This is a genomic window from Serratia sp. BNK-17 (genome assembly GCF_048684935.1).
Classification (GTDB): Bacteria; Pseudomonadota; Gammaproteobacteria; order Enterobacterales; family Enterobacteriaceae; genus Serratia; species Serratia nematodiphila.
The window spans coordinates 1-115,343 of sequence record NZ_JBLQTR010000001.1; the positions used below are offsets into that span (position 1 = coordinate 1).

General features: G+C 56.1%; 103 protein-coding genes (1 of these 103 running past the window's edge). 35 read left to right on the top strand and 68 right to left on the bottom strand.

Annotation, left to right across the window (positions count from 1 at the left end; genetic code table 11):
* From rfbD (ACMGF7_RS00005) to galE, 10 genes are all read right to left on the bottom strand, one after another.
* Positions 1–833: dTDP-4-dehydrorhamnose reductase (gene rfbD / locus ACMGF7_RS00005; RefSeq protein ID WP_420286324.1), on the bottom strand; the 833-nt coding region annotated here is incomplete at its 3' end.
* Entirely contained in the window at positions 830–1,366 is a 537-nt protein-coding gene (gene rfbC / locus ACMGF7_RS00010) for a dTDP-4-dehydrorhamnose 3,5-epimerase (RefSeq protein WP_049240167.1), read from the bottom strand. The genes rfbC (ACMGF7_RS00010) and rfbD (ACMGF7_RS00005), both read right to left, overlap by 4 nt.
* A gap of 2 nt (positions 1,367–1,368) precedes the next feature.
* The gene (rfbA, locus tag ACMGF7_RS00015) at positions 1,369–2,238 is read right to left on the bottom strand and encodes a glucose-1-phosphate thymidylyltransferase RfbA (RefSeq protein WP_049240168.1); all 870 of its coding nucleotides are present in this window, start codon (positions 2,236–2,238) and stop codon (positions 1,369–1,371) included.
* A gap of 19 nt (positions 2,239–2,257) precedes the next feature.
* Positions 2,258–3,322: a dTDP-glucose 4,6-dehydratase gene (gene rffG / locus ACMGF7_RS00020; protein ID WP_049240169.1), complete on the bottom strand. Its 1,065-nt coding sequence runs from the start codon at positions 3,320–3,322 to the stop codon at positions 2,258–2,260.
* A 491-nt stretch (positions 3,323–3,813) separates the two neighbouring features.
* Positions 3,814–5,271 carry a lipopolysaccharide biosynthesis protein gene (locus ACMGF7_RS00025; RefSeq protein ID WP_197763625.1) on the bottom strand — a complete coding sequence of 486 codons (1,458 nt, stop codon included), beginning with the start codon at positions 5,269–5,271 and terminating at the stop codon, positions 3,814–3,816.
* 68 nt (positions 5,272–5,339) lie between these two features.
* Positions 5,340–6,200, bottom strand: coding sequence for a dTDP-4-dehydrorhamnose reductase (gene rfbD / locus ACMGF7_RS00030; RefSeq protein WP_049242083.1), 861 nt, complete (start codon positions 6,198–6,200; stop codon positions 5,340–5,342).
* The gene (rfbC, locus tag ACMGF7_RS00035; protein WP_049240167.1) at positions 6,197–6,733 is read right to left on the bottom strand and encodes a dTDP-4-dehydrorhamnose 3,5-epimerase; all 537 of its coding nucleotides are present in this window, start codon (positions 6,731–6,733) and stop codon (positions 6,197–6,199) included. The genes rfbD (ACMGF7_RS00030) and rfbC (ACMGF7_RS00035) overlap by 4 nt, the downstream gene beginning before the upstream one ends.
* A gap of 2 nt (positions 6,734–6,735) precedes the next feature.
* Positions 6,736–7,605 (bottom strand): glucose-1-phosphate thymidylyltransferase RfbA, encoded by an 870-nt coding sequence (gene rfbA, locus ACMGF7_RS00040; RefSeq protein ID WP_049240168.1) that lies wholly within the window; start codon positions 7,603–7,605, stop codon positions 6,736–6,738.
* Between the two features lie 19 nt (positions 7,606–7,624).
* Positions 7,625–8,689, bottom strand: coding sequence for a dTDP-glucose 4,6-dehydratase (gene rffG, locus ACMGF7_RS00045; RefSeq protein ID WP_049240169.1), 1,065 nt, complete (start codon positions 8,687–8,689; stop codon positions 7,625–7,627).
* 202 nt (positions 8,690–8,891) lie between these two features.
* Entirely contained in the window at positions 8,892–9,905 is a 1,014-nt protein-coding gene (gene galE, locus ACMGF7_RS00050; protein WP_420286325.1) for a UDP-glucose 4-epimerase GalE, read from the bottom strand.
* Between the two features lie 414 nt (positions 9,906–10,319).
* Here galE and ACMGF7_RS00055 point away from each other — a divergent pair, with 414 nt between their 5' ends.
* Complete coding sequence (locus tag ACMGF7_RS00055) at positions 10,320–12,695, top strand: phage tailspike protein (RefSeq protein WP_080356237.1); 2,376 nt, start codon at positions 10,320–10,322, stop codon at positions 12,693–12,695.
* A 50-nt stretch (positions 12,696–12,745) separates the two neighbouring features.
* Here the strand turns inward: ACMGF7_RS00055 and ACMGF7_RS00060 are convergent, their stop codons facing one another.
* The 21 genes from ACMGF7_RS00060 to galU form a co-directional block, all read right to left on the bottom strand.
* Positions 12,746–14,122, bottom strand: coding sequence for a TolC family outer membrane protein (locus tag ACMGF7_RS00060; protein ID WP_049241323.1), 1,377 nt, complete (start codon positions 14,120–14,122; stop codon positions 12,746–12,748).
* Between the two features lie 2 nt (positions 14,123–14,124).
* Positions 14,125–15,456: an HlyD family type I secretion periplasmic adaptor subunit gene (locus ACMGF7_RS00065; protein WP_049241320.1), complete on the bottom strand. Its 1,332-nt coding sequence runs from the start codon at positions 15,454–15,456 to the stop codon at positions 14,125–14,127.
* Between the two features lie 54 nt (positions 15,457–15,510).
* Positions 15,511–17,277, bottom strand: a complete 1,767-nt coding sequence (locus ACMGF7_RS00070; RefSeq protein ID WP_049241318.1) for a type I secretion system permease/ATPase — start codon at positions 17,275–17,277, stop codon at positions 15,511–15,513.
* A 312-nt stretch (positions 17,278–17,589) separates the two neighbouring features.
* Positions 17,590–20,595 carry a beta strand repeat-containing protein gene (locus ACMGF7_RS00075; protein ID WP_049241317.1) on the bottom strand — a complete coding sequence of 1,002 codons (3,006 nt, stop codon included), beginning with the start codon at positions 20,593–20,595 and terminating at the stop codon, positions 17,590–17,592.
* Between the two features lie 673 nt (positions 20,596–21,268).
* A complete protein-coding gene (locus ACMGF7_RS00080; RefSeq protein ID WP_049241315.1) occupies positions 21,269–22,150 on the bottom strand; it encodes a glycosyltransferase family 2 protein in 882 nt (293 codons plus the stop codon).
* A gap of 165 nt (positions 22,151–22,315) precedes the next feature.
* Entirely contained in the window at positions 22,316–23,476 is a 1,161-nt protein-coding gene (locus tag ACMGF7_RS00085) for a glycosyltransferase (RefSeq protein WP_164095334.1), read from the bottom strand.
* Complete coding sequence (locus ACMGF7_RS00090; protein WP_049241312.1) at positions 23,473–24,588, bottom strand: glycosyltransferase; 1,116 nt, start codon at positions 24,586–24,588, stop codon at positions 23,473–23,475. Before ACMGF7_RS00090 ends, ACMGF7_RS00085 begins: the two co-directional genes overlap by 4 nt.
* 106 nt (positions 24,589–24,694) lie before the next feature.
* Entirely contained in the window at positions 24,695–26,128 is a 1,434-nt protein-coding gene (gene wbaP / locus ACMGF7_RS00095) for an undecaprenyl-phosphate galactose phosphotransferase WbaP (RefSeq protein WP_049241310.1), read from the bottom strand.
* A 186-nt stretch (positions 26,129–26,314) separates the two neighbouring features.
* Entirely contained in the window at positions 26,315–27,472 is a 1,158-nt protein-coding gene (locus ACMGF7_RS00100) for a glycosyltransferase family 4 protein (protein WP_049241335.1), read from the bottom strand.
* Between the two features lie 60 nt (positions 27,473–27,532).
* Positions 27,533–28,597: a glycosyltransferase family 4 protein gene (locus ACMGF7_RS00105; protein ID WP_049241309.1), complete on the bottom strand. Its 1,065-nt coding sequence runs from the start codon at positions 28,595–28,597 to the stop codon at positions 27,533–27,535.
* Between the two features lie 47 nt (positions 28,598–28,644).
* Positions 28,645–29,517, bottom strand: coding sequence for an ATP-grasp fold amidoligase family protein (locus ACMGF7_RS00110; protein WP_319860849.1), 873 nt, complete (start codon positions 29,515–29,517; stop codon positions 28,645–28,647).
* 33 nt (positions 29,518–29,550) lie between these two features.
* The gene (locus ACMGF7_RS00115; protein WP_197763628.1) at positions 29,551–31,014 is read right to left on the bottom strand and encodes a hypothetical protein; all 1,464 of its coding nucleotides are present in this window, start codon (positions 31,012–31,014) and stop codon (positions 29,551–29,553) included.
* Positions 30,989–32,155 (bottom strand): glycosyltransferase family 4 protein, encoded by a 1,167-nt coding sequence (locus tag ACMGF7_RS00120; RefSeq protein ID WP_049241303.1) that lies wholly within the window; start codon positions 32,153–32,155, stop codon positions 30,989–30,991. The genes ACMGF7_RS00115 and ACMGF7_RS00120 overlap by 26 nt, the downstream gene beginning before the upstream one ends.
* A gap of 116 nt (positions 32,156–32,271) precedes the next feature.
* Positions 32,272–33,333: a glycosyltransferase gene (locus ACMGF7_RS00125; RefSeq protein ID WP_049241302.1), complete on the bottom strand. Its 1,062-nt coding sequence runs from the start codon at positions 33,331–33,333 to the stop codon at positions 32,272–32,274.
* Between the two features lie 16 nt (positions 33,334–33,349).
* On the bottom strand, positions 33,350–34,459 hold the full coding sequence (locus ACMGF7_RS00130) for a glycosyltransferase (protein WP_080356236.1): 1,110 nt from the start codon (positions 34,457–34,459) through the stop codon (positions 33,350–33,352).
* A 4-nt stretch (positions 34,460–34,463) separates the two neighbouring features.
* Positions 34,464–35,681 carry an EpsG family protein gene (locus ACMGF7_RS00135; RefSeq protein WP_049241299.1) on the bottom strand — a complete coding sequence of 406 codons (1,218 nt, stop codon included), beginning with the start codon at positions 35,679–35,681 and terminating at the stop codon, positions 34,464–34,466.
* 94 nt (positions 35,682–35,775) lie between these two features.
* Positions 35,776–37,950 (bottom strand): tyrosine-protein kinase Wzc, encoded by a 2,175-nt coding sequence (gene wzc / locus ACMGF7_RS00140; protein WP_049241298.1) that lies wholly within the window; start codon positions 37,948–37,950, stop codon positions 35,776–35,778.
* 16 nt (positions 37,951–37,966) lie between these two features.
* Positions 37,967–38,401: a protein-tyrosine-phosphatase gene (locus tag ACMGF7_RS00145; protein WP_049241297.1), complete on the bottom strand. Its 435-nt coding sequence runs from the start codon at positions 38,399–38,401 to the stop codon at positions 37,967–37,969.
* A 6-nt stretch (positions 38,402–38,407) separates the two neighbouring features.
* The gene (locus ACMGF7_RS00150; protein ID WP_049241296.1) at positions 38,408–39,541 is read right to left on the bottom strand and encodes a polysaccharide export protein; all 1,134 of its coding nucleotides are present in this window, start codon (positions 39,539–39,541) and stop codon (positions 38,408–38,410) included.
* Between the two features lie 284 nt (positions 39,542–39,825).
* Positions 39,826–40,719, bottom strand: a complete 894-nt coding sequence (locus ACMGF7_RS00155) for a sugar phosphate nucleotidyltransferase (RefSeq protein WP_049241295.1) — start codon at positions 40,717–40,719, stop codon at positions 39,826–39,828.
* Positions 40,720–40,761: 42 nt separating this feature from the next.
* The gene (gene galU, locus ACMGF7_RS00160) at positions 40,762–41,661 is read right to left on the bottom strand and encodes a UTP--glucose-1-phosphate uridylyltransferase GalU (protein ID WP_049241294.1); all 900 of its coding nucleotides are present in this window, start codon (positions 41,659–41,661) and stop codon (positions 40,762–40,764) included.
* 50 nt (positions 41,662–41,711) lie between these two features.
* Here galU and ACMGF7_RS00165 point away from each other — a divergent pair, with 50 nt between their 5' ends.
* Entirely contained in the window at positions 41,712–41,900 is a 189-nt protein-coding gene (locus ACMGF7_RS00165; protein ID WP_273890458.1) for a hypothetical protein, read from the top strand.
* Positions 41,901–42,293: 393 nt separating this feature from the next.
* Positions 42,294–43,877, top strand: a complete 1,584-nt coding sequence (locus tag ACMGF7_RS00170) for a TerC family protein (RefSeq protein ID WP_033633706.1) — start codon at positions 42,294–42,296, stop codon at positions 43,875–43,877.
* 30 nt (positions 43,878–43,907) lie between these two features.
* Here the strand turns inward: ACMGF7_RS00170 and dcuC are convergent, their stop codons facing one another.
* The 4 genes from dcuC to udk all read right to left on the bottom strand — a co-directional run bounded on the left by dcuC (position 43,908) and on the right by udk (position 48,661).
* Complete coding sequence (gene dcuC / locus ACMGF7_RS00175; protein WP_164095331.1) at positions 43,908–45,260, bottom strand: anaerobic C4-dicarboxylate transporter DcuC; 1,353 nt, start codon at positions 45,258–45,260, stop codon at positions 43,908–43,910.
* 175 nt (positions 45,261–45,435) lie between these two features.
* Positions 45,436–47,268 (bottom strand): outer membrane assembly protein AsmA, encoded by a 1,833-nt coding sequence (gene asmA / locus ACMGF7_RS00180; RefSeq protein WP_049241292.1) that lies wholly within the window; start codon positions 47,266–47,268, stop codon positions 45,436–45,438.
* A gap of 44 nt (positions 47,269–47,312) precedes the next feature.
* Complete coding sequence (gene dcd, locus ACMGF7_RS00185; RefSeq protein ID WP_004938917.1) at positions 47,313–47,894, bottom strand: dCTP deaminase; 582 nt, start codon at positions 47,892–47,894, stop codon at positions 47,313–47,315.
* 125 nt (positions 47,895–48,019) lie between these two features.
* Positions 48,020–48,661, bottom strand: a complete 642-nt coding sequence (gene udk, locus ACMGF7_RS00190) for a uridine kinase (protein WP_004938922.1) — start codon at positions 48,659–48,661, stop codon at positions 48,020–48,022.
* A 291-nt stretch (positions 48,662–48,952) separates the two neighbouring features.
* On the opposite strand from udk, the gene ACMGF7_RS00195 reads away from it, so the two are divergent.
* Positions 48,953–49,609, top strand: a complete 657-nt coding sequence (locus ACMGF7_RS00195; protein WP_049241291.1) for a phosphatase PAP2 family protein — start codon at positions 48,953–48,955, stop codon at positions 49,607–49,609.
* Between the two features lie 44 nt (positions 49,610–49,653).
* Here the strand turns inward: ACMGF7_RS00195 and apbC are convergent, their stop codons facing one another.
* Positions 49,654–50,766: an iron-sulfur cluster carrier protein ApbC gene (gene apbC / locus ACMGF7_RS00200; RefSeq protein ID WP_004938926.1), complete on the bottom strand. Its 1,113-nt coding sequence runs from the start codon at positions 50,764–50,766 to the stop codon at positions 49,654–49,656.
* A gap of 159 nt (positions 50,767–50,925) precedes the next feature.
* Between apbC and metG the strand changes: the two genes are divergently transcribed.
* The 8 genes from metG to sanA all read left to right on the top strand — a co-directional run bounded on the left by metG (position 50,926) and on the right by sanA (position 60,682).
* The gene (gene metG, locus ACMGF7_RS00205) at positions 50,926–52,953 is read left to right on the top strand and encodes a methionine--tRNA ligase (RefSeq protein ID WP_004938929.1); all 2,028 of its coding nucleotides are present in this window, start codon (positions 50,926–50,928) and stop codon (positions 52,951–52,953) included.
* A 223-nt stretch (positions 52,954–53,176) separates the two neighbouring features.
* Entirely contained in the window at positions 53,177–54,244 is a 1,068-nt protein-coding gene (locus tag ACMGF7_RS00210) for a sugar ABC transporter substrate-binding protein (RefSeq protein WP_015377218.1), read from the top strand.
* 131 nt (positions 54,245–54,375) lie between these two features.
* Positions 54,376–55,590, top strand: coding sequence for an MFS transporter (locus tag ACMGF7_RS00215; RefSeq protein WP_049241289.1), 1,215 nt, complete (start codon positions 54,376–54,378; stop codon positions 55,588–55,590).
* A 138-nt stretch (positions 55,591–55,728) separates the two neighbouring features.
* Complete coding sequence (locus ACMGF7_RS00220) at positions 55,729–56,136, top strand: CidA/LrgA family protein (RefSeq protein ID WP_004938939.1); 408 nt, start codon at positions 55,729–55,731, stop codon at positions 56,134–56,136.
* The gene (locus ACMGF7_RS00225) at positions 56,133–56,828 is read left to right on the top strand and encodes a CidB/LrgB family autolysis modulator (RefSeq protein WP_004938941.1); all 696 of its coding nucleotides are present in this window, start codon (positions 56,133–56,135) and stop codon (positions 56,826–56,828) included. The genes ACMGF7_RS00220 and ACMGF7_RS00225 overlap by 4 nt, the downstream gene beginning before the upstream one ends.
* A 137-nt stretch (positions 56,829–56,965) precedes the next feature.
* Positions 56,966–57,850: a cytidine deaminase gene (cdd, locus tag ACMGF7_RS00230; RefSeq protein ID WP_044031601.1), complete on the top strand. Its 885-nt coding sequence runs from the start codon at positions 56,966–56,968 to the stop codon at positions 57,848–57,850.
* A gap of 221 nt (positions 57,851–58,071) precedes the next feature.
* Complete coding sequence (locus ACMGF7_RS00235) at positions 58,072–59,769, top strand: NAD-dependent malic enzyme (protein WP_004938945.1); 1,698 nt, start codon at positions 58,072–58,074, stop codon at positions 59,767–59,769.
* Between the two features lie 169 nt (positions 59,770–59,938).
* Entirely contained in the window at positions 59,939–60,682 is a 744-nt protein-coding gene (gene sanA / locus ACMGF7_RS00240) for an outer membrane permeability protein SanA (protein WP_004938948.1), read from the top strand.
* Positions 60,683–60,748: 66 nt separating this feature from the next.
* Here sanA and mglC read toward each other — a convergent pair whose 3' ends face one another.
* The 7 genes from mglC to ACMGF7_RS00275 all read right to left on the bottom strand — a co-directional run bounded on the left by mglC (position 60,749) and on the right by ACMGF7_RS00275 (position 69,120).
* Positions 60,749–61,759, bottom strand: a complete 1,011-nt coding sequence (gene mglC, locus ACMGF7_RS00245; protein WP_004938953.1) for a galactose/methyl galactoside ABC transporter permease MglC — start codon at positions 61,757–61,759, stop codon at positions 60,749–60,751.
* Between the two features lie 11 nt (positions 61,760–61,770).
* Positions 61,771–63,279, bottom strand: coding sequence for a galactose/methyl galactoside ABC transporter ATP-binding protein MglA (mglA, locus tag ACMGF7_RS00250; protein WP_004938959.1), 1,509 nt, complete (start codon positions 63,277–63,279; stop codon positions 61,771–61,773).
* 99 nt (positions 63,280–63,378) lie between these two features.
* Positions 63,379–64,371 carry a galactose/glucose ABC transporter substrate-binding protein MglB gene (mglB, locus tag ACMGF7_RS00255; RefSeq protein WP_004938962.1) on the bottom strand — a complete coding sequence of 331 codons (993 nt, stop codon included), beginning with the start codon at positions 64,369–64,371 and terminating at the stop codon, positions 63,379–63,381.
* 264 nt (positions 64,372–64,635) lie between these two features.
* Positions 64,636–65,673 (bottom strand): HTH-type transcriptional regulator GalS, encoded by a 1,038-nt coding sequence (gene galS / locus ACMGF7_RS00260; protein WP_004938964.1) that lies wholly within the window; start codon positions 65,671–65,673, stop codon positions 64,636–64,638.
* Positions 65,674–65,800: 127 nt separating this feature from the next.
* Positions 65,801–66,973 (bottom strand): DUF418 domain-containing protein YeiB, encoded by a 1,173-nt coding sequence (yeiB, locus tag ACMGF7_RS00265; RefSeq protein WP_021504293.1) that lies wholly within the window; start codon positions 66,971–66,973, stop codon positions 65,801–65,803.
* A 79-nt stretch (positions 66,974–67,052) separates the two neighbouring features.
* A complete protein-coding gene (gene folE, locus ACMGF7_RS00270; RefSeq protein ID WP_004938969.1) occupies positions 67,053–67,718 on the bottom strand; it encodes a GTP cyclohydrolase I FolE in 666 nt (221 codons plus the stop codon).
* A gap of 244 nt (positions 67,719–67,962) precedes the next feature.
* A complete protein-coding gene (locus ACMGF7_RS00275; protein ID WP_031299819.1) occupies positions 67,963–69,120 on the bottom strand; it encodes a YbfB/YjiJ family MFS transporter in 1,158 nt (385 codons plus the stop codon).
* A 105-nt stretch (positions 69,121–69,225) separates the two neighbouring features.
* Here ACMGF7_RS00275 and ptrR point away from each other — a divergent pair, with 105 nt between their 5' ends.
* Genes ptrR through fghA form a run of 3 tightly spaced genes read left to right on the top strand, consistent with a single transcriptional unit; the run spans position 69,226 to position 72,157 of the window.
* On the top strand, positions 69,226–70,146 hold the full coding sequence (ptrR, locus tag ACMGF7_RS00280; protein WP_004938975.1) for a putrescine utilization regulator PtrR: 921 nt from the start codon (positions 69,226–69,228) through the stop codon (positions 70,144–70,146).
* Between the two features lie 29 nt (positions 70,147–70,175).
* Entirely contained in the window at positions 70,176–71,300 is a 1,125-nt protein-coding gene (locus ACMGF7_RS00285; protein ID WP_015377215.1) for an S-(hydroxymethyl)glutathione dehydrogenase/class III alcohol dehydrogenase, read from the top strand.
* A 14-nt stretch (positions 71,301–71,314) separates the two neighbouring features.
* Positions 71,315–72,157, top strand: coding sequence for an S-formylglutathione hydrolase (gene fghA / locus ACMGF7_RS00290; RefSeq protein WP_015377214.1), 843 nt, complete (start codon positions 71,315–71,317; stop codon positions 72,155–72,157).
* Between the two features lie 53 nt (positions 72,158–72,210).
* Here the strand turns inward: fghA and ACMGF7_RS00295 are convergent, their stop codons facing one another.
* The 8 genes from ACMGF7_RS00295 to ACMGF7_RS00330 all read right to left on the bottom strand — a co-directional run bounded on the left by ACMGF7_RS00295 (position 72,211) and on the right by ACMGF7_RS00330 (position 80,025).
* The gene (locus tag ACMGF7_RS00295) at positions 72,211–72,504 is read right to left on the bottom strand and encodes a CcdB family protein (RefSeq protein ID WP_405050894.1); all 294 of its coding nucleotides are present in this window, start codon (positions 72,502–72,504) and stop codon (positions 72,211–72,213) included.
* Positions 72,505–72,506: 2 nt separating this feature from the next.
* On the bottom strand, positions 72,507–72,749 hold the full coding sequence (locus ACMGF7_RS00300) for a type II toxin-antitoxin system CcdA family antitoxin (protein ID WP_078061989.1): 243 nt from the start codon (positions 72,747–72,749) through the stop codon (positions 72,507–72,509).
* An 80-nt stretch (positions 72,750–72,829) separates the two neighbouring features.
* Positions 72,830–73,738 (bottom strand): glutathione ABC transporter permease GsiD, encoded by a 909-nt coding sequence (gsiD, locus tag ACMGF7_RS00305; protein WP_019454428.1) that lies wholly within the window; start codon positions 73,736–73,738, stop codon positions 72,830–72,832.
* Between the two features lie 9 nt (positions 73,739–73,747).
* Complete coding sequence (gene gsiC, locus ACMGF7_RS00310) at positions 73,748–74,668, bottom strand: glutathione ABC transporter permease GsiC (RefSeq protein WP_420286326.1); 921 nt, start codon at positions 74,666–74,668, stop codon at positions 73,748–73,750.
* A gap of 52 nt (positions 74,669–74,720) precedes the next feature.
* Complete coding sequence (gene gsiB / locus ACMGF7_RS00315; protein ID WP_103085767.1) at positions 74,721–76,256, bottom strand: glutathione ABC transporter substrate-binding protein GsiB; 1,536 nt, start codon at positions 76,254–76,256, stop codon at positions 74,721–74,723.
* Between the two features lie 23 nt (positions 76,257–76,279).
* Positions 76,280–78,154, bottom strand: a complete 1,875-nt coding sequence (locus ACMGF7_RS00320; protein WP_049241277.1) for a dipeptide ABC transporter ATP-binding protein — start codon at positions 78,152–78,154, stop codon at positions 76,280–76,282.
* A gap of 19 nt (positions 78,155–78,173) precedes the next feature.
* Positions 78,174–79,130 (bottom strand): isoaspartyl peptidase/L-asparaginase family protein, encoded by a 957-nt coding sequence (locus ACMGF7_RS00325; protein ID WP_015377209.1) that lies wholly within the window; start codon positions 79,128–79,130, stop codon positions 78,174–78,176.
* Between the two features lie 358 nt (positions 79,131–79,488).
* Positions 79,489–80,025 carry a DUF924 family protein gene (locus tag ACMGF7_RS00330; RefSeq protein ID WP_164095342.1) on the bottom strand — a complete coding sequence of 179 codons (537 nt, stop codon included), beginning with the start codon at positions 80,023–80,025 and terminating at the stop codon, positions 79,489–79,491.
* Positions 80,026–80,182: 157 nt separating this feature from the next.
* On the opposite strand from ACMGF7_RS00330, the gene moeA reads away from it, so the two are divergent.
* Positions 80,183–81,421, top strand: a complete 1,239-nt coding sequence (gene moeA, locus ACMGF7_RS00335; RefSeq protein WP_164095325.1) for a molybdopterin molybdotransferase MoeA — start codon at positions 80,183–80,185, stop codon at positions 81,419–81,421.
* 2 nt (positions 81,422–81,423) lie between these two features.
* Positions 81,424–82,179 (top strand): molybdopterin-synthase adenylyltransferase MoeB, encoded by a 756-nt coding sequence (gene moeB, locus ACMGF7_RS00340; RefSeq protein WP_164095324.1) that lies wholly within the window; start codon positions 81,424–81,426, stop codon positions 82,177–82,179.
* A 51-nt stretch (positions 82,180–82,230) separates the two neighbouring features.
* Here moeB and ACMGF7_RS00345 read toward each other — a convergent pair whose 3' ends face one another.
* Together ACMGF7_RS00345 and ACMGF7_RS00350 are read right to left on the bottom strand one after the other, a co-directional pair.
* Positions 82,231–83,823: an ABC-F family ATPase gene (locus ACMGF7_RS00345; RefSeq protein ID WP_049241274.1), complete on the bottom strand. Its 1,593-nt coding sequence runs from the start codon at positions 83,821–83,823 to the stop codon at positions 82,231–82,233.
* A gap of 136 nt (positions 83,824–83,959) precedes the next feature.
* On the bottom strand, positions 83,960–84,187 hold the full coding sequence (locus ACMGF7_RS00350) for a tautomerase family protein (protein ID WP_015377198.1): 228 nt from the start codon (positions 84,185–84,187) through the stop codon (positions 83,960–83,962).
* Positions 84,188–84,250: 63 nt separating this feature from the next.
* Here ACMGF7_RS00350 and ACMGF7_RS00355 point away from each other — a divergent pair, with 63 nt between their 5' ends.
* Together ACMGF7_RS00355 and ACMGF7_RS00360 are read left to right on the top strand one after the other, a co-directional pair.
* A complete protein-coding gene (locus ACMGF7_RS00355; protein ID WP_420286327.1) occupies positions 84,251–84,742 on the top strand; it encodes a winged helix-turn-helix transcriptional regulator in 492 nt (163 codons plus the stop codon).
* Positions 84,743–84,775: 33 nt separating this feature from the next.
* Positions 84,776–85,207 (top strand): hypothetical protein, encoded by a 432-nt coding sequence (locus ACMGF7_RS00360; RefSeq protein WP_033640893.1) that lies wholly within the window; start codon positions 84,776–84,778, stop codon positions 85,205–85,207.
* Here the strand turns inward: ACMGF7_RS00360 and cynR are convergent.
* The gene (gene cynR / locus ACMGF7_RS00365; RefSeq protein WP_049241270.1) at positions 85,131–86,081 is read right to left on the bottom strand and encodes a transcriptional regulator CynR; all 951 of its coding nucleotides are present in this window, start codon (positions 86,079–86,081) and stop codon (positions 85,131–85,133) included. The genes ACMGF7_RS00360 and cynR overlap by 77 nt on opposite strands.
* 111 nt (positions 86,082–86,192) lie before the next feature.
* Between cynR and ACMGF7_RS00370 the strand changes: the two genes are divergently transcribed.
* The 4 genes from ACMGF7_RS00370 (at position 86,193) to ACMGF7_RS00385 (ending at position 88,396) form a co-directional block, all read left to right on the top strand.
* A complete protein-coding gene (locus tag ACMGF7_RS00370; RefSeq protein ID WP_004939026.1) occupies positions 86,193–86,846 on the top strand; it encodes a carbonic anhydrase in 654 nt (217 codons plus the stop codon).
* Positions 86,847–86,865: 19 nt separating this feature from the next.
* A complete protein-coding gene (gene cynS, locus ACMGF7_RS00375) occupies positions 86,866–87,336 on the top strand; it encodes a cyanase (RefSeq protein WP_004939029.1) in 471 nt (156 codons plus the stop codon).
* Between the two features lie 233 nt (positions 87,337–87,569).
* On the top strand, positions 87,570–87,827 hold the full coding sequence (locus ACMGF7_RS00380) for a YjhX family toxin (RefSeq protein WP_004939031.1): 258 nt from the start codon (positions 87,570–87,572) through the stop codon (positions 87,825–87,827).
* 62 nt (positions 87,828–87,889) lie between these two features.
* The gene (locus ACMGF7_RS00385) at positions 87,890–88,396 is read left to right on the top strand and encodes a GNAT family N-acetyltransferase (RefSeq protein ID WP_049241267.1); all 507 of its coding nucleotides are present in this window, start codon (positions 87,890–87,892) and stop codon (positions 88,394–88,396) included.
* Positions 88,397–88,719: 323 nt separating this feature from the next.
* Here the strand turns inward: ACMGF7_RS00385 and ACMGF7_RS00390 are convergent, their stop codons facing one another.
* Positions 88,720–89,616, bottom strand: a complete 897-nt coding sequence (locus ACMGF7_RS00390) for a LysR family transcriptional regulator (protein WP_049241266.1) — start codon at positions 89,614–89,616, stop codon at positions 88,720–88,722.
* Between the two features lie 132 nt (positions 89,617–89,748).
* Here ACMGF7_RS00390 and ACMGF7_RS00395 point away from each other — a divergent pair, with 132 nt between their 5' ends.
* Positions 89,749–90,480, top strand: coding sequence for an isochorismatase family protein (locus ACMGF7_RS00395; RefSeq protein ID WP_015377190.1), 732 nt, complete (start codon positions 89,749–89,751; stop codon positions 90,478–90,480).
* Positions 90,481–90,512: 32 nt separating this feature from the next.
* Here ACMGF7_RS00395 and ACMGF7_RS00400 read toward each other — a convergent pair whose 3' ends face one another.
* A complete protein-coding gene (locus ACMGF7_RS00400; protein WP_049241264.1) occupies positions 90,513–90,860 on the bottom strand; it encodes an antibiotic biosynthesis monooxygenase family protein in 348 nt (115 codons plus the stop codon).
* Between the two features lie 175 nt (positions 90,861–91,035).
* On the opposite strand from ACMGF7_RS00400, the gene ACMGF7_RS00405 reads away from it, so the two are divergent.
* From ACMGF7_RS00405 to ACMGF7_RS00425, 5 genes are all read left to right on the top strand, one after another.
* Positions 91,036–91,719, top strand: a complete 684-nt coding sequence (locus tag ACMGF7_RS00405; protein ID WP_033633731.1) for an ArsR/SmtB family transcription factor — start codon at positions 91,036–91,038, stop codon at positions 91,717–91,719.
* A 74-nt stretch (positions 91,720–91,793) separates the two neighbouring features.
* Positions 91,794–92,501, top strand: coding sequence for a glutathione S-transferase N-terminal domain-containing protein (locus ACMGF7_RS00410; RefSeq protein ID WP_004939065.1), 708 nt, complete (start codon positions 91,794–91,796; stop codon positions 92,499–92,501).
* A gap of 131 nt (positions 92,502–92,632) precedes the next feature.
* On the top strand, positions 92,633–94,060 hold the full coding sequence (gene phoA / locus ACMGF7_RS00415) for an alkaline phosphatase (protein ID WP_049241263.1): 1,428 nt from the start codon (positions 92,633–92,635) through the stop codon (positions 94,058–94,060).
* A 460-nt stretch (positions 94,061–94,520) separates the two neighbouring features.
* The gene (gene mqo, locus ACMGF7_RS00420) at positions 94,521–96,101 is read left to right on the top strand and encodes a malate dehydrogenase (quinone) (RefSeq protein ID WP_049241261.1); all 1,581 of its coding nucleotides are present in this window, start codon (positions 94,521–94,523) and stop codon (positions 96,099–96,101) included.
* Between the two features lie 205 nt (positions 96,102–96,306).
* Complete coding sequence (locus tag ACMGF7_RS00425) at positions 96,307–96,765, top strand: helix-turn-helix domain-containing protein (RefSeq protein ID WP_049241259.1); 459 nt, start codon at positions 96,307–96,309, stop codon at positions 96,763–96,765.
* 75 nt (positions 96,766–96,840) lie between these two features.
* On the opposite strand, the gene ACMGF7_RS00430 is transcribed toward ACMGF7_RS00425, so the two are convergent.
* The 4 genes from ACMGF7_RS00430 to ACMGF7_RS00445 are packed head-to-tail and all read right to left on the bottom strand — an operon-like array spanning position 96,841 to position 101,804.
* A complete protein-coding gene (locus ACMGF7_RS00430) occupies positions 96,841–97,908 on the bottom strand; it encodes a fimbrial protein (RefSeq protein ID WP_370531143.1) in 1,068 nt (355 codons plus the stop codon).
* A gap of 14 nt (positions 97,909–97,922) precedes the next feature.
* A complete protein-coding gene (locus ACMGF7_RS00435) occupies positions 97,923–100,517 on the bottom strand; it encodes a fimbria/pilus outer membrane usher protein (RefSeq protein WP_420286328.1) in 2,595 nt (864 codons plus the stop codon).
* A 12-nt stretch (positions 100,518–100,529) separates the two neighbouring features.
* Positions 100,530–101,216, bottom strand: a complete 687-nt coding sequence (locus ACMGF7_RS00440; RefSeq protein WP_049241254.1) for a molecular chaperone — start codon at positions 101,214–101,216, stop codon at positions 100,530–100,532.
* A 48-nt stretch (positions 101,217–101,264) separates the two neighbouring features.
* Positions 101,265–101,804, bottom strand: a complete 540-nt coding sequence (locus tag ACMGF7_RS00445; protein ID WP_049241252.1) for a fimbrial protein — start codon at positions 101,802–101,804, stop codon at positions 101,265–101,267.
* A 510-nt stretch (positions 101,805–102,314) separates the two neighbouring features.
* On the opposite strand from ACMGF7_RS00445, the gene ACMGF7_RS00450 reads away from it, so the two are divergent.
* The 3 genes from ACMGF7_RS00450 (at position 102,315) to ACMGF7_RS00460 (ending at position 105,454) form a co-directional block, all read left to right on the top strand.
* Positions 102,315–103,031 carry an EAL domain-containing protein gene (locus ACMGF7_RS00450; RefSeq protein WP_420286329.1) on the top strand — a complete coding sequence of 239 codons (717 nt, stop codon included), beginning with the start codon at positions 102,315–102,317 and terminating at the stop codon, positions 103,029–103,031.
* A gap of 21 nt (positions 103,032–103,052) precedes the next feature.
* Positions 103,053–103,643: a LuxR family transcriptional regulator gene (locus ACMGF7_RS00455; RefSeq protein WP_049241249.1), complete on the top strand. Its 591-nt coding sequence runs from the start codon at positions 103,053–103,055 to the stop codon at positions 103,641–103,643.
* 185 nt (positions 103,644–103,828) lie between these two features.
* Positions 103,829–105,454, top strand: a complete 1,626-nt coding sequence (locus ACMGF7_RS00460) for an FMN-binding glutamate synthase family protein (protein ID WP_015377182.1) — start codon at positions 103,829–103,831, stop codon at positions 105,452–105,454.
* Positions 105,455–105,562: 108 nt separating this feature from the next.
* Here ACMGF7_RS00460 and betA read toward each other — a convergent pair whose 3' ends face one another.
* The 4 genes from betA to ACMGF7_RS00480 all read right to left on the bottom strand — a co-directional run bounded on the left by betA (position 105,563) and on the right by ACMGF7_RS00480 (position 109,865).
* Positions 105,563–107,230, bottom strand: coding sequence for a choline dehydrogenase (gene betA / locus ACMGF7_RS00465; protein WP_049241247.1), 1,668 nt, complete (start codon positions 107,228–107,230; stop codon positions 105,563–105,565).
* 135 nt (positions 107,231–107,365) lie between these two features.
* Positions 107,366–108,838: a betaine-aldehyde dehydrogenase gene (gene betB, locus ACMGF7_RS00470; RefSeq protein ID WP_171403293.1), complete on the bottom strand. Its 1,473-nt coding sequence runs from the start codon at positions 108,836–108,838 to the stop codon at positions 107,366–107,368.
* Positions 108,839–108,852: 14 nt separating this feature from the next.
* Entirely contained in the window at positions 108,853–109,455 is a 603-nt protein-coding gene (betI, locus tag ACMGF7_RS00475) for a transcriptional regulator BetI (RefSeq protein WP_197798545.1), read from the bottom strand.
* 71 nt (positions 109,456–109,526) lie between these two features.
* The gene (locus tag ACMGF7_RS00480; RefSeq protein ID WP_126181001.1) at positions 109,527–109,865 is read right to left on the bottom strand and encodes a hypothetical protein; all 339 of its coding nucleotides are present in this window, start codon (positions 109,863–109,865) and stop codon (positions 109,527–109,529) included.
* On the opposite strand from ACMGF7_RS00480, the gene ACMGF7_RS00485 reads away from it, so the two are divergent.
* Positions 109,856–111,895 (top strand): choline transporter, encoded by a 2,040-nt coding sequence (locus tag ACMGF7_RS00485; protein WP_004939112.1) that lies wholly within the window; start codon positions 109,856–109,858, stop codon positions 111,893–111,895. The two genes, ACMGF7_RS00480 and ACMGF7_RS00485, sit on opposite strands and share 10 nt — an antisense overlap.
* Before the next feature lie 44 nt (positions 111,896–111,939).
* Here ACMGF7_RS00485 and ACMGF7_RS00490 read toward each other — a convergent pair whose 3' ends face one another.
* The 4 genes from ACMGF7_RS00490 to ACMGF7_RS00505 all read right to left on the bottom strand — a co-directional run bounded on the left by ACMGF7_RS00490 (position 111,940) and on the right by ACMGF7_RS00505 (position 114,209).
* On the bottom strand, positions 111,940–112,410 hold the full coding sequence (locus tag ACMGF7_RS00490) for a YkgB family protein (RefSeq protein WP_049187327.1): 471 nt from the start codon (positions 112,408–112,410) through the stop codon (positions 111,940–111,942).
* Positions 112,411–112,475: 65 nt separating this feature from the next.
* Entirely contained in the window at positions 112,476–112,751 is a 276-nt protein-coding gene (locus tag ACMGF7_RS00495) for a pentapeptide MXKDX repeat protein (protein WP_033633740.1), read from the bottom strand.
* Positions 112,752–112,810: 59 nt separating this feature from the next.
* Positions 112,811–113,587, bottom strand: coding sequence for a molybdopterin-dependent oxidoreductase (locus tag ACMGF7_RS00500; protein WP_044031628.1), 777 nt, complete (start codon positions 113,585–113,587; stop codon positions 112,811–112,813).
* Between the two features lie 10 nt (positions 113,588–113,597).
* On the bottom strand, positions 113,598–114,209 hold the full coding sequence (locus ACMGF7_RS00505) for a cytochrome b/b6 domain-containing protein (RefSeq protein ID WP_033633742.1): 612 nt from the start codon (positions 114,207–114,209) through the stop codon (positions 113,598–113,600).
* Positions 114,210–114,360: 151 nt separating this feature from the next.
* Between ACMGF7_RS00505 and ACMGF7_RS00510 the strand changes: the two genes are divergently transcribed.
* A complete protein-coding gene (locus ACMGF7_RS00510; protein ID WP_021504276.1) occupies positions 114,361–115,074 on the top strand; it encodes a response regulator transcription factor in 714 nt (237 codons plus the stop codon).
* Positions 115,075–115,077: 3 nt separating this feature from the next.
* Positions 115,078–115,343 carry the beginning of a sensor histidine kinase gene (locus ACMGF7_RS00515; RefSeq protein ID WP_049241241.1) on the top strand. The gene runs 1,243 nt beyond the window's last position, so 266 of the gene's 1,509 nt are visible here — the first part of the coding sequence; its start codon is at positions 115,078–115,080; the stop codon falls past the right edge of the window.

Here is a 115,343-nt window from a genome sequence, read left to right on the forward strand (position 1 = left end):
TTCAATGCATTCATCCAGTCTGAACGTGAGATACCTAAGCTTTCGATTTTCCCGCAGTTCAGGCTCGAGTAGGCAGGCCGTTTAGCCGGCGTCGGGTACTGTTCGGTCGTGATGCCGTTTACCCGCGGTGATTTCTCCAGCACGCCCTGCGCCATCCCCTCGCTGAAAATCGCTTCGGCAAATTCGCTCCAGCTCACTTCCCTGTCGCCGCAGTAATGGTAAACCCCGCCCTCTGCCCGGCACTGCAGCAACCCGATTATCGCCTGCGCGATATCGCCCGCGTACGTCGGGCAACCGCGCTGATCGCTGACTATCCCCAGCACATCGCGCTCTTTCGCCAGCCGCAACATCGTCTTGACGAAGTTATTGCCGTATTCGCTGAAGACCCATGCCGTGCGGATGACGATCGCCTCAGGATGCGCGCCGGCCACCGCAATTTCCCCGTCAAGCTTGGTCCTGCCGTAAACGCCCAGCGGGTTGGTCACATCCGCCTCGCGGTACGGCGCCTGCGCCTGTCCGTCGAAAACATAGTCGGTTGAGACGTGGATCAACCGGCAACCGCTCTCCGCCGCCGCCTGCGCCAGGTTTTTGGGGCCCTGCTCGTTGATCCGCGCCGCCAGTTCGCTGTCGCTTTCCGCCTTGTCCACCGCCGTATACGCCGCCGCGTTCACGATAGCATCCGGCCGGTAATCCGCCACAACCTGCTTCACCCTGGCCAGATCGGTTATATCCAGGCTGTCGCTGTCCGTCGCCAGCACCTCCCACCCGGCCGGCAGCCGATCGCGGAAACAGCTGCCCAGTTGCCCTTTCGAGCCGGTCAACAGTATTTTCATTGCGCCAGTTCCCCGAGCAGTTTGCCCACCTTGTCCTTCTCCGACAGCAGCGGCTGGGTGACCGGCCACTCGATGCCGACCTGCGGATCGTTCCACAGCAAGCACCCTTCGTGCGCCGGGTTGTAATAATCCGTGCACTTGTATTCAAAATCGGCGACGTCCGACAGCACCACAAAGCCATGGGCCAAGCCCGGCGGCACCCAGAACTGCGTTTTGTTTTCTTCCGACAGGATCACCCCTTCCCAGGCGCCGTAGGTCGGCGACTCCGGCCGAATGTCGACGGCGACATCGAAAACTTCGCCGCGCACCACCCGCACCAGCTTGCCCTGCGGATTAACCTTCTGGAAGTGCAAACCGCGCAGCACGCCGCGCGATGAACGCGAGTGGTTGTCCTGAACGAAGTCCAAATCAATGCCCAGCATGTCCTGGTAACGCTTTTTTTCAAACGTCTCCAGGAAGAAACCGCGGGCATCGCCAAACACCTTCGGCTGAATAATCTTCACGCCCGCAATTTTGGTATCCGTGACCTGCATGATTATTTCTCCACAATCAGCTGAGACAGATACTGGCCATACAGCGTCTTGCCGAGCAGCCGGGCCTCTTCCGCCACCTGCTCACGGCTCAGCCATCCCTTGCGGTAGGCGATTTCCTCCAGGCAGGCCACCTTGAATCCCTGACGCTTTTCGATGGTATGGATAAACTGCGACGCTTCAATCAGGCTGTCGTGCGTGCCGGTATCCAGCCAGGCGAAGCCACGCCCCAGCAGTTCAACGTTGAGCGCGCCCTTGTCCAGATACATCTGGTTCAGCGTGGTGATCTCCAGCTCGCCGCGCGCCGACGGTTTCACCTGTTTCGCCATCTCGACCACGTCGCGGTCGTAGAAGTACAGACCGGTCACCGCCCAGTTCGATTTCGGCGTCGCCGGCTTCTCTTCCAGCGACAGCGCGCGGAAGTTGTCGTCAAATTCCACCACCCCGAAACGCTCCGGGTCCATGACCTGATAACCGAAGACCGTCGCGCCCTGATTACGCTCCACCACGGACTCCAGCTTTTTGCCAAAGCTCTGGCCGAAATAGATATTGTCCCCCAGCACCAGCGCGCAGCTGTCGCCGTTGATAAACTCTTCGCCGATAATGAACGCCTGCGCCAGGCCGTCCGGGCTCGGCTGTACCGCGTAGCTCAACGACACGCCAAAACGGCTGCCGTCCCCCAGCAGGCGCTGGAACGCCGGCATATCTTCCGGGGTCGTGATGATCAGAATCTCGCGGATGCCGGCCAGCATCAGCACCGACAGCGGGTAATACACCATCGGTTTATCGTAAATCGGCAACAGTTGCTTGGACACACCGCGGGTGATCGGATACAGGCGCGTACCTGAACCGCCAGCTAAAACAATACCTTTCATTTTTGTCCCTTCGAAGTAATTAACGTGTCAGACCCAGGCGTTCGCCGGCATAGGAGCCGTCCTTCACGCGACTCCACCAGGCTTCGTTGGCCAGGTACCATTCGACGGTTTTACGAATGCCGCTCTCGAACGTTTCTTGCGGCTTCCAGCCCAGCTCCGCGTCAATTTTTGAGGCGTCGATCGCATAGCGCATATCATGTCCCGGGCGATCGGTCACGAACGTGATCAGCTCTTCATACCGGCTCAGGTTGCCCGGCTTGTTCGGCACCAGCTCGTCCAGCAGGCGGCAAATGGTCTGCACCACGTCGATGTTCTTGCGTTCGTTGTGGCCGCCGATATTGTAGGTCTCCCCCACTTTGCCTTCGGTCACCACTTTGTACAGCGCGCGGGCGTGATCTTCGACATACAGCCAGTCGCGCACCTGCGCGCCGTTGCCATATACCGGCAACGCCTTGCCGTCCAGCGCGTTCAGTATGGTCAGCGGGATCAGCTTCTCCGGGAAGTGATAAGGGCCGTAGTTATTGGAACAGTTGGTCACTATGGTCGGGAAACCATAGGTGCGCAGCCAGGCGCGCACCAGGTGATCGCTGGAGGCCTTGGAGGCGGAATACGGGCTGCTTGGCGCGTAAGGGGTCGTTTCGGTGAACAGATCGTCGGTGCCGTGCAGATCGCCGTACACTTCATCGGTGGAAATATGGTGGAAACGGAACGCCTGTTTTGGCGCTTCGTCCAGGGTCAGCCAATATTGGCGCGCCGCTTCCAGCAACGTATAGGTGCCGACGATGTTGGTCTCGATAAAGGCCGCAGGGCCGTCAATGGAACGGTCGACGTGGCTCTCCGCCGCCAGGTGCATCACGGCGTCCGGCCTGAAGGTGGCGAACACGCGATCCAACGCCGCGCGGTCGCAGATGTCCACCTGCTCAAACGCGTAGCGGTCGCTGTCGGCGATCGTCGCCAACGACTCCAGATTACCTGCGTAGGTCAGGCTATCCAGCACCAGAATGTGGTCATTGGTATCATTAATGATATGCCGGGCAACCGCCGACCCAATGAAGCCTGCACCACCGGTAACGATAATTTTCATAAAATCCTCTAAAACAACGCCTAGCTTCGTGAAACAATCTTTTGTATAAATTATGACTTGTCTGCAGAGTAATCTGTCGCCGAATGCTATAACGCACGAATCGGCAAGATAATAGTCTTTTTCTACAGTGAATGGTCAATGCCACACATCATACTAGGGATAAGCATCCCTAGCTACATTTGCCCCGCGAAAACGCACATCGTCCCTTAACTGTCGCAATGCGGTAAATCGGCTAAAGACGAGACCTCAGAGGCTTTTTCAAAGGCGCATTCTTCTCAATATGAAATGCCCAAACGCCCTCTTTCACGAGCTGCACACCGTGGCCCCGTCGCCGGTTAGAAAGCCTTGTATAGAGAGGCAGCACAATGCCAGGAATAGATCGATACGCACCAACACGGCCGAAAGATGAAACAAGGAAATGAACAGCGAGAAATAAAAAACGGGCCCTCACCTGAGCAGCCCGTTTTGTTAATATCCAGTCAAGAACAATGTTAAGCGATACCGATTTTTTTTGAAACCTTAACCGTGGTTGCTATCAGCGCTTTCCTGAACGTGGAGTCAATCAAAAACAGCGACACCGCGTACAGCACGGCGCCAAATACGGCCACGACGATAAGATCGACAAAGTTATCTATATGATTATATTGCTTAATATTCTTACAAAGCAGCATAATCCCCCCAGCCATAATTATGGTGGAAAGAGGAATGCGGTAAACTTTAAAGAGTACATCTTTTAAAGCACCGCCGATCAACCACATCAAGATCACCATTACCGGGAAGAAATTAATGACATTAGCGATAAAATACAGTTTAACAAACGTGTCAATATCAAACCTGACCCCAATAATAAATGCGCCGACCTGCAAGATCGCCCCCAAAATACCAAGGCGCATGAGGATATCGGTTCGTCCTTTGGCCATAAAAACGGATCCCGTCGTGCTTAATACAGCCTGAATAATTCCAGTCGGAGCAAGCCATAATAGTATTGCGGCGGTCATTGACCATTGAGCCCCGAATACCAACTGCACAAACGGCTCGCGCAGCACGGCTAATCCGGTCATCAGCGGAAAGACAACTAGCAGTATCACGTAAACGACATTCAAATAGGTAGCCCGTACCTTGTCGCTATTATCCTGATGCTGACTCAATATAGGGAACAGCGCCCGTGAAGCGACAGTGGTCATACTTTGCAACGGGAACAACATAATTCTGTATGCCAGTGAATAGGCCCCCAATATTGCTGCTGACATGTAATGCCCGATCATCATGCTATCAGCGTTTCTTGAGAAGTAATTGATAAAATTAAACAGTGTCAAGTTTCCGCTAAAACCAATCAGCCCTTTTATTTCCTTGGTATTTATCATGTTATTGAATGAAGGACGCCATTTTGACGCAAGCCAAAGCTGTACCGACGACATCAGCGACAGAACCAATATTTGCGCTACCAGACTATAAACACCGAATCCCTGATAGGCCATAATAATGGCGACAATGACAGCAACCACTGATGAGCTGATCTCAATAGAGGCCACTTTTTTGAATTTAGAGTCGCGTTCCAATAAGGCCATGTGCGCAGAGGCACTGCTTGCCAATGGGAAGCTTATTGCCAAAAGGCAGAGCACTGCAATCAGCCTCGGTTCATGGAATACATACGCTATAACCGGCGAAAATATGACAATAATGCCGGCAATGGTCAAACCCATCAATATGTTTAACCAGAATATCGCATTGATCGTCTCATTCTGAAGATCTTTCCTTTGGATGATCGCTGCTGCGGTTCCAAGATCCCTGACTAATAACGCAAAGTTTGTCACTACCAGCGCCATCGACATCAAGCCATATTCGCTGGGCGGCATGAGTCGCGCTAAGACAACAATATTAAGAACCTGGACACCAATTTTAAACAGCTGCGAAAAAGCAACCCACTTCGCATTAGAGACTAGTCCCATATGACTCCCATCAACCTGACTAAACTAACAAGGAACCTATAGAGATAGGCTCCTTGTTTAAATTTATTTTATGCAGTTTTTGCTTTTATCGTACTTTTCAATGCATTCATCCAGTCTGAACGTGAGATACCTAAGCTTTCGATTTTCCCGCAGTTCAGGCTCGAGTAGGCAGGCCGTTTAGCCGGCGTCGGGTACTGTTCGGTCGTGATGCCGTTTACCCGCGGTGATTTCTCCAGCACGCCCTGCGCCATCCCCTCGCTGAAAATCGCTTCGGCAAATTCGCTCCAGCTCACTTCCCTGTCGCCGCAGTAATGGTAAACCCCGCCCTCTGCCCGGCACTGCAGCAACCCGATTATCGCCTGCGCGATATCGCCCGCGTACGTCGGGCAACCGCGCTGATCGCTGACTATCCCCAGCACATCGCGCTCTTTCGCCAGCCGCAACATCGTCTTGACGAAGTTATTGCCGTATTCGCTGAAGACCCATGCCGTGCGGATGACGATCGCCTCAGGATGCGCGCCGGCCACCGCAATTTCCCCGTCAAGCTTGGTCCTGCCGTAAACGCCCAGCGGGTTGGTCACATCCGCCTCGCGGTACGGCGCCTGCGCCTGTCCGTCGAAAACATAGTCGGTTGAGACGTGGATCAACCGGCAACCGCTCTCCGCCGCCGCCTGCGCCAGGTTTTTGGGGCCCTGCTCGTTGATCCGCGCCGCCAGTTCGCTGTCGCTTTCCGCCTTGTCCACCGCCGTATACGCCGCCGCGTTCACGATAGCATCCGGCCGGTAATCCGCCACAACCTGCTTCACCCTGGCCAGATCGGTTATATCCAGGCTGTCGCTGTCCGTCGCCAGCACCTCCCACCCGGCCGGCAGCCGATCGCGGAAACAGCTGCCCAGTTGCCCTTTCGAGCCGGTCAACAGTATTTTCATTGCGCCAGTTCCCCGAGCAGTTTGCCCACCTTGTCTTTCTCCGACAGCAGCGGCTGGGTGACCGGCCACTCGATGCCGACCTGCGGATCGTTCCACAACAAGCACCCTTCGTGCGCCGGGTTGTAATAATCCGTGCACTTGTATTCAAAATCGGCGACGTCCGACAGCACCACAAAGCCATGGGCCAGGCCCGGCGGCACCCAGAACTGCGTTTTGTTTTCTTCCGACAGGATCACCCCTTCCCAGGCGCCGTAGGTCGGCGACTCCGGCCGAATGTCGACGGCGACATCGAAAACTTCGCCGCGCACCACCCGCACCAGCTTGCCCTGCGGATTAACCTTCTGGAAGTGCAAACCGCGCAGCACGCCGCGCGATGAACGCGAGTGGTTGTCCTGAACGAAGTCCAAATCAATGCCCAGCATGTCCTGGTAACGCTTTTTTTCAAACGTTTCCAGGAAGAAACCGCGGGCATCGCCAAACACCTTCGGCTGAATAATCTTCACGCCCGCAATTTTGGTATCCGTGACCTGCATGATTATTTCTCCACAATCAGCTGAGACAGATACTGGCCATACAGCGTCTTGCCGAGCAGCCGGGCCTCTTCCGCCACCTGCTCACGGCTCAGCCATCCCTTGCGGTAGGCGATTTCCTCCAGGCAGGCCACCTTGAATCCCTGACGCTTTTCGATGGTATGGATAAACTGCGACGCTTCAATCAGGCTGTCGTGCGTGCCGGTATCCAGCCAGGCGAAGCCACGCCCCAGCAGTTCAACGTTGAGCGCGCCCTTGTCCAGATACATCTGGTTCAGCGTGGTGATCTCCAGCTCGCCGCGCGCCGACGGTTTCACCTGTTTCGCCATCTCGACCACGTCGCGGTCGTAGAAGTACAGACCGGTCACCGCCCAGTTCGATTTCGGCGTCGCCGGCTTCTCTTCCAGCGACAGCGCGCGGAAGTTGTCGTCAAATTCCACCACCCCGAAACGCTCCGGGTCCATGACCTGATAACCGAAGACCGTCGCGCCCTGATTACGCTCCACCACGGACTCCAGCTTTTTGCCAAAGCTCTGGCCGAAATAGATATTGTCCCCCAGCACCAGCGCGCAGCTGTCGCCGTTGATAAACTCTTCGCCGATAATGAACGCCTGCGCCAGGCCGTCCGGGCTCGGCTGTACCGCGTAGCTCAACGACACGCCAAAACGGCTGCCGTCCCCCAGCAGGCGCTGGAACGCCGGCATATCTTCCGGGGTCGTGATGATCAGAATCTCGCGGATGCCGGCCAGCATCAGCACCGACAGCGGGTAGTACACCATCGGTTTATCGTAAATCGGCAACAGTTGCTTGGACACACCGCGGGTGATCGGATACAGGCGCGTACCTGAACCGCCAGCTAAAACAATACCTTTCATTTTTGTCCCTTCGAAGTAATTAACGTGTCAGACCCAGGCGTTCGCCGGCATAGGAGCCGTCCTTCACGCGACTCCACCAGGCTTCGTTGGCCAGGTACCATTCGACGGTTTTACGAATGCCGCTCTCGAACGTTTCTTGCGGCTTCCAGCCCAGCTCCGCGTCAATTTTTGAGGCGTCGATCGCATAGCGCATATCATGGCCCGGGCGATCGGTCACGAACGTGATCAGCTCTTCATACCGGCTCAGGTTGCCCGGCTTATTCGGCACCAGCTCGTCCAGCAGGCGGCAAATGGTCTGCACCACGTCGATGTTCTTGCGTTCGTTGTGGCCGCCGATATTGTAGGTCTCCCCCACTTTGCCTTCGGTCACCACTTTGTACAGCGCGCGGGCGTGATCTTCGACATACAGCCAGTCGCGCACCTGCGCGCCGTTGCCGTATACCGGCAACGCCTTGCCGTCCAGCGCGTTCAGTATGGTCAGCGGGATCAGCTTCTCCGGGAAGTGATAAGGGCCGTAGTTATTGGAACAGTTGGTCACTATGGTCGGGAAACCATAGGTGCGCAGCCAGGCGCGCACCAGGTGATCGCTGGAGGCCTTGGAGGCGGAATACGGGCTGCTTGGCGCGTAAGGGGTCGTTTCGGTGAACAGATCGTCGGTGCCGTGCAGATCGCCGTACACTTCATCGGTGGAAATATGGTGGAAACGGAACGCCTGTTTTGGCGCTTCGTCCAGGGTCAGCCAATATTGGCGCGCCGCTTCCAGCAACGTATAGGTGCCGACGATGTTGGTCTCGATAAAGGCCGCAGGGCCGTCAATGGAACGGTCGACGTGGCTCTCCGCCGCCAGGTGCATCACGGCGTCCGGCCTGAAGGTGGCGAACACGCGATCCAACGCCGCGCGGTCGCAGATGTCCACCTGCTCAAACGCGTAGCGGTCGCTGTCGGCGATCGTCGCCAACGACTCCAGATTACCTGCGTAGGTCAGGCTATCCAGCACCAGAATGTGGTCATTGGTATCATTAATGATATGCCGGGCAACCGCCGACCCAATGAAGCCTGCACCACCGGTAACGATAATTTTCATAAAATCCTCTAAAACAACGCCTAGCTTCGTGGGAAAATTCCCATCTCAATCATGTTGAACCGACATAAGAATTTGCCGCTAATCACAAAACCGCACCTTCCGTGAAAACAGCGGCAACGCACTCGGCAAATCTGCCGGTGCGCAGTAACGTTTTCTTATCCAATTCCCTTCCTTCACAAACGGGTTCCTGCCACATTGGCGATCAGCGGTACCCTTGCGGATTCTTTTGCTGCCAGTTCCAGGTGTCGCGCATCATGGCATCAATGCCGCGCTGAACTTCCCATCCCAACTCTTGTTTCGCCAGGCGCGCATCAGCCCAGAAGGCAGGAAGATCACCGTCGCGGCGCGGTAAAATTTGATAAGGAACGGTGACGCCGGAGGCTTTTTCAAAGGCTTGCACCATTTCTAATACGGAATACCCGACGCCGGCCCCCAGGTTGTACGCTTTGAACCCTTCAATCTTAGCCAGATGCCCCATCGCCATAAGGTGGCCTTCTGCCAAATCCATCACATGGATATAATCGCGTACGCCGGTCCCGTCTTTTGTCGGATAGTCTCCGCCGAACACGCCCAACTTCTCCAATTTACCGATCGCCACCTGAGAGATATAAGGCAAAAGATTGTTCGGAATACCGTTCGGATCTTCACCAATCATGCCGGACTCATGTGCGCCAACCGGATTGAAATAGCGTAAGGCAATAATGGAAAATTGCGGTTCCGCCTTGGCGAAATCCTGCAAAATTTGCTCAACCATCAGCTTGGAGGTGCCGTATGGACTCGTCGTGCCGCCAATAGGCGTCGTTTCAACATAAGGAACCGGTGAGTGGGCGCCATAAACCGTCGCCGAGGAGCTGAAGATAAATTGGTGTACGCCGGCTCGGCGCATTTCTTCCAACAGAACCAGCGTGCCCGCGACATTATTCTGATAATACTCAAGCGGCTTGCGCGTAGACTCACCCACGGCCTTCAAACCCGCAAAATGGATGACGGCGCTAATCTGCTGCTCGCCAAATATACGTTCAAGACATTCCTGATCCCGAATATCCCCGCGGTAGAATACTGCAGCCTTGCCGGTCAGCTGCTCAACGCGATGCAATGACTCTTCGGAAGCGTTACAAAGGTTGTCTAACACGACCACGTCTTCCCCGCGTTCCAGCAGACTCAGCACCGTGTGTGAGCCGATATACCCCGCACCGCCCGTAACCAAAATCGCCATAACCACTCCTCTCATGCTTCGCGTTATACATTAGTCATGCCCGCGGCGCGCCGCATTTGAACACTCGATATGAAGCAAACGCATCGGCTAAAAAACAACCTTTCAGCCAACAGGCCGATCTCAGGCGGGCAGTTCGGAGACATACGATAACGCATCTGAGGCAACAATACAGAAGTAAAGCCACATTTCAGAATTATTCTTAAGGCCGCGGCGAGCGGCGGCCGACATGCCCCCGTCAAGGGCTCACACACGCTCTCTCCCCGTAATGACTTCTCAAAAAAAACAAATAGTTATAGAAAAACTTCTTCCCGCTCGATTGATACTGAAAGTAAATAAATTTGCCGTGATTTTGACAAGTATGTACGATAAAAAACCAACTGAAGTCCAATTGATATTCGTGCTGAGGTAGGTTTAATGGAACGTCGTTCTCTACTTAAAAATAGTATGCTGGGACTTCTTGCTTTGTTTATCCCCGCCCGAAAAAGCGCGGCAGAAAATACCGTTATCAGCAATGCAATCGGTCAAAAAGATAAAATATCGATTACCAATGTTCTGATTGAAAACATAAAGCAAAGATCACGGGAGGAGAGCTATCTCTTGGTTGGGAATATCGGCTCGGACCCTAAAACCACACGGAACAGGATCCCTGTTTTCATTCAGCGGCAAGACGGCACATTAACCCCCATTCCTCAACCTATTCAGCTCGGTAGCGACGGATTGCCGGTACTTAACGGAAAGCCGATCGAGATATTCGCAAACAAACAGTTCTCGCTGGCGACTTACGATAAGGCCCAGAATCAACAACGCTACTACGCATCCATCACCGGCGAAAAGTTCGCGCGCTTAACCTCCGAAGCAAAAGCTTACACCATTGGCGATACGACGTTAGACCAATTATTGGCCATTGACGTCCAAATGTTCGGCGCGCATCCGATCACAGAACCGGGCTATGAAAACTTCGACAGCGCTCCCGCTTTTAGAGCCGCCATTGCTCACGCGGCGGCGGCCGGTGGAGGGACAATACACTTTACGGGAAAGTACAAATGCTTATCGGCCGGCGGCGAGTACGTTTTGCCCTACGATGACGGCAGCATATCACCAAAATTTTCTCGTCTTGCACTCGATAGCGATATGCAAGCAGAGGAAAAAATCACCATGCCGGTATGCCTGGATATCCCCTCAAACGTGCAACTGCGGGCCGATAATACGAAAAATAGCCACATTGACTTTGGCTGGAACAGGGAGTCGGGCGATATATCGACAAAACAAATGATCGGTATTGTTTTCCGCGTTTACGGGTACCCGCAAAAAACACGGATGAATACTTATGTCAGCAACGTTTCGATTGACAATTTTAGAATATTGAATGCTTTTATTGGATGGATATCCGACGGTGTGATGTTTGCGGAGTCACGTATCGGCAATATATTTTATTACAACTGCGGGATTCCCGCGATCGCTCAAGGGGTAGACTCCTGTAGCTGGGGAACTCAGACAATTGCCGGCAACTATGCAGGTATTGTCGTTGGTGGCATGTGGCTGCAAAGAAATAACGTTCAACTCGGCGGTGAATGGGTCCCACCATATCGTAACAATGATATTTACGCCCTAGGCTGGTGCGACATGCTCACCATCGATAGAATCGCCGTCGGTAATAATTTATCTTGGTCAGATCGACACCGCGCCATCGATAAGTTTTTCGACGATTATTTTTTCAAGTCTAAAAACTCAGCCACGACATCGGAAGGTGGGCGGCTCTCCAACGTCGGTATGGATCTTAAGACCAAGTCATCCTATGCCGAAAATAAATACCGCGGCATCGCCGGCCGTGCATTTATTAACTTCAGCCGCTACAATCGTGGAAACAATAACTTAATCATCAACGACCTGAAAGTTTACTTCCTGCAAAGAACGCCTATTTTATCGAGCTATGGGCAAGGCTCGATATATTACGGAGAGGTTAAGAACTCTTTTATCGAAAGAGTCGGGTTTTCTGACCACGCCAAACCTAACACTGAAGATAACCGCTTTTACGAGTCGGGTGTCGACGAGTTGAATAAAGATATGAAAACGCTCCCTGCACTGGTTTGTGAAGGTAGCCTCTCAGCAATCCGTGCTTCAATAGCAAGTTCGGTTTTTGCACCAATCAGCACAGTATCATTGCCAATCAATAATGTGATTTCTACTCTGCTTTACACCCACAATATCAGTACGGCGCTATCCTTACCCAAAGTGTCAAACAACGCATTGCGCTACCTGAGTTTATGGGATGGAAAAACCGGTGCGGTTATCGAGCGTGTTTGGCCGGGGAGATTTGAGTCGCAACCTATCGCCTTCGACGCCGAAGACAAAAACCCTGACCATCAGTTTAAGCATCGGGTGAAGAAATTTACGCCGGAGCTATACAACGGCAGTTCCGGCGATAAGCTATCTCTTGCACAGGCCAAAGGTTCCTGCGTCTTCATGGCGGGGATCACCAAAGTCTTTATAGAAATCACATTACCGCCCCAGACCGACGGGCTGCAAAACGCCTTGACCCTCGGCGCTTTACCTAAAAATACCGATTCTCACTATGAATTCGGTTCAACCATGCCGATTTTGCATGTGATAAATGCGGCGCTAAAAAACGAAAGCGCACAGATTATGACGGCGGCTCTCAACGCGGATCGCCTGACCCTGAGCTATACGCAAAACGCGCAAAGCGATAAGAAAGTGAATATCCATGATCTGATGGGGGGAAGCGTATTGTCCCTGTGCCTTGAATACAATACCAGCTGGCACATGCAGTAACCATGCTGGGGCTTCCGCTATCGGGCAACCCCAGCATCTGCATCAGAATTTCAACGCCCTTTGGCAAAATACTGCGCCACGCGTTGCACGTCTTTTTCATCCAACGTGCCAGAGTCGCTCAACAGGGTGATCCAGGATTTGATGTAGGTGTACTTGGCGGAAGCCAAATCGCGCTGGGCGCTATAAAGCTGCTGTTCGGCGTTGAGCACGTCGACGTTGACGCGCTGCCCCGCCAACACGCTCTTGCGCGTCGCTTCAACCTGCGTGGTGGCCGATTTCACCGCCAGCTCGTACGCCGCCAGCTTCGCCTTACTGCTGATACATAAATTGAACTGCTTGCGCAGATCGTTCAACGTAGTACCGACCTGCGCATCCATTTCATACATCGCCTGACCATAACGCGCCGCCGCCTGACGTGTGGAGGCGGAGACCCCGCCACCGGCGTAGATCGGCATGCTGAGCTGTACGCCGATGCTGTTGGTGCGATATTTCTGGTTTACGGTGTTGTCGCTGCTCGAATCATTTTCAGAATGCGATGCGTAGAGCTGAACCTGAGGCATATGACCGGCCCGGTTCCTCTCCACATCGTACTTAGCCGCCTCAACGCCGTGACGCGACGCCGCCAAGGTGGGATTGTTTGCTATCGCGATCTTCTGCCATTCTTCGAACTTCGACGGGATCAGCGGCGCAACCTGGAATTTTCCAGGCCGCAGCGTTTGCAACTCATCCAATTGGCTGAGCGGCATGCCGATAATCACCTCCAAATCCCGCTGTGCGGCGTCCATCGCATCTCGCGCTTCGATCACCTGGGCTTCCGCCAGGCTGTACCGGGCCTGCGTCTCCGAAACATCGGTGATGGTCCCTTCCCCGGCGCTCATCAAACGATCGTTCAGCGCCAGTTGCTCTTTGTAGGCGGCCTTTTGCGCTTCCGCCAGCGCAATCTGATCTTTGGAATACGCCACCTCGACATAGGCTGAAATCACCCGCACCGCAAGATCCAGATATTTGCCGCGATAGCGCTCGTCCGACATCAGCGTTTGCGCCACGCCGGCCTTATAACGCGCATATGCCTCGTAATCGAACAGCGGTTGCGTCAGCGTCACCGAACCGGAGTAACTGCGATACTGCTGCCGCTTGGTGACCTCCGAAACATTGCCGAAGAAATCACCTTGCGGATACTTCTGCGTTTGCCAGTTGCGCGGTGAGTTTTGGTAATTCAGCGATACCTTCGGCAGCAGCCCCGCCCTGCCGATATTCTCATTTTCATCCCCGGCTTCTTTTTCTTTAATCGCCGCCCGGAAGGTCGGGTCCTTTTCTAATGCCAGCGAATATGCGTCTAAAATCCCTATCGAATAAGCCGGCGCAGACATCGCAAACAAAAGGGTGCCGATAGCGAGGGCGGCAGCCTGTCGTTTTGATTGAATCAAAATTATTCCTCGGTTAATGAAGTATGAGCGCGATCCAGAATAGGTTTAAACAGATAGCTCAACAACGAGCGCGATCCCGTTTTCACGAACACTTCGACCGGCATCCCCGGCTTGATGTCCTCTCCGCTGAGCATTTTCATGCCCTCTGGAGATACCGTGACCTGCATCTGGTAGTAGGGTTCGCCATTGGTTTTATCGACCAAGCGGTCGGCTGAAACCAACGTTACCGTTCCCGGAATTTTCGGGGTCTTGTTTTGGTTGAAAGCGGTAAACATCAAATCCACCGGCAGCCCATTGTATACCTTGTCGATCAGATCGACTTTCAGACGAGAATCCACCACCAGCATCGCCTGGCTGGGCACAACATCCATCAGGTGGTCACCCGCTCCCACGACGCCCCCCAGAGTGAAAATATTCAGCCCGACGACGGTGCCGTCCACCGGTGAGGTGATCGCCGTATTGCCAAGATCGAAATTAGCCATATCCAGCTTGTTTTTATACTCACTGGCGTCCATTTGAGTTTGTGCCAGCTGCGTGCGGACTTCGCGTTGATAGTCGGCAAAACGCTGATCTATTCGCTGCTGAGACTCTTGCAGCTGCTTTTGCAATTGGCCGATGCGGCCAACAGTTTCATCAATACCGCCATTAACCTCTGCGAATTGGCGTTGGATTTCCAAATAACGGTTACGCGGCAAGTAGCCGTCGGCGGCCAGCTGTTTCATGCTGTTCATCTGTTCGCGCAGGCTGGCTAGCTGGATGCGCCTGTTGCCGTTGGAGTCCTGCAGCCCCTTCAACTGGAAACGCATGCCGTCCATCGATTGCTTGTAACCGTCGATCTCGCTTTGCAGCCCCTGGCGACGTGAAGTGAAAAGCTGCGTTTGCAGTGCAATAATCTCCGCCACCCGCGGCTGATCTTTAATCTGTTCAAACACAGGAGAAAACGCGATTTTGCTCAAACCATCGCGCTCCGCGAGCAGCCGCCCTTCGGTCGCCAGCGTGGTGTAGTACTGATCGCGCAACGATTCGACCTGCGCCTGCGCCTGCACCTGGCTGAGTTGAACCAATACTTCCCCGGCTTTAACCTTGTCGCCTTCCTTTACCGCGATGTTCTTGATGATGCCGCTGGCCGGCGCCTGCACCGTTTTCCGATTGCCGGAAACGGTAACGGAACCCGGCGACGCCACCCCTTTATCCAGCGGCGCGAACGCCGCCCAGATGAAGAAACCGAACAGCCCGATCCCAACGACCAACCATCCCATGCGGGTAAAACGCCGCTCGTCCTGCGGGATTTGCTCTGTGTACGAGTCTTGCGGCTCGCCAATATGCGTAGACATACCAACTCCTTTGATTGCAAGCGGCGCGACCGCGCCGCCAGGCAAGTTCACGGCTTAATTAATTTGAGTTTTTGGAATATTGCCGTCATTCGGCTCATTACTGACCGCCCGCACGGCCTGCGGCCCGCTCTGAGGGCGCTGCGCATTCGCCAATGCCTGAAGCACTTGCTGCGTAGGGCCAAACGCATTGACGTTCCCATTGACCAGCAGCAGCAGCTTGTTGGTCATCGACAGCAAATTGGTGCGATGGGTGATCAAGACCACCGTTTTATTGCGCTGCTTAAGGAACATAATGGCCTGATTAAGCGCTCTTTCGCCGGCGTCATCCAAATTGGAGTTGGGCTCATCCAACACGATCAACGCAGGGTCGCCGTACAGCGCCCGCGCCAGGCCGATACGCTGTTTTTGCCCGCCGGACAAGCCCGCGCCGCCGTTGCCGATAATGGAGTCATAGCCATGCGGGAAACGCAGAATCAGCTCATGCACGCCCGCCAGCTTGGCGGCCTCAATGACTTTCTCCGAATCCACCTCGTTAAAGCGCGCAATGTTCTCGGCGATCGACCCGGCGAACAGCTCGATGTCCTGCGGCAAATAACCGATATAAGGCCCAAGCTCATCTTTGTTCCACTGGTAAATATCGGCGTTGTCGAGCCGAACAATGCCGTCGCTCACCGGCCAAATGCCGACCAGCAAGCGCGCCAACGTCGACTTGCCTGAAGCGCTGGGGCCGATGATCCCCAGCACGTCGCCGGGCTCGACGGCGAAGCTGACGTTATGCAGCACCGCATCGCCCCGAGATCCCGGCGGCGTGGCGGACACGCCCTCAACCGAAACCAGCCCCTGCGGCCGCGGCAGCGACATGCCGGTTCCGCGTTCCGGATGTGTATCCAGCAATTTGACCAGGCGCCCGTACGAAAGCTTGGCGGCGCTGTAACTTTTCCAAACGTTAATCACCTGCTCGATCGGCGCCAGGGTGCGCCCCATCAGGATCGATCCGGCGATCATCATCCCCGGCGTGATATGCCCGTCGATAGCCAGCCAGCCGCCGAGGCCCAGCACCAGCGACTGCAAAGACAACCGCACGAATTTGGTGATCGACGTCACCGTCGATGCGCGTTCGCTGGCTACCCGCTGGCTGTTCAAAAAACGCTGATGCAAACCGAACCACCGGCGTTTAAGGTTAGGCAGCATCCCTAAGGCTTCGATCACCTCAGCGTTGCGCAAATTGGTGCTCGCCAAATTCGCCGACATAATCGACAGTTTGCTCGCTTCTGCCAGGGGTTGTTTGGAAACCATTTCGTTAATCACGGCCAGGGCAATCAGCAGCAATGAGCCGACCAGCGCAAACAACCCAAGCCATGGGTTGAACAGGAAAATCACCAGCAGATAAATCGGGAACCAAGGCGCATCGAAGAAGGCGAATAACGCGCTGCCGGTCAGGAACTGGCGCACCATGGTCAGATCGCCCAACATTTGCCCTGCGTCGGAAGACCCGTTTTTGAGATTAGATTCGTATGCAGCCGTATAAATGCGGTTATTCAAACGCATGTCCAGTTGGCTACCAATGCGGATCACCACCATGCTGCGCACATATTCCAACAGCGCCATCATACCGAACAGGCCCAGCATGATGAGCGTTAACATCAGTAAGGTAATTTCATTGCGCGAAGGCAGAACCCGATCATATACCTGGAGCATATAAACGGAGGGAACAAGCATTAATAAGTTAATAAAGGCGGTAAAAATGCCAACGGTCCAGAAGACTTTGGTGCGCGTTCGGATAACATCCGCAATTTCATTGCGCGGGATAAATTGGTTCACTTTCTTTCCTTACTTCACCTGCACTGTCAGCCAAATCGCATTGATTCGCATCGGTTTTTCGTATGCGACATCACCCCAAACATGCTCGAGACTGCAGCTGCTTTTTTTAAGCATAGATACAAAAAGCACATAACGGCAAGGCCGCCGCCAAAAAAACGCCGCCTATAGAAAATTTAGGAAAAACACCAGGATAGCTCCTTGTTAAATGCCGAAATGATCACACTCAGCTCATCGCGCCTCACTCGGTCCGTGACGGAAAAACGGGGGCGATACGTGCCCCCGTTTTATTTCACTTAACAGCAAGATTGATTATCAAGCGACTTCAGCCACAGGCGCATGAGCGATACCGTTCAGCGTCACCGTCGATGCGTAATGCAGCGTATCGACCAGGTTCAGGTGATCGGTATTTTTCAGGTAGATCACGCTATCGTTGGCATCCAATTTATGGTCATCATTGTTATCGATAATGATGTATGAATCGGTGCCGCCCGAACGTTCAACCCCAACTACGCCCACTTTGCTTCCCAGCGAGTCGTTGCCGCCGATGCCCAGCAAGGCCCCCAGAGCCCCAATCGCACCGGTAAGGATCCCGCCCAGCAGTGCGCTGACCGCGTTCGCCAGCACGCTTTCGGTACGGACGCCATAGTCGGCGATATTGTTGATGCCGGCGGTAGCGGAAATGGTCAACCCGGAGAGGCCATCGACAATGCTGTCCTGCGCACTGTTGAAGTCATTGATCGTCACGCCCGCCGCCGTGGTGCTGCTGACCAGGTGATAATCGTTGGCGCCCGTGCCGCCGGTGATGGTGGTGTTGCCCAGCACCGTGAAACTGTCGGCGGCGCTAGAACCGGTCAGCGCGAAGTTCGTGCCGCCCAGTCCCAGCAGGTTGGCCAGGGTGCTGCCCAGCGGCAGCAGCGCCAGCAGGTTATACAACACGCCCTGCCCGGTGCCGCCCTGGTTGAGCACCACATCAATGCCACCGGTATTGGCGGAAGCATCCAGCGTCAACAGGTTGTTGTAGCCCGACGCCACGGTCAGATCCAGATGATGATCGCCGGTAACGAAAATCGAACTGACCTGCGAGTTGGAACCAGCCAGATTCAAGATATTGCCGTGATCGCCGGTGCCGCCGGAGGCGATATTGATCGTGGACAGCGCAGTAGGGAACAGAACAGAGCTGCTGCTGTTCAGGCTCAATGAACCGGCATTAATATCGGTGGTGCCCGACGCGGTGAAGTTCACATTGAAGTGATCGGTGGCGTTTTGCCGGAAGGTGATGTCCACGCTGCTGGCTGCGGTGGCGTTTCCTGTCACCTCAAGCTGAGCAGAGTCGCCGCCGGCGGCGTTAATCACCTTGACTGCGCTGGCCAAACCGGACAACACAAAGCCTTGCGAACCGATATTGGAGGTTCCCGCCTGAACCAGAGTGCCGGCATTGACGCTGCTTTCCGTGGTCGCGTTGCCGGTCAGGATACCGAAGTCGAAAGTATGATCCGCAGTCGCGACGGCATTACCGCGGTCGGTCGCGGTTGCTTTGCCGATATAACCGCCCAGATCAATTTTCTCGAAGCTGGTGAAATTACTGGCATTGGTCGTGAAGGTTGTGGTGCGGCCCAGGCCGCCGATGCCGGATGCCACCGTAGTCACGTTTTTGGTGATGAAGTTGGCGGAGATGGTGTCGATGCCGTTGCCGCCGTTAGCCTGCACGCCGGAGTTGACAATGTTCGCGGCACCTGCCGCGGCATTGCCCACCCAGGTCAGGCTGTCATTGCCGTCGCCCAGGTTGAACTTCGCCGCGCCGGTCGCCAGATTGGCAGTCGAAGTGACCGCCGCCTTGTCGTTGCCGGAGCTGCCGTTCAGCACCACGTTGCCGTTATTGACGGTGATGCCGACCCCAGGGTTAACGCCATCGGTCGACAGCGACACGATGGAAGCGGCGGTGCCGTTGATCGTCAGGTTGGCCAGATGATCGGCAAACGCCAGATTCACCGTCGCCGCCGCGTTGGCGTTCAGTTGAATATTGGTCAGAACCGCCGTTTCGGCGTTGCTCAACACATGGCTGCTGTTGGTGTTGACGGTACCGGTGGCGTTGCCGCCCGCAGCAGTAGTGGTCAGAGTCGCCGCCGTTTTGTAAACCAGGCTGGTGCCGATGTCGTATTCAAACGCGTGCTGCTGAGCAACCGTGGTGTTGTCCGTCGCCGTCGAGTTGCGAAGATCGTTGATAATAGCGGTGGTAATCGCGGCCTTGTCGGTCAACCCGCTATAGAGCGCCAGTTGCGCCGGTGTCGCGGCAACGCCGTGAACGCCGGTATACACATGCTGGATGAAGTCAGTGCCGGTCAGTTGAGCGCCTTTTTTCTGGAACTCGACGGAGGTCAACAATTTGGTGGTCAGCGAACTGAAGGTATTACCGTGCTTGCCAAGATAGTTGCTCCAGTCGTCCAGACCCTGCGCATCGACATCGCGCTGTGGCACGGCGAGGAAGATCGATGCAACTTGTTCACGCGCGGCCAGCCCCGCCAATTGTCCTGCGTTGTCCGGTGCCGTCTCGTTCAAGAAGAACTGCTGCGCCGCCGTATCGCCGGCGCCAACCGTGCCGCGCAGCCCGGTGATGATATTGACCAACACATCGCCTTTGGTGCCGCCGCCGCTGAGGATCGCGTTCAGAGCGGAGAGTTCGGTGCTGTTTGGTGCGCGCTCATACGCTTCGGTGAACACTTTGTTGATGAAATCGGCGTTGGACAGCGAGTTCAGCGCCGCGCGATCGGTGACAAACTTATTGGCAACCTGCGCAAAAGTCTGTGCCGAGGTGTTGATTTGTGTCCCCAGAGTAATGACCGTGCTGGTAACCGGATCGATCCCCGCCAGGTAATACAGCGCCAAGGCGTCCGATACGCCAGGGCCGGAACCGGCGGCGCTGGTGCCCGGATACAACACGTTATTCAGCTGTGCGTCGAAGTTGTTTTGAGACGTCAACGTGCCCGAATCGAACCCGTTGTAGTTTAACAAGGACGTCACGGCATCGGAGATGGCGTTGGTCAACGAGCTGCCGCTCAGAATAGCCTGAAGTTCCGCGGTGCTCGGCGAGCTGCCATAGACTGACGTGTAAATGGTCTGCAGGATCTCCACGTCGGTTTTAGACGCGTACAGCGCCTGACCGGCGCTGGAGTTTAACAGACTTGTAATGTACGCCTGGGCGGTAGTCTGCCCCTTCTCTATTTGGTTGCCAACACTATCAAATACACTTGGCGAGGCATTTTGCCCAAGCACTGCTAAAAGAAGCGCCGCCGCCTCTTTTTGATACACGAGAGAAGCCATAATCGTATCCTTAAACAAAATGGTTTTAGCTAGGCAAAATCAAATCTGATTTTAAAACCTGGCGTTAGCGATAAAAACGTTACCGCACAATCGAATACCTCGCGAAAAAACCCCCTTTCTTCGCATATAAAGAAAAGTTCAAAAAACGCAAGCTGTCAAGGAAGTGGGATTTTTATTATCAACAGAAAAAGACAGGATTAAAACCCATTAATATCAAATAGTTAGCGAAATTGAAAAAATAATTAATGTTAATATTAGATAGCAAATAGTTCGTGATAATATTAATGCATCTACTTAATGAAAAATGTACGGCAAGAAAATCTAACGAGCAAGAAAATACAATAAAAGCAATAAGTTAAGAAATAAAATAAAAAAACACTGAGTTATCAACGCGTAACAAGCCTCAAAGCTTTGATTGCTTTAGTCATACAAAGAATAGCCAACAAAATAAAACCATTTAATTATCATTGAGTTGAATTTTCAGGCGAAGAAGGAACAACAGATGATGCGTTCCTATTTGTGAGGAACGCAATAAATATGAAGAAATAAATATAAGAGAGGCGAAAGGATCGGAGGTCGAGGTGGAATGCCGAAAAACGACAGGTCAGACAAGCAGAGGAGAGTGTGATGGCGCAGCGTTTCATACTGCGCGTTAAGAGATGATAGGGTCAGCTTACTTTTTCCCAGTGGTGATGTATTGCTTGCACCTTGGATGATAGCCTTTGAAAAAAGTAGAGATAATATGAAAAACCAAATAAAAATCAAGGCTAAGCACCGCACGAACGAGTGACTTTACAAGGCCTTTAATATAGGACTTATCGGGATAGTGCCGCGCAGACAGTATAATGTCATACAGGCGCTCCCTTTTCGTATGCTCGCTCAGCGTCCCTTTCTGCAAACGGGACAAAGAGTGGTTTATAGAAGAAAAACTTGTAAAGGTAAAAGGAACGCCTTTAGCTAAAAGCTTTCGCATATTTCTGAACAAGCTATAGTCCACGCCATACAACGCATAGTGATTATCAAAAATAGGCATGTGGGCAGTTCGGAATTTATCAATAAATTGGCGAGTCAAGATCAAGCCTGAACCGATAGAGGAAACGGTGCCAACATCAACAATTCTCATTTCCAGGACAGGAACGTCGTCTTCGACCGGATACTGAACAACCCCCGATTCCAGAGAGCCATCCGTTGCCACAATCTTAGGCACTTCAACGTCGTATGACACATCATCGTCAACAAGACGGGATATAAAACTTTCTGTCACTTCAGTGTCATCGTCGAGAAACACATATTTTTGCGCATTCGGATGCGCATCAATAAAGCCGTTATATGCAATGCTAAGCGGCATATTCTCGGTTTTGTTCATCAACTCGAAAGTGTGGAAACCCACTTCGAGCTGGTGATAAAAATCGCCACTATCACTCAGAACCGCTGGCCCATTATTTATTACGACCAAATCAAATAAAGAGCAATCAAACTTTAATAACGAAGATAACGTCGTTGAACTAGCCAGCTCCTTACCATAAAGAATCACTAAAATGCGAGCTTTTTCCATCGCAACACTCATTATTACCTCTCAAGATAGCGCCTGGTGTCATTATCTTCAATAAAAAATAAATTAATCTTCAGACAACTATAGTGCAATTAAGCACCGAACAATCGACGGGAGGAAAACCATTCCCTAACCTGTGAATAAAGAATGGAACTTATCCTCTTAAACTTATGCCTTATCAGAGTGAAGTACATCTTTTCCGAAGACTTTACTCAATTGAACTCGCCAGTCAAAGACTTTTTCAGCATATTCACGCAGTGTCCGGCTTTCAAATTTCGATTCATAAAACCAAGTGACAATGTCTGACATATCAATGGGAAGATCGTCAGCGGAGCACTGATAATAATAACCAGTGCCCAAAAAGGAGTCATCCAAATGGCTCTTAATAAATGGAATGCCGCGTGCACAATACTCTTTCGACTTAAGGGAGCAGTTGTAATCATTGCCACTCCGGTGGCGCCCCAATGAATCTACAGCGATATCCATGGAGTCAAAGAGAGCATCCAGCTTTTCACCGTGCATCGAGCCGTGAAATATAACCGAGTCCTTCACACCCAACTTCTGAGCTAACTCCTTCAGCCTTTGAAGTTCGCCGCCGTCACCCGATAGCGAATTACCCACAATATGGAAGGAAACAGGAACAGCGCCATTCATTTTCTGGTACTCAGCAATGCCCGTAATAACACGGTCATAACCATGCCAATAGGCCAGCTGCGCTACGCCAATGAAATTGATGCCTTCATGTGCGATATGCTCTTTCACGCGCACCTTATTGAGAGGAACAGAGTTGAAAATCCTGATGGCCTTGACCCCCCATATTTTGTCCCGCTGTGCCCCCATATAACTGATAACATCAATTTTCTTTCTAAAAATCAAAGAGAAGAAAAGCAAGTATAAATTATAGCAACGGGATTTAAAGGTTTTGCTTTCTTGAATAAATGGGAAAGTGGGTATCTCAACGATAAGATTGCTGGCAAATGTCTTTTTCAACGAAAAAACCAGCGGATAGGAGAATATTTTCAATGAAGGATATGGCAGCCTTACATAAGCATAATCATAATAATCCGCTTTCTTTCTAATGTATTTTATCACCGAAGAATAGAACAACATCCCCTTGTCTTTCTTCAGTGGAAAGCTGTCTCTCTGATTAGAATCAATATTCCAAACAGTCATCCCGGTCTCTGTCATATAAATAACGTCGACATCAAACCCTAGCGAATGCATTGCGTAACATTGGGCCATGATCTTCTTGGCAACGCCGGTCGCCATTTCACCAAGATCGATCAATGAAATATAAACTATTCTTTTACCGTTCATAGTTACGCTCACAACGCGCTCCCGCCAAAAATAGCCTCAAATCTCTTATTATAGTTATCAGCATAGAAAAACTCCATATTCTTACTGACGACCTGGGGATCAAAACCATATTCTTTATTAACAACTTTCTGCATGATTGATGAAAGAGTAGCAACATCTCCAACCGGGAAGATAAATCCATTTTCGCCATCATCGATAAAATCCCTGGGGCCAGTTTTACAATCTGAACTAATGCAAAACACCCCTCGAGACATTGCTTCACCAAGTACGGTTGGCAGCCCCTCGAATGCGGAAGATAACAATAATGCGTCAGGTTCTTTCACTACACTCCACGGATTATCATGCCAACCTTGGTGAATTTTAACCGTTTCCGTGAGGTTATGCTTCTCCACATAATCCCGTATAATTTGGCCGTCAGCACCGTCGCCTATCAAATGAACCTTGAAATTCCCTTTAACATGCAGACTGGCATCAATAATATCCTTAATTCTTTTCTGCCCTTCAAAGATAAGCCGGCCAACGTATACAAAATCGACATCATCTTCAATATGCTTTTCTTTCTTTATTATTTCTTGGCGCTCGAACGGATTAGGGAAATAAATAATCCTATCTTCTGCAACACCAATCTCACCAAGCTGGCTGCATATCTCTCTGCTAATGCCAAGACAATAGTCAGCATTTTTGCACAGTGTGAAATCACCGAAGTTAGATGTGAGCGAAAAGTGCGGCCACGCATAAATGCGGAATTTTAATTTAAAGATCTTCCGCAACTTGCTCAAGTAAAGCGCCTGTGCTGGCCCAGTGCAAATAACATAGTCGAAATGATTTCTAATCAAAAAATATGCCATGTATGTAACATGAAGAGAAAAATTAACTAACCGACTACCGACACTGAACGGAAATCGATGCGCTTTCATCGTGGATAGCCAATCTTCTTTCCCGCGATGGAATCCTATTTTCTTGTTATTCTCTCCAATATTCTTATCTCCTCCTGAGAGGGAGACAACGGTGAGCTCCATATCCTCCCTCTCTTCGACCAGGCTATTCACACGTTGAATAATCCGCTCGACACCACCATTCCCGGACATATAAGAGGTAACAATTAATAATTTTTTACGTTCCATTCCAACCCTCAATTCATATATTCATATGGCTTAAGAAAACTTAGGGCCATAAACTGGCGGTAACAGTAAGCCATATTTAGTAACTCATGATTTTGAGTCATAAAAGCTAGTAAGCGCCATCGCGTTTTAAAACAACGCCGATCGTTTTAAACAGAATCGCTATATCGTTCCACAATGCCCAATTCTTCACATACCAGGCATCGAAATATACTCGTGTATCATAATCAATATCATTACGACCACTCACCTGCCATAATCCCGTCATGCCGGGTTTAGCCATAAGGTAATAGTCGACATCGCCGGCATAACGCTCCAGCTCAGCCTCTATCACGGGTCTTGGGCCAACCAGGCTCATTTCACCTTTCAGCACATTCCATAATTGTGGCAGCTCATCCAGGCTGGTTTTGCGAATGAAATGACCAATTTTAGTGATGCGCGGATCGTTTTTCAGTTTAAAGTCTTTGTCCCATTCCTTTCTGGCTTCCGGATCGGTACTCAGCAAATTCTCAAGCACTTCCTGAGAATTCATGACCATCGAACGGAATTTCAGGCACTTGAATTTTTTGCCATTATGCCCTATGCGCTCATGCCCATAAATAGACTTACCGCCATCTCGCGAGACCTTATAAGCCAAAAATGCCAGCACGGGGGAAAGAAGAACAATAATCGATGCCGAGCCAATAATGTCGAACAGACGTTTAACGATGCGCGAGGAGCGCTTAGCCAAATTATTGCTGACCCGTAATATCATCACTTCATGGCTAAAAATAAACGACATATCGGTGCCGTACAATGGCACACCGCGCAACGTCGGAATGACGGATACTGAACGGCAGTTATGCTTGGCGAGATTTTTCAACCACCAATCACGCAGTGCATGTTCTTCAAACTCCAGCGCCACAATAAACTGGGTACTTTCAACGTTAGCGATTCTCCAAAGCTGTTCTTCAGAATCGATAACCGGAACGCCAGCAACCACCTCGTCACAAGGGCCCGTGCTGCAAACAAACGCAGAGACGCGGAACCCCAGCACTTCCTCACTCTGTAACGCCGCGTAGGCCTCAATCGCATTGCGGCCAGAACCAATGATGATAGTGTGTTTTTTCCACAGCCCTAATTTATTCAGCATCCGTTTAGTAATAATGCGTCCAAGCGGAACCAGCACCAAAACAAGGACCCACGTCATCATCCATACAAGCCGCGAAAAATTCCATTTTGAAAAAGCCACCAAGGATAAATCGAGAACGGCAAATATTAATAGCGTTCTGACCACCTCTTTCAACTCAAACCAGAATGGCTTTCTATATGTGTAATGCCGGAGACGGGTCCAAAACCAAACGACACAGATGAGTGATAGTATGAAGTGTGAAAGAATTCTTACATGATAACCGTCTGAAAGAAGGAATATACCTGGATCGTCGATAAGTTTGTAGACAAAGAAGTACGCCAAATAAATTGAAACATTGAAGAAAACTAGATCTGAAACCAACAGTGAAAATTTAGAAAAAAAACTTTTAAATATCCCGCTATTGTTAGACATTGGATCTTACCATCCGTAAAAAGATTCTTTATATGAAATATATTGAGCTCGTGCTTATATAAAAAGTACGCATCTGAACACTCAACACATATCCAGACAACGGGTAGAATATTACTACGATGTTAAAACACATAGTACTACACCGCCATCAGTGAAAAACGCAGAAATTTATAGAGTCAAATATCGTTAGTAGATGATTCTTTTATCATTATTGAACAAGCTCCATTTTTCATGCACATAAGCGCTTATTTCCCCCTGAAATCGCTCAACCGAAAAACGAGATGCATTATTACGGCAATCCTGGGCAACAAATTTATCGAAAACCTCTTCAAAGCGCGCGACCGCATCCACTACGGCAGAAACCGACTGTGACTCAAAGAAAATGCCCGTCGGGTTATCCACACCATACGGCCGCACGGTTTCCAAGACACCTCCCCGTCCGTATGCAATAACTGGAGTGCCGCATGCCTGCGCCTCAACCGGGGTTATGCCGAAGTCTTCTTCGGCGGCGAATACAAAAGCCTTCGCACGCTTCATATAATCATCGAGCACGTCATTATCTTGGTAACCCAAAATCTCAATATTACTTTTCGCCTTATTCTTTATTTTCCCCATTTCAGAACCGTCACCGATAACAACCAAGCGTTTATCCGGCATGGCCGAAAAGGCTTCAACGATAAGATCAATACGCTTGTAAGGCACCATCCTGGATGCCGTCAGGTAAAAGTCCTCCTTGAGCTCATGAACAGTGAATCTCTCCACATCTACAGGCGGATAGATAACATCCGCATCACGCCCATAAGCTTTTTTGATACGTCTAGCAATAAATTTGGAGTTCGCAATCATATGGTCAACACCATTTGCAGTTCGGTAATCCCAAAGGCGCATTTTGTGTAAAAACCACTTGGCAAACATTCCTTTAACGCCGCTATCTAGACCGGACGCTTTGAGATAGTGATGCTGCAGGTCCCAAATATAGCGCATTGGAGAATGAATATAGCTAATATGCAACTGATCGGGTCCGGTGAGAACGCCCTTAGATACCGCATGACTGCTTGAAATAACAATATCATGCTCTTTTAAATCAAGTTGCTCGACGGCATATGGCATCAATGGGAGATACAGCTGATAGTATTTTTTCGCCAATGGCAGCTGCTGTATGAAAGTGGTCTTAGCCTTTTTCCCTGAAAAATCGCGCCTATCCGTTTCGGACAAAAAGTCGATGACGGCGTATAAGTCGGCACATGGATAAAGATTTAAAATTTCCTTGAGAACACTTTCGGCACCGCCTTTAGTTACTAGCCAATCAGAAACAACCCCTATACTTAATTCACTGCAAAACATCATTATCCCCAAGCATGCTCTTCCCACATGCAGACTTTACCAGCATCAAAGGCAATCTCATCAAGAAAGCGCGTTTATTATGCTGTTTAAGCATGATGCAGAGCTCTCCCAAGAAAAACGCGCAGCATTTTTATAACCAGCCTCCACAAACCGATGACGTCCCGATTGATTTTCAATGGAGGATTTTAGCGCATTAACCAAAGAATTTCTGTCATACGGATCAAAATAAATGACGCTGTCTTGCAGAACCTCAGGCATCGCCGCCGCTGATGAGGCAATCACAGGGCACCCCGATGCCTGCGCTTCGAGCGGCGGTATGCCAAAACCTTCGTAAAAGGAAGGAAAGACAAACGCAAATGCGCGACGATATAGTTCAGATAAGGTGTCATCATCGACCCGCCCTAAAAACTCAACGTGATTGATCGACGTGGATGATGCAAGAATGCTTTCCACACCTTGATAGTTTTTGTGTTGGGCCCCGACTATTTTGAGCTTGAAGCCCAAACACTCAGGTAAACAAGCGAAGGCCGCGATCAATCCTTCGAAATTCTTGTGGTATTGCTGCGAAGCAACGGCCAAGAAATATTTTTCTGGTGCATGATTCTCTTTAGCCTGCATCTGCGGGTGAAAAAGGTCACTGGCCGCATTGTAAACGACATAGCAATGCTCTTTCGGTAAGTTAAAGAAATGTTCTAGCTCACTTTTGGCAAACTGACTAACCGTTAATACAGCCCTACTGCTGGCAATCAATCTCGGTATAATAAAGTTATACGCCCCCCTGAATTTGAAGCTATAACTTTGGGGGAAACGTTTATAAGCGACATCATGCAGCGTAATTACTTTGTTCTTATAAAATAGCGGGGCAGTATTACAAAAGTTAACCAACAGAGGGTTATCGATATCTCGCAAGTATGAAGGGAGATCATATTGCTCCCAAAAATGCCCGCTATTTTTTCCTATTACTTTGACATTAAGGTGCTTTGTAACTTCATTATGTTTAATTTTCGCTGGGGCCAAAAAAACAACATCATCCCTCTGCTCACATAATTTTTGGCTAAGTTCGATAGCAAAACGCTGAACGCCAGTCACCTCTTGGGAAAAAAATCTCGCGTTTACATATAGCATATGATTATTCCTGAGCACTCATGCATATCACAAACGGCAAGCAGAATTTAGCGCCATTCTCGCCACAATGTCCCCATGAAATGATCTAGCGACTTCCCATAACCTGTGCCAAATCCCGCTACTGGCGTGAAAGTTATCTCACCAAAATAAAGTTTTCCATGATAAATATACCAGTCAATTCGAACATAATTGAAATCCTGGGCAAGCTTTTTACTTAATGAAAGAGCCAATTCAAGATTTCTTAAATCGAGCGCCACACATGTATTTTGAGATTCAGACTGTTCGAACGTTTTCTCGAAATTATTGACGTAAAAATGTCTAGTCAGTGAGCCAGAAAATCTGTCATTAATAATCTGCAAGACAAAATCGAAATCACCATCATCTTTTTTGAAAAGATGAAACTTGTAGTCTGTTAATGCAACAATACCATCACCCAGCAACTTTTCAACAAGTATTAAGGGAGAGATATACCGATAATGTATTTCACGCTGAACATGGGAGAAATCAGTTTGCATCCAACGACGGCTAACAGCTAAGATATCGTTCAGTTCGGTTGCAGAAACCGGAGGATGAATAATTTTATACATCCCGGCGCCATGGTTGGGTTTAACAATGACACTGTTCGTTGTCCAATTGAATTTTTTTAGCTCTTCGGGATCTTCGGTTACAAACAATAACGGAATTAAGTATTCCCTGCCAATATTCTCTTCTATATAACGTCGAACTCGATATTTATCGGCCAACTCGATAAACAAAGGCACATTCATCTTGAAATTCTTTCGATAAAGTACCTTTTCATTGAAGGTCTTGGGGTTTTTTATATTTGGAAAGCGGCCAAATTTAAGCGTATAAACACAAAAATCCTGGACATACCAAGGCAGTGTTTTCGATATTTTCTTTATACAATCCCGAATGGACATTTAAATAGCTCACCAAAATTAATTTATTAACCCTCAGGAATCTGCTCCACTTTCTTTATCTGACTGCCTACTTTCCCGTTGTATAAGCAAAAGTCCCAATAACATCAGAAGTTTTACAAGAGTCAATACAGGCATTGGATAAGGCTGTACAACAACACAAACAAAGCCGATAATCCAAATCAAATTAAAACAAATTGGCGTCGCATACTGATAGTTCTTCAATTTTATATTGACAACAAATAGACGATAAGAAGCCAGCGCCGCAGTAATCAACATGACTATCAATCCGACAATGCCGCTATTTTTAATTTGCGTGAGCAATGGCGTTTGGATGCTGCGTTTATATTCAACTTCGCCATTTGCATCCATGTCTATTCTTTTTATCTCTCCCTTGTCTGCCACTCCCGTAGGGGACAGATAAAGGCCTCCATGCCCTATACCGATGAGATTTGCAGGGAGGTACCTTCCTGTATATTCCCAATAGTCGTGCAGTTGACTCGCTCGGGTATTCATTGCTTTACTGGTGAATATTTTAATCGCCGACGGAGTCAAAGCAGCCGTAATAATCAACAATAATATAATTCTTTTTCTTGGCAACTGCCGGGTCACAAGTCTGAAGAAAATCTCATACAACAAATAAAGTACAGAGATGGCAAAAAGAAATTTATACACATTGAGCAACATGCCAATGGCTATAACCACCATTATCATAAGGGATAAACTGAACCGCTTCTTATTAGCAAAAAACAAAGAAACAAGCACGAACAAATACAGAGTGAAGTAGTTATAGATATTATCTTGGTCTATTATACTGACCTTCACCCCATATCGTTCCCATACATAATCCGTGTAGATATAGGTTCCAATCAGCCCAGAAATAAAGTTGATAAAATCTATCGCACATAGAAATAATAATAAAGGACCAAACCTTAACTTACCAATGTCACTGCTCGCCCTGAAAAAAACAAGCATTAGAGCGATAAAATAAACGATCCCACGGGCATAGAGCAATTGATTCCTGACACTTCCCACCCCGTCCAGCGCCACATGAATAATGTAGCCAAGCAATGAAAAGGAAAATAAAATCGTCCCTTGGACGGCGGTCAACTTAATGAATGGAGAGACTCGCAAGAATAAGGGACTCGGCTTTATTCCTTTGTTCATCGCCCATTGGACGAGACATACAGATAACATGGCCAGAAAGAAAATATCAGCCGATGAAAACAGCCCAATAACTTTATAATGATAGATAAAGGTTCTGGCTATAGGGATGTTAAAATCATGGATAGGCATCACCATGATATTATATGAGGAATATGAAAATATAATATAAGTAAACAGCAAAAAGGCAAATGAACGGTTGAGTTCATATTTTTTGTAAAAAAAATAAAGAATAATAAGTGCAGCAATAAGAAAGCCGATAAAAAAAATAGAATCTAGCACCACCAGTGAATGAGGTATATATGAAGGATCAATATCCGTTTTTGACACGGTCATACTCTGCAATATACTCCTGGGTGATTGTCTCAGGTGAAAAAACTTCACGAACTGAAGGGCTGACTGCGCGGCTTTCCTTTTTCATAGCGAGTAACTTTTCGTATGTAGGAGTACCTGTTAACTCCGAAATTGTTGGTGCAATATCAAGCATTTCGGTAATTCCACCAACAGAGGAGACCAGTACAACCTTATTGGCAAGTGCACACTCAATAACCGTACGCCCGAAGGGTTCGCGCCATTTGGTTGGCAGTATGACGATGTCCACCTTCGCCAAAAAAGCTGGTAAATCAAGCCGCCCTAAAACCTTAACCTGTGCAGCGGAAGCCAATGCCGCCAGGTGACGCTTTTCTTCATCTGCGTAATCACCTGCCGCAATCGCCATGACATTCTCATTTTCCGCTTTTATTGCCTGAGCAAATTGACAAAATATATCAAAGCCCTTCGCAGCACTTAATTTCCCAATAAAACCAATGCGCAAAGGCTCTGTGCATTCAGTATCATCCGATACCGGATCGATAGCGACTGCATTATAAATTCGTCTTTTTAGGGCACGGGGAAAAAAACCATTGGCGAGATGAAACTCTTTTATAAAATCGCTGATACCGACAAAAGTATTTACTTTCTTGCTATGAAATCGCCTAAAAAGCGACCAAATCCAAACGCCATAGCTGCGTGGGTCCTGATTGCTCCCCTGCTTGAATAGCGTAGAATTCGGATGAAAAAGGTAATAGTCTCTTGCCGTATGAAGGATTTTTACTCCTCGCTTCTTTGCAGCCCCCCAAACGGCAACAGAGAAACCGGCCAGGTTATTGGTGTGAACAAGATCTGGCCTATACATATCTAATTCATTACAGAACTGAAGATATGAAGCCAGATTGTAACTATCAATAATGTGCCACAACCCACGCTGCAGTGACGATCGTTTCTTATTATCGAATGGCCAATAGATATTTTTCAGCGGCAGATAAACAACTTCAACACCGTTGATGATGCTGCACTTCCGATAGGGTTCGGCATGAAAAGTCAAAGCTCTCACCTGGTGCCCTAGGGCGACTAAACTCTCACACAAAATCTGAACCGAGATTTCAGCTCCGCCGACACGATGAGGCGCATATAACGTATTTGCCACCATGACTTTCATAGCCTATCTCACTGTTATCAGATTAAGTCAATACCACTAACTCGTCGTTTTTTACTAATCAAAGTCTTAACTAAGCATCGCTATTCTTTATCGCTAAGAAACATACCGAGCTGAATTTATCCTTTATAGAGATTGAATGTTTGCTCAATCATTTTTTTAGAAGTGAAATTATTTTTATAGAAATCAATCGCATTTTCTTTCATTTTCTGCAGATCTTCTTTGCTGAGACTACTTAATATCCTGCAAGCTTCATCCACATCGCCAACCGGGAACAAAAAGCCTGTGGTTCCTTCTAGCACAACCTCTGGCAATGAACTGCATCGTGATGCGACGACAGGCAATCCGTAGCTTTGCGCTTCGACGGCAACTAACCCGAATGATTCCCAACGACTGGGCATTAGCAAAACATCGGCTTCCAAATAATATTTTGCCATGTTTTCTTTACTTACCCAACCTGCGTAATCGATATTTTCAACCTGTGCAAGTTCTGGATTTGAATGAACTCCGCCGCCAACAACGGTAATTCTACATCCATTTCCAATCTTATTGGCAACCTGCTCAACGATATCAATTCCCTTTTGAAAATCTAGCCGACCGACAAAGAGAATATTCAGGCCATGATGTTCATCGTCCTGCTTAACATAGTTTTCGACGGTGGTACTGGGAGGTTCTACACCATTATAAATGACAGTGAGCTTATCTTTATTTACCCCCCACCTTACAGCTTCATCATATTCATACTGACTTACACAAACGATCACATCCGTCTTATGGGACAAAATTTTCTCTATTATCGCATAGACTTTCTTCTTCTTATCACTTGTATCCATCAAGAAGGAGAATGCATGCGGACAATATATTACTTTAGGGCGGCCGGGCAGGAAAAACAATAATCCCCGACATATAAAGCCAGCGAAGGAGCTATGGATATGCACGATATCAGGGCGCTCATTTCGATAAAGCCGGACAAATCCAGCCGCCAGGGAAAAGAAAGACCTCATGTTGCGTCCCGAACGCTTGAAAGTATAAATTTCTGCCTTTGAATCTTTGATTTCTTCGCGTTGTTCTTCAGGGACCAAGCAAGTTACATTGAAATTTTCCGTGTCTTTTGTCAGCTGCCTTAAAATTGTTGCCACTCCACCTTTAATGGTTTCAGCTACATGCAATATTTTTTTCATCCGGTTAACTCACGATTCATTGAAGTAGTTCTTCATAGAGGCCATGTATCTTTTCACCAGTACGCCCTGAAAAGAAAAATTCATTGCGTTTGGACTCGCTGATGTGAATCAGTTTTCTTTTGCCTAAGCTTATCTCTTCAAGAATGTCAGCCAGTTTGTCCGAATCCAGCTTATCAAACAAGTAACCGGTTTCACCATCAATTACCACGTCTTTCAACCCGTTAATGCTCGTGGTAATTACAGTTCTATTTCTTACCATTCCCTCAATGGCCACTAAACCGGCTTGCTCCCATAATGAAGGCATGACAATTATAGGTACATCTTTCAGCAATATCCAAGGAGATTCAGAGTACCCTTTAAAGATGACCTTTTCCGATAGTCCTAACGAGTTAGCCTGTTTTTCTACGTCCGGACGATCTTCCCCATCTCCAATCAACAGTAACTCAAAATCAATACCTCGTTGATTGATTTTCCCTAACGCATCAATCAACGTCGGCAGTCCTTTCTGTTTTGTAACCCTGCCGATAAATCCCAACTTTAATTTATCGTGGTTATTCAAGGAAAGCTCAGAGTAAACCTCACTCTCATCAGGGGCGGTGGTTCCGTTATAAATCAACCGTATATTCTTCTTTTTTCCATTCCTGGAAATCTTTCCGTATGATTCTTGCGATAGTGTTATATATCTATCGGCCATAAAGGAGAAGTGCTGAGAAACATCATCATAGTTAGCTGTTGGGCCACCGTGCCCTGTATGAACAATCTTGAAATGCCCACCCAACAGTTTGGCGCCAAAAGCCATGATTAACGAATAAATAGAATGTGTATGAACGATATCAGGCCTAAACTCCACCACAGCTTTTTTCAAGGCTTTTATATTGCCAAGCAAATCTTTTTTATTCTTCGCTGAAGGGTTGTCAAAAAGTGTTATGCCGGTGTCGATAAAGTTTTGTTTTCTGCGCCCCTCACTGCAATCGGCCAGGATAGACACCATCACGTTCTTCTCATTTATCAAGTAGTGACTTGTTTTAAGAATGACATCTTCTGTCCCTCCCGCATCCAATACAGGAAAAACATTCATTACCTTTTTCACTTTCATCTTTTCTTCAGTCTGAATGGCAATTGACATAAAATTATTTTATCCAAAAATAGAATGGATAATCCCCAATCCAATCATAGTTTGTCCAAAACTCGTATCCTGTTGCACCGCCTAAACCACCACTCAATGGCCCTACGGACATAAATTTATAGATAAAGTAGAGGATCAACAGCATTCTATATATTGTCGATATCTGTGAAAAAGACAAGAATAGCAAATACCCCATCAAGAATACGGACATCACCATGAAAAGGCGGTCCGATGCCATTGGAATCGGTAACAACAGAATATATGCAGCCCCGCCCCACAAAATAAAACTTCGCCATTTCTTTAGATTTTCATTTTTATCAAAATAAAAACTTCCCGCAGCAATCATTATCATAAGGGAGAAGAAAAACGCCAAAAGATTAATAGTGGTATCTTTATCCAAATAATACTGAAACTTGAAGCTAGCCACACCCAAAAGGTTTTGTGCAACAATCGCACCTACTAAGAACTGGAAGGATATAACCAATAACACAATAAAGCCCAGACCTATAACTTTAGGTCCGGTCTTACTTCCAGAAAAGATTCTTATTATAAAATAGATTGGGATAGAGGTTAAATGCGTAAATATCGCAAGTGCCGTGAAGAACGTTGATTTTATCTTACTTCTACTTAAATAGCCAATAGCAAGCAGCAATATGGAGGTGGCTAGCCCCTGTCTGATTTGAACTGACAATGCCAACAACCCCATAATACCAAGGGCAGAAGCAGCACAGAGGTTTTTCTTATTTTTACTAATATGTTCTAAGCCGAACTTCTCCAACCATATATAATATATAATGTACGGAAGAAAAACGAACACACTGGTGAATATATCTTTTTCAACAGGCTTTTCTGTAAAGAGGGCCAACAGTTTGAATAACCCTCCCAAGACAAACTCCCACCCTCCCGAATAAGAGCTGAAATAATCGGCCCCATAGAATATTCGTCTATATACAGGATAATAAACAAAAGTTATATCATCGCCCAATGCACCATTGAAGTTACGAGAGCCTATATATACAGTGCCTGAAAGGACAATCAGAACACCCAGCAATCTCCTTGTAAGATTTTTTACCTCTGGCGACATAGCCAACACAATGAGAGAAAGGTAATAAGAGATAAAAGGTGATATGGTAAAAACCAGCCATAGAAATATGGCTGTAATAAGTATGAAGTTGTTATATCTATACCCGCTATCAACAGGGCCGTATTTATATTCTCTCATATTTGATTAGCCATATCTTCCTAAAACTCTGCTCATGTCTTATCGCATGTATGTCAATACGGCTGATAACTCGCTATCAGCCGTATTTTTGCTATTACTTATACGTATAGTCGTAGCTATTGTAACCGTAAGTATAATAGCCGGAGGTTTTCTTAACGATGGCATTGATAATAACACCCTTCACATCAATACCATTCTGTTCGAGCCTCCGGATGGAAACATCCACCTCTTTTGGCGTATTCACGCCAAAACGAGCCACCATCAGTGTTGTTCCTGCATTTTTACCTATGATAGCCGCATCGGTCACTGCCAGAATTGGCGGTGTATCCACTAACACTAAATCATAGTTTTCGCTCGCCCACTTCAGAGTTTCATTGAAACGCGCATGCATTAACAATTCAGAAGGGTTCGGAGGTACCTTGCCGCGGCTGATAAAGTCGAAATTAGGAATCGGCGTCTGTTTTACGGCGCTGGCAACAGCGAGTTTGCCCGACAAAATATCAGACAAGCCATCAGTGCCACTGGCATTAATCAGTTCATGCGCATACCCCTTACGCATGTCACCGTCAATGAACAATACCTTAATTCCTGCCTGAGCAACTACCCCTGCCAGGTTGGCGCTAACGAAGGTTTTACCGATGCCAGGACTGGCGCCAGTAATGATCAAAATGTTGTTCTTCGCTTCCATCATGGCGAAATGCAGGCTGGTGCGAAGACTGCGGATCGCTTCAATCGCCAGATCGGCAGGGTTGCCGATAACCAGTAAATTATCGGCATTGGTATTCGCCGTTTTAAGCTTCTGACGTTTATTTCTGACCAGTAACTCCCCGTCTTTCTTCCTTTGCCATTCTGAAAGAGGAATGCTGGCATAAACGTTAATGCCATACTCTTCCAGCTGTTCAGGGCTTTCAATACGGCGCAGCAAAAATGACTTCAGCAATACATAGCCGCCAGAGAAGAAAAGTCCCGCCAGCATGCCTAATGCGAGTATAACTACCTTGCGAGGTGCAACTGGTTTTTCTTGCGTCACGGCCGAATCGACGATTCGAACATAACCGACAGTGCTGGCCTTAGAAATTTGCAGTTCCTGTTGTCGATTCAACAGCTGCATATAAACCTCTTGCCCAGACTGGACGTCGCGGCTGAGACGTACAATTTCCTGTTGAGTTTTAGGCATCAGATTGACTTTCTTATTCAACCGGCCTTTTTCCTCTTCCAGCGTCTTTCTTTTTTCCATCAACGCCCGATATGCCGGGTGCTCTTTGGTGTAAAGTTTGGAGATATCCGCTTCTTTGAATGTCAACTCATTCAGTTGGGAATCCACTGATACCAACGAATCCAGAACAGATTTTGCTTCCAATGGAAGGTCTACAGAATCATTTTTCTGTCGGAACTGATTCAGTTTATTCTCGGCGGCATCCAGTTCAGAACGTGTGGCTGGCAACTGAGTTTGCAGGAATGCCAGACTTTTAGCATCCTCTTCCGATTTACGGGCGATATTTTGCTGCAAATAATTGCCAATAACATTATTGAGAATGTCACTAATAACAACAGGGTCATCCCCCGTCAAGTTCAGTTCCAGAACCCCGGTGTTCTTACCGCGATCGGCAACGCTCAGACTGTTCAAAAGCGAATTCATCGCTTTTTGATCAGAACGATGTGCAACGGTAAATGTGGTGCCTGGCTCTGCACTCAAAGAGCTGACAAGGATGCTAACGCCGTCTTTAGCCGAAAGCTCGCCTACTTTGCCTTTAAAGAGCGTCTCATCGTCTTTAACCACACTGTAAGTTTGCTCGTCATTGACGACCAAGGTAATAGCCTGTTTTTCCCAAGTTTTTGGCAAAGTGAATTGGGAAACACTAACGACACCAGGCTTATTTCCAATAAGGCGGTTATAACCGCGGCCGAAAATCGGGAAGTAGTTCTGTTCGACCGAGGTGGTAAGATTCATGTCTTCAACGGTTTTTCCTAAAACCATTCTGGACTGAATCAGCTCAATCTCAGGAGCTGACTCCGGTTGACTGTCAGGCAACATCTTAGTGATATCACCCAGTATTGAATTAGCGCTTTTCTGCTCAACCTGGACCAAAGCATCAGCCTTGTAGATTGGTGTAGAAAAAATGGCGTAAATAATAGCGACGGTTAAACATGCGGCGGTAACGCCAATAACCAACCAGCGATGGTCGATCAGTTCACCGACAAAACGCCCTATGTCAATGTCATCAGAGCTTTGTTTCTCTGGAGTATTCACTCGGTTTCTTTCTAGCATTGGGAATCCTGACTTGCTATCGGCTTAAGACTTGTGCCCATTTTTGGGCTGAATTGTCGAGCAAGCTATAGACATGTTCAAATGCTTCATAGCTTTTTCGGTATGGATCGGGAATCTCATGTTGATTAAGCCAGTGGCCAAACAGCATGGTTTTTCCCCTAACCTCTGGTGCCAAACGCCCAACGGCATCAATGTGCTGCTTTTCCATCACAAGAATCAGATCGTATTCTCGACACATGGTTGCCGTCAGTTGCTGAGCTTTGTGTCCGTCCAAGGAAAGACCGTGCGCCCGAGCAGTATCGCTGGCATGAACATCGGCGGGCTTGCCCACCAAAGCGCCTAAACCCGCCGATGCTATCTTTTTATGAGGTAGGGCTTGCTTCAGCAGCCGCTCTCCTGTCGGAGAGCGGCAGATATTGCCCACGCAAACCACCAGTATCGAATCAAACATGATTGCTTACCACGTATGGATGTAGCGAACAGTTTCAGTCATATCATGTACGCCCGTGATCGTTGGGATCAGCTGGCCAATGACTCGATTCCAACGCACCAACGGCGCCGTGGTGACATAAACGATATCGTAAGGCTGAAGCTGGAACTCAGTTCCCATGACCAGGGCTGAAGCGTCTTTGGCATTCAGCTGATAAATATTGGCAATTTTCTTGCCTTCGGTGCCACGCAGAGGACGAATGACAAACACGCCGGTCGCATCAGAAGTGGTTTGATCCATCCCTTGCGCGTTGCCCAACGCCTCGGTCAGAGTCATGCCGCTACGATCCATTTTCAGGGTGTTTTGCTGCTTCACTTCACCCATCACGAAGACTTTCAGATCATCGTTGCGTGGTACGTAGAGAATGTCGCCAGGATAAAGCAGTTGGTTTTGGGTCAGATCGCCTTTCTGCATCAACGCCTGCAGGGAGATTTTTCTCTCTTTGCCGTTGTGCGTCAGCACCACGTTGCGCCAATCGGCATTTTCCGTCAGTCCGCCGGCGGCGTTAATCGCATCCATCACTGTCAACGGCACGTTGGTGATCGGCTGCTGGCCCGATTTGCTGACCTCGCCGGTGATATAAGCCTTCTGCGAACGGAATGCCGCAACGCTGACATCAACCTGCGGGCTCTCGATAAATTGAGCCAATCGCCCGGCAATGTCCGCGCGAACCTGGCTCAGCGTTTTACCTTCAACGCGAACTTTGCCGATATACGGATAGAAGATAGAACCGTCGGAATTGACCCAGTTGCCGGTGTCACTGGCACTGCGGTATTGGCCGGCAGGCGTCGTCAGTTCTGGGTGGTCCCATACCGTCACCATCAGAACATCGCCAACGCCGATGCGATATTCATAGTTCTTCAGCTCCCGCTCCAGCGGAAGGTTATTCTGCGCCACCACGTTTTTTGGTCGCATTTTTTCAATCAAGGAAGGGGTCATCGGATAAATATTGACCAACTCATCCAAGTCAAAGTCGCTATCTTCTTGCTTGACAACGTCTTTTCCCATAGTAGACAGATGAGTCCCAGGTACCATCGTACATCCACTGATCACGCTGATAGATACCAGAAGTGGTATCAGTTTCCATTGTCTTTTTGCCATCGAGTTATCATCACTTTCAAAGTAAATATATCTGCCGAGCTACGTTACCTGGCCAACCCTGGCGTCATCACGGCACTCGCTATATAAATGCGGTCAAATCTCGCACCTGTCGAACCGGCGGAGGAAAGATGCTCATATTGAGCCTGCGTTGAAGATTAGAACCGTACGATTATGGAATAATCCCTGCGCAGAGTCCAACGCCGAAAGGTTCATTAAACGCGGCTTAATCCAGAGAAACATAGAATAAAAAACGCGGAACGTCATTACCGGCCTAACAGGTCGCTTTACAACGACAGCTGCCTGGCCCAAGCGCTAAACGCCTCACCCTGCGTCGGATGACGCAATCCGTAGGTCACGAAAGCATGCAGGTAACCCATTTTCTCACCGCAGTTGAACGACTCGCCCACCAGCTCCGTCGCCTCAACGGTGTTGTGCTTCAATAATTCGGCGATGGCGTCGGTCAGCTGAATTCTGCCCCAGGCGCCGGGTTCGGTTTTCTCCAGGATAGGCCAAATATCCGCCGACAGCACATAGCGTCCCACGGCGGAATAATTGGATTTCAGCTGAAGCTCGCGGCTCGGCTTCTCGATGATCGATGTCATTCTGGCGCTTATGCCCGGATGCAAGACATCAGTCTCGCACTCGACCACCGAATAGTCATAAAGCACATTTTCATCTGCAGACTGCACCAGCACCTGGCTCAACCCGGTTTGCTCAAACCGGGAAATCATATGAGCCAGGTTGTCTTTCTTGAGATCGGCTTTGGCGTCGTCCAGCAGGATATCCGGCAGCAAAACAACGAAAGGTGACTCGCCAATCAAGGGCTTGGCGCACAGAATGGCATGCCCGAGCCCTTTCGGTTGCCCCTGACGAATATGCATCAGAGTCACCCCTTTCGGCGTGATGGACTTCACCTCATCGAGCAGTTGACGTTTGACGCGCGCTTCCAACATCGCTTCCAATTCGAACGAGGTGTCAAAATGGTTCTCGATCGCATTCTTGGAAGAGTGCGTCACCAGAATGATGTCTTTGATCCCGGCAGCTACGCATTCATTAACGATATATTGAATCAGCGGCTTATCGACAATCGGCAACATCTCTTTGGGAATCGCCTTCGTCGCCGGCAGCATATGCATACCCAAACCGGCAACAGGAATGACAGCCTTTAACTTAGTCATGGTAATCCTCTTCAACATTGCGATTGCACGAGCTCACCGCAGTTATTTATCGTTCAACGCCTGCTTCAGCCATTGGGTAAATCCTGCGCCTTCAGTCTGATGGCGCAACCCATATTGGACGAATGCCTTCATATAGCCTAATTTATCGCCGCAGTCATGCGACTTGCCGCTCATATGGAACGCTTCAACGGTTTGTTGCTCCATCAGCATGGCGATGGCATCCGTCAATTGAATTTCGTCACCGGCGCCCGGCGGCGTTTTTTCCAACAGCGCCCAAATATCGCCGGCCAGCACGTAGCGGCCGACCACGGCCAAGTTGGAAGGCGCTTCTTCGCGCGCGGGTTTTTCCACCACAGCCGTCATGGCGGTGCTTTCGCCCGCCGCCAACGACGCGCCGCCACAGTCCACGACGCCATATTTCGACACGTCTTGCTCAGGGACAGGTTCCACCATGATTTGGCTATAGCCGGTTTCATCAAAGCGCTGCAGCATTTTAGCCAGGTTATCTTTGCGCAGATCCGCAGTGGAATCGTCTAACAAAACGTCCGGCAACAACACGACGAAAGGCGCGTCGCCAACCATCGGCTTGGCGCACAGCACCGCGTGCCCCAACCCCTTTGCCTGCCCCTGACGCACTTGCATAACGGTAACGTCCGGCGGGCAAATCCCTTTGATCTCTTCCAGCAGTTGACGCTTAACGCGTGATTCCAGCACCGCTTCGAGTTCGAATGAGGTGTCAAAGTGGTTCTCAATCGCATTTTTCGATGAGTGCGTGACCAGCACGATATCCTTAATGCCCGCCGCCACACATTCGTTCACGATGTATTGAATTAGCGGTTTATCGACAACCGGCAGCATTTCTTTAGGAATGGCTTTCGTCGCAGGCAACATTCGAGTGCCCAGTCCCGCAACGGGGATTACAGCCTTAAGTTTCTTTTGCATGTTTTTTATCCACAATCAAATTATTCTGCGAAGTTAAGCTAATTCTTAGTTTGGAAGACAGTATCGATAAGCAGGCACGCTACCGCCCCTGGCTTTCAGCTACCAATGCACTGTTTTTAGTGGCTGCAAAAAAAATTCAACCACATGATTTTATTGATATTTTATCTTTCCACTTAGCATTTATAACGGATATCGCCTATGTTCATCCCGCCAAACCGTTAAAGCGGCGTTGTTTATAACCAAAAGGCGATGATTCCTGCTGCTTATATATGGCTAAGATTCTTATACTATTAATCTTTAGACACAAGTCTTAGATACCCGCGCCATAGCGTTTTCAGAATAAGACTACTAAGCCTCCCGGTCTCCTTGAATTGCAGGCGGGCAGACAGAGCACAATAGCCTGATCTGAAAAGATTATTTCACTCTGTCTCTTTTATGTTCAGGCGATAATAGGAATATTTGCTTAAGTGGTCTGCATAACCATTTAATTTATTACGGTTACTATTTTTCACTTGGGTGTTAATCCGAGCATCGTTTTGTACGACTTTTCGATTAAAGTTGAATTTTGCCGCCTCAACGCCCATCATTCCGGTGCGGCATAAGCCGTAGAACTTACAGGTGAAATTGGGCGTATGGAATGGATCGCTGATCCAACAATTTGGGCCGGCCTGGCCACTTTGGTCGTGCTGGAAATCGTGCTGGGTATAGACAACCTTGTCTTCATCGCCATTCTGGCGGACAAATTACCAAAACAACAAAGAGATAAGGCCCGTGTCGTCGGTTTGTTGCTGGCGCTGGTCATGCGTCTGGCGCTGCTCGCCTCCATCTCGTGGCTGGCGACGCTGACCAAACCGATGTTCATCGTCGCGGAGCACCCCTTCAGCGGCCGTGATCTGATCATGCTGGTCGGCGGGATATTCCTGCTGTTCAAAGCCACCATGGAGCTCAATGAGCGGCTGGAAGGCAAGGACGAAGAGCAGCACGGCGCGCGCAAAGGCGCACGTTTCTGGCCGGTCGTGGCGCAGATCGTGGTGCTGGACGCCGTTTTCTCGCTCGACTCGGTGATCACCGCGGTGGGGATGGTCGATCACCTGGCGGTGATGATGATCGCGGTCTGTATCGCCATCGGCCTGATGCTGCTGGCCAGCAAACCGCTGACGCGCTTCGTCAACGCGCACCCGACTATCGTTATCCTGTGCCTGAGCTTCCTGCTGATGATTGGCTTTAGCCTGGTGGCGGAGGGCTTCGGCTATCACATTCCTAAAGGCTACCTCTACGCGGCGATCGGCTTCTCGGTCATGATCGAGGCGCTGAACCAGCTGGCGCAGTTCAACCGCCGTCGCTTCCTGTCGAAGGTCCGGCCACTACGTGAACGCACCGCCGAAGCGGTGCTGCGCATGCTGAGCGGCAAACATGAAGAAGCGGAAGTCGACAGCCATTCCGCCAACCTGCTGGCGGACAGCGACAGCGAAAACGGCGAGATCTTCAATCAGCAAGAGCGGCGCATGATCGAACGCGTACTCGGCATGGCGCAGCGCACGGTCAGTAGCATCATGACCTCGCGTCACGACGTCGAATACCTTGAGCTGAACGATCCGCAGGAAAAGCTGACGCAGTTGCTGGAACGTAATCAGCACACGCGCATCGTGGTGGTGGAAAGCAGCGCCAGCGACGAACCGCTGGGCGTGATCCACACCATCGACGTTCTCAAACAGCAACTGGCGCAGGCGCCGCTGGATCTGCGTGCGCTGATACGCCAACCGTTGATCTTCCCGGAGCAGCTCACGCTGTTAAGCGCCCTGGAGCAATTCCGCCAGGCGCAGACGCATTTTGCCTTTGTGGTCGATGAGTTCGGCTCCGTCGAAGGCGTCGTCACCCTGACGGACGTGATGGAAACCATCGCCGGCAACCTGCCGGAGGCCGGTGAAGAGGTGGACGCACGCCACGACATTCAGCAAAACGAGGACGGCAGCTGGATCGCCAACGGCTATATGCCGCTGGAAGATCTGGTGTTGTACCTGCCGATGCCGTTGGAAGAAAAGCGCGAATACCATACGCTGGCGGGGCTGTTGATGGAACACAGCCAGCGCGTGCCACAAGAAGGAGAACAAATCAAGATCGGTGACTACCTGTTCGAACCATTGGAGGTAAACAGCCACCGCATCCTGAAAGTGAAGATCACCCCGCCTCCCCCACCGGAGGAGTACGAGGTTTAACATCGAGGCCGGGCATCGCCCGGCCTTCCTTTACTGGGGAACCAGCAGCTCCGTCGCCACGATCACCACCACCAACCCGACAATTACCGGCACTGAAGTACGCTTCACCACATCAAACGGCGAGATTTTCGCCATGCCGGAGACCGCCACCACCACGCCGGAAACCGGCGACAGCGTACGGCCGAGATTCGAGGCCTGCAGCATAGGGATCACCAGATAGGCAGGATTCACGCCCATCTGTGCCGCCAGTTTCGGGATCAGTTCGACAAACGCATAGAACGGCGCATTGCCGGAGCCGGTTGTCATGGCCGCCAGCATGGTGATCACCACCAACACCAGCATCATAATCAAACCGCCGGTACCGAACGACTGCGCCAACCCGATCAACCCGCTGATAAAGCCGACGGTGCTCAACCCTTGCGCGAAGACACCCGCGGCCACCAACAGCATCACCACGCTGGCGAAAGCGTCCGCCATACCGCGATACGCCACTTCCAGGCCGCTGAATACCTGTTTGGCGCTGAAGCTGCGCACGAACTCGATCGCTGCCGCCAACAGTATGCACCCTACCAGCACGGTAATAATGTGCAGTTCTGGTCCCCATTTGCCGTCGAAGATCAGCACGCCGAGGATCGGCGTAAACGGCAATATCGCGTAGAACCCCGGCGCATGCGTTTTTATTTCACTGACGTCCATGATGTGGTGCTGTTCATCACTCTTCTTATCGAGATAACGCTGCCAGAAAAAGTGCGCCACGGCCATGCAGACGATGGCGGCAATCGAGATAGGCAGCGTGGTTTTGAACGCGAAGTCCACCAGCGGCATTTCCGCCGCCTTGGCTGCCAGTACCACGTCGCCGGAAGTCGGCGCCAGGATAATCGCCGCCGGCGAAGCGCAAATGGCCGCCGCGGCGCCGCGGCTAATGCCAACGTTCACCATCAATGGGAACAGCGTCGCCATCAGCAATACGCCGAGCCCGGTAGCGGAAGAGACCGCCAATGACATCAGGCAAGCGACAAAATAGGCCGCCACCATCAGCAGATAAGGCGAATTGATCATCTGCAATGGGCGCGAGGCCAGCTTGACGACCACGTCGTTGGCGCCGATATGCGTCATATAGGCGGCGAAACCGCACAGCATCATGATCATCATGCCCAGATCGCCGCCGCGGCTCATCAGCAAAATCTTGACGTATTCGATCATATCGGTCGCGCGCCAGCCGGTAGATGTGGCGCCGGACGGCAACAGCGTTTTCCCCATCAGGGCGCTGATGCCAAGCAACAGCAGCCCTCCCACCATCAAGACGCCCGTGGCGGAATACCCTTTGATGATGTAACGGCCCACGCCCGCCGCCACCGCCGCGCCAATAAGAAGCTCTATCATGTTTCCTCAACTCGTCATTTTTTCGCGCTTAGGCGCATAGTCATAGCAGAATGCGCCCTTACTCTGCACAAATTGAGCGCGGGTCTTCATGACCTTCATCAAGGTAACGGAGGGAAATTATCGCGGGAAACGTCGATACTGACGCGGGCCGCAAGACGGCCCGCGTCAGGAGGGATTACAGCTTGTCGAGCAGCTTTTTCAGATCCTGACCCTCGCGCGAATCCTTGTTCTTTTCAGCCCATTTGTTCAGCGCATCTTTGGCCCGATCGTGCAGCGTTTTACGCAGCACCTGATCGACCTGCAGTTGGTAATTCAGCTGTTGCCAAGGCCCATAGACCCGCAGCGGGATCGGCGTTTTTTGCAGTTGCTCGATCAGTTCGCCGCGCCCTTGCCAACCGCCAGTGACGCGCACATTAAGCGCCATATCGCACTGTTTTCCCGGCATATCGATACTGCCGGCGCCGGTCAGCGCCAGCAACGGCGAATCCGCCGTCAGGCTGCTGAGCTTGACAGTGCCTTGGCTCAGGCTGGCCCGCGCCGAGACGCTTTTGACTTCGGTATAGCGCTGATAGCTGTCTTGCCCGCGCACGCTGTTATCGTTACGCGCCACCGCCTGTTGGATCAATTGCTGAATGTTCAGGCCGTGCAGCTGCGCATCCTGCATCGCCAGCTGCGCCGTACCGCTCCAACGGTGCTCAAATGACTCTGAAGAAAGACGATCGCCGGTCAAATCCCCTTTCATGCTGAATTTTCCGGTCAGCATCTGCGGCATCTCGAAGGCTTTGAGCACCGCGCCGAGCTCAACCTGGTTCAGGGTCGGCTGCACGTTTATCACCGGTTTATTGCCGCGTGCGTCGAGCGATCCCGGCAAGGAGAAATCACCGCCGGCCAATTGCCCGGCAAGTTTATGCAGCGTCAGCAGGCCGCGTTGATTATCTGCCGCGACGGCTAACTGGGTAACGTTCATACCGCGGTAGGTCAACTGCGCCGCCTGCAGATTCAACTGTGCATTGAAATCGCGCAGCGCCTCCAGGTTCTGCTGCCGATCGTCGACCTGGCTGGCGATCACCGGCGCGGCGGTCACGGCGGGCTGTTCGGCGGTATTGGTGCTGGATTGCCAACCGGAAAGCGCGTCGAGATCGAGATTAGCCGAATTCAGGTTCACCACATAGCCGGGCACCGCTCCCAGGCTGGCGCTGATATCGCCGGTCAGCTGGCTGTTATTGGCGCTGACGTTCAACTGGGTGACGGCAATTTGCGCCGGCGTCTGTTGATAGACCACCTGAGCATTCCCCTCGCCTTGAATACCGCCGTTCGGAATATCCGCTCCCACCAATTGGTAATTGAACTGGGTCACCTTGGCGCCGATCTGGTGCGGGAACTGCTGCAGATCGATATCGGCCGCCATGCTGAAGGCCAGGTCGCGCTGATCGCGGTTGACCCGGCTGGAAATGTCCAGCTGCGCCTGCCGTTTCTCCGTTTGCTGCAGGGTAAGATTGATGTCCCGGACATTGATTTGCGCGTTGTCGGCGCGCTGCCAAATCAGCAAGCTGTCCACGACGCGCAAGTTATCGATGTCGAACTTCCAGGCCGTGTCTGCCGCATCAGCGCCGCTGCCGGCCGGCGCAATCGGTGCGTCCACTTGCGAGTGCTCTTCACTGTCGGGCGTGAGGCGAATGACGGCATTTTTCAACATCACCTGTTTCACAAACAGCTGATGCGACAGCAGCGGCAACAGTTTGACGTCAAGGCGCATGTTTTCCGCGCTCACTACCGGCGCCTTGGCGCCCGGCGCGGTTAGCGTCATGCGCCCGGCCAAAATACTGAGCTGCGGCCAGATATGCCAGCGCAGGTCGCCTTCAAGCGTTAGCTGGTAGCCGCTCTTCTGCTCGACCTTTTTGACCATGTAACCGCGAAAATCATTCGGATTGACCAGCAGTACCAGCGCGGACATTCCCGCCACCACGACCACCAGTAAAATCGCCAATGTCGTCAGTAATCTTCTCATGCCACCCTCTTGTCAGCGCCACACCGACGGTGCATCTCGCGCCGTTAGTCCTTGTCGATTCGACTGGCTACTGCGCCCTGCTGATCGCGATATTTTGCGTCCTGCCGGCTGTTATATGGCCGGGCCGCCGGGCCGGACAACGGCTCAAAGCTCAAGGCGCCAATCAGCATCCCCGGCCGCAGCGCCAGCGGCAGCTTGCCGGAGTTGTAAAACTCCAGCACGATGCGCCCGTGCCAGCCCGGATCGATCCGGTGCGCGGTCACGTGCACCATCAGCCCCAGACGCGCCAGAGAAGAACGGCCGTCGAGCCAACCCACGAGATCGTTCGGCAGCGTCACTGATTCGAACGTCACCGCCAGGGCCAGTTCGCCGGGATGAAGGAAGAACGCCTCGCCTTCCGGTAGGACAATCTCGTCGCTCATCACGCGATCCAGCGCGGCGCTGACTTCATCTTTCGGCCCGCTGAGATCGATAAACGGCGCGGTATGGCCGCGGAACACGCGGAACTGATTGCCCAAACGGACATCTACTGTGGCCCCGTTGATGCGTTCGAGCGGCGGGCGCGGCGAAATCACCAGTTTCTCGCTATCCAGCCAGGCTTCTATATCGCGGTCGCACAGTCTCATGTCTTTCTTCTCCATCAAAACGCGTAACTAAACAAAAATTGCCACACAACGGGCGAAAGGTCTACGCCGGGGTGCAAATAGTTGGCCGTCGGCCGGAAATGAGCATTTCCGGCCATTAAGCGGCATTATTCAAAGAATTGGCTGATTTTGGCTTTCAGAATATCGATCGCGATGCGGTTTTTGCCGCCGCGCGGAACGATGATATCCGCGTATTGTTTGGAAGGTTCGATAAACTGCAGGAACATCGGGCGCACGGTCTTCTGGTATTGCGCCATCACCGAATCCATCGAGCGGCCGCGCTCGTTGACGTCGCGCTTCATGCGGCGCATCAGGCAGATATCCAGCGGCGTGTCGACGAAGATCGAGAAGTTCATCTCCTGGCGCAAACGGATATCCGTCAGCAGCAAGATCCCTTCCAGAATGATCACTTTTTTAGGTTCCAGGTGGACGGTTTCTTTCTTGCGCGTGTGTTCGGTGTAGCTGTACAGCGGCAGCTCGATCGCCTTACCGGCCTTCAGCATCTGCAGATGCTGGAACAGCAGGTTGTGATCCATGGCGCTCGGGTGGTCATAGTTGGTTTTGACCCGTTCTTCCATGGTCAGGTGAGTCTGGTCTTTATAGTAACTGTCTTCTGGAATAACGCCGATGTGCTCATCGCCGACTTGCTCGCGGAGTTCGCGGTACAACGTGCTGGCGATAAGGCTTTTTCCGGAGGCAGATGCGCCAGCTATACCAATAATGACGCACTGATGCGGATTGTCAGTCATAAAATTAAAGACCTGATTTCATAGTGTGAAGGGGGGAACTAAAACGCGACAATTATAGGGAGTCGCCGGGGTTTGCGCCAGCTTTTAACATGGCCGGCGAACCGGCTTTTGCGGCTTAATTTAACGGACAACCGAAGTTAAACGCCGGTTTTCAGAACTTTCAGTCTACTTATTTGTTGTCGGCCGGGATAGTATTGCCGCCAATCCGCCATGGCGCTTCCCTCGAACGGTGCCTTTAGGGCCAACCATGAATATGTTATCACTCTTTGTTTTCATTAAGGTTTTCCTGTAATGAATTGGTATTTTTTGACCTTTTTCGGCGACAGCATGTTGCTGCTGCCTTCCGGCATTATTGTTTTCGCTATCCTGATTTTTTCCTACCCCAGCTTGAAACAGACGACCCAATGGGCGCTGCTGTTCGGCGGTGTCGGCGCCATCGTCTGCGCCTCCAAGCTGGCTTTTATGGGCTGGGGCATCGGCATTCGCGAGCTGGATTTTACCGGCTTCAGCGGGCATTCCGCTCTTTCCGCCAGCATTTGGCCTGTGATGATGTGGCTATTGACCGGCCGTTTTTCCGCCGCCGTGCGCAAAACGGCGGTGCTGAGCGGTTACGCGTTGGCGCTGCTGATCGGTTATTCCCGCTTGGCCATCCACGTGCATTCGGTGTCGGAAGTCGTCAGCGGCCTCGTCTTGGGTTTTTGCGCCAGCAGCGCATTCTTGTGGCTGCAGCGCAACGTCGCCCCACCTGCCCTGTCGTACCGTAAAATCGCCGCGGCCCTGCTGCTGCCGATCGTGTTGATCAATAACGGCACGATAGCCCCGACGCAGGGTTTGCTGGAGTTTATCGCCGTCAGCATCGCGCCGATAGATAAGCCTTTCACGCGTGAAGATATGCACGCCAACGCGCCGGTCGCTTATAACACCTTCAATTCCGGCTCCGCCCAATAAAAAAAATCCCGGATGCCCGGGATTTTTTTCGTCTGTCTTTACAGCTACAGCGCGCGGAAGGCAATCTCCGTCGGGATCGCCTCGCCCTGCCAATACATCTGCGCCGCCACACGGCCGGCCAGTTGACGATACATGTCGGCGAATTCGCTCTCCGGACGGCTGATCACCGTCGGCGTACCGCGATCCAGATCTTCGCGCAGCGAGATATGCAGCGGCATCTGCCCCAGCAGACGGCTGTTATATTTCTGCACCAACTTCTCGGCGCCGCCGGTGCCAAAGATCGGCTCATGGTGGCCGCAGTTACTGCAGATGTGCACGCTCATGTTTTCCACGATGCCCAGCACCGGCACATGCACTTTCTCGAACATCACGATGCCCTTGGCGGCATCCAGCAGGGCGATATCCTGCGGCGTGGTTACCACCAGCGCGCCGGTCACCGGAATGTTCTGCGACAGCGTCAGTTGAATGTCGCCGGTGCCCGGCGGCATGTCCAGCACCAGGTAATCCAGATCCGGCCACAGCGTATCCTGCAGCAGCTGCATCAGCGCCTTGCTGGCCATCGGGCCGCGCCACACCATGGCGTTGTCGTCGGTCACCAGATAACCGATGGAGTTGGTCGCCAGGCCGTGCGCCATGATCGGCGCCATGTGCTGCCCGTCCGGCGAAGTCGGCCGCTCATGTTCGGTGCCCAGCATATTGGGGATAGACGGGCCGTAGATGTCGGCATCCAGAATGCCGACCTTGGCGCCTTCGGCGGCCAGCGCCAGCGCCAGGTTGACGGCGGTGCTGGATTTCCCCACCCCGCCTTTGCCGGAACTGACGGCGATGATGTTGCGCACGCCTTTGATCCCGGCTTGGCCGTTGGCGCGTTTCAGCGTCGTGATATCGTGTTTCAGCTTCCAGTCGATGGCGGCGGCGCCGGTCACACGCAACAGCTCAGGGCCGACGCTCGCCTGCAGCGCTTCAAAACCGCTCTGCCAGGCAAACGGCATCGTCAATTCGATATGCAGTACGTCGTCCAATAATGCGCAGTGATGAATAGCCTTCAGCGCAGTCAGGTTGTTTTTCAACGTCGGGTGTTCAAAGGCGGCCAGTACACCGGTCACCAGGGCGCGCAGAACTTCGGGGTTGGTCTGCTCAGGGGATTTTGCGTTCATCCCGGCTCCTTGATTTTGAATGAGTCGCTTCCGGCTAAGCATATCAGAACTGCCCGGTAGCTGGCGCGTATAACCTGTAAGAAACCGCCCTAGCAGCGAAGGGCGCGATCGGTTAACATCGAAGGCCCTTTTATTCATTACAGAAAGCAAGTTCTCACTATGGCTCAAGTCGCGAAAAAATTATTGGTGACGTGCGCGCTACCGTACGCAAATGGTTCCATCCATCTCGGCCACATGCTCGAGCACATCCAGGCGGATATCTGGGTGCGTTACCAACGAATGCGCGGCCACGAAGTGCATTTCATCTGCGCGGACGACGCGCACGGCACGCCGATCATGCTGAAAGCGCAGCAACTGGGCGTCAAACCGGAAGAAATGATCGCGGAGATGAGCCAGGAGCACCAACAGGATTTCGCCGGCTTTGGCATCAGCTATGACAACTATCATTCGACCCATAGCGATGAAAACCGTGAGCTGTCCACCCTGATTTACAGCCGCCTGAAAGAAAACGGGTTTATCAAGAACCGCACCATTTCTCAGCTGTACGATCCGGAGAAAGGCATGTTCCTGCCGGACCGTTTCGTGAAAGGCACCTGCCCTAAATGCAAATCGCCGGATCAGTACGGCGACAACTGCGAAGTGTGCGGCGCCACCTACAGCCCGACGGAACTGATCGATCCGAAGTCCGTGGTTTCCGGCGCGACGCCGGTGATGCGCGACTCGGAGCACTTCTTCTTCGATCTGCCGGCCTTCAGCGAAATGCTGCAGGCGTGGACGCGCTCCGGCGCGCTGCAAGAGCAGGTGGCAAACAAGATGCAGGAGTGGTTCGAATCCGGTCTGCAGCAATGGGACATCTCCCGTGATGCGCCTTACTTCGGCTTCGAAATCCCGGATGCGCCGGGCAAATACTTCTATGTCTGGCTGGACGCGCCGATCGGCTACATGGGTTCCTTCAAGAACCTGTGCGACAAGCGCGGCGATCTGGACTTCGACGAGTTCTGGCGCAAAGACTCCACCACCGAGCTGTATCACTTTATCGGCAAGGACATCGTCTACTTCCACAGCCTGTTCTGGCCGGCGATGCTGGAAGGCAGCAACTTCCGCAAACCGACCAACCTGTTCGTGCACGGCTACGTGACGGTGAACGGCGCCAAGATGTCAAAATCGCGCGGCACCTTCATCAAGGCCGGCACCTACCTGCAGCATCTGGACGCCGACTGCCTGCGTTATTACTACGCCGCCAAGCTCTCTTCACGCATTGATGACATCGATCTCAATCTGGAAGACTTCGTGCAGCGCGTGAACGCCGACATCGTCAACAAGGTGGTGAACCTGGCGTCACGCAACGCCGGCTTTATCAACAAGCGCTTCGGCGGCAAGCTGGCCGACAGCCTGGCCGATCCGGCGCTGTACCAGACCTTCGTCGACGCGGCGCAGAGCATCGCCGAAGCCTACGCCGGCCGCGAGTTCAGCCGCGCGATCCGCGAAATCATGGCGCTGGCCGATCTGGCCAACCGTTATGTGGATGAGCAGGCACCGTGGGTAGTGGCGAAGGAAGAAGGCCGCGACGCCGATCTGCAGGCCATCTGCTCGATGGGCATCAACCTGTTCCGCGTGCTGATGACTTACCTGAAGCCGGTGCTGCCTTCGCTGACCGAGCGCGCCGAAGCGTTCCTCAACGCCGAGCTGAGCTGGGACGCGATCCCGCAGCCGCTGCTGGGCCATCAGGTGAACGCGTTCAAAGCGCTGTTCAACCGCATCGATCTGGACAAGGTCAACGAGATGGTCAATGCCTCGAAGGAAGACATGGCCGCCGCCAAGCCGGTGACCGGCCCGCTGGCTGACGATCCGATCCAGGAAACCATCACCTTCGACGACTTCGCCAAGGTCGACATGCGTATCGCCCTGATCAAGAGCGCCGACTTTGTCGAGGGATCCGACAAGCTGCTGAAGCTGCAGCTGGATCTGGGCGGTGAATCGCGCCAAATCTTCTCCGGCATTCGCTCCGCTTACCCGGACCCGAAAGCGCTGGAAGGCCGTCTGACCATCATGGTCGCCAACCTGGCGCCGCGCAAAATGCGCTTCGGCGTGTCAGAAGGCATGGTGATGGCGGCGGGCCCCGGCGGGAAAGAGATCTTCCTGCTGAGCCCGGACAGCGGCGCGCAGCCTGGCATGCAGGTCAAGTAACCGCGCAGATGCGCGGCATAGGGAGGGTCGAGCTTGCTCGGCCCTTTTTTATGCCCCAATCCCCACGTTATAAGCATGAAGAAAAAGTCATAACCGCCCTGATTCCCCTGCCCGCCGCATCCGGCTATGATGCTCCGAAACCCAAAATAGACGTCCAGACAGAAAGACTGCTATAACAGACCTTCACCGGGATCGTTTCCCTGCTTTTTTGGAGCCTATAATAATGAAAAACCTCAAGACTTCGCTGCTCGCCCTCAGTCTGCTGGCTGCCCTGCCGCTGCAGGCGGCGGAAAACGCCGCCGTGCCGGCCGCCATCGCTCAACATCAGGGGCCGGTGCGCATCGCGGTGATCCGCAACCTCGGATCCGACGACAACACCACGCAATTTTTGGCAGGCGCCATTCAGGAAGGGCGCAAGCTGGGCTTCAAGGTGGACACCTTCCTCAGCAACGGCGACGACGCGCGTTTTCAGGACTTCGTCAACCAGGCTATCAGCCAGAAATATGACGGCATCATTCTCTCGCAGGGACGAGCCCCCTATTCCACCGACCTGGTCAAGCGCATCGCGGCGGCCGGCATCGCCGTCGCGGCTTTCGATACCGACGTCAGCGGCCGCGTTCCCGGCGTCACCGTCTCGCAGCAGGACGACGCTTCGCTGGCCAACGCCTCGTTCGGCCAGTTGGTGAAGGATTTCAACGGCCAGGCCAACATCATCAAACTCTGGGTGGCAGGCTTCCCGCCGATGGAGCGCCGCCAGGCCGCTTACCAGCAGTTGCTGAAACAGCATCCGGGCATTCATGAGCTGGAATCGATTGGCGCGGTTTCATCCGACGTGCAGGGAGATACCGCCAATAAAGTGGGTGCGGTGCTGGCGAAATACCCGAAAGGCAAGATTGACGCCATCTGGGGCACCTGGGACGCTTTCACCCAGGGCGCTTACAAGGCGTTGAAAGAGAACGGCCGCACCGAAATCAAACTGTACAGCATCGATATCTCCAACCAGGATTTGCAGCTGATGCGCGAGGCCGGCAGCCCATGGCAAGTCAGCGTGGCGGTGGATCCGAAGCTGATCGGCGCGGTCAACCTGCGCCTGGTGGCCAACAAGATCGCCGGGGAAAGCACGCCGGACAGCTATCAGTTCAAAGCAGCGGTCATTCCGCAGGCGCTGCTGCTGGCGCAGCCGGGGCCGGTCAACGTCGCCGGGCTGGCGAAGATCATCCCCGGCTGGGGCACCAGCAGCGATTTCGTTCAGCCATGGTTCGCCACGCTGCAGGCCGAACACGGTAAATAATGCTGTTTTTGACGAGGCTGCCGACGCAGCCTCTGTTTTTAAACTAATTATCGGCTTTCCCCTTCCGTCCCCGCCAAAATGCGCTATGTTATCTGCATCGCCCAATAACTGTATGCATAAACAGGCCTCAAATGAAGGGATTCCCCTCGCTGATCAACGTACTGCTGGCCAGTTCGCTGGTGTTGACCATCGGCCGCGGCGTTACGCTGCCGTTCATCACCATCTACCTCACCGAACATTTCCATCTGCTGCCGAAGAGCGTGGGCGTGATCCTGGGCGTCAGCCTGACCCTCGGCATCCTTGCCAGCCTGTACGGCGGCTATCTGGTGGACAAATTCAGCAAAAACCGTCTGATCCTGCTGTCGATTTTATTGTTCGCGCTGAGTTTCTTCGCCATTCCCTGGATCCCGCGCCCCGGCGGTGTGATCGTGGTGCTGGCGATCCTGCATACCTGTTATTCGGTGTTAAGCATCACCATAAAGGCCTGCTTCGCCGACTGGCTGCCGGTCGAGCAACGCATCAAGGCTTTCTCAATCAACTACACGCTGGTCAACGTCGGCTGGGCGATCGGCTCTGCGCTCGGCGTTCTGGTGGCCGGGCTTAGCCCGCTGCTGCCGTTTTACCTGTCGGGGGGATTGGCGCTGGCGACGGTGACGGCGCTAAGCCTGCGCTTGCGCGGCCGGGAACAGCGCCCGACAACAACCGCCGCCGCACCGGCGGCACTCCCCAACTTCCGTCAGACGCTGACCATCTTGCGAAACGATCGGCGGCTTATCTACTTCACCCTCGGCAGCACCCTGGGCGCCGTGGTGTTCGGTCAGTTCACCGGCTATCTGTCGCAGTACCTGATCACCGTCTCCAGCGCCGAGTTCGCCTACAAAATCATTGGGTTGGTGATGATCGTCAACGCCGGCATCGTCATCGCCCTGCAATACCTGCTCAGCCGCGGCATGCGCCAGGAAAACATGCTGCGCTGGCTGGTGCTGGGCACGCTGTTTTTCATCGTCGGGCTGCTCGGTTTCATGGCGGCCGGCCAGGCGGTCTGGCTGTGGCTGGCGGCGATGGCGGTGTTTACCCTCGGTGAAATCATCGTTATCCCGGTGGAATACATGTTCATCGACTTTATTGCGCCGCCGCACCTGAAAGGCAGCTACTATGGAGTACAAAACCTCAGCGCGCTGGGCGGCGCCATCAACCCGGTGCTGTGCGGGGTGCTGCTCAGCTATGCCGCGCCGCCGTTGATGTTCGTGATGCTGATCGTCTCCGCCCTGCTCAGCCTGCTGTTTTTCTTCCTCGGCCACCGTTTGGCGGAACGTTCTGCGGCAACGGCCGAAGACGCGCGCTGACCCTGCCTGCAACTCTCAAAGCAGGATGTCAACCCGCCGTTCGGGCATAGCACCCATAGCGAGAATTCATGGTGCGATCTGTGGCATGGCTCACAGTTTAATTGTATGATGAATGCATCAGTTAAACGGGAAAAGACAATGGCCAACGTGCTCACACTGTGCTGGAAATACCTGAGGGCCCTGCTCCTTATCTACCTGTGTCTGTTCGTCGGCAACGCGGTGGCGGCGCTGCTGCCGTTCGCCATTCCCGGCAGCATCATTGGCATGCTGCTGCTGTTCGCCCTGCTCTCTACCCAGATTATGCCGGCCAAATGGGTCAAACCCGGCTGCCATTTGCTGATCCGCTATATGGTGCTGCTGTTCGTGCCGATCGGCGTCGGGGTGATGAAATACTACGACCAGATCGTCGCGCATCTGGGCCCGCTGGTTATCTCTTGCCTCATCAGCACGCTGATGGTGTTGGTGGTGGTCGGCTATACCTCACACTATTTTCATCGCGAGCGCCGCATCGCCGGCAAGCCCGACGACACGGAGGGCAATTCATGATCCATGAAATCTGGTGGTCGTTGCCGCTGACGCTGGCGGTCTATTTCGCCGCGCGCTGGCTGGCGCGCAAGCTGAATATGCCGCTGCTCAACCCGCTGCTGGTGTCCATGGCGGTGATCATCCCGCTGCTGCTGCTCACCGGTATTCCCTATGAACGCTACTTTCAGGGCAGCAAAATCCTCAACGATCTGCTGCAGCCGGCGGTCGTCGCGCTGGCCTTCCCGCTCTATGAGCAGCTGCACCAGATCCGCGCGCGCTGGAAGTCGATTATCGCGGTGTGCTTCATCGGCAGCCTGACCGCCATGATCAGCGGCGGCGCCATCGCCCTGTGGCTGGGCGCCACGCCGGAAATCGCCGCCTCTATCCTGCCGAAATCGGTTACTACGCCGATCGCCATGGCCGTCGCGGACTCGCTCGGCGGCATTCCGGCGATCAGCGCAGTCTGCGTCATTTTCGTCGGTATCCTCGGCGCCGTGTTCGGCCATACGTTGTTCAACCTGTTGAAAATCACCACCCACTCGGCGCGCGGCCTGGCGATGGGCACGGCATCCCACGCGCTGGGCACCGCACGCTGCGCCGAGATGGACTACCAGGAAGGCGCTTTCGGCTCGCTGGCGTTGGTGATCTGCGGCATCATCACCTCGCTGCTGGCACCGTTCCTGTTCCCGGTGCTGCTGCGCCTGTTCGGCTGAACAGGGTGAAACTTGCGATACATCTCGCATTTATGTATTTCATTGCATTAATTTCATCAATTAAGAGACATTAATCACACTTTAATGTCTCTGGCCTGCCTAGAATGTTATCCCGTTAACCCGTAGAGAGACTTTCTATGCATCCGCGTTTTCACACCGCTTTCAGCGCACTGCCCGCGACACTGCAATCCGCCCTGCGGCCTTATCTGGACGCGCCAGACTTTCCGGCGATGTTCACGGCCGAGCAAGCGGCGGCGATCCGCACAGGCTGCGGGCTGGACGATGATGCGCTGGCATTCGCGCTGCTGCCGCTGGCGGCGGCCTGCTCGTTAACCCCGATATCGCACTTTCACGTCGGCGCCATCGCGCGCGGGCAAAGCGGCAACCTCTATTTCGGCGCCAATATGGAGTTCAGCGGCGCGCCGCTGCAGCAAACCGTGCATGCAGAGCAGTGCGCGGTTACCCATGCCTGGCTGCGCGGCGAGCCGGCGCTGGCCTCGGTCACCGTCAACTACACGCCGTGCGGCCATTGCCGCCAGTTTATGAATGAACTGAACAGCGGCGGCGAGCTGCAGATCCGTCTGCCGGGCCGCGCGCCGGCCACGCTGGCGGACTATCTGCCGGACGCCTTCGGCCCGAAAGATCTGGATATCGCTTCGCTGCTGATGGACAAGGTCGATCACGGCCACCGGCTGGCGCTGGACGATGCGCTGGCGCAGGCGGCGCTGGCGGCGGCCAATCAGAGCCATGCTCCGTACAGCAACGCCCACAGCGGCGTAGCGCTGGAAACGCAGGACGGCAGCCTCTACGCCGGCCGCTATGCAGAAAACGCCGCTTTCAACCCGAGCCTGCCGCCGCTGCAGGCTGCGCTGATCCTGCTGAACCTCTCCGGCGGCGATTGCCTGAACATCCGCCGCGCCGTGTTGGCCGAGCCGCAGAAGGCAATCCTCAGCCAGTGGGACGCCACCCGCGCCACCCTGGCGGCGCTGGGCTGCCAGAACGTCAGCCGCGCCGCCTTCTAAGCGCACCACGGCGGAGCCATCCGGTTCCGCCGCTAACAGCCCCGCCCGCCAAATACAATGCCCCGACGCCGCCAGAGACACTTTCTTTAGTTAAAAAATCATTTGATTGTCGATAATTACGCCAACCTGGTTCATCATCTGGCAACAAATGCTGTACATCTGCTCTTTATCTTTTAGGATCGTCGGCAATAAAGTTATCTGATACGTGAAGAGTAAAACTGATGGAACTAGAATACGAAAGCAAACGCCCGCTCTACATCCCTTACGCTGGCCCAATTCTGCTGGAATTTCCGCTGCTGAACAAAGGCAGCGCTTTCACCGAGGAAGAACGTAGCCACTTCAACCTGCACGGCCTGCTGCCGGAAGCGGTGGAGACCATCGAAGAACAGGTGGAACGCGCCTACCGTCAGTATCAGGATTTCAAGAACGATAACGATAAGCACATCTATCTGCGCAACATCCAGGACACCAACGAAACCCTGTTCTATCGCCTGCTGGACTCGCACCTGAGCGAGATGATGCCGATCATCTACACCCCGACCGTCGGCGAGGCCTGCGAACACTTCTCCGATATCTACCGCCGCGCGCGCGGGCTGTTCATCTCCTACCCGAACCGCGATCGCATCGATGACATGCTGCAAAACGCCACCAAGCAGAACGTCAAGGTGATCGTGGTCACCGACGGCGAGCGCATTCTCGGCCTGGGCGATCAGGGCATCGGCGGCATGGGGATTCCAATTGGCAAGCTGTCGCTGTACACCGCCTGCGGCGGCATCAGCCCGGCCTACACGCTGCCGGTGGTGCTGGACGTCGGCACCAACAACCCGCAGCGCCTCAACGATCCGCTGTACATGGGCTGGCGCCATCCACGCATCTCCGGCGAGGAGTACCACGCCTTCGTCGAAGAGTTTATTCAGGCGGTCAAACGCCGCTGGCCAAACGTGCTGCTGCAGTTCGAAGACTTCGCGCAGAACAACGCCACCCCGCTGCTGAACCGCTACCGCGACGAGATCTGCTGCTTCAACGATGACATTCAGGGCACCGCCGCGGTCACCCTCGGCAGCCTGATCGCCGCCAGCCGCGCCGCCGGCAGCCAGCTGCGCGATCAAACCGTCACCTTCCTCGGCGCCGGTTCCGCGGGCTGCGGCATCGCCGAGCAGATCATCGCGCAGATGAAGTCCGAAGGGTTGAGCGAAGACGAAGCGCGCGCCCGCGTGTTCATGGTCGACCGTTTCGGCCTGCTGACCGACAAACTGCCGAACCTGCTCGATTTCCAGAGCAAGCTGGTGCAGAAGAGCGACAACCTGGCCGGCTGGGAAACCGCCAGCGACGCCATCTCGCTGCTGGACGTGGTGCGCAACGCCAAGCCGACCATTCTGATCGGCGTGTCCGGCCAGCCGGGGCTGTTTACCGAAGAGCTGATCCGCGAGATGCACAAGCACTGCGAACGCCCTATCGTGATGCCGCTGTCCAACCCGACCTCGCGCGTGGAAGCCCGTCCGGAAGACATCATCAACTGGACCGACGGCGCCGCCCTGGTGGCGACCGGCAGCCCGTTCGCGCCGGTAAGCTACAAAGAGCAGCTGTACCCGATCGCCCAATGCAATAACTCCTACATCTTCCCGGGGATCGGTCTGGGCGTGCTGGCCTCCGGCGCCACTCGCGTCACCGACGCCATGCTGATGGCCGCCAGCCGCGCACTGGCGGACTGTTCGCCGCTGGCTACCGACGGCCACGGCGCGCTGCTGCCGAATATCGACGATATTCAGGGCGTGTCGAAGTGCATCGCCATGGAAGTGGGTAAAGCCGCCCAGCTGCAGGGCGTGGCGATCGTCACCTCCGAAGATGCGCTGTCGAAAGCCATCGAGCACAACTTCTGGCGGCCGCAGTACCGCAGCTACAAGCGCACCTCGTTCTGAATGGTGAGCTGAAATGACCCAGCCCGGCTCCGCCGGGCTTTTTTGTGCGGCAAAACCGCCGAAAAATGCGGCGGCGCGCGTGCTTCAGGCGGTTCGCGTCTTGCGTCGGTCGGTCAGGTAAAGTAGCCTTGATCCATCTTTTTCAGCCCGGCGCGCGTAAGGCAACAACATGTGGAAACGCCTGATCATCAGCCTGTTCATCATCATTGCGGTGTTGATGGGTTCGGCTATTGCGCTCGATCGCTGGATCAGTTGGAAAACCGCGCCTTACGTCTACGACGAACTGCAGGAATTGCCGCATCGCCAGGTCGGCGTGGTGCTCGGCACCGCCAAGTATTACCGCACCGGCGTGATCAACCAGTATTACCGTTACCGCATTCAGGGAGCGATCAACGCCTATAACAGCGGCAAGGTGAAATACCTGCTGCTGAGCGGCGACAACGCCCAGCAAAGCTATAACGAACCGATGACCATGCGGCGCGATCTGATCGCCGCCGGCGTGGCGCCGAGCGATATCGTGCTGGACTACGCCGGCTTCCGCACCCTGGATTCCATCGTGCGCACCCGCAAGGTGTTCGACACCAACGATTTCATCATCATCACCCAGCGCTTCCACTGCGAGCGCGCGCTGTTCATCGCCCTGCACATGGGCATTCAGGCGCAGTGTTACGCGGTGCCGTCGCCGAAGGACATGATGACGGTGCGCGCCCGCGAGATCTTCGCCCGCCTGGGCGCGCTGACCGATCTGTACATCCTCAAGCGTGAACCGCGCTTCCTCGGCCCGCTGATCCCGATCTCCGCCATGCACACCGTGCCGGAAGACGCCCAGGGCTATCCCGCCGTCTCGCCGGAACAGTTGGTTGAGCTGGAGCACAAGCTGAAAGAAGAGAAGCAGAAAGCCAAACAGCCCTGACGGGTAATGCCCCAAAAAGAAAGGCCGGCATATTTTGCCGGCCTTGTCGTCTGTGCTGCGGTAGCTCTACTTCTTCTTGGCGTATTTCAACGAGTCCAGCGCCACGGCGAAGATGATGATGCTGCCCTTGATGATGTACTGCCAGTACGGGTTGATGCCGATATAGGTCAGGCCGTAGTTGATGACGGTAAAGATGATCACCCCTGTCACCACGCCCCACACCGTACCCACGCCGCCGGCGAAGGATACGCCCCCCACCACGCAGGCGGCGATGGCGTCCAGCTCATACATAAAGCCAAGGTTATTGGTGGCGCTGCCGATACGCCCCGCTTCCAGCAGGCCGCCGAAGGCGTAGAACACGCCGGACAGCGCATAGATCATGATCAGGTTCAGCGGCACGTTGACCCCGGACACCTTGGCCGCTTCCGGGTTGCCGCCGATGGCGAAGATGTTCTTGCCGAAGCGGGTCTTGGTCCACAGGATCCAGACGAAAATGATGGCAATCAGCGCGTAGAAGGTAATATACGACAGCTTAAAATCGCCGAAGCGCAAGAAGCCTTGGGCAAAGGTGGAAAACTTCGGATCAAAGCCCGCGACCGGCGACGCGCCGACCGAATCGTAATACAGCGAGTTGATGCCGTAGACGATGATCATGGTGCCCAAGGTGGTGATGAACGGCGTCACGTTGAGATAGGCGATAATCAGGCCGTTAACCAGGCCGATCACCGCGCCGACCGCACATACCAGCAAGATGACCAGGGGAATCGACCAGGTTTCCATGTGCGGGAACACCTTGTTGACGTTATCCATCGATTGCAGCAGCGTGGCCGCCACCACCGCCGCCAACCCCACCTGCCGCCCGGCGGACAGGTCGGTGCCCTGGGTAACGATCAGCCCCGCCACGCCCAGCGCGATGATGATGCGCACCGAAGACTGCGTCAGGATATTGCTCAGGTTCATCAGGCTGAGGAAAGTCGGGTCCTGAATAATGATGATGGCCAACAGCACCAGCAACACCACGTAAATGCCGCCTTCCTTGAAATAGGTAAATAAGGTTTTTTTATTTAGCGCGTTCATAATTCGAATCCTTAAAGGTGCAGGGAGGCGAGACGTAAGATTTCATTCTGCGAGGTCTGCTTGGTATTAACGATGCCCGCAACCTGGCCGTTGCTCATCACCAAAATGCGGTCGGTGATCCCCAAAAGCTCCGGCATTTCGGACGAGACGATAATGATCCCCTTGCCCTTTTTCGCCAGCTCGGTCATCAGCTGATAGATCTCGAACTTGGCGCCCACGTCAATGCCGCGCGTCGGTTCATCCAGCATCAGGATCTCCGGCTGCGTCAGCAGCCAGCGGCCGATGATCACCTTCTGTTGGTTGCCGCCGGACAGCGAGCCGATATGGGTGTGATGCCCCGGCGTTTTCACCCGCATGGCGTCGATCACCCACTGGGTGTCGCTCTTCATCCGCGCGTTATCCAGCAGACCGAGCTTGTTTTTATAATTGCGGATATTGGAGATCAGCGAGTTGAAACCCACGTCGAGGTAGGCGTAAATCCCGGTGGATCGCCGCTCTTCGGTCACCAGCGCAAAGCCGTGGTTGATCGCTTCGTTGGCGCTGTGGTTGTCGATCGCCTTGCCGTGCAGCTTGATGGTGCCCGCCACCTTCTCGCGAATGCCGAACAGCGTCTCGACGATATCGGTGCGCTTGGCGCCCACCAGCCCGGCGATGCCGAGGATCTCGCCCTGATGCAGATCGAAGGACACATCGCGGATCGAAGGCTGGCGCAGCGATGTCAGGTTCTTCACCTCGAGGATCACCTCACCCGGCGTGTTCTGCCTGTCGGGGAAACGCTGGCTCAGCGAGCGACCGACCATCATGGCGATGATCTTGTCCATATCCAGCCCTTCCAGCGGCTGGGTGGCGATCCACTGGCCGTCGCGCAGCACCGTTATCTCGTCGCACAGCTGGAAGATCTCTTCCATCTTGTGCGAGATATAGACGATGCCACAGCCGCGCTCTTTCAGCTTGCGGATGATGGTGAACAGGTGATTGACCTCTTTCTCCGTCAACGAAGAGGTCGGTTCATCCATGATGACGATTTTGGCGTCATAGGAAAACGCCTTGGCAATCTCGATCATCTGCATCTGCGACACCGACAGGTTGCCCACCTTTTCGCGCGGGTTGATGTCAATATCCAGCTCGTCGAAGATCGCCTGAGTGTCTTTGAACATCTTGTCCTGATCGACGAACAGGCCTTTGGTCGGGTAGCGCCCCAGCCACATGTTGTCCATCACGGTGCGTTGCAGCACCAGGTTCAGCTCCTGATGCACCATCGAAACGCCGTGTTCCAGCGCTTCCTTCGAGCTCTTGAAATCGATTTCCCGACCCTGAAATACAATGCTGCCGCTGTCTTTTTTGTAAATGCCGAACAGGCATTTCAACAACGTCGATTTCCCCGCGCCGTTCTCCCCCATCAGGGCGTGAATCGAGTGCGGACGGACGCGCAAATTGACATTGTCCAAGGCTTTGACGCCGGGAAATGACTTACAGATATCCGTCATTTCCAGCAAAAATTCGCGTGAGCTATCGGCCATAAATACACCTGGCTTAACGATCTTGCAGTCGTAAACATCCCCGCCGGCGGTATCCCTGGTGTTGGCGCCGCAGGCGGGGTCTTAACGGGATCTCAATTCTTATTTAACAAACTGAGACAGGTTGTCTTTATCTACGCCGACGTAAGGAATACGCACGACTTTATTTTCGATTTTATATTGGGTGCCTTCGGTGGCCGGCTTGCCCGCCGCCAGGTTTTTCGCCAGCTCGAAGGTGGCCTTCGCCTGGTTGTCGGCGTCGTTCAGCACCGTGCCCGCCATCGCGCCGGATTTCACCAGCGCCAGCGCTTCAGGCAACGCATCGACGCCGAACACCGGAATACTGGTCTTGTTGTGCGCTTTCAGCGCTTCCACCGCCCCCATCGCCATGGCGTCGTTGTTGGCGATCACCACTTCGATCTTGTTGGCGTTCGGGCCGGAGAGCCAGGCATCCATCTTGTCTTTCGCCTGCGCGGTATCCCACATCGCGGTATCCATCTGCAGCTGCTGGGTCTTGATGCCTTTTTCGTTCAGCGTTTTCACCACGTAAGTGGTGCGCGCTTCGGCATCCGGGTGGCCCGGCTCGCCCTTCAGCAGCACGAACTGGATCTGGCCGTCTTTATTCAGATCCCAGGCCGGGTTGGCTTGCCAGTGTTTGGCGATCAGTTCACCCTGGATCACGCCGGATTCTTTGGAGTCGGTGCCGACGTAATATGCCTTGTCATAGCTGTCCAGCGCCTTGCGGGAAGGTTCTTTGTTGTAGAACACCACCGGGATATCGTTTGCGCGCGCCTTATCGATAACCACCGGCGCAGCGGCCGGGTCGACCAGGTTGATCGCCAGCGCTTTCACGCCCTTGGCCAGCAGCACGTCGATCTGATCGTTCTGTTTGGACTGGTCGTTCTGCGAGTCATTCATCAACAGGGTAACGTCCGGTGAAGCCTTGGCGTCTTTCTCGATCGCCTTACGCACAACCGACATGAAGTTGTCGTCGTATTTGTAAATCGTGACGCCAATACGGGTATCAGCATGGGCTGCGGCGCCAAACATCATGGCAGCGGCCATGGCGGCCAGGGTGAAAACCTTCTTATTCATTGTCAGTCTCCGGTTCTGTGTAGGGTATTACTCGTCTTTGAGCCAATGGTCACCGGCAGTGCGTACACCCCAGGCCTGGCGATTTCCACTCAACACCTGTCGTCCGTGGATCTTGTTATTTCCGAGAAATGCTGTGTCAGCGCGAGATAAAGGTTGCAGCGGCAAGGGCCTTTGCGCCGGAAAACGCCTAGAGCATAGACGGCGCGATGTTAATATTCTGTGAATTTTCTCACAGATTGAAAACGGTTACACAAGATTAAATCGTCAGAGAGTGACCGTCGCCTCACTTTGCCAGGGGGCGACAGAATGGCGCCGCACCAGCGTCGGCATGAACAGATGAGCGGCCTGCGGCTCCGCCAGGCCTGCTGCGCCCTGCAATGCCAGCTCGGTCGCCAACGTGGCCATCGAAACGATCGGGTAACGCACCGTGGTGAGTTTGGGGCTGGTGTAGCGCGCGATGGGAATGTCGTCGAAGCCGATCAGCGAGAAATGCTGCGGTACCGTGATACCGTTTTCTTTCAACACCGCCATAGCGCCGGCGGCCATGGCGTCGTTGTAGGCGAACACCGCGCTCAGCTGTAAGTTGCGCCCCAGCAGCTCGACCATCGCCGCCTCGCCGCCCTGCAGATCCGGCGAACCGTAGGCACGCCAGTTGTCGGGCGTGGCCAGCCCGGCGGCGGCCATCGCCTGCGCATAGCCCTGCTGACGCAGCGGTCCGTCTTCGATCGGGTGATTGGAGCCCAGATAGCCGATGCGCCGGTGGCCCTGCGACAGCAAAAGACGCATCGCCATTTCTGCGCCGCAGACGTTATCCAGCCCGACGCAGCGCGGCTCATAGCCGGGGATAATCCGGTTGATCAGCACCATGCCCGGCACCTGCTCCAGAAAACCGATCAGCTCGGCGTCGCTCAGGGCTTTGGCGTGAACAATCAGGGCGTTACAGCGCTGGCGGATCAGCACTTCGATCGCGTGGCGCTCTTTGTCCGCCTGATGATAGCTGTTGCCGATCAGCAGATACTTGTGGTGTTTCTGCGCCACCGTGTCTACCGCTTTCACCAGCGCGCCGAAGAACGGATCGGAGACGTCCATCACCACCACGCCCAACGTATCGCTGCTTTGGGTCGCCAACGCCTGCGCGTTGGCATTGGGGCGATAGCCCAGATCCGCCACCGCCTGCAGCACCTGCTCGCGCGTCTCTTTGCTGGTCAGCGCGCTGTGGTTCAGCACGCGGGAGACGGTCGCCACGGAGACCCCGGCGCGTTTCGCCACGTCGCGAATGGTGATCGGATGAACTGGAGGCATGCGAGATCCTGAAATCGGGGTAGTGGCCGGTGGCGCTATCCTACCCCGATTGGCCCGCTGCTCTGCGTGAATTACGTCACAGGAAAGAAAACGTTTACATACATTTTTTTAACCTGCCGACGGGCGCTCACTTCAGCGCTTTGGATTCCGCTTCGCCGGCGGCCATCTGCGTCAATTTGCGCCACAGCCATTCCATCGGCCCCTGTTCGAAGTAACGCAGCCACAGTGCGGAAAAGACCAGGTTGACCAACCAGACCAGCGGCACAAACACCAACAGCTGCAGCCGGTCAAACTGCTCATAGAGGCCAAAGCGATAAAACAGCGTGGTGCAGATCAGCGTTTGCAGCAGGTAGTTGCTTAACGCCATACGCCCCACCTGGCTCAGCCAGCGGGCGATGCGCAGGCGCGACAGCGCGGGCCAGAAACCGTAACACAGCGCCAGATAGCCCATCGCCTGCAGCGGCGCGCCCAGCTCGCGCGGCACCTGCAGCAGGAAACCGCTCCAGCGATAGTCCCAGTGTACCTGCCATTGCAGCGCCACCGCCGGCAGTTGGATCAGCACCGAAAGCGGCAGCAGCCACGCCGCCTGCCGCAGGTAATAGCCGGAGGAATAGCTGCCGCGCAGCCAGCCGCTGCGCATCAGCCCGGCGCCGAACAGCATCAGCCCCGCCAGCTCCCAGCCATACTGCGCGCCGATGGCCAGCAGGCTGGACGAGAGCAGATCGGCGCGGCTGCGCCAGGCTTCGAAACCGCCCTGCAGCTTCCAAAACTTCTCGTACTGCAACTCCGCCACGCCCGGCTGCCAGAAGCTGCCCGGCTCACCGTGCGAGACAAAACCGAGCAGCAGCAGCACCGCCACGCCAATCAAGTACAGCACGACGCCGGTTTTCAGCAGCTGGAAGGTGTCTTTGGCCTCGCGGATCATGCGCCAGCACACCAGGCCGATCAGCCCGTAGGCCAGCAGAATGTCACCGTCCCACAGGAAGATGGCGTGCGCGAGGCCGAACAACACCAGCCACGACAGCCGCGCGCGGATCCAGCTTTTGCCGCGCCGCAGCAGCATTTGCAGCCCGGCGCCGAACAGCAGCGCGAACATCGCCAGGAACTTGGCCTGGGCGAAGAGATCGAGCAGCGCCCAGGTCCAGGCATCGCGCGATGACGGCATCCCCAGATAGGCCGGATTGAGGTAGGCGGCCTTCGGCAAGCCGAAGGCGCTGATGTTCAGCAATAAAATGCCGAGGATGGCGATGCCGCGCACGCAGTCCAGCGTGGCAATGCGCGGCAGAGGATGACTGTTCATTTTTTATCGCTGTCTTCCGCTCATGAAAAAGGCGCCCGCAGGCGCCTGTTGTCGTCTTGCGGGTCGCCCCGCAACGCCATCACCCCTGGTGATGACGCACCGCACGCAGGAACTCCTGGCGGGTATTCTGGCTGGACTTGAACAGCCCCCCCAGCGAGGTAGTGGTGGTGGCGCTGGTCGCGTCGCGGATACCGCGCGCCTTGACACAATAATGGACCGCATCGATCGATACCGCCACGTTATTGGTGCCGAGTAGGGTCTGCAGCGCCACCAGGATCTGCTGGGTCAGGCGCTCTTGCACCTGCGGACGCTGGGAGAAGAACTGCACGATGCGGTTGATCTTCGACAGGCCGATCACCGAGTCTTTCGGGATATAGGCCACGGTAGCCTTGCCGTCGATGGTCACGAAGTGGTGTTCACAGGTGCTGGTCAGCGTGATATCGCGCACCGTCACCATCTCATCCACCTTCATCTTGTTCTCGATGACGGTGATTTTCGGGAAGTTGGCGTAGTCCAGCCCGGAGAAGATCTCGTCGACATACATTTTGGCGATGCGATGCGGCGTTTCCGCCAGGCTGTCATCGGACAGATCGAGATTCAGCAGCTGCATGATTTCGGTCATGTGCTCTTTGATGCGACGCTTGCGCGTTTCGCGATCCAGCACTTCCCCGCGCAGCGGTGTCTCCAGACCACGCTCTTCCAGTGCCGCATGCACCAGCGCGGCTTCTTTACTTAATGATGTCATGTATTTGTTCTCCTGCGGACGGAACCCGCCGGCGGCCTGATAGGGCGTGCGGCCGGCGAATTGCTTGCTCTCGTGACGGCAGAGTTTTCGTGGTGGATAACGTGAACCCGGTCAAGATTTTGCCCCCACTGTAGATGAGAGCGCGGCGATTATCCAGCGATAGTGTTTCATCCGCAGGTGAAATATTCGCATTTAGCACAATCAGGCCGGCTGCGGGTTTCCATGCGTTTTGTATGGATTTTAATCACCGAGTCGCCGTTTTTTGCGCCAACCGCCGCGCCGGGGTATTCACCACCAGCCCTCCGGCCGCCAACAGCGCCGCCACCGCCACATACAGCGCCGGCTCCAGCCGATGGGTCAAGGCGGTCGACAGCGCCGACAGCATCGGCCCGACCAGTTGGCCGATCGCATAACCGGTGGTCAGCAATCCGGCCATGTAACGCGCATGACGCGGCGCCAGCTCACGCCCGTGCTGAAGAGCAAGCTGCACCACGCAGAGGAAACCGCCGCCGGTCAGCAACGCCCCGAGCGCCAGGCCGGCCACGCCCGGCACCACTTCGGCGCTCAGTACGCCGAGCGCCTGTATCCACAGCGTGATCGCCAGCCGGGTCTGGGTGGTCAGCCGATGGCGGGTCAGAATGCCGATGACAATCCCCAGCACCGCCGCACCGCCGAACACCGGCCAGACGAACTGCGCGAACAGGCTGGCGGGAAAGCGCGCCGCCGCCATCTGCGACAAGAAGGTCGCCGGCAGGATGTAGCCGAAGCCGGCCAGGCTGTAGCTCCACACCAGGCGTTTGAGCGCCGGCGTCAGCAGCAGCGGCTCCGGGGTCACGTCCGGGCGATGCAGCTCGCCGCTGCGCGGCAGAAAGGCGCTAATCCCCCCGACCAGCACCAACGCCAGCCCGCCATACACCAACCAGGCCTGCGCCGCCGTCAGCCCCAGCGCGTTGATGCCCACCGCCAGCATGCCGCTGAGAAAGATGCCGGCGCCCGGCCCGGCGAACACCGCTGCGCTCAGCGCCGGCCGGCCGTAGTGCGCCAACCGCTCGTTGGTCCAGGCCGCGACCAGCACCATCGCCCAGCCGCTGGCCCAGCCGATGACGAAGCGCAGCGCGCCGTGCGTCCATTCATCCTGCGCCAGCGCCGACAGTAGCGTCAGCGCCATCGCGCCCCATACGCCCAGCCACAGGCGCCGCTCGACGTGGCGCGTAGCGCGCATCGCGTCGTAGGCGCCGCACAGGTAGCCCAAATAGTTGATCGCCGCCACCAGCCCGGCACCGGTCAGGCTGAACTGATGTTCCGCGATCATCAGCGGCACCTGAGGGGTGAAAGCGAAGCGGCCAATGCCCATCGCCACGATCAGCGCGGCAAACCCGCTCAAGGCAATACGTAAAGCCATATCGGCATCCAAAAAGTTAAAAGAAAGTTGCCAGTATCATGCCGCAGTATTAAACTCACAAAAACTGAATAATACTAATCAAGTTCATCACGAAACGAGAACATTATGGATCTGACCCAGCTTCGCATGTTCTGCTGCGTAGCGGAAACCGGCTCGGTCGCCCGCGCCGCCGAGCAGCTGCACCGCGTGCCGTCGAATCTGACCACCCGGCTGCGCCAGCTCGAGCAGGAGCTGGGCGCCGATCTGTTTATCCGCGAAAAACAGCGCCTGCGCCTGTCGCCGATGGGCCATAACTTTCTGTGCTACGCCAACCGCATCCTGGCGCTGAGCGATGAGGCGATGAGCATCACCCACGCCGGCGAACCGGCGGGCAACTTCGCCCTCGGCTCGATGGAGAGCACCGCCGCCACCCGCCTGCCCTCGCTGTTGGCGGCTTATCACCAGCGCTTCTCGCAGGTTTCACTGTCGCTGACCACCGGCACCTCCGGCGAAATCGCCGATCGGGTGCGTGCCGGCACGCTGGCGGCGGCGCTGGTCGACGGCCCGGTGCCTTATGACGAGTTGAACGGCTGTATCGCCTATCCTGAACATATGGTGGTGATCTCCTGTCTCGATCACGCGCCGATCCACAGCGCCAAAGACGCCAACGGCGAGACGCTGTTCGCCTTTCGCGCCAGCTGCTCCTACCGCCTGCGGCTGGAGGCCTGGTTCAAGCGCGAAGGCGCGCGGCCGGGGCAGATCATGGAGATCCAGTCCTATCACGCCATGCTGGCCTGCGTCGCCAGCGGCGCCGGGCTGGCGATGATCCCGCATTCGGTGCTGAGCCTGCTGCCGGGCCATGAGCGGGTTCGGGTTCACACCCTGCCGCCGGACGTGGCCGACACCGCCACCTGGCTGCTGTGGCGCCGCGACGCGTTCGGACCGAACGTGCGCGCGCTGAAAGAATTGATTATTGAACAGACGGAAACCGCCGCTGTTGATGAAAGCACCCCCAACGATTTATCAGACGTTAGCGATATCGCCTGATTTAAAAGAAAACCACTGAGGAGACTATGATGGAGATGATCAAAACCCGCGCCGCCGTTGCCTGGGGCCCGAACCAGCCGCTGAAGATCGAAGAAGTCGATCTGATGCCACCGCAAAAAGGCGAAGTGCTGGTGCGGATCGTCGCTACCGGCGTCTGCCATACCGACGCCTACACCCTGTCCGGCAAAGATCCGGAAGGCGTGTTCCCGGCGATCCTCGGCCATGAGGGCGGCGGCGTGGTGGAAGCGGTCGGTGAAGGCGTCACCAGCGTGGCGGTCGGCGACCACGTGATCCCGCTCTACACCCCGGAGTGCGGCGAGTGCAAATTCTGTAAATCCGGCAAGACCAACCTGTGCCAGGCGATCCGCGCCACTCAGGGCAAAGGCCTGATGCCGGACGGCACCACCCGCTTCTTCAAGGACGGCAAACCGATCTTCCACTACATGGGCACCTCCACCTTCTCCGAATACACCGTGGTGCCGGAAATTTCACTGGCGAAAATCAACAAGGAAGCGCCGTTGGAGGAAGTGTGCCTGCTGGGCTGCGGCGTCACTACCGGCATGGGCGCGGTGATCAACACCGCCAAAGTGCAACCGGGCGACACCGTGGCGATCTTCGGCCTGGGCGGCATCGGCCTGTCGGCGATCATCGGCGCGCAGATGGCCGGCGCGGGCCGCATCATCGGCATCGACATCAACACCAGCAAGTTCGATCTGGCGCGCAAGCTGGGTGCCACCGATCTGATCAACCCGAAAGACTATGACAAACCGATTCAGGAGGTGATCGTCGAGCTGACCGACGGCGGCGTCGATTTCTCCTTCGAGTGCATCGGCAACGTCAACGTGATGCGTTCCGCGCTGGAATGCTGCCACAAGGGCTGGGGGGAATCGGTGATCATCGGCGTCGCGGGCGCCGGCGAAGAGATCTCGACCCGGCCGTTCCAGCTGGTCACCGGCCGCGTCTGGCGCGGCTCGGCATTCGGTGGCGTCAAGGGCCGTTCGCAGCTGCCGGGCATCGTCGAGCGCTATCTGGACGGCGAATTCGCGCTGAACGACTTTATCACCCACACCATGGGGCTGGAGCAGATCAACGAAGCGTTCGATTTGATGCACGAAGGCAAATCGATCCGTTCCGTCATCCACTTCGACCAATAAGCCAGGAGGCAGAGATGACGTTGTCATTGGAACTTCTCGAAGAGCACCGCATGTTCGGCGGCTGGCAACAGCGTTATCGCCACGCGGCGCAGAGCCTGAATTGCAACATGACATTCAGCATCTACCTGCCGCCGCCGCGCGATGACAACCCGCCGCCGGTGCTGTACTGGCTGTCGGGGCTGACCTGCAACGACGAGAACTTTACGTTGAAAGCCGGCGCGCAGCGCATCGCCGCCGAGCTGGGCCTGGTGCTGGTGATGCCGGACACCAGCCCGCGCGGCGACGAAGTGCCGAACGACGAAGGCTACGATCTGGGCCAGGGCGCCGGGTTCTACCTGAACGCCACCCAGGCGCCGTGGGATCGTCACTTCCGCATGTACGACTACATCAGCGCCGAACTGCCGGCGCTGATCGAACAGCACTTCAGCGTCAGCGATCGTCAGTCAATCTTCGGCCACTCGATGGGCGGCCACGGCGCGCTGATGATGGCGTTTCGCAATCCGCAGCGCTTCCGCTCGGTATCGGCCTTCGCGCCGATCGTCAATCCGTGCCAGGTGCCGTGGGGCCGCAAAGCCTTCACCGCCTATCTGGGCAGCGACGAAAGCCAGTGGCTGCAGTACGACAGCTGCCATCTGCTGGCCAGCGGCGCGGAGAAAATGCCGGTCCTTATCGATCAGGGCGACGACGACCAGTTCCTGGCCGATCAGCTGCAGCCGGCGCGGCTGGCCGAACTGGCGCGCCAGCGCGACTGGCCGCTGACGCTGCGCATTCAGCCGGGGTACGATCACAGTTACTTCACCATCGCCACCTTCGTGGAAGATCACCTGCGCTTCCACGCCGAGCACCTGTTCCGTTAATAAAAAAATCCGGGCGGTTAATAAAACGCCCGGATTTATTTAAAAACCATCAATCAGAAAATCGATGGCAGCTTTATTTGATTCCTGTGCTCATTGGCATTACCAACGGCCTTGCCGAGCTGTGAAATACGTACGGCAGCCATCTCATGGGTCATAACGAGAAACTTTTCGCCGTTTACCTCAATCTCCGGGCACAGGCGTGCAGAAATTTTAACCCTGACGTTATCCAATGCATAAAGAGGGATCATTAACCGGGTCGAGAGGGCATCAATAAGATCGCTTTGAACGTCCAGTAAGTAGGGATAGGCTGATGCCGGATACGTATTGTCATATACGGTAAACTGCATATTCAAAATGTCCGATATTCATCAGACAACAAACCATTTTCTTCAGTGATACGATTAAGTTCTTCTAACGCCGCGCGATTTTGCTCGCGCCACTGTTGAATCTCAATATCCCTGACACGGACGCTCAATGCGTCTGTCAATACGGATGACACATTGACGCCCAGGGATTTTGCGCGCTGGAAAAGGTCGCGATCGATGGTTACGTTGACTGTCTTTTTCGTCACATTGTTATTTGCCATATCCATACCTCATCCCTGTAATATACGCGGGTCAAATTTTCATCAATTATACTCGTAAACAGGGGTATGCCAATTCAGCGATACCCTCACCCCTTCAGTTTCGGATCCAACGCGTCGCGCAATCCGTCGCCCAACAGGTTGAAGGCCAGCACGGTGATGAATATCGCCAGGCTGGGGAAGATCGCCACGTGCGGCGCGATCACCATATCGGCTCGCGCCTCGTTAAGCATCGCTCCCCACTCCGGCGTCGGCGGCTGGGCGCCCAGGCCCAAAAACGACAGGCTGGCGGCGGTGATGATCGAGGTGCCGATGCGCAGGGTGAAATAGACTACGATCGACGACAACGTGCCCGGCAGAATGTGCCGCAGAATGATGGTCCAGTCCGAGGCGCCGATGCTGCGCGCCGACTCGATATAGGTCAGGTGCTTCAGCACCAGCGTGTTGCCGCGCACCAGGCGGGCAAAGGCCGGAATGCTGAAGATCGCCACCGCGACGATCACGTTGGCCATGCCGCTGCCCATGATCGCCACCACGCCGATCGCCAGCAGGATGCCGGGAAACGCGAACAGCACGTCGCAGACGCGCATGGTGAGGCGATCCCACCAGCCCTCATAGTAACCGGCCAGCAGCCCCAGCAAGGTGCCGATCGCCCCGCCCGCCAGCACCGAGAACACCCCGGCCGCCAGCGAAATGCGCGTGCCCATCAGGATGCGGCTGAAGATATCGCGCCCGAGGGAATCCACCCCCAGCCAGTGCATCAGCGAAGGCCCTTCGTTCAGCCGGTCGTAATCGAAATAGTTTTCCGCATCGAACGGCGCCAGATAAGGCGCCAGCAGCGCCGCCGCGATCAGCAGCAGCACCAACAGACCGGCGACCAGCGCCGCCCGCTGGCGGCGAAAACGCCGCCAAAACTCACCCCACGGCGTGCGTACCGCGTTGGGGTCAATAAGCGGCATCGCCTTCAGTGCCGCGTTGCGCCGCCAATGCTTAATCATGCCGCATCCTCATTGGTAACGAATCGCCGGGTTGATCGCCGCGTACAGCATATCCACCAGCAGGTTGATCAGGATGAACTCCAGCGAGAACAACAGCACCTCGGCCTGGATCACCGGGTAATCGCGCATTTCCACCGAGTCCACCAGCAAGCGCCCCAGCCCCGGCCAGTTGAACACCTTCTCCACCACGATCGAACCGCCGAGCAGGAAGCCGAACTGCAGCCCCATCATGGTCACCACCGGGATCATCGCATTGCGCAGGCCGTGTTTCATCACCACCACGCTTTCTCTCACGCCCTTGGCGCGCGCGGTGCGCATGTAGTCTTCCTGCAGCACCTCGACGAACGAAGCGCGGGTGAAGCGCGCCATCACCGCCGCCACCGCCGCCCCCAGGGTTACCGAAGGCAGAATGTAGTGCCGCCAGCTGTCGGCGCCCACCGTCGGCAGCCACCCCAGCTCGACCGAGAACACCTGCATCAGCAGCATGCCGAGCGCAAAGGCCGGGAACGAGATCCCCGATACCGCCAGCGTCATGCCGAGACGATCCGGCCAACGGTTACGCCACACCGCCGACACCACGCCGATCGCCAGACCGAACGCCACCGCCCACAGCATGCTGGCGACGGTCAGCCAGAAGGTCGGCAGAAAGCGCGAGGCGATCTCTTCGCTCACCGGGCGTTTGGACACCATCGAGATGCCGAAGTCGCCCCGCAGCACGTTGACGAAAAAGTGCGCGAACTGCTGCGGCAGCGGCTTATCCAGCCCCAAATCCTTGCGCACCAGCTGCACCACCGCCTCGTCGGCCTCCGGCCCCGCCGCCAGCCGCGCCGGATCGCCCGGCAGCAGGTGGACGAACAGGAACACCAGCACCGCCACGATCAGCAGCGTCGGGATCAGGCCCAGCAGTCGTTTCAGAAAATAATTGAGCATCTCATTCCTTCCCCCGCCCGCCGCCGTCTGGCCGCAGGCGGGGATGGGCGCCTTATTTCAGATCGGCGTTATCAAAGTTGAACGAGGTATCCGGCATCACGTAGAAACCGCTCAGCTGTTTGCTGTTGGCCGACAACAGACGTTCGGTCGCCAGGAAGATCCAGGGCGCGTCGGCCCAGATACGATCCTGCGCGTCCTGATACAGTTTCTGCTTCTCGGCGCGATCGGTGGTCGCCAGCGCGTCGGTCAGATCCTTGTCCACCTGCGGATTGCTGTAGAACGCGGTGTTGAACTGCTTCGGCGGCGCCGCCTGAGTGGAGAACAGCGGCGACAGCGCCCAGTCCGCTTCCCCGGTCGAGGCCGACCAGCCGGTGTAGAACAGCCGCACGCCGGTGTCTTTCACCCCGACGCTCTCCACCTGCGCCGCGCGCTGCCCGGCATCCATCGCCGTCACCGTCACTTTCACCCCCACCTGCGCCAGCTGCTGTTGGGTGAACTGCAGCACTTTCTGCGCGGTGCTGTGGTTGTGGGAAGACCACAGCGTGGTGGTGAAGCCGTTCGGGTAGCCGGCCTCTTTCAGCAGCTCGCGCGCCTTGGCCGGATCGTACGGCCACGGCTTATAGCGGGCGGCGAAATCGATCGCCGGCGGCACCGGCCCTTCCGCCGGCACCGCGTAACCGGCGAACGCCACCTTGATCAGCGCGTCCTTGTTGATGGCGTAGTTCAGCGCCTGGCGCACCTTCAGGTTGTCGAACGGCTTTTGGGTGACGTTCATGCTGATGTAACGCTGCAGGATCGACGGCGCGGCCACCACGTCCAGCTTGGCGTTGCCTTCCAGCACCTTGGCCTGCTCGTAAGGGATCGGGAAGGCGAAGGTCGCCTCGCCGGTCTGCAGCATCGCCGCGCGGGTGTTGTTATCCACCACCGGGCGCCAGGTGATGCTGTCGAGCTTCGGCAGCCCCGGCTGCCAGTAGCCGTCGAACTTCTTCACCTTGACGAAATCGGTCTGGTTCCAGGTCACGAACTGATACGGCCCGGTGCCGACCGGGTGGAAACCGATCTCCTTGCCGTATTGCTTCAGCGCCGCCGGCGAGATGATCGCCGCCGCCGGGTGCGCCAGATTGTTGACGAACGCCGAGAACGGCGCCTTCAGCACGATCTTCACCGTATTCGCGTCCACCGCTTCGGTTTTGTCGATCATCTTGAACAGGTTGTAGCGCTTGAGGTGGCTGTCCGGGTTGCTGGCGCGATCGAGGTTGACCTTCACCGCCTCGGCGTTGAACGCGGTGCCGTCGTGGAATTTAATGCCCTGGCGCAGTTTGACGGTGTAGGTCAGGCCGTCTTTGCTGACCTCATAGCTGTCCGCAAGCACGTTCACCAGCTTCATGTCCTTATCAAAGCCGAACAGCCCCTGATAGAAAGACTTGGCCACCGCCTGCGACAGCGTGTCGTTGGCGTCGTAAGGATCGAGGGTGGTGAAGTTGGAGGCCACGGCGATCACCGCGTCCTTCGCCGCCCAGACCGGGCCGGTTCCCGCCGCCAGCAGTACGGCGGCCAACAGCGCATTGCGTTTGAATGTGTGCTTCATGTCGCTTGTCTCTCCTGAGGTCTTTAAAAAGCACCGGCGATCGGGTGGCGGGCGACAAAGTGCCCGGCGCCAACCTGCACCAGCGGTGCGGTAACGGGTTCATCGCCCAGCGCGCGCACCGGGCTGGGGATCTCATCGGCCGGCAGCGGCTGCCGTTTGTGGGCGTGAGCGGGATCGGCCACCGGCACCGCCGCCATCAGCTTGCGGGTGTAGGGATGCTGCGGATTGTCGAACACCGCCTGCCGCGGGCCGATCTCGACGATCTGCCCGAGGTACATCACCGCCACCCGGTGGCTGATGCGCTCCACCACCGCCATGTCGTGCGAAATGAACAAGAAAGCGATGCCGAATTCGCGCTGCAGATCGAGCAACAGATTGACGATCTGCGCCTGAATCGACACGTCCAGCGCCGAGACCGCCTCATCGGCGATCACCACTTTCGGGTTCAGCGCCAGCGCGCGCGCGATGCAGATGCGCTGGCGCTGGCCGCCGGAAAATTCGTGCGGGTAGCGGCGCGCATGTTCCGGCGACAGGCCGACGCGTTCCAATAGCCAGGCCACCCGCCGTTCCGCCTCACGGCCGCGCATCACGTTGTGCACCAGCAGCGGCTCCATGATGGAGAAACCGACCGTCAGGCGCGGATCGAGCGAGGCGTAAGGATCTTGAAAAATGAACTGAATATCGCGCCGCAGGTGCTGCAGCGCCGATCCCTTCAACCGATCGATTCGCCGCCCGGCGAAGGTGATGGTGCCGCTTTGGCTGTCCACCAGCTTCAGCAAAGAGCGCCCGGTGGTGGACTTGCCGCAGCCGGACTCGCCCACCAGCCCCAGCGTCTCGCCGGGGTAAAGATCGAAACTGACGTTTTCCACCGCGTGCACCCGGCGAGTGACCCGATTGAACAGCCCGCCGCGCAGATCAAAACGCGTGACCAGATGATCCACCCGCAGGATCGGCGCGGCGCCTGGCGGCACGGTATCCTGCGGCTCTTCATCCCCCTCGCCACCCGGCAGCGGAAACTTCGCCGGCAGCGGCCGATCGGCCATCGCCCCCAGCTTCGGCACCGCCGCCAACAGCGCCCGGGTATAGGCCTGCTGCGGCGTGGCAAACAGCTCGCGCACCCGATTTTGTTCCACCTGCTCACCGCGGCGCATCACCAGCACCCGGTCAGCGATCTCCGCCACCACGCCCATGTCGTGAGTGATGAAGATCACCCCCATCTGCATCTCCTGTTGCAGCACGCGGATCAGCTGCAGGATCTGCGCCTGAATGGTGACGTCGAGGGCGGTGGTGGGTTCATCGGCGATCAACAGCGCCGGCTTGCAGGAGAGCGCCATGGCGATCATCACCCGCTGGCGCATGCCGCCGGAAAGCTGGTGCGGGTAGCGCCCCAGCACCTCTTTAGCCTCCGGAATACGCACCAGATCGAGCATGCGCAGCGCCTCCTGGCGCGCGCTGCGGTGATCCATGCCCTGATGCAAACGCAGCGATTCGGCGATCTGCTCGCCGACCGGAAACACCGGGTTGAGCGAGGTCATCGGTTCCTGGAAGATCATCGCCATGTCGGCGCCGCGCACCGTTCTCAGCGTGCTCTGCGAGGCTCGCGCCAGATCGAGCAGCGCGCCGTCGCGCCGGCGCAGCGTCATGGCGCCGCCGACGATGCGCCCGCCGCCCTGCTCCACCAGCCGCATCAGCCCCAGTGAAGTCACCGATTTGCCGGAGCCGGACTCACCGACGATCGCCAGCGTTTCGCCGCGATCGAGCTCGAACGACAGGTTGCGCACCGCTTCCACGGCACCTTCCGATTGAGGAAAACTGATGCTCAGATCGCGCACCGACAGCACACGCTGCGGCGGCAATGACAACCCATCGCCAACGGGCTGGAATGAAACGTCGGTCATACACCCTCCCGGTGAACGCTTAGCGATAAATCCCGACGGACGGCGCATCGCCGACATAGCCAAAACCGCGGTACATCCCCTCGCTGTTGAACGGCAGCGCGATATTGCCGTGGCGATCGACGGCGATCATGCCGCCGCTGCCGCCCAGCGCCGGCAGCTTCTCCATCACCACCCGATCGCTGGCCTCTTGCAGGCTGAGGCCGCCGTATTCGATCAGGGCGGAGACGTCATAGGCCGCCACGCCGCGCATGAAGATTTCGCCGGTGCCGGTGCTGGAAACCGCCACCGTGGCGTTGTTGGCATAGCAACCGGCGCCGATGATCGGCGTGTCGCCTACCCGCCCGGCCTGCTTGTTGGTCATGCCACCGGTGGAAGTGGCGGCGGCGAGGTTGCCCAGCGCATCCAGTGCCACCGCGCCGACGGTGCCGAATTTGCGATCGGGATCGAGCGGATCGCCGGCCTGCGCCGCGCCGTCGTGATCAAGCAAGACCCGCCCCTGCTCCGCCTGGGCGCGGTGCAACTGATCAAAGCGTTCCTGGGTAAAGAAGAAGTCGGGAGTAACCATTTCCAGGCCGTGGGCGGCGGCAAACTTCTCGGCGCCTTCGGCGGCAAACAGCACGTGCTCACTGTTTTCCAGCACCGCGCGCGCCGCCAGCACCGGGTTGCGGATATGGCTGACGCCGGCGACAGCGCCGGCGTCGCAGGTGCGGCCGTCCATCACGCAGGCGTCCAGTTCGTGGGTGCCCTGATGGGTAAACACCGAGCCTTTGCCGGCGTTGAACAGCGGGCATTCCTCCAGCAGCCGCACCGCTTCGGTCACCGCGTCCAGCGCGCTGCCGCCCTGCGCCAGTACCGCCTGCCCGGCGGCCACGATCTCGGACAGCGCCTGGATATACTGCCGTTCTTTTTCCGCACTCAGCGCCGCCCGGGTAATTGCGCCCGCGCCGCCATGAATGGCAATCACTGGTTTGCTCATTTGCCTGACACCCTGTGTTAATCCCGCCGTTGCGCAGCGAATAAGCTGAGCGCGGTATCATTATTATTCAGTCTTTTTCGACTCTATTTAGTCCTACAGTGGAAGTACAGCATAACGTCCACGTCCCGCTTTTAGCGTAGCGCGCTTAGACCATTTCGCACCTTGAAATAGCTTATTGGAATAAAAACAGCAGGTTATAAAAAGCGGCAAACCGCTGACAGTGCGGCTGGGATTATTGGTAATTTCGCGAGAGGAAATAGCGGCATGGCGTAATGAAATAAACGTTCGCGCTGAGTCACACTTATTGTGGCGCCCGGCCTGCTGTTTTTCCCCCAGCCGGGCGCAGATGATCCGACGATTAAAAACCCGAGCCGGGCTGCCGTAAAAAGGCCTCTTCTTCCGGCGTGCTGATGCGCCCCAATATTGCGTTGCGATGCGGGTAGCGGCCGAAACGATCGATGATCGCCTTATGCCGTAGCTCGAACTCCAGCTGGTCGCCGTTATTAAGCTCGGTATATAACACCAGCGCCTGCTGGTGGATCAGCGGCGATTCCGAATGCATGAACGGCAGATAAAGGAAGCCGCGCTGCTCACGGCTCAGCCGTTCGCACTCGCCGCTGCGGATCGCCTCCTGCGCCAGGACCAGCGCCATGCCGTCGCAGGCGAACGACTGCGGCGTGCCGCGAAACAGGTTGCGGCTGAATTGATCGAGCACGATCACCTCCGCCAGGCGCCCTTCGATGCTATCGCGCCAGTGCGCCAGTTCCCCCGCCGCCGCCGCCCGCCAGATTTCGCCGAAGCGGCTATGCAGCAGACGATCGAAATCATCGTCCTTTTTGAACCACATCACCGGTTCGATCTCGTCGAACCAGAACTCGATAACCTGTTTATGCATCATGATCCTCCTGTGTTTTACGCAGTTTATACCCGTTCGCGCTTCCGGCGCAGTGCGAAAGATGGCGGGCATAACCCGTTCTCCCCCCCAACGTTCTCTGCCATAATAGCCGCACTTTGTCGCTATCATTGCGCCCCCTGATTACGGAGTTCCCCTTATGGATCATTGCCATACTTCCGATCTCATCTCCCTGGAGCAAGCGCTGGAAAAAATGCTCGGGCAGATCGCCCCGCTGCAACAAACCGAATCCGTCGCGCTGACCGCCGCCGCCGGCCGCATCACCGCCGCGCCGGTGGTCTCACCGCTTGACGTGCCGCCGTTCGCCAACTCGGCGATGGACGGTTATGCGGTACGCCTCGCCGATCTGGCGGCCAATGCGCCATTGCCGGTCGCCGGGAAAGCCTTCGCCGGCGCGCCGTTCGACGGCCAATGGCCGGCCAACAGCTGCGTGCGCATCATGACCGGCGCGCCGATCCCGGCCGGGGCGGACGCCGTGGTCATGCAGGAACAGGCCGAAGTGAGCGACCAGGGCGTGCGTTTTACCGCCCCGGTAGAAGCCGGCCAGAATATCCGTCTGGCGGGCGAAGACATTCGCCGGGGCGCGAGCGTGTTGCCGGCCGGCGTGAAGCTGGGCGCCGCGCAGCTGCCGCTGCTGGCTTCGCTCGGCGTCGCCCAAGTGCAGGTGATGCGTAAGCTGAAGGTTGCGGTGTTCTCCACCGGCGACGAACTGCAGCCGGTCGGCCAGCCGCTGCAGGCAGGCCAGATCTACGACACCAACCGCTTCGCGGTGCGCCTGATGCTGGAGCAGCTGGGCTGTGAAGTGCTCGATCTCGGCATTATCCGCGACGATCGCGATGCGCTGCGCGCCGCTTTTACACAGGCGGACAGCCAGGCCGACGCAGTGATCAGCAGCGGCGGCGTCTCGGTCGGCGAGGCCGACTACACCAAACAGATGCTCGACGAACTGGGCCAGGTCAGCTTCTGGAAGCTGGCGATCAAACCCGGCAAACCGTTCGCCTTCGGCAAACTGGGCCACGCCTGGTTCTGCGGCCTGCCGGGCAACCCGGTTTCCGCCGCCCTGACCTTCTACCAACTGGTGCAACCGCTGCTGGCGAAGCTGGCCGGCCACAGCGACTGGCGCCTGCCGCCGCGCCTGCGCGCGCGGGCACTGACGCCGCTGAAGAAATCGCCGGGGCGCCTCGATTTTCAGCGCGGCGTGTTCAGCAGCAACGCCGCGGGCGAACTGGAGGTGAGCACCACCGGCCACCAGGGCTCGCACATCTTCAGCTCCTACAGCCAGGGCAACTGTTTCATCGTGCTGGAGCGCGAACGCGGTTCGGTGGCGGCGGGTGAAACGGTGGAGATCGAGCCGTTCAACGCCCTGCTGAGGAGCTGAGCATGCTGCCGGAATTGACCGACGCCGAAGCGCTGCGCTACAACCGCCAGATCGTGCTGCGCGGCTTTGACTTCGATGGCCAGGAGAAGCTGAAGGCCGCCCGCGTGCTGATCGCCGGACTGGGCGGGCTGGGCTGCGCCGCCGCGCCTTATCTGGCGGCGGCCGGCGTCGGCCATCTGGTGCTGGTGGATTTCGACACCGTCTCGCTCTCCAACCTGCAGCGCCAGATCCTGCACCGCGACGATCGCATCGGCCAGAGCAAAGTCGCCTCCGCCAGGCAGGAGCTGAGCGCCATCAATCCGCATATCCGCATCGATGCCATCGACGGCCGTCTGGAAGATGACGCGGTCGCGGCAGAGATCGCCGCCTGCGATCTGGTGCTGGACTGCACCGACAACGTGGCAGCGCGCGACGCGCTGAACCGCCTGTGCCACGCACAGCGCAAGCCGCTGGTTTCCGGCGCGGCGATCCGCATGGAAGGCCAGCTCAGCGTGTTCACCTATCAGCCGGGCGAGCCCTGCTACCGCTGCCTGAGCCGGCTGTTCGGCGACAGCGCCCTCACCTGCGTCGAGGCGGGCGTGATGGCGCCGCTGGTCGGCACCATCGGCACTCTACAGGCGATGGAAGCCATCAAACTGCTGGCCGACTACGGTCAACCGCTGCGCGGCAAGCTGTTGATGTTCGATGCAATGAACATGCAGTTCCGCGAGATGACGCTGCCGAAGGATCCGCACTGCGAGGTGTGCGGCGGGGAATGACGGATAAAAAAAGGGCGGGATAATTCCCGCCCTGATGCGTTGCCGCGAGGGTTACACGATGCCCTGGCTGCGCAGATAGTCTTCGTAGTTGCCAGTAAAGTCGATCACCTTGTTCGGGGTGATTTCCAGAATCCGGGTCGCCAGCGAGCTGACGAACTCACGGTCGTGGGAGACGAAGATCAGCGTGCCTTCGTACATCTCCAGCGCCATGTTCAGCGATTCGATGGATTCCATATCCAGGTGGTTGGTCGGTTCGTCCATCACCAGAATATTCGGGCGCTGCATCATCAGCTTGCCGAACAGCATGCGGCCTTTTTCACCACCGGACAGCACCTTCACTTTCTTCTTGATGTCATCCTGGCTGAACAGCAGACGGCCCAACACGCTGCGCACCGCCTGCTCGTCGTCTTTTTCCTGCTTCCACTGGCTCATCCAGTCGAACACGCTCAGGGTGTCGTCGAACTCGTATTCGTGATCCTGCGCGTAGTAACCGATACGGGCGTTTTCTGACCACTTGACGGTGCCGCTGTCCGGCTGCGCGTCGCCCACCAGCGTTTTCAGCAGGGTGGTTTTACCGATGCCGTTGGCACCCAGCACCGCGACCTTCTCGCCCACTTCCACCATCAGGTTCAGCTTGCTGAACAACGGGCCGTCATCGAAGCCCTTGGTGAGCGCTTCCACTTCCAGCGCATTACGGAACAGCTTCTTATCCTGTTCGAAACGGATGAACGGGTTCTGGCGGCTGGAGGCTTTCACCTCTTCCAGCTGGATCTTGTCGATCTGGCGGGCGCGGGAGGTGGCCTGCTTGGATTTGGAGGCGTTGGCGCTGAAGCGGCTGACGAACGATTGCAGCTCGCTGATCTGCGCCTTCTTCTTGGCGTTGTCCGCCAGCAGACGCTCGCGCGCCTGGGTGGCGGCGGTCATGTATTCGTCGTAGTTGCCCGGATAAACGCGCAGTTCGCCGTAGTCCAGATCCGCCATGTGGGTGCAGACCATGTTCAGGAAGTGACGGTCGTGCGAAATGATGATCATGGTGCTGTTGCGCTCGTTGAGCACGTTTTCCAGCCAGCGAATGGTGTCGATGTCCAGGTTGTTGGTCGGTTCGTCGAGCAGCAGGATTTCCGGATCGGAGAACAGCGCCTGCGCCAGCAACACGCGCAGCTTCCAGCCCGGCGCGATTTCGCTCATCGGACCGTAGTGTTGCTCCACCGGAATACCCACGCCGAGCAACAGTTCGCCGGCGCGCGCTTCGGCGCTGTAGCCGTCCATTTCGCCGTAGGCCACTTCCAGATCGGCCACTTTATAGCCGTCTTCTTCGCTCATCTCCGCCATGGCGTAGATGCGGTCGCGCTCTTCCTTCACCGCCCACAGTTCGGTGTGGCCCATGATCACGGTGTCCAGCACGCTGTACTGCTCGAAGGCGAACTGATCCTGACGCAGTTTACCCAGGCGCTCGTTCGGATCGAGGAACACGTTGCCGCCGCTCGGCGCCAGATCGCCGCCGAGGATTTTCATAAAGGTGGACTTGCCGCAGCCGTTAGCGCCGATCAGGCCGTAACGGTTGCCGCCGCCGAATTTGACAGAGATGTTTTCAAACAACGGCTTGCTGCCGAACTGCATGGTGATGTTGTTAGTGCTTAACACAGCGCTCGCTCTTTATACATAGGGAATGTGATTTGGCGCGCATTATGCCACAACGGGGTACAGAGATCGCGGGAAGTTTCGGTGACATTTTGAGCGCCTACGGCATCCTATCCTTTTCGCAGGCGGCATAGTTGAATTAACGCGGCGGGAACTTCGCGGCAATCATCGCCGCCGTCGGCTTCACACCGCCCAGGCTCCATTGTTCGGGCGCATGTTCATCGATTCTGACCCAAACCGACTGTCTGAACGCCGGATCGCCTCGCCCTTCTATCTCCACCAACAGATCGGTAATGCGGGACAGCAATTCGCTTTTTTGCCGTTCATCCAGCATGCCTTTCACCGTTTGCACATTAACAAATGGCATTATACTCTCCTTGAATATAGATAAGTCTAAAAACAAGACTTAGACTAGCGAAGGAAAATGCCCATGTCAAAATCTCCCGATCTCCCTACCGTTTCTCTTGCCCTGTGCGGGCTGGCGCAGGCCGCGGACCTGCTTGGCGATCGCTGGACGTTGCTGATCCTGCGCGAATCATTCTACGGCGTTCGCCGTTTTGAAGAGCTGCGCGAGAATATCGGCGCTTCGCGCCAGGCGTTGAGCAACCGTCTGAATGCCATGGTAGAACAAGAACTGTTGGCCAAACGCGCTTACCGGGAGCCGGGCGAGCGTGAGCGACATGAATATGTCTTGACGGACAAGGGGCGCAGCCTGGGGCCCATCCTGGTTGCGCTGATGGCATGGGGCCACCGGCATATTCTGCATGACAGCCCCCACGTTCAACTGGTGGATAAACGCAGCGGGCTGCCGGTGCAGCTGGCATTTATCGATGCGCAGGCCCGCGTGGTGCCTGAAGACGCGCTGCAAATGTCGGCCGTTGAGCTCCCCCGGCCTGACTTACCCATTCTGGTCTACGCTTGATACCAGACTGATTTAGGACAAGGATGCTGAACCATGCCACACCTCTATAACACCGCGCTGCTGATCGGCGCCGCGCTGAGCGCCATCGCCGCCCTGCTGCATATTTGGGTGATCGCCGCCGGGCCGCGCGGCTATCGGCTGTGCGGCGCCGGCGATCGCTTCATTAAGGCGGCGGAAGCGGGTAAAAAGTTCCCGGCCGTCGTCACCGCCGGTATCGCGCTGGTGCTGTTTATTTGGGCGCTGTACGCACTGTCCGGCGCCGGGCTGATCGCGCCGCTGCCGCTGCTGCGGCCCGCGCTGTTTATCATCACCTTTATCTACCTGCTGCGCGGCGTCGCCGGCCCTTTCGCCCTGCGCGACACCGGCCGCAGCCAACGCTTCATCGTCGTCAGCTCGCTGATTTGCCTCGGCTTCGGGCTGGTGCATCTGCTGGGGATGACGCAGCGCTGGGGGGCATTGGCGTAACGCCCTGTTGCTGCAAAACGGCGATAAACGCCTGCGCGGCGGCGCTGCGGTAAGCGCCTTGGCGCTGCAGCAACACCGCCTGCCGAGCCGGCATGGCGTTGGCCAGCGCCACTTTTTTCAACTGCCGGTTCTCGCGCGCAATGGCGGCCGGCAACAGCGTGGCGAGCTGCCCCCGCCGCACGATCTCGACGATGGCACCCAGCGCATTGGCCTCCACCGCCACCTGCGGCCGAAACCCCAACTGCGTGCAGTAGCGATCGATAAACTGACGCGTGGCGAAGTCGCCGCTCAGCAAGGCCAGCGGCAGATGCCGCCATTCCGCCAGCGTCAGCGGCCGGCGCCGCGCCGCCAGGGGATGATCGGCACCGACCATCAGCTCCAGCGTCTCACGGAACAACGGCGTCGCTTCCACCTCCACCGACTGCGCCATCTCAAAGGCGATGCCCAGATCCAGCCGATCCTGCGCCAACAGCGCCTCGATCCGCTCTTGCGCCATCTCCTCAATGCTCAGCGTAATCCCCGGATAGCGGCGGTAGAACGCATCGATCGTCGGCCCCACCAGATAGGCGGTGAACGTCGGCGTCATCGCCAGCCGCAGATGGCCGCGCGCCAGCGTCGCCACGTCATGGATCGCCCGCGCGCCGGCGTCCAGATCCTGCAGCGCCAGGCGCGCATAGCGCATCCAGGCCTCACCGGCGTCGGTCAGCTGCACCCTTCTGCCGCTGCGATCGAACAGCGGCGCTCCCAGCGCATCCTCCAGCTGTTTGATCTGCTGCGACAAGGTCGGTTGCGAGACGTGCAGCGCTTCGGCGGCACGGGTGAAATTGCCCTGTTCGGCCACGGCCAGAAAATAACGGATATGTCGCAGCAGCATAGCGCCCCAACTATTAGTAATACCTATAGCCATCATTATAAATGGGTCTTAGATCCTATAGCCAGAAGCGTTCATCATGCCGTCATCGCTTACCCCCCAGGGAGAAAAACAATGAAAGAGGTGATTGAGGGCTTCTTGAAGTTCCAGCGCGAAGCCTTTGTTGAACGCACGGCGCTGTTTCAGCGGCTGGCGACCCGCCAAAATCCGCGCACCCTGTTTATCTCGTGTTCCGACAGCCGCCTGGTGCCGGAGCTGGTCACCCAGCGCGAGCCGGGCGATCTGTTCGTGATCCGCAATGCCGGTAACATCGTGCCTTCTTTCGGCCCCGAACCCGGCGGGGTGACCGCCTCGGTCGAGTACGCGGTCGCCGCGCTGGGCGTGGAAGATATCGTGATCTGCGGCCATTCCGACTGCGGCGCGATGACCGCCATCGCCACCTGTCAGTGTCTGGATCACCTGCCGACGGTCGCCGGCTGGCTGCGTTACGCCGATTCCGCCAAGGCGGTCAATCAGGCTTATCCGCATGTCTCCGACGAGGCGCGGGTCGCGTCGATGGTGCGCGAGAACGTCATCGCCCAACTCAACAACATCAAAACGCACCCTTCCGTCGCCCTGGCGCTGGATCAGGGCCGCCTGACGCTGCACGGCTGGGTCTATGACATCGCCAGCGGCGCTATCGAGGCGCTGGACGGCGAAACCCGCCGCTTCGTGCCGCTCGCCACCCATCCCGAGGTGACCGCCACGCCGGCGATCGCCCGTTTTTAAGCCAACAAAAGGAGCCAACATGACACACTCTCTGCATAACGCCGCCCCGCGCGAAGCGCTCACCGACACCATCATGGCCGCCAAGATCCGCCATAACCTGACGTTCGAAGCGCTGGCCGAGGGCACCGGCCTCAGCCTGGCGTTTGTCACCGCCGCCCTGCTGGGGCAGCATGCGCTGCCGGAACCGGCAGCGCGCACCGTAGCGGCCAAGCTGGGGCTGGATGAAGAAGCGGTGCAGCTGCTGCAAACCATCCCGCTGCGCGGCAGCATTCCCGGCGGCGTGCCGACCGACCCGACCATTTATCGTTTCTATGAAATGCTGCAGGTCTACGGCTCCACACTGAAAGCGCTGGTGCACGAGCAGTTTGGCGACGGCATCATCAGCGCCATCAACTTCAAGCTGGATATCAAGAAGGTCGCCGATCCGGACGGCGGCGAACGCGCGGTGATCACCCTGGACGGCAAATACCTGCCGACCAAGCCTTTCTGATTGGCCTTGCGCCGGCGGCCCGCGTCGCCGGCAAATTGACAGCCAACCGGCCATTGGCTACATTAACTGCGCTTAAACGCCGTCCTGGCGTTTTTCACTGCCCGAGGCCTGTATGTTGGAGATTGTAACCACCCGATAGTCGCTTCCTTGCCGCATGGCGAGGGACTCTGACGTATCCGACGCGCGTTTGCGCGGGGATGCGCGTATCTGGGGTTATTACAGGATCTCCCAACATGAACATTTCCAAAGCGGAACAACGCGTGCTGCACGTGTTGGCCAAAGGCGGTTATATCGCCTTCACCCGCAACGACGCCGGTCGCGTCACCCACGTCGAATGCTACACCCGCGAAGGGCTCGGCCTGGCCGACTGCTCGCTGGCCGTTTTTACCAAGCTCAAAACCAAACGCCTGATCCTCTCTCGCCAGGGGCGCCCTTATCGCGTCACCTTCGCCGGGCTCAAGGCCGTGCGTGCGCAGCTGGATAACCGTTAATCATCGATACCGGCCGGGCAGGCAGCCCGGTCGGCTCAGCCTTATTGAATCAGGATACAACCATGAACATCACGTTACGCCACGAAACGCCGGCCGACGCCGGCGCCATCACCACCCTGACCGCCGCCGCGTTCCTGCACGCCGAACACAGCAGCCACACCGAGCAGTTTATCGTCAATGCGCTGCGCGCGGCGGGAGCCCTCACCCTGTCGCTGGTCGCCGAGCACAATGGCACACCGCTCGGGCACGCGTCCGTCTCACCGGTCGCACTCAGCAACGGCGCCGTCGGTTGGTTCGGGCTGGCGCCGGTATCGGTGCTGCCGGCCTGTCAGAACCAGGGGATCGGCAGCCGGCTTATTCGCCGGCTGCTGGCCGAGCTGCAGGAACGCGGCGCCGCAGGCTGCGTGGTGCTGGGCGAGCCGAACTATTACGGCCGTTTCGGCTTCCAGGCGCAGGACGCGCTGACCCTGCCGGGCGTGCCGCAAGACTACTTCCGCGCCATCGCCTTCCAGGGCGCGCTGCCGTGCTCGGAGGTCACCTTCCACAACGCGTTTAACGCCGAAGCCTAACCCTGTTGCCGGCGCCGTCATGGCGCCGGTTTTCAGTCCCGTTCGCCATAACGCAAGACGGCCATCCCTTCTTCTTCCGCCGGGAAAAAAGTACTGTGCCAGGCGCTCAAACTCCGTTTCGCTCAGTGCAAACGGGTTGCAGGATGGGTTTGCATAACGTTCTCCGGTCGTTGCCGGAGGGGGATAAAAAAACCCGCCTGCAGGCGGGTTTTTATTGGCGACATACGCGCTACCCCACCCTCTGGAGAAGGGTGATAATAATTTGCGCGAATGGGCGGTAGGATTTTTTCATAGCTAATGAATATGACAACCATGCAGCGTTGTCAATTCGCCGTCATCAATCCCTGTTCTCGCACAAACTCGGTGAATAAACTCACTTTCTGCTGCACATGCCGGCGCGTCGGGTAAACCGCGAAGACCTGATGCACGTCGGCAATCTGTTCAGGGAACAGCCGCACCAGCCTGCCGGCGGCGATCTCGGGATCCGCCACGAACGACGGCAGCGAACCGATGCCCAATCCCGCCACCAACATATCCCGCAGCATCAGGCTGTTGTTGGCGATCAACCGGGGAGTGAACGCCACGCTCAGGCTCTCCTCGCCGGCGGTGAACTGCCACTGCCCCGGCCTTTCCGCCAGGGAATAGGCCAGACAGCTGTGTCGCTGTAATTCATTCGGCGTTTGCGGCATGCCGTGCTGCGCCAAATAGCCGGGCGCGGCGCAAATTCGCTGGTGCACTTCACCCAGCGCCCGGGCGCTGAGGGAAGAGTCCGGCAGCCGTCGGCGAATGCGCAAGGAAATATCGAAACCAGCCGCCACTACGTCCAATACCCTGTCGTCCAGCGTCAGTTCCACCTGCAACTGCGGGTAACGTTGCATAAACAGCGGCAACAGCGGCGACAGCACCGTCAGGCCGAATGAGAGCGGCGCATTGACCCGCAGCGTGCCGGAGACCTGCTGCGCGCTGGCGGCAACCGTCTGTTCCAGCGCGTCGAACTCGCCGAGCAACCGACAGGCTTCCTGGTAATAGATCTGCCCGGCTTCGGTCAGGCTCATGCTGCGGGTGGTGCGCACGAGCAACAGCGTCCCCAGCCGGCTTTCCAACTGCTTAATCTGCTTGCTCAACGCCGCCGGCGTGATCGTCAGATCCTCCGCCGCCTTATAGAAACTGTTGCGCTCAACCACGCGGCGAAAGGCGCGCATCGTCAGTAGCACGTCCATATTATGTCCTGATAGTTAATTATAAATTCAATAAAGCACAGATTATTAACCTAAACAACCTAAGTAGACTTTATCCAACCGCTTCCCTGAGTGGTAAGTGAATTTAATCTACTGATAATCGTGGAGTTAATAATGAAAAAGACCCTGTTCGCCCTGATGCTCGGCCTGAGCGCCGCCACCGCCCCCGTCGCCGCGCTGGCGCAATCCCCCGCCGCCGATAGCCGCCAGGCGGGTTATGTGCAGCCGCTGACCGCCGACAACAGCCTGTTGCTGTTGGTCGATCTGCAGGACATGTTCGGCATGACCATTTCCTCTATCGATCAAACTAATCTGGTGAATAACGCCGCCGGCATCGCCAAGGCCGCCAAGGTGTTCAACGTGCCGACCATTCTGGCCTCGGCCAACGCCAAAAGCTTCGCCGGGCCGGTATTCCAGCAGGTGACGCAGGCACGCCCGGACCTGCAGGTGTACGACCGCACCGCCATCAACGTCTGGCAGGATCGGCGCGTGGTGGATCTGATCAAACAATCCGGCCGCAAGAAAATCATCATCGGCGGGCTGTGGACCGCCAGTTGCGTGATGTTGCCGGCGCTGTCCGCCCTGGGCGAGGGGTATGAGGTTTATATCCTGTCGGACGTCACCGGCGACATTACGCCAGACAGCCAAAACAACGCCATGCAGCGTCTGGTTCAGGCAGGCGCCACGCCCATCAACTGGGTAGCGTTGATGCTGGAATGGCAGCAGGACTGGAGCCGTAAAGCCACGGCGGGGGGCGTATTGCAGATCGCTCGCGACCACGGCGCCGCCTGGGGGATGGGCGCCAGCTACGCCGGGGCGATGAAGGTGGGCAGCGAGGCGAAATAGCGGGTGAAAGCCCGCCGGCGGCGGGCTTTTTCTCAGGTACGGTGATAACAACGGCTATCCTGCGGCGCCTGGTCGCGACTTTCCAGCCCGTAGTCCCGCACCACCTCCGCCACCCGCAGGCGATACTGCGCCAGCACCTCTCCACGGCCGCGCGCCTGCGCCGCCCGGTGCTGTTCGAGATTGCGCCACTGCTGCACCGCCGCCTCGTCGCGCCAGAAGGAGAGCGACAGCAGGCATGCAGGATCGGCCAGGCTTTGAAAGCGCTCGATGGAAATGAATCCGTCGATCTGCGCCAGCAGCGGCTTCAGCTCCGCCGCCAACGTCAGGTAGGTATCGCGCTGCCCGTCGGCAGCCTGCAGTTCAAACATCACGGCAATCATCCTCGTCTCCTCTCAACGGTAAAATTCCGGCACGCGCGCATTGAGTGAACGGCGCCACTGCACCGATTTCAGCGCCCGCTCATCAATATCCAGCGGACACGGGCGCACAGCACCAGAATGCGATAGCCACAGGCTAGCGATGGACGCGCCGTCATACTTCGTCTAACCTCGAAGTATGCATAACATCGAGATAGAAGATCGTTTAGCGGCGCTGAGCGCCGCCATCGCCGACCGCACCCGGGCGCGCATGCTGTGCCTGTTGATGGACGGGCGCGCCTACACCGCCACCGAGCTCAGCGCGGCGGTCGAGGTCGCCCCGTCTACCGCCAGCGCACACCTGGCGAAGCTGCTGGAGCAGCGGCTGATTGCCTGCGTCAAACAGGGGCGCTATCGCTATTTTCGGCTGGCCGGGCAACCGGTGGCCGCAGCGCTGGAGGGTCTGATGGCGCTGGCGGGCGTGCCGCGCCCGTCGGTGAAAAGCAGCACGCCCACCTCGCTGCAATATGCCCGCACCTGTTACGACCATATGGCGGGCGAGGTGGCGGTGAAGCTGCACGATCGGCTGCATGCGCTGAACTGGCTGACCGGCGAAGAAGACTACCGGTTAAGCGACGTCGGTCAGGCCGCGCTGGCGCGGCTGGGCGTCGATTGCTCCCCCGCTCCCACCCGCCGCCGCTTCGCCTGCGGCTGCCTGGACTGGAGCGAACGCCGCTCTCACCTCGGTGGCGCGCTGGGCGCCGCGCTGTTAGCCGCCTTTATCCAACGCGGCTGGATCGTCCGCCGGCTCGACAGCCGCGAACTGCAGCTGCCCCCCGCCGGTAAAAAAGCGCTGGCCGCACATTTTGACCTCACGGTGTAACCCGGCGGCGGGGTAGTTTTACTGCAATACTCAAGGGGTACGCTTAAGCGACCCCGCCAACCCGAGGAGTTTCCATGCTCGATTCCACCCAATTCCCGATCGTCAAACGCTGGCCGGCTCAGCACCCGGAACGGCTGCAGCTCTACTCTCTGCCGACGCCGAACGGCGTCAAAGTGTCCATCATGCTGGAAGAGATCGGCCTGCCTTATGAAGCGCACCTGATCGACATCGGCAACAACGAGACCTGGACGCCGGAATTCCTGGCGCTGAACCCGAACGGCAAGATCCCGGCGATCATCGATCCCGACGGCCCCGGCGGCCGGCCGCTGCCGCTGTTCGAATCCGGCGCCATTCTGCTCTACCTGGCGGAAAAGAGCGGGCGTTTCTTGCCGCAGGATCCGGCGCAGCGTTACGAAACCATTCAGTGGGTGTTCTTCCAGATGGCCGCCGTCGGCCCAATGTTCGGCCAGCTCGGTTTCTTCCACAAATTCGCCGGACGCGAATATGAAGACAAGCGGCCGCTGGAGCGTTACAAGAATGAATCGAAACGCCTGCTCGGCGTATTGGAAACGCGCCTTGAAGGCCGCGACTGGATCATGGGCGCGGACTACACCATCGCCGATATCTCGCTGCTGGGCTGGGTGCGTAACCTGATCGGCTTCTATGAGGCGCGCGAGCTGGTGGCGTTCGACAGTTTCCCGCGCGTCGCGCAGTGGCTGGAGCGCGGTTTGGCGCGGCCGGCGGTGCAGCGCGGGCTGGCTATCCCGGCGCGCGCGGCCTGATTGTCAAACGGGGTGGCCGCCGGGCCATCCCGTCTTTCATTGTCATAAAATTGTCATCCCTCTGCTCTACTCTCCTTTCGTAACAATTTGATGTTATTTACATTGTTGTATTACGACAAGGAGCTTACCCCATGCAACCTGCTGTATCCCTGATCGCCGGCGCCGTGCTGTCCGCCCTGCTCTGTTCCTCCGCCATCGCGGCGGAAACCTCGGCCAATGCCGATGGCCTGACCGAACGCGCCGCGCGCGGCAACCTCGCCGAACCGGGCGGCGCCCGTCGTCTGGCCGGCGATCAGACCGCCGCGCTGAAGGCGTCGCTGTCGGACAAAACGGCGAAAAACGTGATCCTGCTGATCGGCGACGGAATGGGGGATTCCGAGATCACCGCCGCGCGCAACTACGCTGAAGGCGCAGGCGGTTACTTCAAGGGCATCGACGCCCTGCCGCTGACCGGGCAATACACCCACTACTCGCTGGACAAGAAAACCCACAAGCCGGATTACGTGACCGATTCCGCCGCCTCCGCCACCGCCTGGACCACCGGGGTGAAAACCTATAACGGCGCGCTCGGCGTGGACGTGAACGGCAAAGATCAGCCGACGCTGCTGGAGATCGCCAAAGCGGCCGGCAAGGCCACCGGCAACGTCTCCACCGCCGAGTTGCAAGACGCTACGCCGGCGGCGCAGGTGTCGCACGTCACCTCGCGCAAATGCTACGGCCCGGAGGAAACCAGCGAGAAATGCGCCGCTAACGCGCTGGAAAACGGCGGCCGCGGCTCCATCACCGAGCAGTTGCTGAAAACCCGCGCCGACGTCACGCTGGGCGGCGGCGCGAAGTCCTTCAACCAGCTGGCGAAAAGCGGCGAATGGCAAGGAAAATCGCTGAAAGATCAGGCGGCGGCGCAGGGTTACCAGTGGGTGAGCAACGCGGATGAGCTGCAGGCCGTTACGCTGGCCAACCAGCAAAAACCGCTGCTGGGTCTGTTCGCCGACGGCAACATGCCGGTGCGCTGGCTGGGGCCGAAAGCCAGCTATCACGGCAACCTCGACAAGCCGGCGGTAACCTGCGAAAACAACCCGGCGCGCACCGCGGCCACGCCAACGCTGGCGGCGATGACCGAAAAAGCGATCGCACTGTTGAAAGATAACCCGAACGGCTTCTTCCTGCAGGTAGAGGGCGCGTCGATCGATAAGCAGGATCACGCCGCTAACCCGTGCGGGCAGATTGGTGAAACCGTCGATCTGGACGAAGCGGTGCAAAAAGCGCTGGCCTTCGCCCGCGCCGACGGCAACACGCTGGTGATCGTCACCGCCGACCATGCGCACTCCAGCCAGATCGTCGCCGCCGACGCCAAAGCGCCGGGCCTGACCCAGATGCTGACCACCAAAGACGGCGCGCCGATGACCCTCAGCTACGGCAACTCGGAAGAAGAGTCGCAGGGGCACACCGGCACCCAATTGCGCGTCGCGGCCTACGGCCCGCACGCCGCCAACGTGGTGGGATTGACCGATCAGACCGATCTGTTCTTCACCATGCGCGATGCGATGGGCATCAAGTAACCTCCTTCTGCACGATGGCCGCCCGCAACGGCGGCCATTTATTATTGGTTACCGATAGGCATTTGCAATTTAACCGCAATTATTGTGTGATAACGAAATAACGTTTAATTGCGCGACAATTACCCCATGGAAATAACGCGGTTATACGACCTTTCTTCCCTCTTTGTTTATTACTGCGACAGCAACCGGCCTATTTTTGCTTATATTCATTTTTTTTAGTTACAAAAGTAGTTTTTAACATTCTCGCAAACAATAATACCCCGCCAGTAACGTGAACCGATCAATTTGCATCCGGACGGCCTGCAATAGTTCACTTTTCGTTAAAAACCCTATTAACAAAAAGGCATTATTGCTGCCTATCGGCTCACGCCGGGCGGTCGGCTTCATTATTTCCAGGGTAACTCCCGCTAAATTCTTTCACCTGCAATGAGTAGAATTTACACACAAGAGATTTAATTCAATGAGAAAATTACTCGTCCTGATTTTCAGTCTCAGCCTGTTTGGCGTTACGCAACAGGCGGCGGCTGAAGAGAAGAATAAAACCGTCGACGTGGTGTTGATCGGCGGCGGCATCATGAGCGCCACCTTGGGTACCTATCTGCATGAGCTGGAGCCGACCTGGACCATCGACATGTACGAGCGCATGAACGGCGTGGCGGAAGAGAGCTCCAACGGCTGGAACAACGCCGGTACCGGCCACTCCGCCTTCAGCGAAATGAACTACACGCCGGAAAAAGCCGATGGCACCATCGACATCAGCAAGGCGGTGAAGGTCAACGAGTCTTTCGAAATCTCCCGTCAGTTCTGGTCTTATCAGGTGAAAAACAATGTCCTGAAAGATCCGAAATCCTTCATTAACAGCGTGCCGCACATGAGCTTCGTGTGGGGCGACGACAACGTCAACTTCCTGCGTAAACGCTACGCGGCGCTGCAGCACAGCACCCTGTTCCGCGGCATGGAATACTCCGAAGACCCTGCGCAAATCAAACAGTGGGCGCCACTGGTGATGAACGGCCGCGATCCGGCGCAGAAAATCGCCGCGACCCGCATGCCGTTGGGTACCGACGTTAACTTCGGCGTGATCACCCACCAGCTGGTTGACGCACTGAGCGCCAGCGACAAGTTCAAGCTGAACCTGAGCCACGAAGTGCGCGACATCAAGCGCAACGCCGACCAGACCTGGAGCGTAACCGTTGCCGATCTGAACCGCGACGGTAAAGAAACCACCGTTAACGCCAAGTTCGTGTTCATCGGCGCAGGCGGCGCGTCCCTGACCCTGCTGCAGAAATCCGGCATCCCTGAGGCCGACGGTTACGGCGGCTTCCCGGTCGGCGGCCAGTTCCTGGTCACGACCAACCCGGAGATCGCCAACCAGCACCTGGCCAAAGTGTATGGCCTGGCCAGCGTAGGTTCGCCGCCGATGTCCGTGCCGCACCTGGATACCCGCATGCTGGACGGCAAGCGCGTGCTGCTGTTCGGGCCGTTCGCCACCTTCTCCAGCAAGTTCCTGAAGAACGGTTCGCTGTTTGATCTGCTGCACTCGCTGAGCACCTCGAACCTGATGCCGATGACCCACGTCGGTCTGGATAACTTCGATCTGGTGAAATACCTGGTCGGCCAGCTGATGATGAACGACGACGATCGCTTCGCCGCATTGAAAGAGTACTTCCCGGACGCCAAGCAGGCAGACTGGAAGCTGTGGACCGCAGGCCAGCGCGTACAGATCATCAAGAAAGACGCGGATAAAGGCGGCGTGCTGCAGTTCGGCACCGAAGTCGTCAGCTCTGAAGACGGCAGCATCGCCGCTCTGCTGGGCGCTTCGCCGGGCGCTTCCACCGCTGCGCCAATCATGCTGCACCTGATGGAAACCGTGTTCAAAGACAAAGTGGCGACGCCGGAATGGCAGAGCAAGCTGAAAGAAATCATCCCGTCCTACGGCCACAAGCTGAACGGCGATATCGAGATGACCAACAAGATCCGCGGTTACACCAGCAGCGTGCTGGGTCTGAACTACATTGAAGTGAAACCGGAAACTAACTGATTTTCCGTCACTTCCTACTGAAAAGGCCGCTTTATGCGGCCTTTCTTTTATTCCCCTGCCGTTCAAAGAGCATTTTTGGCCACCTTTTTATCCCCGGCTTACCCTTGCGTAACGGCGTAGTCACGCCTATTATCAAAGCATATTCTTGGATAATTAAGCTAAGTCACTGTGACCTGAATGTCGTTTTTGCGGGAGAACTAAAACCATGGATCGCGTCAATATCATTCACGATTTACTAGACTGGATTGAAACTCATCTGGATCAACCGCTGCTGCTGGATAACGTCGCCGCCAAGTCGGGCTACTCCAAATGGCACCTGCAGCGCATGTTCCGCAGCACCACCGGCCACGCGCTCGGCAGCTATATCCGCGAGCGGCGCCTGTCGCAGGCGGCGCAGGCGCTGCGCTCCACTCCACGACCGATCCTGGATATCGCCCTGCAATACCATTTCGACTCTCAGCCTTCGTTCTCGCGTGCCTTCAAGAAACAGTTCGGCAAAACCCCGGCGGTGTATCGCCGCACCACCCGCTGGGACGTCGCAGAATGGCCGGCGCAGCCGATAGAAATGCAGGCCGAACCGCGCCATGATGCCCCCATGCTGCCCCGCTGGTACGCCGGCAAGCCGCCGGAAGGCGTTTGCACCAGCTGGATGGGGCTGCGTTAATCAGCGCGGTATAAGGCACAAAAAAGGGTTCAGTTCGCGAGAACTGAACCCTTTCTCTATTGACGAGACACCGAATTATTTGAAGGTGACGTCGACGTTAGCGGTGGCATTGAATACCCCGGTCTTCGGCGTATTGGTCAGCCATTTCAGGTTGGCGATAAAGGTCTCTTTTACTTCGTTCTGCTTATCCTGCAGCAGACCGCCAAAATCCACGTTGGTTTGCAGTGGGATCGCTTTTTTGTTGGTGTCGCGCTGCTGAGTCAGGAAGATAGCCACGCCCGGTTTGGTGGTTGGCAGGATCTGCGTGTTGTCTGACGGATCGGCGTTGGTACTGCTGAAACTGGCCTGCAACGACTGACCGGCACATTCGCCGCCGCTCAGGCTGGCCTTGATGTCGAACGGCACCTGCTTGGCGATAGTGCCGGCTTTGGCGCTGGAAGTCGTCAGCACGCCGAAATCGACGCTGGCGCCATTGTTGGCCAACACGGTGATCTGCGGGTTGCACTGGATCACGCGGATCTTGTCCAGCCCTTTGATATAGGCGTTAAAGTTACTGTCTTTGGTGGCGTTCAAACCGCCGACCCCGTCAATCTGGAACAGCGATGCACGCCCCAAAGGTGCAAAGTTGCCGGCCGGCGGTTTCACCCCGGTGGCTTTGATGTATACCGAATAGGAGGCAGTCACCGCCTGCGGCGCCGCCGGGTTTCTGCCGTTAGTCCGGATGGTACCCGGCCCCAGATTGGGGCCGGTCGGCGTTTTGCCGCTTTGCAGCAGGTTAACCGAGTCATAGTCGACGCCGTTGATCGACACCCCAATTGACAATGACTTATCCAGCGCGCCGAACGAGTTCTGCGGGTTCCAGTAGATATAAGCGTTTTCCCCTTTCGGGTTGCGATCGGTATCCCAACAGGTAAAGGTCGAAGTAAAGTTCTGCGAACGCCAGATCAAGTTGCCGGCGACAAAGTCGCTGGCGGCCAGCACGATCGGGCGACCAACGTCGATATCCTGCGTTACGCTGCCGGTCGGATTTTTTGAACCGGTCGAGTTGCCGAAGCGGCACTGCATCGCCGCCGCCTGTTGCGCCATCGCCAACCCCGCCAGCCCCACCACTGACAGAAGTGTGTTACGTGCTAATTTGCTCAAGTTCATGGTGTACCTTACAGTTTTTGGCATTGCAGAGTCAGTTCCTGATATCCCATGGCCACTTGTTTGTCGCCCACGTTCGCCGGGATCGGCAGTACGCATTGCTGGTCGGCTTTCGGGCCCCATTTGATCGTCAGTTTTTCACCCGCTTGCACACCGGAGACATAGGTCGCGCCATTCAGGCCCACGGTACCACTGTTGCGGCCGGACTCGTTGAACACGCCGGCGCCGATGGCCGGATAACCGTCATCCCCCAGACGAGCGTGAATCAGCAGGCTGACCCCCTTGAAGGTATCGAAGCTCACCTTCACCACCGATTTCTCGGTCGGTACCACTTGTTTGCTGGCCACAGGCACATCCAGACCCGGCCCGAAGTCTTCGGTCCGCAGCGCTACATAGTTGTAACGGTAAGCGGTGGCCGACGGCACCACGGCGTAACCGAAGCGATCAATGGTCACGCCCGGCTGGTTTTCCAAACGAACGCCTTTGGCGTCTTTCGCTTCCACCAGCAAGATGGTGTTCTGCAACGGCTGCGTCAGAGTCGCGCCGCCGGAGTGCACCAGCAGGCCGCCGGAGAGACCCAGCCCTTCCTGACGGTATTTAGAGCTGTAGGCATAGCTACCGTCGATGTTACCGATGCTGCTGCTGTAGCCCAGGTTCAGGTTGCTGCTCTGGCCGGAGGACTGCGTATGCCCGGTGGAAACCGAGTAGTTCATGCGGCGGTCGTCCAGCAAGGTGCCGCTGATGCCGGTCGAATAGCTGTCGCCGCTCTGTTTGCTGTGCGCCGCACTGAAGTTGGCGGTGGTCGAGTTGTTGTTCTGCCCCCAATCCAGCGGGATCGACATCGTGAAGTTCACGCTGCGATCGGAATAGCCGTACTGGCCGCGCGTATCCTGTAGATAGACGCCGTAGGAAATGCGCTTGAAGCCGTCGTTATAACCCAGTTGAATCGTGCGATCGTTACCGGACACGCCCCAGTAGTTCTGGTGGCTCACGTTGGCATACAGGCTGGCGCCCGCCCACAGCTGCTGGCTAAGCGACAGCTCGACGCGTTCGCGTTTGTTGCCGTAGCGCGCGGTGTATCGGGTGCGTTTCTGATTGTTGCTCCAGGAAGGCTGGCCTGGCTGCAGATCGTTCGGATCCCAGTAATCGTTGGCATAAAAGCCGTTGCGCCAGCGGTTGCGCTCCTGGACCGCATCGCTGAGGTCATAATAACCGGAAGTCGCATAGCGATAGCCCGCCAACTGGAAGTTGGTGCCCATCTGGTTGAGCGACTTGGAGTACAGGAAACGGAAGCTCTGCCCCTGCTTGCGATCGCCGTTCGCCAGCTCGGTATCGGAAATAGAACCGTCCACGGAGATAGCCCCCCATGATCCCAGGCTCTTACCGATACCCACGGCGGCGGAACGGTAATGTTCGGCGATAATGGCGCCGCCGAATGGCGTCAGGCCATAGTTCATGCCGTACGCCGCGGTGCCTTGGATCAGTTTCGGCTGATAGCCGCCGTCGCCGGTGTGGTATTTACCGGCGGTCAGTTGGAAGTTCCAAATGCCTTCGCGCAGCATGTTGGCCACGGAAGAGTAGGCGACGCTGAACGTTTTATGCGAACCGTCGGCCTCATTCACGGTCACCTGCAGGTCACCATTGTTGGTATGCGGATAGACGTCGTGGATCTCGAAAGGACCCGGCGCGACGTTGGCGCTATAGATGACGTAACCGTTCTGGCGGATCTCGACGCGGGCGTTGGTCGCCGCCACACCACGCACCACCGGCGCATAACCGCGCAGGCTGTCCGGCAGCATGTCGTCAACGCTGGAGAGTTGCACCCCGCGGAACTGGAAGCTGTTGAACACGCTGTTGTTGGTGCTCGCCTGCCCCATCACCAAACGGCTGCGCCAAGGCACGATGTCGGTCTCGGCCCAGGAGGAGACGTTGGTCCAGTTGCTGCTGCTGCCACTCTGTTTGTCCCAGGTGGAGTTGTTGCGCAGGCGCCATCTGCCCAGGTTAACGCCGCTGTTCAACGCGAGGAACATGTACTCGTTGTCGTCAGCGTCATCTCGGCGGTAGCTGTTCTTGTTGTAGTTGAAGTTATAGTTGGCGAACAGCGCGTTGATGCCTTCATCGTACATGCTTGGCGGGATCGCGCCGATCGCGCTCAGATCCATCATGGTCTGAGGCACGGAGATGTTGATCTGCTGCACCGCCGCGTCATAGCTGGCGGTGGCGTCTTTAACCAACGCAGGCAGATCAACGCAGCTGCCGGCCTGCAGCGTTTCCGGCAGTTTGATGCCGTAGTTGCGCAGGTCTTCAACTTTCAGGCAGGGTTGAGACGCGGCCAGGCCCTTTACCTGACGAAAAGTAACATCCTTATGATCAACCTGAGCCAGGTTTACATAGATGTCGAATGGGTAAACGCCCGGTTGCAAAGCATCGCCCTGGGCGACCGCTTCCGCGTTGCTCAGGTTTTCATCGCCGTGAATAAACGACATGTTAAACTCTGCCAGCGCCGCTTCACTCCATAACATCGGCGCACTGGCGGCAATGATTGCAATTCGGATCAGCTGTGTCAGCCGCGTCGTTCCGCCTGCTACTTTTCGTTGATTTGCCATTCCCTGTCTCTCTTATTGTACTGGAACGTCCTTGACTTCCGTTCTACCGCCAAAATCGTTGATATAACTGAAAGCAATCTTGTTGCCGACGCTGACGCCCGCCGGGATATTGATCGACAAGCGATCTTTCGGGCTCACCATGTTGGCGTCCACATCCACGGTCTTGCCCGCGCTGTTTTTCAAATGCAGCGCCCCAAAGGTAATATGCAGCGGGCCATCGTTAATCACTTGCAGACGTGAACCTTCACGCTGCCAGCGCAAGTTTTGTACTTGCTCGTCCAGCGTCGTTTTCAACGCCACCGGCCGGTAAAAAAGTTTGATTCGGGTACGCACCGCAACCTGAAGCACGTTTTCTTGCTTCGGCGCCGGTGGGATTTCCTGCACGTTAATCCACAGCAGGGTTTCTTTATCCTGAGGTAAGCCATTACCGGAATAGATAAAGCGCAAAACGGCGGTTTTGGCAGCGTCCAATTTCAGAATCGGCGGAACGACAACGACAGGCAGATTTTTCGGCACCTGGTTTCTGTCACCGGTGTCCAGCCAGGTCTGCACCATATAAGCTTCTGGCGCATCGTTATGAATGGGCAGCGAGGCGGATTTTTCATCGCCTTTATAGATCACGCGAGTGGCATCTACCTGGATACCGGCGTGGCTGTTAAAGGCGCTCAGCATCAGCAGAGCGGCAAAGAACTTTTTCATCGGTTTCCTCTACGGGCCATCCTTGGCCGTGTGTGTCCTGAAAGATGATTATTTGTATTCGATGGTGAACGGGCTGGTGGCGTTAGCCAGACCCGCGGTCACTGCTGCGAATGAACGGTAACGAGCCTGCAGGTTGAAGGTCGCTTTACCGTCAGCAGCGATGGTGACTTTCGCTACGTCGTCTTTGATGTTGGAACCGTCGCCGATAGCGAACGGTTTGCCGTTGTTATCGGTGATTTCGATACCTACGCCGGTCGCCGCAGCGCCGGTGCCACCAACGTTGCTTACGGACAGCAGGTCTGGGTTGCCGGCAACGGTGTTACCGTCGAAGCGCAGGCTGTAATCGCCGGCATCACATTTTTCCAGGGAGATCTGGAAAGCTTTAGATGCGGATTTGTCACCCACGTTTTGGAAAGCGGAAGTTGGGTAAGTACCCAGGTAAACTTCTTTATTCTGAGTATCGCTAGTCACCTGGCAGGTAGACTGTTTGATTTCACCGGTGAACTTAACAGTGCCGCTTGCTGCCATTGCGTTGGAAGCAGTTGCAGACAATACCAACACAGCCAAAGGCAATAATACTTTTTTCATTTCCAGCTCCATAGAACAATAAAATAATCGATTCAGTGGTGGGCTTATATATATTGCCACCACTGAGCATACACTCAGCGATTGCACTCCTTGCTGAAAAGGAGCGTTGCCTCGATGAACTCATTGCGGGACGCAATATATTCTAAGGTAATTCCTAATGTTAAATAGTTTAAAGCATTCACATCACCAAAGTTGATAGGAAAAAACTATCGACAAATACCTATCTATCGATATTGACGATTCAACCCAATGAGCATAATCTTTGTTCTAGAGAGCATAAGAGCTTATCAAGTCACCTTAAGCGCAATAAATCATTATATTATTCTGATATTTGCCGCAAATTCAGAATATATCACTATTGAAATTTGAGTGCCTATTGGGCAATAGCCGTGTGACGAAGTGGCGTTGAAGCATGGCGCCATTAATAAGAAATCTACCAATAACCAACGGAGTATTTTTCTTTTTCCACCCAAAAATCAATTGATTAAAAACAAACCCAGGGATTGCGCAATGAACGGGTCATTGAGAGAGAAAAATAGCGGCATTAATTACGTTTTTCAGCCGATGTTCGCGAAATCCGGGCAGTTATTGGCCGTCGAATGTTTATCTCGCTTCGCGCTAAACGGCAAATTCGCCCATTTCTCTCCAGAACAGTTTTTTCGCCATGCGGACGGTGAAACACGCATTGCTATTTTGTTGGAACAAATTGAGCTGATCGAAAAATATCAGCAGTGGTTTTATAAAAACCAAGTTATCGCTACTTTAAATGTGGATGACTATTCACTGAAATCTTTGGCCGACAGCGGTTTTTCCGCGCGAATTAATGCCCTGCGCTGTATTCATTTTGAGATCAGCGAAAATTCAACCCGGCTGGTGAAAGATCGCGTGCACGGCGATCCGTCATTGAATAGTTATTCATTTTGGCTCGATGATTTTGGTTCTGGCTATGCGGGTTTTTCCGCGCTGTACAACAGCCAGTTCCGCTTCATTAAGCTCGACCGTTTTCTGCTTTGGGATTTCATGAAAAAGTCCGGCGGCGAGGGCTTGATGCGCGCGTTACTGCGCTTCTTTTACCTTAATCATTACAAGGTAATTATCGAAGGAGTTGAAACTCCCGAACACAAGAAATGGCTGGATGAAATGCCATATTACGCACTGCAGGGAAAGCTGTGGAAGGAATCCAGCATCAAGGATTTGAACTCGCTTCTTACAGCTGAATACTTTTAACTCGGTATTGGTGTTTGCCCTATGTCTAAAAATAACGTTCTTGTGATCAGTGAGTGTAAGTACAGCTATGTTGGCCTGTCGGTGCTGCTGAAGAAACACTACGGCGCGTACGATATCCGCCTGTTTTCCGATTTCATGCACGGCGGCGCCAAAGCAGAAAAGATCACCAAGCACGATATTGCGCTGATTTTCACCTCGCAAAACCTGGAACAGAGCGTCAACGTGATCGAAAGCCTGGTGTCCCTGCACCAACAGTACAAGAGCAAGACGCGCCTGCTGGTTTTTTATGACGACGAGCGCGTCGTGAAACTGCTGTCGATCCTGGGAATTTCCGTTGAATTGGTCTCTACCCGTATTCCGCTTTATTCGCTGCAGGAAAAAATCCAGCGGCTGCTGGAAAACAAGGAGCCGGGTGGCATCAGAGTGCAGAAAACCCGCGAGCTCAGCCCGGCGGAAAGCGACGTGATCTTCAACCTGCTGCGTGGCGACAGCCTGCTGCACATTGCGGAAAAGCGCGGCACACACCCGAAAACCATCTTCTCGCAAAAATACAGCGCGATGAAAAAGCTGCGGCTGCGTAGCATGAGCACCATCTTCGTCGCCGGCAAATAACCCCCCTGGCTTGTTGCGCGGTACGCCGCGCGGCAACCCACCCGCCCTCCGCCACGTTAAATTAATGTAACAACTGGCGACAAAGCAGCAACAGACACACAACATCCCCTCCTGTTGGTTACGATTTGCACACGGATTATCCGTGAGTCATGTCGTGTGGATTAAAATAAACATCAGGAGATGTTATGAAGTCGTCCTTATTCAGCCGCTATACCTGCTTTGTGCTGAGCATTTTGCTCACCCTGGTTTTCTTGATCATGATGCACAACCATCCGTGGTTCTGGCTGCCGGCCCTGGCCTGCGGTTGCCTGATGGTGCTGGGTATCTACGATCTCACGCAGCAGCGCCACGCTATCTGCCGCAACTACCCGATCATCGGCCGCCTGCGCTTCTTCTTCGAGTTCATCCGTCCGGAGCTGCGCCAGTATTTCCTCGAGCAGGATAATGAAGAGATCCCGTTTTCGCGCACCCAGCGCACGCTGGTGTATCGCCGGGCGAAAAACGAGATGGGTGACAAACCGTTCGGCACCCTGCTGGACGTCTACCAAACCGGCTATGAGTGCATCGGCCACTCCATGCGGCCGGTGGAAGCCGCCGACCCAACCAGTTTCCGCATCACCATCGGCGGCGCCGACTGCCGCCAGCCTTACTCCGCGTCGATCTTCAACATTTCGGCCATGAGCTTCGGCGCGCTCTCCGCCAACGCCATCCGCGCGCTCAACCTCGGCGCGGCCAAGGGTAACTTCTACCACGACACCGGTGAGGGCAGCATCAGCCGCTATCACCGCGAAAACAACGGCGATCTGGTGTGGGAGCTGGGCAGCGGCTATTTCGGCTGCCGCACCGCCGACGGCCATTTCGATCCGCGCCGCTTTGCCGAACAGGCGCAAAGCCCGCAGGTGAAAATGATTGAAATCAAGCTCAGCCAGGGTGCTAAACCCGGCCACGGCGGCATTCTGCCGGCGAAGAAGGTAGATGCGGAAATCGCCGCCACCCGCGGCGTGCCGGAAGGCGTGGATTGCATCTCGCCGGCCTCGCACAGCGCCTTCACCACCCCGCTGGAAATGATGCAGTTCATCCAACAGCTGCGCGAGCTGTCAGGCGGCAAACCGGTCGGTTTCAAGCTGTGCATCGGCCACCCGTGGGAGTTCGTCGCCATCGTCAAGGCGATGCTGCACACCCGTATTCTGCCGGACTTCATCGTGGTGGACGGCAAGGAGGGCGGCACCGGCGCCGCGCCGCTCGAACTCTCCAACTATATGGGCATGCCGCTGCGCGAAGGGCTGCTGTTCGTGCATAACACGCTGGTGGGCTGCGGCCTGCGCGACCAAATCAAGATTGGCGCCAGCGGCAAGATCATCAGCGCCTTTGACATCGCCAGCGTGCTGGTGCTCGGCGCCGACTGGGTGAATTCGGCGCGCGGCTTTATGTTCGCCGTCGGCTGCATCCAGTCGCAAAGCTGCCACACCAACCACTGCCCGACCGGCGTAGCGACGCAAGATCCGCTGCGGCAAAAGGCGCTGGTGGTGCCGAACAAGGCGGAACGCGTCTACCACTTCCATCAGAATACGGTGAAAGCGCTGGCAGACATGCTGGCGGCGGCCGGCGTCAGCCGCCCGGAGCAGCTGACCTCGCACCATATGCTGCGCCGCATCACGCCGACCGAGATCAAGGTATACGCCGATATCTATTATTACCTGGAGCCTGGCGCGCTGCTGCAGCCGGAGATCAAAAGCGAGTTCTACGCCCGCATGTGGCGCATGGCGACGCCCACCAGTTTCGATCAGGCGATCTCGCTGCCGGCGGCATGATGGGATAAGGGATAAAAGAGAGTTGCCCCCTCGCCTTGGGGAAGAGCATATGGAGAGGGGTTGCTTGCTACGGCGGCCCTCCCCCTCAACGGCGAGAGGGCGTGTCGGTTACTGCTTGCGCACCGGCGCATCGCCGGCGACGTAGTAGTCGGCAGTGCTGCGCGGCAGCGGCGCGCGCTGGCGAATGCGATCGGCTAACTTCTCGGCGATCATGATGGTGGTGGCGTTCAGGTTGCCGGTGATGATCAGCGGCATGATTGACGCATCCACCACCCGCAATCCTTCCATGCCGTGCACCCGGCCCTGGCCGTCGACTACCGCCATCTCGTCTTCGCCCATCTTGCACGAGCAGGACGGGTGGAAGGCAGTTTCGGCGTGCTCGCGCACGAAGGCGTCCAACTGCTCATCGGTCTGCACCTCCGGCCCTGGGCTAATCTCGCGGCCGCGGTATTCGTCCAGGGCCGGCTGCGCCATGATTTCGCGCGTGATGCGGATAGCGTCGCGGAACTCCTGCCAATCCTGTTCGGTCGACATGTAGTTGAACAGAATGCTCGGATGCTGACGCGGATCTTTCGATTTCACCTGCACCCGGCCGCGGCTCGGCGAACGCATCGAACCGACGTGGGCCTGGAAGCCATGCTCTTTCACCGCGTTGCTGCCGTTATAGTTAATCGCCACCGGCAGGAAGTGATACTGAATGTTCGGCCAGGCGAACTCTGCGCGGCTGCGGATGAAACCGCCGGCCTCGAACTGGTTGCTGGCGCCGACGCCGGTGCCGTTGAACAGCCATTCCGCGCCGATTTTCGGCTGATTGAACCATTGCAACGCCGGGTACAACGACACCGGTTTCTTACAGGCGTACTGCAGATACATCTCCAGGTGGTCCTGCAGGTTTTCCCCTACCCCCGGCAGATCGTGCACCACGTTGATGTCCAGACTTTTCAGCAGCGCCGCCGGGCCGACGCCCGAACGCTGCAGAATTTGCGGCGAGGCGATGGCGCCGGCGCACAGCAGCACTTCGCGGCGCGCTTTGGCATGGGTCAGCTGATTGCTGTCGCCCTGCAGATAGTTGACGCCCACCGCGCGCTTGCCGTCGAACACGATATGGTCGGTCAGCGCATGGGTGACGATCTTCAGGTTCGGCCGAGAACGCGCCTGATCCAGATAACCGCGGGCGGTGCTGGCGCGGCGCCCCTTCGGCGTCACGGTGCGATCCATCGGGCCGAAGCCTTCTTGTTGGTAACCGTTCAGATCGTCAGTGCGCGGGTAACCCGCCTGCACGCCGGCTTCCACCATGGCGTGGAACAGTTCGTTGTTACCGGCCTTCGGCGTGGTGACGCTCACCGGGCCCTCACCGCCGTGGTAATCGTTCGGGCCGATATCGCGCGTTTCCGCCTTGCGGAAATACGGCAGACAGTCCAGATAGGTCCAGTCTTCCAGACCCGGCGCCTTGGCCCAGTTGTCGAAATCCATCGCGTTGCCGCGAATGTAACACATGCCGTTGATCAGGGACGAACCGCCCAGCCCTTTGCCGCGGCCGCATTCCATCCGGCGGTTGTTCATGTGCGGCTCAGGATCGGTTTCATACGCCCAGTTATAGCGGCGGCCCTGCAGCGGAAACGCCAGCGCGGCCGGCATCTGGGTACGGAAATCCATCCGGTAATCCGGGCCGCCGGCTTCCAGCAGCAGGACGCTGACGTCGGCGTCTTCGGTCAATCGGGTGGCTAACACGTTGCCGGCGGAACCGGCACCGATAATGATGTAGTCAAATTCCATTCATTATCTCCTTACTTTATTGGCCTGCATGAGACGAAAACGCGAAACGCGGATCCGCAACAGGCGGTGTATTTGGCTCTCGGGGAGTGTCTGCCGCAGCCAACCCGGCTGCGGCTCGAAAGACGACGGGGATAGTTAAAATACCGAGGCGTAATCGCCCAGCTCAACCTGCACCGATTTGATCTGGGTGTAGTGCTCCAGCGTGGTCAGGCCGTTTTCGCGGCCGACGCCGGACTGCTTGTAGCCGCCGACCGGCATTTCCGCCGCCGACTCGCCCCAGGTGTTGATCCAGCAAATGCCGGCTTCCAGCTGGTGGATCACGCGGTGCGCGCGGGCCAGATCGTGGGTCACCACGCCCGCGGCCAGGCCGAAGGTGGTGTCGTTGGCACGGCGCACCACTTCCTCTTCGCTCTGGTAGCTGAGGATGCTCATCACCGGCCCGAAGATCTCTTCGCGCACGATTTCCATGTCGTCGCGGCAGTCGCTGAATACCGTCGGCGCCACGTAAGCGCCCTTGCCGAACTCACCGTGGGTGACGCGTTCGCCGCCGCACAGCAGGCGCGCGCCGCTGTTCTTGCCGCTCTCGATAAAGCGCAGCACCGATTCCATGTGCGCAAAGCTGACCAGCGGCCCGAAGTTGGTTTGCGGATCGGTCGGATCGCCGAGGCGAATGCGCTTCACGCGCTCGAGAATTTTCGTCTCAAACTGCGCCTGCAGCGCCGCCGGCACAAAGACGCGGGTGCCGTTGGTGCACACCTGGCCGGAACTGTAGAAGTTGGCCATCATGGCGATATCGGCGGCGCGATCCAGATCGGCATCGTCAAAGATAATCAGCGGCGACTTGCCGCCCAGTTCCATGGTGACTTCTTTCAGCGTCGAACCCGACGCGTTGGCCATCACCTTCTTGCCGGTTTTCACCCCGCCGGTGAAAGAGACTTTGGCGATGCCCGGATGGTCGGTCAGGTACTGCCCCACCTCCGCACCGCTGCCGGTCACCACGTTGAACACGCCGTCCGGCAGGCCGGCTTCGGTGTAGATTTCCGCCAGCTTCAGCGCCGTAAGCGACGTGACTTCGCTCGGTTTGAAAATCATCGCATTGCCCGCCGCCAGCGCCGGCGCGGACTTCCACAGCGCGATCTGAATCGGGTAGTTCCAGGCGCCGATGCCGGCCACCACGCCCAGCGGTTCGCGGCGGGTGTAGACGAACGAGGTATCGCGCAGCGGGATCTGTTCGCCTTCAATGGCCGGGATCAGGCCGGCGTAATACTCCAGCACGTCGGCGCCGGTGACGATGTCCACCGCGGTGGTTTCCGACATCGCTTTGCCGGTATCCAGCGTTTCCAGCGCCGCCAGCTCATCGTTGCGCTCGCGCAGAATATCCACCGCGCGACGCAGGATGCGCGAACGCGCCATCGCCGTCATCGCCGCCCACACCTTCTGCCCGCTGGCCGCGCTGGCCACCGCACGATCGACGTCTTCAGCGCCGGCGGACTGGACTTCAGCCAGAACTTCGCCGTTCGCCGGGTTAATGGCGTTGAAGGTTTTTCCAGCGGTGCTGTCTACATAGGCGCCATGAATATAGAGCTTCTGCAAGCCAAAACGGGACATAGGATCTCCTTGAGTTATCCTCCGGGCGGCGTTTGCCCCCGGAGTTGGAACGTGATGTATTCGGTCGTGATCGCCAGCGCCTGCGCCTGATTGAACGCGGAGCCGCGCAGCGCGCTGCGCAGCCACAGCCCATCGATCAGCGCCGCCAGCCCCTTGGCCGCCAACCGCGCCTGCGGCTGCGGCATAACGCGGCGAAACTCGGCGCACAGGTTGGAATAAAGCCGGCGACCGTTCACCTGTTGCAGCCGGTTGAGCTGCGGCTGGTGCAGGCTGCTGGCCCAAAAGGCCAGCCAGGTCTTCATCGCCGCGCTGTTGATCTGGCTGTCGTCGAAGTTGCCGGCGACGATCGCCTGCAGCCGCGCCGCCGGGCTGTTATCGGTCAGCGCCTGCAACCGCAGCTTCACCGCCTCGCCCAGGTGGCTGATCAGATAGCGCATCGTGGCTTCCAGCAGGCCGTTCTTGTCCTTGAAATAATGGCTGATGATGCCGTTGGAAACGCCGGCCCGCCGCGCGATCTGCGCGATGGTGGCGTCATGCATTCCCACTTCGTTTACCGCGGCGAGCGTGGCATCAATCAACTGCTGCCTTCTGATTGGCTGCATTCCTACCTTTGGCATATTTCGACTCTCACAAAACCGACTTCGGCCTTATCTCAGCGGGCAAATTTCACTGCCGTTTCGCCCGTGATTCAGGTCATCATGCGGACTATTAAACTTTTTTTTGATTGAACGTTCAATAAAAATTGCATATATTTTATTGCCGCCTGGTTAAAAATTTGTACTATCTGGTTGTGGAACTGGCTGATTTTTGTGAGGTAATTAACGAATCTGACCAAAATCAGTGGCTGTAAGCGGTTCCCACCGCGAAGCGCTCCGGTGCTTCGGCAACAGGCGAAAGCGGCGTTACTCAGGCCATTCCCATGGGGATGGTCGCCGCCTTCATTCGCCCGTTTTTCGGCGGCGCCAACGCGCCCCGAAATGCGGAGCGGCACGATTTTACTCAGTTCAGAGGATGACGATGACAACACGCGAAACCTCCTCCAAACCGCAGCAGGACCGCCTCAACCCTGTGGTTTTCTTCACCTCGGCGGGGCTGATCCTGGCCTTCTCGCTGATGACCATCTTTTTCACCGACTTCTCCGGGCAGTGGATCACCCGCACGCTGAATTGGGTGTCGACCACCTTCGGTTGGTACTACCTGCTGGCGGCGACGCTGTACATCGTGTTCGTGGTGTTTATCGCCGCCTCGCGCTTCGGTTCCATCAAGCTCGGGCCGGAGCAGTCCAAGCCGGAGTTCAGCCTGATGAGCTGGGCGGCGATGCTGTTCGCCGCCGGCATCGGCATCGACCTGATGTTCTTTTCGGTCGCCGAGCCGGTGACCCAGTACATGATGCCGCCGGAAGGCGACGCGCAAACGCTGGAGGCCGCGCGCCAGGCAATGGTCTGGACGCTGTTCCACTACGGCCTGACCGGCTGGTCGATGTATGCGCTGATGGGCATCGCCCTCGGCTACTTCAGCTATCGCTACAATCTGCCGCTGACCATCCGCTCGGCGCTGTACCCAATCTTCGGTAAGCGCATCAACGGCCCGATCGGCCACAGCGTGGACATCGCCGCGGTGCTAGGCACCATCTTCGGCATCGCCACCACGCTGGGCATCGGCGTGGTGCAGCTCAACTACGGCCTCAAGGTGTTGTTCGAGATCCCGGAAAACCTGACGGTGCAGGGCTCGCTGATCCTGCTATCGGTGATCATGGCCACCATCTCGGTGACTTCGGGCGTTAACAAGGGCATCCGCATCCTGTCCGAGCTGAACGTGCTGCTGGCGCTGGGCCTGATCCTGTTCGTGCTGTTCTTCGGCGACACCGAGTTCCTGCTCAACGCGCTGGTGCTTAACGTCGGCGATTACGTCAACCGCTTTATGGGCATGACGCTCAACAGCTTCGCCTTCGATCGGCCGGTGGAGTGGATGAACAACTGGACGCTGTTCTTCTGGGCCTGGTGGGTGGCGTGGTCGCCGTTCGTCGGCCTGTTCCTGGCGCGCATCTCGCGCGGGCGCACCATTCGTCAGTTCGTGGTCGGCACGCTGATCATACCGTTCGTGTTTACCCTGCTGTGGCTGTCTATCTTCGGCAACAGCGCGTTGTACCAGATCATCCACGGCAACGCCGAGTTTGCTCAGGAAGTGATGCAGTTCCCGGAGCGCGGCTTCTACAGCCTGCTGGCGCAATACCCCGGCTTCACCTTCAGCGCCTCGGTGGCCACCATCACCGGCCTGCTGTTCTACGTCACCTCGGCGGACTCCGGCTCGCTGGTGCTGGGTAACTTCACCTCGCGCCTGGCCGACATCAATAATGATGCGCCGAACTGGCTGCGGATTTTCTGGTCGGTGGCCATCGGCCTGCTGACCATCGGCATGCTGATGACCGACGGTGTGCCGGCGCTGCAGAAAACCACGGTGATCATGGGTCTGCCGTTCAGCTTCGTGATCTTCTTCGTGATGGCCGGGCTGTACAAATCGCTGCGGGTGGAGGACTACCGCAAGGCCAGCGCGCTTAGCACCCTGGCGCCGGTGCCGGTCTCCAGCCACGACGTGCTCAACTGGAAACAGCGCCTGTCGCGGGTGATGAACTACCCGGGCACGCAGTACACGCAGAAAATGTTGGATAAGGTTTGCCGCCCGGCTATGCAGGACGTGGCGCGCGAGCTGGAGTTGCGCGGCGCGAAAGTGGAGTTCAGCGAAGTGCCGCCGACCGAAGACGAACGCCTGAATCACCTGGAGCTGCTGGTGCACCTGGGCGAGGAACAGAACTTCATCTATCAGATCTGGCCGATGCGCTACTCGGTGCCGGGCTTCACCTACCGCGCCCGCTCCGGCAAGTCGCACTACTACCGGCTGGAAACCTTCCTGATGGAAGGCACCCAGGGCAACGACCTGATGGACTACAGCAAGGAACAGGTGATTGGCGATATCCTCGACCAGTACGAGAAGCACCTGAACTTCCTGCACATTCATCGCGAAGCGCCGGGGGGCACCCTGACCTTCCCGGATATGTGACGGTCAATCAATAACCAGAGGGCGTAGCCAGGCTACGCCCTTTTTTATGCCTGCTCGGCCGGCAAGTCGGCTTTCAGCAGCACCAGGGAGCCGGCCAACAACACCAGATCCTTGATTAAAAAGCTGGTGGCGCCGGCCATGGCGGGAAAACCGCCGGCGGAGGGCTCCCAGGCGCCCGGCGTAGAAAAGATCAGCGTCAACGTGGTCAGGTAGGTCACCGTCGATCCGATCGCCCCCAGCAACCCCAACCGCCGCGACCAGAATCCCGCCAGCAGCAGCAAACCGAAGCTCCACTCGGCGACGCCCAGCGCATAACTGGCGCCGCGAATGCCGAACGCCTGGTGCATCCAGCTCAGCAGTGGGCTGTTGCCAATCAGTGGCACCAGCCCCTGCGCCTCGTAATCAAACCACTTGGCGTAACCGAAGGCGGCGAAAATCACCACCAACGCCGCGCGCATAAAGATAACGTCCCCGTTCGAGCGCTGAAAGCGCCGTAACCAACTCGCCAGCATCATCCTCTCTCCTTATGTTGCCCGCAGCCGCAGCGGATCTGCCGCTTGCGGCCACGGGGTGCGGCGGCTTAGTGCCCCATCGCATCCTTCTTCATCTCATCTTTCTTCATGCCGTCTTTGGCCATACCGTCTTTCGCCATGCCATCCTTTTTCATGGCGTCTTGGCCCATCTTGTCTTTCTTCATGCAGTCCTTGCCCATGCACTCTTTCTTCATGCCGTCGTGCGACATCTGGCTCATGCCGTCCTTTTTCATCGCGTCTTTACTCATGCCATCGGCGGCGTTGGCGCCGGCCACACCCAGCATCAGCGCGCTGCACATCATCATTGCGAATAACTTTTTCATGGTATTTCCTTCCGTCATGTCAAAGGCACCGGAGTGCCGGAGAATGGCCGGCGGCCGCCTCAGCTGCCGCCAAACCAGTTGTAGCCCTGGTCTTCCCAGTAACCGCCCGGGAAGCGGTTGGTGACCTCGATCACCTGAATGTGTTTCGGATTCTTGTAGCCCAGCTTGGTCGGCATGCGCAGCTTCATCGGGTAGCCGTACTTGCGCGGCAAGATCTGGCCGTCGTAGGTCAGCGCGATAATCGTCTGCGGATGCAGCGCGGTGGCCATATCGATGCTGGTGTAGTAGTCGTCGGCGCATTTGAAGCTGACGTAGCGGGCGCTCAGATCCGCGCCGATTACCTTAAGAAAGGTGGCGAACGGCACGCCGCCCCACTTGCCGATGGCGCTCCAACCCTCGACGCAAATATGACGCGTCACCTGGCTGACCTGCGCCATCCGATGCAGCTGCGGCAGGCTCCAGGCGCGCTTGTCCTGCACCAGCCCCGCCACCTCCAGCCGATAGTCGTCGCCGTTGATGTCGGGCGCGTCCTCCTCGGCGTAAAAGGCGTTGAACGGGAATGGCCGGGTGATCATCGATTCCGGGTAGACCGGCGCCAGGCGATCGCCGTTGAACAGCCAACCCTGCACCCGATCGTTGAGGCGCGAAATGCGGCTCAGCGCCTGCTCGACGTTAGCGTTGCCGCTGAGATCGCAGCCGGTGAGCATGGCGATGCCGCCCAGCGTCAGACCGTTGCGCAGAAAGCGGCGGCGGGACGACGCGGTCAACAAGCGCTGCGCTTCTTTGACGATCGCCTGCCCTTCAACGATCGTCATGGTCTGTTTATCCTTTTTCATCGTGAACTCCTTAACGTCCGCGCAGCATGGCCAGCAGCGTGCGGGGCACCAGCGCCACCATCACCAGATGGATCGCGACGAAGGCCACCAGCGCCGACATGGCGAAAAAGTGGATATATCGCGCCGCCTCATAGCCGCCGAGCAGCGTGCGCAGCAGCGGAAACTGCACCGATTTCCACAGCACCAGTCCGGACAGCGCGCTTATCACGCCAAGGAGCATCACCGACAGATAGGCCACGCGCTGCACCATGTTGTAGTGACGCAAGTCGGCGTGCTGCAGCCGGCCGCGCAGCGCCGCGCCGACATCGGCGAGAAACTGCTTCGGGCTGAGCGGCCAATATTTGCGTTTGAAACGCCCGCTGGCGAGGTTCAGCAGCAGGTAGCACAGCCCGTTGACGCCAAACAGCCACATGCCGGCGAAGTGCCACTGCAGCGCGCCGCCCAGCCAGCCGCCAAGCGTCAGCTCGTTGAGAAAGCTGAAGTTGAACAGCGGCGAGGCGTTATAGATGCGCCAGCCGCTGGTGACCATGATCAGCATCGCCAGCGCATTCAGCCAATGCGTCAACCGCAGCCAGAGAGGATGTACCGTCTGTCGTTGTTCCGGGGTGAGGGTGAAGCTCATAGCGATTCCTGCCAGCTAACGATGCGATGAACCGAGTATTCCCCGGATTTGTTCCCCAAGACCTCACGCAAAGTTAAATAAAATGTGATAACTCCGCCGGTGGCGGTTGTGTAGACTTCAGAGAGAATCGGGCTAATCAGCGGTAATGAGAATGGACAAGCCAAAACGAATTTTGATCGTCGAGGACGACGGCGACATCGCCGATCTGCTGCAGCTGCATCTGCGTGACGAGGGTTACGCCATCAGCCACGCCGCCGACGGCAATCAGGGCATGGCGATGCTGGAACAGGGCGGCTGGGACGCCCTCATCCTCGATCTGATGTTGCCGGGCGTCGACGGATTGGAGATTTGCCGCCGGGCGCGCACCATGACGCGCTACACGCCGATCATCATCACCAGCGCGCGCTCCAGCGAGGTGCACCGTGTGCTGGGGCTGGAGCTGGGCGCTGACGACTATCTGGCCAAACCTTTTTCCATGCTGGAGCTGGTGGCGCGGGTCAAGGCGCTGTTTCGCCGTCAGGAGGCGATGAGCCGCAACCTGCGCCTGGACGCCGGCGCGCTCAGCTTCAACGATCTGACCATCGATCCTATCGCCCGCGAGGTGCGCCTGCACCAACAGCCGATCGAGCTGACGCCGCGCGAATTCGACCTGCTGTACTTTTTCGCCCGCCACCCGGGCCAGGTATTCTCGCGCCTCAGCCTGTTGAATCAGGTCTGGGGCTATCAGCACGAAGGGTATGAGCACACCGTCAACACCCATATCAACCGGCTGCGCATCAAGATTGAGCGCAATCCGGCGGAACCCGAGCGCATCCTCACGGTGTGGGGCATGGGCTATAAATTCGCGGCCGCGCCGCAAGAGTGAGCCATGAAAAACCTTACGTTAGCGCAACGCCTCACGATTATCTTCGCGCTGCTGATCGTCATCGGCTGCGCCTTTTCCGGCTGGATGCAGGTGCGCAGCAATACCCAGTACAGCCAGGCGGTGATCCAGCGCCTGTCCGGCAACCTGGCGCAGCATATCGCCGACAGCAATCCGCTGCTGGGGGTGAACGGGCCGGATCCGCAGGCGGTGCATACCCTGTTCGATCAGCTGATGGCGGTGAACCCCAGCGTTGAGGTTTATCTGCTCGA

What these genes read in the sequence shown, in the direction of transcription:
- rfbC (WP_049240167.1), bottom strand. Translation starts at nt 1,366, where the DNA reads ATGCAGGTCACGGATACCAAAATTGCGGGCGTGAAGATTATTCAGCCG.
- rfbA (WP_049240168.1), bottom strand. Translation starts at nt 2,238, where the DNA reads ATGAAAGGTATTGTTTTAGCTGGCGGTTCAGGTACGCGCCTGTATCCG.
- rffG (WP_049240169.1), bottom strand. Translation starts at nt 3,322, where the DNA reads ATGAAAATTATCGTTACCGGTGGTGCAGGCTTCATTGGGTCGGCGGTT.
- ACMGF7_RS00025 (WP_197763625.1), bottom strand. Translation starts at nt 5,271, where the DNA reads ATGGGACTAGTCTCTAATGCGAAGTGGGTTGCTTTTTCGCAGCTGTTT.
- rfbD (WP_049242083.1), bottom strand. Translation starts at nt 6,200, where the DNA reads ATGAAAATACTGTTGACCGGCTCGAAAGGGCAACTGGGCAGCTGTTTC.
- rfbC (WP_049240167.1), bottom strand. Translation starts at nt 6,733, where the DNA reads ATGCAGGTCACGGATACCAAAATTGCGGGCGTGAAGATTATTCAGCCG.
- rfbA (WP_049240168.1), bottom strand. Translation starts at nt 7,605, where the DNA reads ATGAAAGGTATTGTTTTAGCTGGCGGTTCAGGTACGCGCCTGTATCCG.
- rffG (WP_049240169.1), bottom strand. Translation starts at nt 8,689, where the DNA reads ATGAAAATTATCGTTACCGGTGGTGCAGGCTTCATTGGGTCGGCGGTT.
- galE (WP_420286325.1), bottom strand. Translation starts at nt 9,905, where the DNA reads ATGGCGATTTTGGTTACGGGCGGTGCGGGGTATATCGGCTCACACACG.
- ACMGF7_RS00055 (WP_080356237.1), top strand. Translation starts at nt 10,320, where the DNA reads ATGGAACGTCGTTCTCTACTTAAAAATAGTATGCTGGGACTTCTTGCT.
- ACMGF7_RS00065 (WP_049241320.1), bottom strand. Translation starts at nt 15,456, where the DNA reads ATGTCTACGCATATTGGCGAGCCGCAAGACTCGTACACAGAGCAAATC.
- ACMGF7_RS00075 (WP_049241317.1), bottom strand. Translation starts at nt 20,595, where the DNA reads ATGGCTTCTCTCGTGTATCAAAAAGAGGCGGCGGCGCTTCTTTTAGCA.
- ACMGF7_RS00080 (WP_049241315.1), bottom strand. Translation starts at nt 22,150, where the DNA reads ATGGAAAAAGCTCGCATTTTAGTGATTCTTTATGGTAAGGAGCTGGCT.
- ACMGF7_RS00090 (WP_049241312.1), bottom strand. Translation starts at nt 24,588, where the DNA reads ATGGAACGTAAAAAATTATTAATTGTTACCTCTTATATGTCCGGGAAT.
- wbaP (WP_049241310.1), bottom strand. Translation starts at nt 26,128, where the DNA reads ATGTCTAACAATAGCGGGATATTTAAAAGTTTTTTTTCTAAATTTTCA.
- ACMGF7_RS00100 (WP_049241335.1), bottom strand. Translation starts at nt 27,472, where the DNA reads ATGTTTTGCAGTGAATTAAGTATAGGGGTTGTTTCTGATTGGCTAGTA.
- ACMGF7_RS00105 (WP_049241309.1), bottom strand. Translation starts at nt 28,597, where the DNA reads ATGCTATATGTAAACGCGAGATTTTTTTCCCAAGAGGTGACTGGCGTT.
- ACMGF7_RS00110 (WP_319860849.1), bottom strand. Translation starts at nt 29,517, where the DNA reads ATGTCCATTCGGGATTGTATAAAGAAAATATCGAAAACACTGCCTTGG.
- ACMGF7_RS00115 (WP_197763628.1), bottom strand. Translation starts at nt 31,014, where the DNA reads ATGACCGTGTCAAAAACGGATATTGATCCTTCATATATACCTCATTCA.
- ACMGF7_RS00120 (WP_049241303.1), bottom strand. Translation starts at nt 32,155, where the DNA reads ATGAAAGTCATGGTGGCAAATACGTTATATGCGCCTCATCGTGTCGGC.
- ACMGF7_RS00125 (WP_049241302.1), bottom strand. Translation starts at nt 33,333, where the DNA reads ATGAAAAAAATATTGCATGTAGCTGAAACCATTAAAGGTGGAGTGGCA.
- ACMGF7_RS00130 (WP_080356236.1), bottom strand. Translation starts at nt 34,459, where the DNA reads ATGTCAATTGCCATTCAGACTGAAGAAAAGATGAAAGTGAAAAAGGTA.
- ACMGF7_RS00135 (WP_049241299.1), bottom strand. Translation starts at nt 35,681, where the DNA reads ATGAGAGAATATAAATACGGCCCTGTTGATAGCGGGTATAGATATAAC.
- wzc (WP_049241298.1), bottom strand. Translation starts at nt 37,950, where the DNA reads ATGCTAGAAAGAAACCGAGTGAATACTCCAGAGAAACAAAGCTCTGAT.
- ACMGF7_RS00145 (WP_049241297.1), bottom strand. Translation starts at nt 38,401, where the DNA reads ATGTTTGATTCGATACTGGTGGTTTGCGTGGGCAATATCTGCCGCTCT.
- ACMGF7_RS00150 (WP_049241296.1), bottom strand. Translation starts at nt 39,541, where the DNA reads ATGGCAAAAAGACAATGGAAACTGATACCACTTCTGGTATCTATCAGC.
- ACMGF7_RS00155 (WP_049241295.1), bottom strand. Translation starts at nt 40,719, where the DNA reads ATGACTAAGTTAAAGGCTGTCATTCCTGTTGCCGGTTTGGGTATGCAT.
- galU (WP_049241294.1), bottom strand. Translation starts at nt 41,661, where the DNA reads ATGCAAAAGAAACTTAAGGCTGTAATCCCCGTTGCGGGACTGGGCACT.
- ACMGF7_RS00170 (WP_033633706.1), top strand. Translation starts at nt 42,294, where the DNA reads ATGGAATGGATCGCTGATCCAACAATTTGGGCCGGCCTGGCCACTTTG.
- dcuC (WP_164095331.1), bottom strand. Translation starts at nt 45,260, where the DNA reads ATGATAGAGCTTCTTATTGGCGCGGCGGTGGCGGCGGGCGTGGGCCGT.
- asmA (WP_049241292.1), bottom strand. Translation starts at nt 47,268, where the DNA reads ATGAGAAGATTACTGACGACATTGGCGATTTTACTGGTGGTCGTGGTG.
- dcd (WP_004938917.1), bottom strand. Translation starts at nt 47,894, where the DNA reads ATGAGACTGTGCGACCGCGATATAGAAGCCTGGCTGGATAGCGAGAAA.
- udk (WP_004938922.1), bottom strand. Translation starts at nt 48,661, where the DNA reads ATGACTGACAATCCGCATCAGTGCGTCATTATTGGTATAGCTGGCGCA.
- ACMGF7_RS00195 (WP_049241291.1), top strand. Translation starts at nt 48,953, where the DNA reads ATGAATTGGTATTTTTTGACCTTTTTCGGCGACAGCATGTTGCTGCTG.
- apbC (WP_004938926.1), bottom strand. Translation starts at nt 50,766, where the DNA reads ATGAACGCAAAATCCCCTGAGCAGACCAACCCCGAAGTTCTGCGCGCC.
- metG (WP_004938929.1), top strand. Translation starts at nt 50,926, where the DNA reads ATGGCTCAAGTCGCGAAAAAATTATTGGTGACGTGCGCGCTACCGTAC.
- ACMGF7_RS00210 (WP_015377218.1), top strand. Translation starts at nt 53,177, where the DNA reads ATGAAAAACCTCAAGACTTCGCTGCTCGCCCTCAGTCTGCTGGCTGCC.
- ACMGF7_RS00215 (WP_049241289.1), top strand. Translation starts at nt 54,376, where the DNA reads ATGAAGGGATTCCCCTCGCTGATCAACGTACTGCTGGCCAGTTCGCTG.
- ACMGF7_RS00220 (WP_004938939.1), top strand. Translation starts at nt 55,729, where the DNA reads ATGGCCAACGTGCTCACACTGTGCTGGAAATACCTGAGGGCCCTGCTC.
- ACMGF7_RS00225 (WP_004938941.1), top strand. Translation starts at nt 56,133, where the DNA reads ATGATCCATGAAATCTGGTGGTCGTTGCCGCTGACGCTGGCGGTCTAT.
- cdd (WP_044031601.1), top strand. Translation starts at nt 56,966, where the DNA reads ATGCATCCGCGTTTTCACACCGCTTTCAGCGCACTGCCCGCGACACTG.
- ACMGF7_RS00235 (WP_004938945.1), top strand. Translation starts at nt 58,072, where the DNA reads ATGGAACTAGAATACGAAAGCAAACGCCCGCTCTACATCCCTTACGCT.
- sanA (WP_004938948.1), top strand. Translation starts at nt 59,939, where the DNA reads ATGTGGAAACGCCTGATCATCAGCCTGTTCATCATCATTGCGGTGTTG.
- mglC (WP_004938953.1), bottom strand. Translation starts at nt 61,759, where the DNA reads ATGAACGCGCTAAATAAAAAAACCTTATTTACCTATTTCAAGGAAGGC.
- mglA (WP_004938959.1), bottom strand. Translation starts at nt 63,279, where the DNA reads ATGGCCGATAGCTCACGCGAATTTTTGCTGGAAATGACGGATATCTGT.
- mglB (WP_004938962.1), bottom strand. Translation starts at nt 64,371, where the DNA reads ATGAATAAGAAGGTTTTCACCCTGGCCGCCATGGCCGCTGCCATGATG.
- galS (WP_004938964.1), bottom strand. Translation starts at nt 65,673, where the DNA reads ATGCCTCCAGTTCATCCGATCACCATTCGCGACGTGGCGAAACGCGCC.
- yeiB (WP_021504293.1), bottom strand. Translation starts at nt 66,973, where the DNA reads ATGAACAGTCATCCTCTGCCGCGCATTGCCACGCTGGACTGCGTGCGC.
- folE (WP_004938969.1), bottom strand. Translation starts at nt 67,718, where the DNA reads ATGACATCATTAAGTAAAGAAGCCGCGCTGGTGCATGCGGCACTGGAA.
- ACMGF7_RS00275 (WP_031299819.1), bottom strand. Translation starts at nt 69,120, where the DNA reads ATGGCTTTACGTATTGCCTTGAGCGGGTTTGCCGCGCTGATCGTGGCG.
- ptrR (WP_004938975.1), top strand. Translation starts at nt 69,226, where the DNA reads ATGGATCTGACCCAGCTTCGCATGTTCTGCTGCGTAGCGGAAACCGGC.
- ACMGF7_RS00285 (WP_015377215.1), top strand. Translation starts at nt 70,176, where the DNA reads ATGGAGATGATCAAAACCCGCGCCGCCGTTGCCTGGGGCCCGAACCAG.
- fghA (WP_015377214.1), top strand. Translation starts at nt 71,315, where the DNA reads ATGACGTTGTCATTGGAACTTCTCGAAGAGCACCGCATGTTCGGCGGC.
- ACMGF7_RS00295 (WP_405050894.1), bottom strand. Translation starts at nt 72,504, where the DNA reads ATGCAGTTTACCGTATATGACAATACGTATCCGGCATCAGCCTATCCC.
- ACMGF7_RS00300 (WP_078061989.1), bottom strand. Translation starts at nt 72,749, where the DNA reads ATGGATATGGCAAATAACAATGTGACGAAAAAGACAGTCAACGTAACC.
- gsiD (WP_019454428.1), bottom strand. Translation starts at nt 73,738, where the DNA reads ATGATTAAGCATTGGCGGCGCAACGCGGCACTGAAGGCGATGCCGCTT.
- gsiC (WP_420286326.1), bottom strand. Translation starts at nt 74,668, where the DNA reads ATGCTCAATTATTTTCTGAAACGACTGCTGGGCCTGATCCCGACGCTG.
- gsiB (WP_103085767.1), bottom strand. Translation starts at nt 76,256, where the DNA reads ATGAAGCACACATTCAAACGCAATGCGCTGTTGGCCGCCGTACTGCTG.
- ACMGF7_RS00320 (WP_049241277.1), bottom strand. Translation starts at nt 78,154, where the DNA reads ATGACCGACGTTTCATTCCAGCCCGTTGGCGATGGGTTGTCATTGCCG.
- ACMGF7_RS00325 (WP_015377209.1), bottom strand. Translation starts at nt 79,130, where the DNA reads ATGAGCAAACCAGTGATTGCCATTCATGGCGGCGCGGGCGCAATTACC.
- ACMGF7_RS00330 (WP_164095342.1), bottom strand. Translation starts at nt 80,025, where the DNA reads ATGCATAAACAGGTTATCGAGTTCTGGTTCGACGAGATCGAACCGGTG.
- moeA (WP_164095325.1), top strand. Translation starts at nt 80,183, where the DNA reads ATGGATCATTGCCATACTTCCGATCTCATCTCCCTGGAGCAAGCGCTG.
- moeB (WP_164095324.1), top strand. Translation starts at nt 81,424, where the DNA reads ATGCTGCCGGAATTGACCGACGCCGAAGCGCTGCGCTACAACCGCCAG.
- ACMGF7_RS00350 (WP_015377198.1), bottom strand. Translation starts at nt 84,187, where the DNA reads ATGCCATTTGTTAATGTGCAAACGGTGAAAGGCATGCTGGATGAACGG.
- ACMGF7_RS00355 (WP_420286327.1), top strand. Translation starts at nt 84,251, where the DNA reads ATGTCAAAATCTCCCGATCTCCCTACCGTTTCTCTTGCCCTGTGCGGG.
- ACMGF7_RS00360 (WP_033640893.1), top strand. Translation starts at nt 84,776, where the DNA reads ATGCCACACCTCTATAACACCGCGCTGCTGATCGGCGCCGCGCTGAGC.
- cynR (WP_049241270.1), bottom strand. Translation starts at nt 86,081, where the DNA reads ATGCTGCTGCGACATATCCGTTATTTTCTGGCCGTGGCCGAACAGGGC.
- ACMGF7_RS00370 (WP_004939026.1), top strand. Translation starts at nt 86,193, where the DNA reads ATGAAAGAGGTGATTGAGGGCTTCTTGAAGTTCCAGCGCGAAGCCTTT.
- cynS (WP_004939029.1), top strand. Translation starts at nt 86,866, where the DNA reads ATGACACACTCTCTGCATAACGCCGCCCCGCGCGAAGCGCTCACCGAC.
- ACMGF7_RS00380 (WP_004939031.1), top strand. Translation starts at nt 87,570, where the DNA reads ATGAACATTTCCAAAGCGGAACAACGCGTGCTGCACGTGTTGGCCAAA.
- ACMGF7_RS00385 (WP_049241267.1), top strand. Translation starts at nt 87,890, where the DNA reads ATGAACATCACGTTACGCCACGAAACGCCGGCCGACGCCGGCGCCATC.
- ACMGF7_RS00390 (WP_049241266.1), bottom strand. Translation starts at nt 89,616, where the DNA reads ATGGACGTGCTACTGACGATGCGCGCCTTTCGCCGCGTGGTTGAGCGC.
- ACMGF7_RS00395 (WP_015377190.1), top strand. Translation starts at nt 89,749, where the DNA reads ATGAAAAAGACCCTGTTCGCCCTGATGCTCGGCCTGAGCGCCGCCACC.
- ACMGF7_RS00400 (WP_049241264.1), bottom strand. Translation starts at nt 90,860, where the DNA reads ATGATTGCCGTGATGTTTGAACTGCAGGCTGCCGACGGGCAGCGCGAT.
- ACMGF7_RS00405 (WP_033633731.1), top strand. Translation starts at nt 91,036, where the DNA reads ATGCATAACATCGAGATAGAAGATCGTTTAGCGGCGCTGAGCGCCGCC.
- ACMGF7_RS00410 (WP_004939065.1), top strand. Translation starts at nt 91,794, where the DNA reads ATGCTCGATTCCACCCAATTCCCGATCGTCAAACGCTGGCCGGCTCAG.
- phoA (WP_049241263.1), top strand. Translation starts at nt 92,633, where the DNA reads ATGCAACCTGCTGTATCCCTGATCGCCGGCGCCGTGCTGTCCGCCCTG.
- mqo (WP_049241261.1), top strand. Translation starts at nt 94,521, where the DNA reads ATGAGAAAATTACTCGTCCTGATTTTCAGTCTCAGCCTGTTTGGCGTT.
- ACMGF7_RS00425 (WP_049241259.1), top strand. Translation starts at nt 96,307, where the DNA reads ATGGATCGCGTCAATATCATTCACGATTTACTAGACTGGATTGAAACT.
- ACMGF7_RS00435 (WP_420286328.1), bottom strand. Translation starts at nt 100,517, where the DNA reads ATGGCAAATCAACGAAAAGTAGCAGGCGGAACGACGCGGCTGACACAG.
- ACMGF7_RS00440 (WP_049241254.1), bottom strand. Translation starts at nt 101,216, where the DNA reads ATGAAAAAGTTCTTTGCCGCTCTGCTGATGCTGAGCGCCTTTAACAGC.
- ACMGF7_RS00445 (WP_049241252.1), bottom strand. Translation starts at nt 101,804, where the DNA reads ATGAAAAAAGTATTATTGCCTTTGGCTGTGTTGGTATTGTCTGCAACT.
- ACMGF7_RS00450 (WP_420286329.1), top strand. Translation starts at nt 102,315, where the DNA reads ATGAACGGGTCATTGAGAGAGAAAAATAGCGGCATTAATTACGTTTTT.
- ACMGF7_RS00455 (WP_049241249.1), top strand. Translation starts at nt 103,053, where the DNA reads ATGTCTAAAAATAACGTTCTTGTGATCAGTGAGTGTAAGTACAGCTAT.
- ACMGF7_RS00460 (WP_015377182.1), top strand. Translation starts at nt 103,829, where the DNA reads ATGAAGTCGTCCTTATTCAGCCGCTATACCTGCTTTGTGCTGAGCATT.
- betA (WP_049241247.1), bottom strand. Translation starts at nt 107,230, where the DNA reads ATGGAATTTGACTACATCATTATCGGTGCCGGTTCCGCCGGCAACGTG.
- betB (WP_171403293.1), bottom strand. Translation starts at nt 108,838, where the DNA reads ATGTCCCGTTTTGGCTTGCAGAAGCTCTATATTCATGGCGCCTATGTA.
- betI (WP_197798545.1), bottom strand. Translation starts at nt 109,455, where the DNA reads ATGCCAAAGGTAGGAATGCAGCCAATCAGAAGGCAGCAGTTGATTGAT.
- ACMGF7_RS00485 (WP_004939112.1), top strand. Translation starts at nt 109,856, where the DNA reads ATGACAACACGCGAAACCTCCTCCAAACCGCAGCAGGACCGCCTCAAC.
- ACMGF7_RS00490 (WP_049187327.1), bottom strand. Translation starts at nt 112,410, where the DNA reads ATGATGCTGGCGAGTTGGTTACGGCGCTTTCAGCGCTCGAACGGGGAC.
- ACMGF7_RS00495 (WP_033633740.1), bottom strand. Translation starts at nt 112,751, where the DNA reads ATGAAAAAGTTATTCGCAATGATGATGTGCAGCGCGCTGATGCTGGGT.
- ACMGF7_RS00500 (WP_044031628.1), bottom strand. Translation starts at nt 113,587, where the DNA reads ATGAAAAAGGATAAACAGACCATGACGATCGTTGAAGGGCAGGCGATC.
- ACMGF7_RS00505 (WP_033633742.1), bottom strand. Translation starts at nt 114,209, where the DNA reads ATGAGCTTCACCCTCACCCCGGAACAACGACAGACGGTACATCCTCTC.
- ACMGF7_RS00510 (WP_021504276.1), top strand. Translation starts at nt 114,361, where the DNA reads ATGGACAAGCCAAAACGAATTTTGATCGTCGAGGACGACGGCGACATC.